Origin of the sequence: Vibrio cincinnatiensis DSM 19608 (assembly GCF_900167345.1) — a bacterium.
In the GTDB taxonomy this organism is placed as follows: Bacteria; Pseudomonadota; Gammaproteobacteria; order Enterobacterales; family Vibrionaceae; genus Vibrio; species Vibrio cincinnatiensis.
In genome coordinates this window covers 1-115,343 of the sequence record NZ_FUXB01000013.1, presented here as the reverse complement: position 1 = coordinate 115,343, position 115,343 = coordinate 1, and the positions used below count along the sequence as shown (strand labels likewise).

Genomic DNA, 115,343 nt, shown 5'->3' with positions numbered 1-115,343 from the left:
TAATAGAGCGACTCAATAACCACAGAGGTGATGCGATGTTAGTTAGAAAGGTTTCTAAAGATTTGGCTTCTGCTGAAGCACGGCGTAATTGGTTGGCGTACTGGCAACACTTTAGCCGAGAAAGTCAGGTTTTTTGCGCGGAAATTCACTGCTTAATACCTTCGTCTCAAGCGGTGTTGGTGAAGCATGACAAGAATGAAGACGATGTTTTTGTGATTCCACTTTGTCAGTGTCACAGCAACAATTTAGAAGGGATGCTGGAAATAGGGGATACGACCGAAGTGATCCCCTTCCATTACACCTTATAAATTCAGCTTAGCTATGGGTAGGTTGGCGCTTTTGGTAAATCCGCTCAGGGCGGCCAACTCGACCATGTTGAATACACGCTTCCAGAAAACCGCTGGCCACACAATATTCAAGATAACGTCTGGCCGTGGTTTTGCTGATCCCTATCGCTTGCCCTAACAGCTCCGCAGTGTAGGCGGTTTGTGGTTGATGGTGATAAATTTCTTGGATTTTGATTAAAGTGAGCTCATCAATCCCTTTGGGTAAGCCATCCAGAGGTTCGGTTTTAGCCTGAAAATTAAACAGATCATCGACATGGCGCTGATTAACGCTGTCATTGGCACGCAGAGAGCTCATGTATTTTAGATAACGTTCTAGCGAATTTTGTACTCGATCATAGGCAATTGGTTTTAACAAGTAATCAAACACCCCGCAGCGCACGGCTTCACGTACCGTTTCCATATCGGAAGCGGCGGTGATAAAAATGACATCCGGTGCTTGTGGTTGATGAGTTAACTCCTTTAAAAACTCAATGCCGAGACCATCAGGTAGGTAGTTATCCAAAAAAATCAGTTTAGGTTTGAGAATGCGTACCATGTTACGCGCTTCATTAATACTTTGTGCCACGCCCACAGGGCGAAAGCGGGTGGTCTGTTTGAGATAAAAGCTGTGCACATCAGCAATGCTCGTTTCATCCTCTACGATCAATACATCGATTAATTCCATCATAATCAGCTCTTATTATGCCCTTTCCGCCAGTGGTGGGTTATTTTCCATCGCAAGCGTTTTGGGTCGATTGGGAATAAAAATAGAAAAAATAGTCCCTTGAGGCTCCGCACTGTCGATAAGTATTGATCCATGAGCCTGAGTGACAAATTGATGAACAAGGTAAAGTCCAATACCATGTCCTGCTTGGTTTTTGCTGCTCACTCCCTTGAGAAACAAGGTCTGGGCGATATCGGCAGGAATGCCATTGCCGTTGTCCGCCACTTCGATCACCAACTCCTCACCATTATCAGTGAGCAGTAGGGAAATGGTTTTATTGCTGTGTGGGTTTTTTAATGTGGCTTCAAAGGCGTTGTCCAGCAGATTGCCGAGCACTGCCGCCAATTCATCCGAGGTCAGACACTGAGGCTCTCGATGAAGGTGTGACATAGGATCGAACTCTAAGGTGAGGCCTAACTCTTTCGCACGGCAGTACTTACCGAGCAGTAGCCCAGCGATCACTTTGGGGTGAAAGGTTTGTGCGATGAAATCGATTAGCTGCTGCTGCTCTTCTGTTTCTCGGCGAATGGTTTTGACGGCTTCATCGTACGCGCCGATTTGAATTAACCCCCCGATGGTCGAGAGACGGTTAGCAAACTCGTGACTCATCACGCGTAGATTATCGTTGTGCTGACGGATCTGGGTGAGTTGGGAAGTTAGCGTATGAAAGTCATTGCGACGACGAAAACTCACCACCCAACCAATTTGCTGTTGCCCAGAATTGATTGGCACACGGTTCGCCACCAAGGTTTCACCATTACAGCTGATCAGTTCATCTTGCTGGCTGGCACGGTTTTGCTGCGCTAACTGACCAAATGGGGTTGCCCCCATAAAAAAGCAAATCGGAGTGATGAACTCTTGTACATTACGCCCGATCAAATGGCTTGGTTGGTGGGCAATACCGAGTATATTGAGTGCTTTCGCATTGACGGAGAGGATTTCTCCTTTCAAGCTAATAGCAACGATCCCCTCATAAACACTTTGCAAGATAGATTGTTGTAGGTTGAGATTCATAGCGATCTCTTCCGGCTCCATATTGAACATCTGCTGCTTAATATGACGGGTAAACAGCCAAGCACTTAAGCCAGAAATGAGCATCAGTAGAACGATGGTGGTAAGCATCGGGTAGGTGTAAATATGTAGCCAATCGCTAATGTGGTCGAGCAAATAGCCGACGGATACGACACCGATGATCTCCCCGGAAGGCGTGACAATGGCGGCTTTGCCTCGAATCGCCCAACCTAGGCTGCCTTTTTGGGTGGAGGTGTAATATTCGCCCTCTTGTAAAGCACGACGGCTGTCACCACCTTGCATGGGCAAACCATTTTTTTTCTCATCCGGGTGAGCAATACGAATGCCATTCGCATCGCCAATCACAATAAAGTTGGCGTCAGAAATGCGTTGTAGGCGATCGATTTTCGTTTGTATTTCAGAAAAGCGATGTTGTTGGATTAGTGCAATTAAATTGGGATCGGTTGCAATCTCACGAGCTTGGATTAGCGCCTTGGTATTTATCTGATCTTGCAGAATTTCGCTTAATGTTTGATGAAAGAAAGCGGCCACCAGCAAAAGCTGGATCACGACCATCGCAACCAACAGTGCGCCGACCCTTTGTTGGAATGAAAGAGTCTGGCAGACCTTGGTGTGTAAAAAATGGGCGAGTGATATTTTCATGCTGGCGAGTCTATCCTTGCTATCAATGAGGCTTATTGATTGGAGTCTAAGAAACCCCAATCAATCCTGTTTAGCCCATCACGTATTTGATCATTACCCCTGCTGCTACCGCCGATCCAATTACTCCGGCCACGTTAGGCCCCATCGCGTGCATCAACAAAAAGTTTTGTGCGTTAGCTTCTAGCCCGACTTTATTGGAAACTCGCGCCGCCATCGGCACGGCAGAAACACCTGCCGAACCAATCAGTGGATTGAGTTTGGTCGTTGAGAAGCGATTGATCAGCTTGGCCATCAATACTCCAGCAGCAGTACCAACACAAAAAGCAACGATACCCAGTACTAAAATACCGATGGTCTGTGACTGGAGAAATTTATCCGCCATGAGTTTGGAACCGACTGACAAACCAAGGAAAATGGTCACGATGTTGATGAGGGCGTTTTGCGCCGTGTCGGATAAACGCTCCACCACACCACATTCACGCATCAAGTTACCAAAGCAGAACATACCTAATAGTGGTGTGGCAGAAGGTAACAAAAGCGCAATGAGTATCAGTAGCAGCAGTGGAAAGCCTATTTTCTCTAATTTATGCACTGGACGCAGTTGTTGCATCTGAATTTTGCGCTCTTCTGCGGTAGTTAATGCACGCATGATGGGGGGTTGAACCATAGGGACTAAGGCCATATAAGAATATGCTGCGACGGCAATCGCTCCTAAGAGTTCTGGTGCCAACAAACTGGATACGTAAATGGCGGTTGGGCCATCGGCACCACCAATGATGCCAATCGCTGCCGCTTGCGCTACGCTAAAATCCATTATGCCCAAACTGCTTAACGCCAATGCGCCCAGTACCGTGGTGAAAATACCAAACTGAGCCGCCGCTCCAAGCAGCAGGGTTTTGGGGTTAGCGAGCAGAGGGCCAAAATCCGTCATTGCCCCAACGCCCATAAAAATAAGTAGAGGACCGATTCCGGAAGCGATAGCGAGACTATAAAAAAGATAGAGCATACCATCGCTGTATTGGTACTGATCCGCAAGCAAGTGTAGCGCGGTTATCTGCTGTGGTGTTGCTCCACTTAATGCCTGTTTAATGTCGCTTGGGATGGATGAACTGAGCTGAAGTACATCAGAAAAAGCCACCATCACTTCCGGTTTGGCAGCATATAAGGCATTTTCTACCGCGGACATGGCAAGGCCTGCATCAGGCAGGTTAGATAAAATGCCACCAAAACCGATAGGGACCAGTAGTAAAGGCTCAAAGCGTTTAAAAATAGCCAGATAGAGCAGCACCAACCCAACAAGGATCATAATGGCTTGCCCCCACTGGAGATGGAATAGGCCAAAATCACGCACCATAGCTAAAACATTTTCCATGATTTTTATCCCTGATTACGCCAGCATCAACAATGCGTCGCCCACTTGCACCGCATCGCCTTCATTGACTTCAATGGCACTGATCACTCCTGCGCGTGGCGCACGGATTTCAGTTTCCATTTTCATCGCCTCAAGGATCAGTAGCACATCACCTTCAGCCACTTCATCACCCGCCGTCGCATGAATTTTCCAGATATTGCCAGAAAGGGGCGCTGCAAGGTTTTCACCTTCGGTTATTCTTGCTACTGGAGGAGTATTGGCTGGTGCGGGCGCAACGTGTGTTAGGTCACCACCTTCATCCACTTTCACCACATAGCTTTGGTTGTTGACCGTAATGGTATACACCCCATTACTTTCTACAAATTTACTTTTTTCTGGCTGTGTGTGCGTTTTTCCCGTTGATGTTTTCTTAGATATGCCATTGATCTTCGCTACTTGTGGTATCGGCTCAAATGCATTTGGGTTATGGCGATTGGCGAGAAACTTCCAGCCTACCTGATCAAACAACGCAATCGTCAGCACATCGTCAATTGCATTGTCGGCGAGTGTGATATGTTGCTCCTTGGCTTGCTGCAATACGCTGTCTTGCAAAGTTGGCATTTCGGCTGCGATTAAATCGGCAGGACGACAGGTGATGGGCTCTGCCCCCGCCAATACCCGAACTTGCAGTGCTGCGTTGACTGGGGCAGGTGTTTTGCCATATTCGCCTTTGAGCACTCCGCTGGTTTCTTTGGTGATGGTTTTGTAACGCTCTCCCATCACCACGTTGATCACCGCTTGGGTACCAACGATTTGTGATGTCGGGGTGACTAGGGGCAAAAAGCCGAGTTCCTCACGTACACGTGGGATCTCTTCGAGCACTAAATCGAGTTTATCTAGCGCGTTTTGTTGTTTGAGTTGGCTTTCCATATTGGTCAGCATGCCACCGGGGACTTGTGCGACCAAAATACGCGCATCACTGCCTTTCATCATGCCTTCAAAGGCATGGTATTTTTTACGTACATCGCGGAAATAGGCTGCGATATGTTCGAGTTTGGTAATATCCAACCCGGTGTCGTAGCCAGTCCCTTGTAGGGTGGCAACCAAAGATTCGGTCGCCGGATGACCATAAGTGCCACTCATACTGGAGATCGCGGTATCAACCCGATCAACGCCCGCTTCAATCGCTTTAAGTAAGGTCATATCGGCAAGACCCGCGGTGGAGTGGCAGTGCAGATGCAATGCTACATCGACCTGTTTTTTCAGGGTTGAAACTAACTCTTCGGCGGCATACGGGGTCAAAATGCCGGCCATATCTTTCAGGGCAATCGAATCGACACCAAGCTCCGCCAGTTGCTGCGCTATGTCAACCCAAGTTTGTAAGTTGTGTACTGGGCTGGTGGTGTAACAGAGCGTACCTTGGGCATGTGCGCCCATTTTTTTCACCGCTTGCAGCGCTTGTTGCATATTGCGGACATCGTTCATCGCATCGAATACACGAAATACATCCATGCCGTTTTTCACTGCGCGCTCGACAAAAGTTTCCACCACGTCATCAGCATAGTGGCGATAGCCGAGTAGGTTTTGCCCGCGCAGCAACATTTGCAGTGGGGTATTAGGTATGGCTTGTTTGAGCAAACGTAGGCGTTGCCATGGGTCTTCACCTAAAAATCGGATACAGCTATCAAAGGTTGCGCCTCCCCAGCATTCTAAAGACCAATAACCGATCTGATCTAATTGCTGCGCAATCGGTAACATGTCGTCAATCCGTAAACGGGTGGCAAAAAGAGATTGGTGAGCATCGCGTAATACGACATCGGTTACACCTACGCGTTTAATCGCCTGAGTCATTTGTGATTTCTCCTTCACTAAGACAGTTTTTGTTGTGTTTTATGGTGATGGACAGCGGCGGTGAGCACCGCGAGCAACTCACCTTGATTTTGGTTAGGTTTCGCCTTATTGGTGGTGGCTTTCTTATGGGCCGTTTGGGTCGGTGTTTCCGACGGTGCAAAACGCACGATCAAGTACGATAGGGTACGAGTCGCCAAGACTAAAAAAATCAGGAAGATGAACACAAAGCCCATCCCAAGCGTCAGTAAGTTAATTCCTTCGAAGAAAAGTGAGGTTGATGGCATAGTCACTTCCAGTGATAAAAACAGGGTTGAAAATCGGGGAAAAAAGAGGCGCGCTAGGCGCGCCAAATCATCCTAAGGAGCAAGGATTAAACAAACATACCGAATACGATGCTGGCGATAACCAGTACAATGCCTCCCCCCAGACGGGACGAGATTTGTGCATAAGAGAGCAGGCTCATACGGTTAGAGGCTGCTAGCACTTCAAGGTCACCGGACCCGCCACGATTAGCCATGCACAGACCAGCAGTAATAGAAGATTCAATAGGGTAGAAGCCCATTGCCCAACCGCCTAACGCTGCACCAAAAATTGTACCGAGTACAATAACCGTGGCGATGATAACGTTAGCAAAGGTTAAGGCATTGATGATTTCCGCCAGATCGGTGTAAGCAATACCGACGCCAACCATCAGTAGCCACAGCATCTGTTTTGAGAAGAAATTAGACAGACGTTTCGCGCCCTCTTTGATTTCATCACTACACAAACCCGCAGCGTTGAGGATGGCGATAATTACCACCATGTAGGCAAAGGTGTGAATTTGGATGGAGCCAAAGCCGGGCAGAATTTCTTTTGATAGCGCATAAGAGAAGGTGTATACACAGGCTGCTAGCATTAAACCAATGGCAATTTCACGGTGAGTCACCGTCAGGTTTTTAGCTTCTTCACTGGCGTCTAGTGTTGAACGGCGTACCAATTCCCCATTTCCTGTTAAGGAGGGGATTTTCTCGCCTATGATGTTGAGCGCCGCTGCCGCGACAATCGCCACAATATTAGCAATGGTGAGGATAGCGATAGCAACCGAGTAGTATTGCTCTTTGGAGCCACCTGTGACGGTCTCATAGATCTCGGAAAGCGGAATCGCACCCGCACCATTACCACCGCCCACGATGGGGAGCACATACAGCATCATGATGCGATCGGGTGTGATACCAAATACCAGACCGATGGCGATACCAAATACAGCAGCACCTGCAACAGCGGCCAGAATGGTCGGAATGTAACCTGCCAGAGAGCGGATCAGCAGTTTACGGTTGACCGCCAGAATAGAGCCAGTGATCAGCACAGCGATGAACAGATCTAAGAACTTGCTTTTATCCATCACTTCGGTCACGGTTTTGATTTCCCGGTCACTGAGCCAGCCCATGTGCACGAACCAAGCCGCAACCAAGAAAATCATCACCGGTGCGCCGCCGATGTACTTATTAAAAATAGGTAGGCGTTTGCCGACTTCACCAAATATGGCACCAACGACAAACATAAAAGCAAAGCCACCGACCAGACCGCTAGGTAAAGTGTTAGTAAAATGAGCTGCTAATACGGTGACCAGTAAAAATAAAAATAAAGGGAGTGGTGTGCCAAATATTTTTATTTGGCTTAGATTCAATCCACCTAGTATTGCGGACTTTTTATCTAAATATAGGGTCTTTTCGTTCATATTTCCATGTCCAATGAGGTTATTAAGACATTTACTACATTAAATAAATAACTCCGTAATAATTGTGAATATCGTCATCCAAACCAGTGGCTTTTAAAATCTCAATGGTTTTTATGATTTAAATTTTAAATAGTATATAAAATCAAAGAGATAATAATTAAATTCATTAAAACCATAAAGAGCGTTAACGGCGGGAAATAAAGTGATTGCCCTCATTAAACCTTTCGGCTGAATTTAGATAATAAAGCCAGACAAAATAGGTGAGGAAGCCGAACATGGTGGATATTTATACCTTCTCTCGAGTTTCAACCAAGAATAAAGCCAAGCTATTGCCGATCAAAGAGTTCCTTTGCCAACACCAGCTCTCGGTAGATGAAGATGTGGAACATTTTGTGGTGGCCTACGGCGCAAACCAAATCATCGCTTGTGGTGGTATTGCTGGGCATGTATTGAAATCGATTGCGGTTTCTCCCACGCTGCAAGGCACAGGTTTTGCGCTCAAATTGATGACCGAATTAACCAATTTCGCGTATGAGATGGAGCGGTTTTCACTATTTCTATTCACGAAGCCTGCCAATATCGATTTATTCCGGCAGTGTGGGTTTTTCTTGGTTGATAAAGTCGAACCGCATATTGCTTTACTGGAAAACAGCCCCAATCGTCTTTCGTTTTATTGCAAGCAGTTGCAACTATTAAAAATGTCGGGTTGTAAAATTGGCAGCATTGTGATGAATGCCAATCCGTTTACTTTAGGTCATCAATATTTAATTGAACAAGCGTGTGAACAATGTGATTGGGTACACTTATTTGTTGTAAAAGCAGAGAATAAGTATTTTTCTTATGCTGACCGTCTGGCCATGATTAAGGCAGGCAGTAAACATTTATTGAATTTAACCATTCATTCTGGTTCGGATTATATTATTTCACGTGCAACTTTTCCTAGTTATTTTATTAAAGATCAACAAGTCGTAAATCAATCTCATACCGCGCTGGATTTAAGCATTTTCCGTCATTCGATAGCTCCTGCACTGGGCATCACTCACCGCTTTGTCGGCAGTGAGCCGATTTGTACCGTCACACGCCACTACAATCAAGCGATGCGCCGTTGGCTAGAAGAAGAGCCGGATTTAAGCGCACCGATCACTGTGGTGGAAATTGAACGTAGCCAACAAGCCGCTCTGCCGATTTCAGCTTCACGTGTGCGTTACTTGCTCAACCAATTTGATGTTGCCGCGATTGCAGATTTAGTGCCTAAAACGACCTATTCCTACCTTTGTCAGCACTATGTGGAACATGCCCTACAGACCGCCCCACAACGGTTAGCGGTATGAGCGCGATGCTGACATTGTTTTATCCAATAACTCATTAATAAGGTTGTACCCATGAGAATTGCCCATCCCGCCTTCGCGGGAACACTGGAATCTAGTGATCTTCAGGTTCGGATTGAACCCAACAACGATGGCGGTATTGAACTGGTGTTAGACAGTACCGTCGAGCAGCAATTTGGTCATGCGATTCGTCAGGTCGTGCTGCACACCCTCGAAACGATGCAAGTGCACGATGCGCTGGTCACTATCGAAGACAAAGGTGCGTTGGATTGTGTGATCCGCGCACGCATACAGGCGGCGGTCATGCGCGCTTGTGATGTTCAGAACATTGAGTGGAGCCAACTATTATGACCAAACTTCGTCGCAGTATGTTATTTGTGCCGGGCGCGAATGCCGCCATGCTCAGCAATACCTTTATCTATCAACCCGACTCTATCATGTTCGATTTGGAGGATTCGGTCGCGCTGCGTGAAAAAGATACGGCGCGGATGTTGGTCTTTCATGCGCTGCAACACCCTATGTATCAAGAGATGGAAACCGTGGTGCGGGTCAATCCGCTCGATTCTGAATTCGGCATCAAAGACCTTAATGCCGTGGTGCGCGGTGGAGCCAAAGTGGTGCGTCTGCCGAAAACCGATAACGCGAACGATGTGATTGAGATGGAAAAAGTCATCGAGCAGATCGAACGCGAATGCGGACGTGATGTGGGCAGCACGCGGATGTTGGCCGCGATTGAAACCGCACAAGGCATTAACAACGCGGTTGAGATAGCCTTTAGCTCTCGTCGTCTGATTGGCATTGCGCTTGGTGCGGAAGACTATGTGCGCGATCTGCGCACGCAGCGTTCAGCGGAAGGGATTGAGCTGCTGTTTGCACGCTGCTCCATTCTGCAAGCGGCGCGTGCTGCCGGGATCATGGCGTTTGATACCGTCTATTCCGATGCCAACAACGAAGAGGGATTTTTGCGTGAGGCGGAGCACATCAAGCAGCTTGGCTTTGATGGCAAGTCACTGATTAACCCGCGCCAGATTGACCTGCTGCACAACGTGTTTGCCCCAACCCAAAAAGAGGTCGATCACGCCATCGCAGTCATCGAAGCCGCCGAAGAAGCCGCGGCGAAAGGGCTGGGCGTGGTTTCCCTTAACGGCAAAATGGTCGATGGACCCATTATCGAACGCGCACGTTGGACACTACAACGTGCTGAATCCGGCATCAAACACTAAAGGTCATCTCATGAGTATTAATACATTAAATAACCCTCTGTCTGTGCTGGAAGTGGAACGCTACGCGTTGACGCCTTACACCCAAGCGCACGCGATCACGCCGCATCTGCACGATGAGCAAGCCAAAAAAAGTCGCAAAGTGAAAAGCTCGATCCGCGAAGCGATTGTTGATCTTGGCTTAAAAGATGGTATGACTATCTCGTTCCACCATGCGTTTCGTGGCGGGGATAAAACCGTCAATCTAGTGATGGACGTGATTGCCGAATTGGGCATTAAAAACCTCACGCTCGCCTCAAGCTCGCTCACGTCTTGCCATTCACCGTTGATTGAACACATCAAAAATGGTGTGGTAAGCAAAATTTACACCTCGGGGATCCGCGGTGCTTTGGCCGACAGTATTTCTCACGGCCTGCTTGATGAGCCAGTGCATATTCACTCCCACGGTGGTCGTGTGCATCTCATTCAAAGTGGTGAGCTGTACATCGACATGGCGTTTATTGGCGTACCTTGCTGTGATGAATTTGGTAACGCCAACGGCTTTAAAGGCAAATCCAATTGCGGCTCACTTGGTTATGCCAAAGTCGATGCCGAACACGCCGAGAAAGTGGTGATGCTGACTGAAGCCATCGTCAGTTTTCCGAATTTCCCTTCGTCCATTACTCAAGACAGGGTTGATGCGGTTGTGCAAGTGGCAGAAGTGGGCGATCCAAGCAAAATCGGTGGTGATTCCACACGCATGACCACCAACCCACGTGAGTTATTGATTGCCAAGCACGCCGTAGACGTTATTGAGCATTCAGGTTATTTCAATGATGGTTTTTCGATGCAAACCGGCTCGGGCGGCGCATCGCTCGCAGTTGCGCGCTTTTTGAAAGAGAAAATGCTGCGCCAAGACATTCGCGCTTCCTTCTCCCTCGGGGGGATTACCGCAACTATGGTGGAAATGCATGAGCAGGGGCTGATTGATTATTTACTCGATGTGCAATGTTTTGATTCGGTGGCAGCGGGCTCGTTAGCGCGCAATCCGCATCATCTGGAAATTTCCGCTAACGAGTACGCCAACCCAAGTTCGAAAGGGGCGGCAGTGGATAGGCTAGATGTGGTAATCCTCAGTGCGCTGGAAATTGATACCCAGTTTAACGTCAACGTCATCACAGGCTCTGATGGGGTGATTCGCGGCGCATCCGGCGGTCACTGTGACACGGCGGCGGCGGCAAACTTATCCATCATTGTGGCGCCTTTGGTGCGTGGCCGGATCCCGACTGTGGTTGAGAAAGTCACCAACGTCATCACCCCAGGATCCACCATCGATGTGTTGGTGACGGATCAAGGTATCGCGGTGAATCCCAATCGCCCTGAATTGAAAGCGCGTTTCATCGCGGCGCAACTGCCGGTTGTTGAGATTGAAGCTTTGCAGCAGCGCGCCGAGTTGCTGACTGGCAAACCCCAGCCGTTGCAATTTACAGACAAAACCGTTGCTTTCGTTCACTACCGTGACGGTTCGATCATTGATGTTATCAAGCAGGTAAAAAGCCTATGAGTCACCATCCGGATCTTTCAGTCAGTCTCGACCAGCTACTTCTGCGTAAAGAAGTGCGGGTTCGGCAACAAGGCGAGTGGCTAAAACGCCATTCACTGCCTCTGGTTTCTTTCACGGTTAACATGCCGGGTGCGGTGAAACTGAGCCTAGCCAGCCAAACCGTGATGGATGCGGGTATGCGAGCTATTCAAGCGCTGTGTCAGCAAGCGGGCTGGCAGCAAGTGGCTTGTCAGTTGTTGGTGGAAAAAACCGGACCAGAAGCCTTTGTGGTGATTCAAGCTCCATCAGCTAGCATATTGAAAAAAGCCATGATGAAGATTGAACGTGAGCACCCGCTAGGGCGACTGATGGATCTGGATGTGCTTGATGTCGATGGACACATTATCTCACGCCAAGGTGCTCAGTTGGCAAGACGACGCTGCCTGCTGTGTGAGCGTGATGCGGTGATCTGTGCTCGCTCACGGCAACACAGTGTGGAAGCTTTGCGAGATAAAATCGAGGAGATGGTTCATGACTATTCCTGCTGCGCTTGATCTTCTGTTCGAACTACCTAGCCAAGCTCCTTGCGCAGGTAGCGCGAAAACTTTCAGCTTGCCCCGCTTAGTGGGGCATCTGGCCTATCACGCCATGATGTTAGAGGTGCATCTCACCCCAAAGCCGGGCTTGGTGGATACCGTCAATAATGGTGCGCACCGCGATATGGATCTCAACACTTTTATCTTAAGTGCTGAGGCGATTGCGCCTTATCTACAGTCTTTTGTCAGTGTCGGTTGGGAATGTGCGGGAAATCCCGCCGCTCAGTTGCTGACGGCCTTGCGCCCGATTGGTATAGAAGCTGAGCAAGCCATGTTTGCGGCCACACAAGGGGTGAATACCCACAAAGGGATGATTTTTATCTTGGGGCTCATTTGCGGCTCGGTGGGATGGCTCAAAGCTAATCAACTCAAAATTGATGCGCAGCATATTGGCGAAACCATTCGCCAAGCGTGCCAGTTTTTGGTTATCGATGAGTTAAAAGTGAAGCGAGAACCTGAAACCGCAGGTGAGCGGATTTATCGACAATACGGTTTAACCGGTGCTCGTGGGGAAGCCGCATCTGGCCTTGCTATGGTGATGCGGCACGCGCTGCCAGCCTACCAAGCCTGTTTAACCCAAGGTGCCAGTACCGAACAAGCTCTATGGCATGCCTTATTGGTATTGATGGCCAATAATAACGACAGCAACCTCGCTGCTCGCGGTGGCTTAGAAGGGTTGCGTTTTGTGCAAGATCAAGCCCAGCAACTACTCGCCAAAGGTGGCTTTTTATATCAAGAAATTGAACAAGCACTCTCAGTACTCGATAATGCATTGATTGAAAAAGACCTCAGTCCCGGTGGTAGTGCTGATTTATTAGCGGCGACTTGGTTAGTCAATGAGTTAGTACAATTGTTTAAAATGTAATGGATGAATTGGATCTGCTCGTGGAGTGTTTATTTTTTATTATCTAAGAAAACACCATCTTTGGATGTGCGAAAGCGTAGAGCTCCCATTCGAAATGAATCATGCACCCCTAAAAGATAGTCGCTTTCAAATAATTTACGAGCGCGCCGTTTTTCGTTTCGAGCGAACACAGCCTCTCTCCGTTGCATTAAGAGACGATCCCATCGGTCTGGACAAGAGTCTAAAAATACTTTGAAATTTCTATCGTCTTCCGCATGTTGCTCTCCAATATATAGTTGTAGAGATGGGGCAATTTGACGTACATAGTCGGAGGTTAACCACTCTTCATCGTAGCTAAAACTGAAATGCTCTTTTCCTCTGATTTCAGAAGAGCGTAATACACCGACGTGCATAGGGTCTGTTGATTCAATCCAATCAGCGTAAACGTAGATTTCCATATGTAAGACTCTTATCGCTTTTTCTTTAGTAATTCAATGTCTTGGAGCTTTCTTCCTAACTCATCATCAAAGGCGACTTTGGCGATGTCATCCAATAAACCGAGAACTGAAAGTACATTAACATAGTGCCCGAGAGATACGGATGGATCTCCTTTGGCTATTTTTCGTAGTGTGGGCTTAGATATGCCAGTTCTGTTGTGCATCATATCTTGAGTTATTCCACGTCGCTTTATTGCTAACGTTATATTTTCCCCTAACGTATTTAAGACGGCCTGAGTCTTGGGGAAGATAACCGCAGTACGTTTAGCTTTAACATTTTGACTTGTCATAGTGACACTAAATTTTCATTAAGTATGATTTTGTGAAACTATAGTTTCTTTTTCGATAGGATGCTTACCCCAAAACTTTAAACACTTGCTGCAAAACGACAGTGGGAATGGGTTGTTCAGCTTTCCATATGAGTTTTTTCAAGTCTAAGCGCAATCTATGGAGATACTCCATTAGCTGAAAAGTTTTTCCATCGTGAAGATGCGGGGATTCGAATCGATGGTAAAAATAACAAAGCCCTTATAAATAAGGGCTTTGTGGAAGTGTGTGGAGTGGAGGGGAATCTATTCTATATTTTGGATCTGCTCTCTCATCTGCTCAATCAACACTTTAAGTTCTACGCCAGAGGCGGTGATGTCGGTGCTGATAGATTTTGAGGCAAGGGTATTCGATTCGCGGTTAAACTCTTGCATCATAAAGTCTAACTTGCGGCCACATGCGCCCCCTTTTTTAAGCACATTACGAGTTTCTTTGATATGAGAGTCGAGGCGATCCAGCTCTTCTGCGACATCGGATTTTTGCGCGAGAAGAATGAGCTCTTGTTCTACGCGGGTGGCATCAAGTTCCACTTTCGCGTCTTCAAATTTGCTAAACAGACGCTCACGTTGCCATTGAAGAATTTCTGGCATACGAGCTCGAACTTTAACCACTTCCTCCCCAATCGCGCTCAAACGCTGTTCGATTAGGGCTTTCATATTATCGCCTTCACGGCCACGAGCTTCAATAAAGTCGCTGAGCGCTTCATCAAAACCTTCCAGTAACGCTTTATTGATGCTATCCATATCTTGCTCAGGGGTTTCCATTACGCCCGGCCATTGCATCACTTGGAATGGGTTAATACGGCTGAGCTCACCCGTCATATGCATGACTTGATTGGCGGCTTTAATCACTTGATCTGCGAGCGCTTCATTAATGATAAGTTGGTTATGAGCCGCAGCACTGGATTCATAGCGTAAGTGACACTCGACTTTACCGCGAGCCAAACGCTGGCGAAAGCGCTCACGAAGAACGGGTTCTAGGCTACGAAACTGCTCGGGTAAGCGAAAATAGGTTTCTAAATAACGCTGGTTAACGGAGCGAATTTCCCATACGGCGGTGCCCCATTCGCCTTTTAGTTCTTTGCGTGCATAGGCTGTCATGCTGTAAATCATTACCATATCCTTAAGTTAGTCGGCTTTTTAGCGCAATAGAATCATGCTATCACAGAATTAGAATTTTAGGATCCTAACGCCTAGGGGCTGACCTAGGATCTTTATCTCGATTCCGTTATAATCCGGTCCCAATTCTATTCACCCTAAAAAGGCATTCATCCATGCGTCCAAATGACCGTGCTGCAGATCAAGTTCGCCCAATTAAAATCACTCGTAATTATACGGCGTATGCTGAAGGTTCAGTACTCGTTGAATTCGGTAATACCAAAGTATTGTGTAATGCGACGGTGGAAGAAAATGTGCCTCGTTGGTTAAAAGGCCAAGGTAAAGGTTGGGTTACTGCGGAATATGGCATGTTACCTCGCGCCACGCATTCTCGTACTCGCCGTGAAGCGGCAAATGGGAAGCAAGGTGGTCGTACCATGGAGATTCAGCGTTTGATTGCGCGTAGCCTGCGTGCTGTCGTGGATTTAGCGGCTATGGGTGAAATTATGATCACGGTCGACTGTGATGTTATTCAAGCCGATGGGGGAACTCGTACTGCTTCCATTTCTGGTGCGAGTGTCGCTATGGCTGATGCGTTTGCTCACCTTGTGGCTCAAGGGAAATTGAAAAAGAATCCGATGAAAGGCCATGTTGCGGCCGTTTCGGTTGGAATTTTAGGTGACGAAGTACTTTGTGATTTAGAGTATGTAGAAGACTCTGCTGCCGATACCGACATGAATGTAGTGATGACCGAAGAAGGCAAGATGATTGAAATTCAGGGTACCGCAGAAGGTGAACCGTTCAGTCATGAACAACTGTTGGCATTGTTAGCTTCGGCAAAAATTGGCATTAGCGAAATTGTCGCCGCGCAAAAAGCGGCGTTAGAAAATTAAAGATTCCATAGCTTCCCCTTTAGGAAGCTATTTTTTTGTAGGTAACTAGGTTTTGCTCCTAATTACGGATATCGACGGATAAACATTGAGAGAGAGTCATGAAAGCGTACCAGCGTGAATTTATTGAGTTTGCATTAGAAAAGGAAGTTTTGAAATTTGGTGAGTTTACTTTGAAATCAGGCCGTAAAAGCCCTTATTTCTTTAACGCTGGCTTATTTAATACTGGCCGAGATCTGGCTCGGTTAGGACGTTTTTACGCGGCGGCTTTGGTGGATTCTGGTATTCACTATGATGTGTTATTTGGCCCCGCTTATAAAGGCATTCCTATTGCGACGACAACGGCGGTTGCGTTGGCGGATCACCATGATGTCGATACCCCTTATTGTTTCAATCGCAAAGAAGCGAAAGATCATGGTGAAGGGGGGAACTTAGTGGGTAGCCCATTACAAGGGCGTATTATGTTGGTGGATGATGTGATCACGGCGGGGACGGCTATTCGTGAGTCGATGGAAATTATCCAAGCGAATGGAGCGGATTTAGCCGGAGTGTTGGTGGCGATTGATCGTCAAGAGAAAGGCAAAGGTGAGTTATCTGCGATTCAGGAAGTCGAGCGGGATTTTGGCTGCTCGATCGTGTCTATCATCAGCTTGACGGATTTAGTGACTTATCTGCAAGAGCAGGGAACCAACTCTGATCATCTTGACGCGGTGAAAGCGTATCGCGCTCAATATGGAGTGAATGCTTAAACACTTGAGAGGCTCGATAGGGAATATCGAGCCTCTCTTATTTGTGTGCAGTTTATTGATAACGTGAGTTTTTTAAATCAGGATCGGGCAAGGTTTTAAAGCGCTTATGCAGCCACATCCATTGCTCGGGTGCTCGTAAGATAATTTGCTCCACATACTGATTCATATAAGCAGCGGCTGCTGTTTCATCTTTTTGTGGGTAGTTTTCCTCAACGGAAAGATCGGCCATGATCTCATATTTACCTTGCAGGTTACGAAACCCAGATCCCATAACAATGGCACATTGGCTGGTGTAAGCCAAAATACTGGTCCCTGTGGTTGTACAGGCATTGTCTACGGCAAAAAAGGGTACAAAGACCGACTTGTTACGCCCATAGTCATGATCGGGAAGGTAGAACAAACGCTCCCCTTTACGCAAAGAACGCAACATGGTTTTCAAATCTTTTCGATCAATCAATTGATTACCATCACGAGTTCGCCCGCGATACTGAATAAAATCGTAGGCCGGATTATTATGCGGGCGATAAGCACCATAGCCTGGCAAGCCTAGAACCGCAAAAGCACGTGCGGTAATTTCTAGATTCAGCGCATGCACGCAGCACAGCAGTACCCCTTTACCTTGTGCTGAATGTTGGCGTATGACTGAAGTATCTTTATCTTCTAAGATCCGCTTAAAGCGCCAAGTTGGCCAAAACCATGTAATGCCCGTTTCGATTAATGCAGCACCCGTATTTTTAAAATTCTCGACAACAAACTGTTCGATCTCAACTTGGCTCATGTCAGGAAAAGCGAGCTCAAGGTTACGTTGCGCTACGCGTACTCGCTTTTTACCAAAACGCATCGCAAATTGGCCTAAACTTCGGCCTATCTTCAATAATACGGGATAAGGAAGAAGGTTGACCACAAGGGCTAAAAATCCAAAACCAACCCACACTCCCCAATATTTAGGGTGGAGGAGGGAAAATGAAAACGCGGGTTTTCCGTATTTCTGTTTACTCATGATGGTTACTTAATTTGTGCACTTAGTAGCGCCCAATATTCGTCAAAGTTGGCGGTGGGCAGATATTTAAAATCGGAACGAACAAAACGGTTTAAACTGCCTTCCACTTGGCCAAGTAACTGAGCGGCAAGTATGCTCTCATCAACAGGAAATGCTTTTCCTTCACGCAGTTTTCGTTCACGTAAAATTTGTCGTAATGAGGTTTCGATCCGCTCATACAACTGGTTGATTCGTTCACGCAGCCGTTCATTTTCAAACATTAACGCATGACCTGATAGAATTCGAGTCAAGCCGGGGTTACGTTCAGAAAAAGCCAGAATTAACTGCATGACGAGGCGAAGGCGGTTCAGTGTATCTTTTTCCTCATCCAGAATTCGGTTAATGCGTGACATTAAAGACTCTTCAATAAACTCAATTAACCCCTCAAACATCCGTGCTTTGCTTGGAAAGTGGCGATAGAGCGCCGCTTCCGATACGCCGACTTGTTTTGCCAGCTTGGCGGTAGTAATGCGTGAAGCCCCTTCATGAGACTCAAGCATTTGCGCAAGGGCTTGGAGAATTTCTTCACGTCGATTGGTTTTCTTACTACCGGCCATAACCCGTTTTCCTTTTATTACCACTGATATGGGTGAGTCTCAATGAGTGACGTTTAACACGGGGAAAGCTCTTTCGCTCGTGACGTCACTGAATACTTTAGATAGGCGTTTGACTAAAGTTGTTCATTAATGAGCAACATTAATGCCCGAGCTAACTCTCGTTTACTGGTGAGAGGGAGAGCTTGAGCTCCATCGTGCCAATAGACGGTTAACGAATTGTTATTACTATTAAAACCTTGACCTTCGATAGAAACATCATTGGCACAAATCATATCAAGATTTTTGTTGACCAGCTTGCTTCGAGCGTACTTTTCGACCTCTTGAGTTTCAGCGGCGAAACCGACCGTAAAAGGGCGTTGTTCAGTTAATGCGGCCACAGACGCCACAATATCGGGATTTTTCACCATAGTGATACTCAACGTACTGTTTTGATCGGTCTTTTTGATCTTATGCTCAGCGATGCGTTCTGGGCGATAATCCGCAACGGCGGCGCAGCCAATAAAGATATCACAGCTGGCGGCATGTTCCATGACGTGTTGATGCATCTCTAAGGCACTTTCTACATCAATGCGGGAAACTTGTCTTGGGGTTGATAGTGAAACTGGGCCACTGATCAGGGTTACTTCAGCGCCTAAATCGGCGGCGGCTTCAGCAATCGCAAACCCCATTTTTCCTGAGCTATGGTTGGTGATATAACGGACTGGGTCTAATGCTTCTCGGGTTGGTCCTGCTGTTAACAGTACTCGTTTTCCTGCCAGTGGTTTAGGGGCAAAAAATGCCTCACAGCGGGACACGAGATCCATCGGCTCTAACATACGACCTGGCCCAATATCACCACAGGCTTGTTCTCCGGCGGCGGGACCCCAAATTTCAGCCCCTCGTCTTGCTAACGTTGCAATATTTTCTTGCGTTGCGGCGTGATTGTACATTTGTTGATTCATCGCAGGAGAAACAATCAAAGGCGCGGGTGTTGCTAATACTAAAGTGGTGAGTAAATCATTGCCCATACCTGCGGCTAAGCGAGCAATGAGATCGGCAGTCGCCGGTGCCAGCAGTACCATGTCTGCCCATTTGGCGAGTTCGATATGTCCCATCGAGGATTCAGCAGCGGGGTCGAGCAAACTGTCTGCTACGGGGTGGCCTGAGACGGCTTGCATGGTCAGTGGGGTAATAAACTCTTTAGCCGCGAGGGTCATCACCACTCGGACCTCGGCACCTCGTTCAATAAAACGACGTGTTAACTCTGCACATTTATAGGCAGCAATACCGCCACTAATGCCAAGCAGAATTTTTTTTCCTGCTAATGTTTGCATGCTGGATTCCTCAAAAATAGTGCGAGTTATGTTAGCACAACTTCCGAGAGATGTTGGAGTAGTGTCAGCACTTCCTACGCAGTTTTACGAATATTCTTCGTTAATAACAGCAAAGTCGACCAACCTTCACAGATATTTTTTTCTATTTATGGATCATAGGCCTAGGAGTCTTTGCTTCAATTAAATAAAAGCCCTGTGCACATACTAAAACGACTATAAGCCAAAGGATTGTGATGATGACCTCTTTGAAAAGTAGAACCAAACTTTTACTGTTGACGGTAGTACCCTTAATACTCATTACAGCATTGATGACGATTGTAAATAGCTGGAGTGCTCACAATGCGTTGGAGCAGGAATTAAACCAGTACCGTGAACAACTGATTGATAGCAAGAAAGCGGAACTGAAAGCCTACCTCATGATGGGGGTCACCACGGTTAAGGCGCTCTATGAGAGTGATAAACAAGGTGAAAATAAAGAAGCCGCGAAAACCTTATTAAAGGCAATGCGCTTTGATAGTGACGGCTATTTCTTCGCTTACAATTCCCAAGGTATCAATATTCTTCATGCCATTAACCCAGCATTAGAAGGTAAAAATTTGTATGGCATGAAAGATGAAAATGGGGTTGAGGTGATTGCTGGTTTGATCCGGTCATCAAAATCAGGCGATGGATTTTTGAATTTTTCTTGGCATAAACCAACGATTAATGCTCAAGCGCCAAAATTAGGCTATGCCGAATATTTACCCAAATGGGATTGGGTACTCGGAACGGGAATTTATATTGATGATATTGATATCCAAGTCGCTGAATTTAGAGCTCAGCGAGAAGCGCAGTCGGCAGAACAGTTGTGGTCAATTCTTGGATTGTCTGTTGTCGGTTTGATGATCACCATTATTGTTGTCAGCCTGTTAGTTAGTCGTGGAGTTGCTCCATTGCAGCATGTTGTTGCTTCACTGCAAGATGTCGCGGCTGGAGAAGGCGATTTAACCGTTCGATTGAAAGTAGAAAGCCAAGATGAGGTCGGTGAAGTAGCAAAAGCCTTTAATGCTTTTATGGATAAATTGCATCCACTCATCCAAGATATCCGAACCTCTGCTGAAGAGGTGCAATATGCCGCCGGAGAGTTGGATAGCCAGACGACACAGTCAAGTCAGCAGATGAACGATCACAGCTTGGAAACAGACAAAGTGGTCACCGCCGTGACCGAAATGAGTGCAACTGCGCGTGAAGTCGCCAATAATACCAACGAAACCTCTCAGGCGATTGAGTCAGCAAATAGCCAAATTATTGAAGCTCAAGAGGAAGTGAACCGTGCAATTGAAGGTATTGGTGAGTTGGTTCATGAAGTCAATTTAACGTCAGAGGCGATACAAGAGCTAAGCCAGCAAACCGAACAGATTACGAACGTTCTGAATGTGATTGGTGGTATTGCCGATCAAACGAACTTACTGGCGCTGAATGCGGCGATAGAAGCCGCTCGAGCGGGTGAGCAAGGCCGAGGTTTTGCGGTTGTTGCCGATGAAGTTCGTTCATTAGCCAGCCGTACGCAAAATAGTACCCAAGAGATTAGCGATATGCTCAGCGCATTACACCAAGGAGTCAGTAAAGCGGTAAGTAGTATGAGCATTAGCCAGCAGCGTGGTGAAAAAACGGCACAGGAGTCGGCCTTGATTAAAGAGCGCTTAGCCGGCATCTCACAATCGGTTGGCACTATTCAAGATATGGGTATTCAAACCGCTTCTGCGGCGGAGCAGCAAAGTGCGGTTGCTGAAGACATTAACCAAAACCTTGTTGCTATTCAGCAGATTGTGAATCAACTGAGTGAAAACTTACAGATCTCTGAGTCGATCAGTACTCGGCTTGCACAATCGGGGCAGCAAATGGGGAACTTAGTCAGTCACTTTAAGCTTTAATTCACATCTTTATTACATGGCAATTTGACGTCCATCTAATCGTCACTCAAGCCCGTTATAGCTTGAGTGACAACTCGCTTACACTCTCACTTTCCACTTAACGCCCGTGTTAAGTCATTTGATAGTCGGCCACCAATGGATGGGCATCGTGCATGAGCCTTAAATTACTTCCAAGTGAATCGATGCCACGAGAAAAACTACTGACTCGTGGCCCTCAGTCATTATCTGATGCTGAACTGCTAGCCATTTTCTTGCGAACTGGAACACAAGGAATGAATGTATTAGAACTGTCGGATTTTTTGTTGCGAGAATCGGGTTCATTACGCGCCCTTTTTTCAGCCAGTAAAGATCAGTTTTGTGCTCATAAAGGACTTGGTGAAGCAAAATATGTTCAGCTACAAGCGGTGTTAGAAATGACCCAGCGCTATTTGGCTGAAACCTTAAAGCGAGGCGGAGCATTAACCAGCCCTCACCAAACCAAGTTGTACCTTTCCAGCGTATTACGGGATCGTCAGCGAGAAGCTTTCTATATTCTCTTTCTGGATAACCAGCATCGAGTGATACAAGATGAAGTGTTGTTTGAAGGTACGATTGATGCAGCAAGTGTTTATCCAAGGGAAGTGGTAAAGCGGGCTTTGCATCATAATGCGGCCGCATTGATTCTGGCGCATAATCATCCGTCCGGTATTGCCGAACCCAGTCAGTCAGACCGAAGGATTACTCAGCGGCTGATAGATGCACTGGCGCTGGTTGATATTCGGGTTCTTGACCATTTTGTGGTTGGGGATGGCGAGGTGATTTCCTTTGCCGAACGAGGCTGGATATGACTTAATGATGAACCTAGGTGACTAAGAACCGAGTGCTTACTTCTTACTCAGAGAGAAGAAAAAACAAGGGGCAAATGTATATTTGAAAGAATGTACAAAAAATGCTTAGCTTTCTACGGTTTTCTGTTATGATTCGCCCACATTTTTTAACCTCAGTCAGCTCAATAGAGAAAAAGATCACCGGATTCGGCAAAAAGGATCTGTTCGGGTCTTGAGCAATGCGTGTCAAGTTAGTATAATGCGCGACCTTTGATAGCCTTGTATGGATTTTCCATAACGGTTTTTAACCTCAACTTCTTATTTAGAAAGAGAGAGGTTCGGCCACCAAGGTTGATATCGAGCTGAAACGATTTGGAGAAGACATTCATGTCACGAGTATGCCAAGTAACTGGTAAGCGTCCTGCAGTTGGTAACAACCGCTCACACGCACGAAATGCTACTAAGCGTCGTTTTCTGCCGAACCTACAAACTCATCGTTTCTGGGTAGAGAGCGAAAAACGTTTTGTTAAACTACGTCTAACTGCTAAAGGCATGCGTATTATCGATAAGAAAGGTATTGATACCGTTCTTGCTGATATCCGTGCACGTGGCGAAAACGTTTAAGAGGAATTGAGCAATGGCTAAAGGCATTCGCGAAAAAATCCGCCTAGTATCTTCTGCAGGTACTGGTCACTTCTACACTACTGACAAGAACAAACGTAACATGCCAGGCAAATTTGAGATCAAGAAGTTTGATCCAGTTGTTCGCCAGCACGTTGTGTACAAAGAAGGCAAAATCAAGTAATTGATTGCCCCTTCTCTTGCAAGTAGTAGAAAACCCAGCCAATTTGGTTGGGTTTTTCTTTATCTAGGATTTAACTTTTGCCAACCTTCCAGTAAAAGCACATCGCTTATCGTTTTTACCATTTCTCATTCCTATCATTCCGTGTCGGTGGGAACCTAAAGCGGAGTGAAGCCGCTAGGCACTGAGCACACTCTTTGCTACTCTAGGTATTCGCTTAGGTCTCTCAGGAATAGTTACTGTGCGTATTAGCCCTCATCGACGCCGTCGTTGGAACAACATTCTTATTCTTCTTGTGTTAATTTTTATTGGCGTACTTAACCTGCCACCTTTACTGAAGTCGTATCTGATGGAGCCGGAAGTAAGCCCTTATCCCACCTTATTTAACTCACAGGCTCAATTACAAGCGATACATTTCCCTCATTTTTCTCTCGAGCGGAATCAAGGGCGCTGGCGAGCCACACCACCCAACGATATTGATCCTGAAGAATGGGTTAAACGTTGGCAAGATTTGGCCGGGACTGAAGTTAATGATGAAACATTCCGTACATTACAGCCGTTGTTGAGCCTGCCGCAGACCATTGAAGCTTGGTATCAAGATTTAGAAGAGCCACAGAGAATCACCTACTACCATTCGCCGCAGTTTTGGCTATTTAAAAACTGGCAAGATAAGTGGATAGCGATTTCGACCCCTGACGGTTATCTATTTCCCCAGTAATACATTTTATTTTGCTATTTTGAGGCGCACGACTAGGAGCGGTTATGCCTGAACTACCCGAAATTGAAGTTAGCAGGATGGGGATTTCCCCTCATTTGGTTGGGCAAAAGGTAAAGTGCTTAACCCTTCGTTGCCAGAAACTACGTTGGCCGATCCCCCCTGAGCTATACCAAATAGAAGGGCAACCGATTGAGCAAATTTCACGTAGAGCGAAATATTTGCTTATTGAAACGCCGATTGGGGCGGCGGTAGTCCATCTAGGCATGTCGGGATCACTACGAGTTCTAGAAGGGTATTTCCCTGCGGGTAAACATGATCATGTGGATCTACAGTTAACGAATGGGAAAATTCTTCGTTATCATGACCCACGCCGATTTGGTGCCTGGTTATGGTGTCCGGCCGGAGAAAGTTTACCCATTCTAGATAAATTAGGCCCAGAGCCACTTTCTGATACATTCAACGCACAATATATTGTTGAAAAAGTGAAGAATAAACGGATAGCGATTAAAGCCTTTATTATGGATAACGCTATTGTTGTGGGAGTAGGTAACATTTATGCCAATGAGTCACTCTTTTACGCGGGTATTCATCCTCTTCGACCTACAAAAAGCCTATCGATGGAGGAGTGGCGGCGCTTAGTGAGTGCGATAAAAGCGGTGTTGGAAATATCGATAACTCAAGGCGGAACAACACTGAAAGACTTTTCTCAACCAGATGGTAAACCGGGTTATTTTGCTCAAGAGTTGCAAGTGTATGGAAAAGGGGGAGAGCCTTGCCCGCGTTGTTCCGAACCGCTCAGTGAGCAGAAAATAGGCCAGAGGAACAGTGTATTTTGTAATCACTGTCAAAGCTAAGTCTCATTTTCCTTATTGTTTTTATACAGAAAAATCAGTGTGAGGTAGTATTACTAACTCTCTTATTTTGTATTGTCGTCGTTTAAGCATGCATGTTCAGAACCATTTTCGTCATTTATTTCAAGTTTTAGCTCTTTACTTCATTTTTTCGTTATTACTGCTGCTTTTCTCTCGTTATGCACTTTATCTCTATATTGAGCCTAATCTACCGACTCAGGACATTTCTGATGATATTCGCCGTGCTTTTTGGGTAGGCATGCGTTTTGATGCCAAAGTTACGGCGATTGCATACTCTCCTTTGCTGTTAGTGGGGCTTTTTTGTGCCCCTTTTGCTAAAGCTTATCCGCGATGGTGTGGGGTGTCTGTTTACTACCATACCCTTGTTGCATTTCTCTATGTTATTGGTGGAATAGGAAACTACTACTATTACCTGACCTATGGTAGCCATGTTGATCTGTTTATCTTCGGCTTAGTTGATGATGATTCTATCGCCGTACTTAAAAATCTATGGAGCGATTATCCCATTATTTGGGGAAGTCTTGGCACGGGTATGGTTGCTAGTGGTAGCTATTACTTTGCGAAATTTTTAACTCACCAAGCATTATGGCAACCGAAGCGGCCATGGCATTGGAGTGTAACGAGCATGGTTGTGATTGGGGTGACGTTGAGTGTTTTTATTATCGCTCGAGGCTCACTAGGAAGCCTACCGCTTAAACGTTATCACGCCAGTGTCTCAGCTTATAAACCATTGAATATGTTGACACCGAATGTCTTCATGGCATTAGATTGGGCTCGAAGTGATTACCAAGAACAAGCACATATAGAACCCATTTCTCAGCAGGTGTTACAAGAGAAGATGTACAAAATATTAGGTAAGCCGACCCCGGATTATCGAACCCAAGAGAATGAGTATTTGGCTGAAAATCCCCCCCATGTTGTAGTCGCTATGATGGAAAGTATGGGATTAAGCTTGTTACTTGAAGATAATCCAGAAACGAATGATTTATTGGGAAGCTTTAGGCATCACTATCGAAAAGATTTTCTGTTTGAACGCTTTGTTGCGGGGACTTCTGCGACGATCGATAGCATTGCGATGATGCTGGTTCATAGCCCGTTACCCACTATTAGCCATTCCAATTTACAGAAAGTGGCTCTGCCCAGCTCCGCGGTCTTGCCTTATAAAGAGGCAGGTTATGAGGTGGTCTTTATCTATGGCGGAAATGGAATGTGGCGTAATTTGGCCAACTACCTCCCTATCCAAGGGTTTGATCGGGTCTATGATGAAAATGATATTATTGAGGCTTTTCCCAGTGCGGGTAAAGAGGCTGGTACATGGGGTGTCCCTGATGGATTTACCTTTAAGTTTGCTCGTCAAATATTAGATAAAGCCCAGAAGCCTACGTTCGTGTATATAATGACAGTGACTAACCACTCTCCCTATCACTCTCCAGATTATTACCAGCCAACGCCGACGAGCTTAAATGATAGGCTTAATGAATTATTAGGCTATAAAGGAGAAGGGGATGCAAAAGAGTTACTAGAAACCTTTCAATATGCAAGTAACGCGTTAGGGAACTTTATTCAAGGTATCAAACAATCTGCGTTAAAAGAGAAGGCGGTTATTGCCGTGACGGGTGATCATCGTGTGCGTTACACCAATACGGCTCGACCTGGAGAAGCCGGGTTAACGCATGCGGTTCCCTTTTATCTCTATGTGCCTGCATCGATTTTAGCGCATACCAATTACCAGTATGATCCCAACCGAATTGGTTCTCATCGGGATGTTTTCCCCACACTGTATTACTTTAGTTTGTCAGATAAGCCTTATATCTCTTTAGGGGGAGAAAATCTTCTTAGCACAGAACCAGTGAGTAATATTGGGTATAACACGGGAATGGTGATTAACCAGAATGGGGCGGTAAATAACGCGCCCCCCTTTACTTTTTACCCTTGGCAGGCAGGAGAAACCTTTTTGACGGAAAAACAGCCCAGCGATGATCACCGCTTTAACCGACAATGGGGGCAGGAGTATCACCAGCTGCAAGAGTATTTCTTACGCTCGCAAGTGTTTCCAATGACACCATAAATTAGGAACGAGACAGGCAGTTTGTCTATCAACCCGCCTGATTATCACTATATTTGCTTTTTGCTATGAAGAGCATGGGCAACCACAGAAGGCACGAATTGATCCACATTACCGCCATGGATAGCAACTTCACGGACAATGGTTGATGAGATAAAAGCGTGTTCTTCTGATGGTGTGAGAAACACGCTTTCTAGCCCCGGCATTAAACGGCGGTACATATTGGTTAATCCAAATTCGTATTCGAAATCGACCGTCGTTCGTAAACCTCGAATCAATACATTAGCTTGCTCTGCACGGGCAAAATCAACCATTAAACCAGCAAAACCTTTACTGGTGACATTGTCTAAATGTTGAGTGACCGCTTGAGTGAATGCGACGCGTTCCTCTAAGGTAAACATCGTCTTCTTGCTTGGGCTGGCGGCAACCGCGATGATCACCTCATCAAACATGTTGGCTGCTCGCTCAACAATATCCAGATGGCCATTGGTGATGGGGTCAAAGGTCCCGGGATAAATCACCCGAGAAATACGTTTTTGGCTCACAATATCCCTCTATTTATTAAAGTCGATGTTATCCTAATAAGGACTGAAAAAATGCCAAATGTTGCTGAGCACTGGTTTGACAAGAAAAGTCACTGATCATACGTTGTTGTGCGAGTTTTCCCATTTTCTGGCGTTGCTCCGGTGATTGGTACAACCAACGAATTTTCTCTGCAATGGCATGAGGATCCTGTACTGGGACAATGAATCCGCTGTCACCATCAACCAATAACTCTTTTCCGCCACCGGTGGTCGTCACAATAGAGGGAACCCCCATCGCCATAGCTTCAATAATGGTTTTCGGTAGCCCTTCACCGCTAATCGAAGGTTGAACTTGTACTGCGCTTGCCGCCAAGAGTTCAGGAACATCCTTGCGATAGCCAAGAAAATGAATACGCTCTGGCATCCCACTTTGCTTGGCTAAATTCAGATTTTGCTCGGTGTCCATATCGCGTCCAACCAACAGTAAGTGTACATTACTTAAATCAGCCAGTTGTTTAGCGCTATCAAGCAGGATATGGACACCTTTACTTGGTCGAGCATTCGCAATACAAATAACGCAAAAGGCATCAGAGGGAAGACCTAATTCACTGATATTAGCGGGCAGAGCTTGATACCAAGCGATATCATGCCCTTTGTAAATGGTGACGACACGTTCTTGGTGTTTCCACACTCGTTTTTTTACATCATCAGTAACGGCTTGTGCCACACAGCTAATGCCATCGACTCTCGGGTGTAAATGAGTTAAATACGCACTAGGATCATGGCGATATAATCCACCGACTGTTCCTCGATAAGTGACTAACTTGGTCTTTTTAAAACCGATACAAGCGAAGGCTGCATTGGGAATTGTTTTCGAATTCATTGCATAGACAATATCATAGTGATAAGCGCTCAACTCTGCACGTAGAGTTTTGATGGCTTTCCAGCAGATTTTCTTACTGGGGTAAGCGTCAATTACCTTGATGCCGTTGTCACGAAAGCGAGTCACATACTCTGCATTTCCTTGAGTCATTATCGTGATTTGATGGCCTAATTTAACCATTTCAATAAACATTTCAGCTTCTGGGCGAACGCTATTCCACGCATCTTTGTAAGAGCTAAAAATTAAAATTCTCATGTATTTCTTACCTTTATAGTGTCCGCTGTCTTTTTTAACACTCAGTTTCTATGAACAGCAAGAATCGCTTTTCATTATTTCTGAGTAGAGTGAGTGATAACGCTGTGAGGTTTGTTCAATCTGAAAATCGCGTAATTTTTTCTCTCGCCCGATGGTTAATGCGTCAATAAGTTCGGGATCATGGCGAACTTGCAAAATAGCCCGTGCTAATGCTTGGGCATCTCCAGGAGGAATCAATAAGCCAGAAACACCGTGTTCAATGATGTCTGGGATGCCACCCGCTCGGCTACCTACGACAGGTAACCCACTACCCATTGCCTCTAAAATGACAGAGCCCAGCCCTTCACTGTAAGAGGGGTGGATAAGTATATCAGCGGCGGCAAACCAATCACCCATATTACTCTGTTTGCCCATGAAATGAATATTCGTTAACCCTTGGGCTTGCTGCTCTAATACTGGGCGCTCTTTTCCATCCCCTAATAAAGCAAAATGGATGTCTGGGGCGGAATCCATCAATAGGCGAGCTGCCGCAACCGTAACATCAAAGCCTTTATGGTGAAGCATATTGGCGGCATGAATCACCAAAAAATGATGAGAAAATTGTTCACGAATCTGAGAGACTTGCTGCTGATTAACAGGATAACAGACGGGGGAGCTTGGGATGGTGACGACTTTTTTCTGCGGATGACGCAATAAAATTTGCCGACAAATTTCCTGACTTAACCCAACCAAGGCACTGGCGGATCGGTAAGCTTGAGTCGCAAACCAGCGCTCACTGAGAGGGTTATCAATCCGACGCGTAATCACATAAGGGATTTTATGCAATTTATGTTGTAACCACGCCCAATAAATTGCTCGCCCTTCATGAACATGAATAAGGTCACAGCCTTGTGTAATGGCTTTACTGTGCTGAGTGAGGTAATGCTTACAGGCAATGACTCGGCACGGTAGTGTTTGTACACGGGAGAAAAAAGGGCTTTTAGGGTTAGCCACAACGGTGAGTTGGTAGCCTAATTTGATCTGCTGTTGTATCAGCAGCAGGGTTTGGTTTTCACCGCCGTGATAACCTGAAGCAAGATTGACATGGCAAATATTCATGAACGGTCTCTTTGTCCTTTTCGGACATAATCACGCAACCAAAGGTCAGCATAACGAGTAAACGTAGTATTAGCACTGAGTATGGCAAGTAATAAGCCATGGCGACCATCTAAAAAACCACGTTTCACAATATACATTTTGAAAAAGCGAAAAAAACCATGTAATACGGCGCTAGTTAAGGAGGCGGACTTTTTGCCTTCCCGTTGATCAACCCAAGCTTTCATATAGTGCTGAGTTTTCGCTGTGTATTGCGGTAGATACTCAAACGTATAGTGCTGCAAATAGCCGGATAAGGATTGCAGTGTTAGATGTGATGGTATTTCGACACTCTCGTGAACCAGCGCAGTATTATATTGAGTATCCTGAGTACGATAGAGGCGCGTGACCCAGTCAGGTGACCAGCCGGAGTAACGAATCTGTTTACCAAATGCTGTAGTTAAGCGATCAATCTGATAAACGGTATTGGGTTTATCATTTTGAACAGCTTGTAAAATACTTGCTTTCAATTCAGGAGTCACTCGCTCATCGGCGTCAAGCCACAAAAGATAATCCGATTCAACATAGGATTGTGCTAAGCGGCGTTGAGGCCCAAATCCTTGCCAGTCAGTATTAACAAAAAACTTATTAGTGAAACGGCGTGCAATCGCTTCTGTTTCATCACTACTTCCAGAATCAAGAATAATGATCTCATCGACCCAACCCGCAACCGTTTCGAGGCAAGCTTGTAAATGTTTCGCTTCATTTTTGACGATTAAGGCAACGGCCAACGTCGGCATTGATTTAGTCATGGGTTGCTGTACCTTTCATCATGCGTGTAAATGCGTTAATAACCGAAGAAACAGAAATACCCTGCATCAACGTCTCTCCTTTTGCTCGAGTGCTCCAAGCCAGTTGCTCTAAAGGCTTTCCTTGCTGCTTTGTCACACACGCTTCATAGACACTGACCACATCATTAATATTGAAATAGGGACCGGTACGTTTGGGGTTGCTGTGCGCATATAAACCTAACACGGGGGTGCCTTGCGTTGTGGCAATATGTGCTGGGCCTGAATCCGGAGCAAGTACTAACTTCGCTTCACCGAGCAGGGCGGCTAATTGCTTTAAGCTGGTCTGCCCGACTAAATTCACCACCGGTTGAGTCATTAAGTCAGTAATCTGGTTAGCCAACTGCTGCTCACGATGGGCGGGAGAGCCGCATAATACTACCTGATAACCTTGTGACACGACATAGTCAGCAAACTCGGCGTAGTGTGCGGTTGGCCAATTTCGCTCATCTTTACTTGCAGCAGGGCAGATAATCACACTGGGTTTATCTTGCAACTGCTGACGAGCAAAAGCACGGTCTTGCGGAGTAATAGGTAACGACCAAGTGGGCTGGCTACGAGGCACTCCCAAATACACAATAAAAGAGAAAAAACTATCCAATACATGGGAAGATTCCGTATCGGTAATTTTTCGGTTAGTGAATAACCACTGACCTTCTTTAGCCCGTTTACGGTGAAACCCTACTTTATATTGAGCCCGGATTCCTAAGGTTAGTAGGCTTGCTCTCAGTGCTAACTGCATATGCACTAAAGCATCAAAGCGGCGACCTTTTAGCTGTTTCCATACGGATTTCATCCCTGTCCAGCCGGCTTTTTTGTCAAACACAATTAGCTCAACGTTGTCTAGCCCTTGCAATAATTGGGCTTCCACTTTACCAATAATCCAAGTCACCTGGGTCTCAGGCCAATATTTTTGCAAAGCTTGTACCGCGGCCACCGCATGACACACATCGCCGATCGCTGAGAGACGCAAAAAACAGACAGATTTTGGTGGTGATAAAAAAAGAGGCATGGAAAAAGCTCACTAATTAATGAGGCTAAATTATGCAGAGTCTACAGATAAATGTAAAATAAGCCTTCTAATGCTGTGACCATAAAATAAGAGAAGCCAACTATGCAATCACCATTTAGCGGCAAACCCGGAACAACGGGATTTCGTCGAGTAATCAATGCGACAGGCTATTCATGGCAAGGATTAAAAGCGGCTTTTCAGCATGAAGCGGCAATTCGCCAAGAGTTAGCGCTATTAGTGATTGCCTCTGGAGTTTTATGCTTATTGGGTCTGCCTATTCTTGAACGATTACTGATGTTTTCCAGTGTGGTGCTGGTGTTGATTGTTGAACTGATCAACTCAGCCATAGAGGCAGTGGTGGATAGAGTGGGAGCAGAGCGGCATGAACTGAGTGGACGAGCAAAAGATATTGGCTCAGCCGCTGTGATGGTAAGCTTACTACTCGCAGGTTTAATTTGGGGAAGTTTACTCTATGCTTATTACGGATAACGTGCCGCAGGAATCTTATTATGCTTAAGCAGCTTTCACTCAATGACCAAACCATCTGGTATGACGAAGAGTGGGTCAATGCCCCCCTTCATTCCCTATTTGATGTTAGCTATTGGCGAGCTGAACAGAAAATCATTGGTAGTGCGACAGGTCGGGGTACCACGTGGTTTATCGCTATGCAGCAGCTTGAAGCGGCACTGCGTCATTATCGTCGAGGCGGATTATTCGGTAAGTTAGTGAGTGACCACTATTGGTTTCAGAGTTGGCAAAAAACCCGCAGTTATGCTGAATTTCATCTCTTGCATTATCTCCGTGAGCAAGGGGTTAATGTACCACGCCCGATTGCGGCCCGAGCCGTTAAACAAGGACTTTTCTATCAAGCGGACTTATTGAGCGAAAAAATTGCCAATGCACGAGATTTAGTGGCGATCTTGCAAGAAAATACCCTAGCAGAAAGTCAATATATTGCGATAGGAAAAGAGATTGCTAAGCTGCATCGGGCTCAGGTGAACCATACCGATCTGAATATCCATAATATTTTGATCGATACATCTAATACTGTATGGATTATTGATTTTGATAAATGCTATCAGCAAAAAGGGGATGGGTGGAAAGAGGCAAATTTACAGCGTTTGCTGCGCTCTTTTCGTAAAGAGCAGCAGCGGTTTGGGATTTTTTGGCAAGAGCCACAGTGGCAGCATATAGTGGCTGGTTATAAAGATTAATGATCACTATTTTTCCATTGTGAAACTATCTCTAAAAAAGATTGATAAATATGATCTTGATGAAATTTCCGATATCCTTCAGAGAGATGCGGGTGACTCGTCATACTTAACACTTGGTCAATATGCTGAGCTATAACGTTTTCGTCATAAGAATCAATAAGATATTGAGATAAATTACCAGTGAGAATTTCACTAGGACCTGATGGACAGTTAGTGCTTATTGCTGGAACATTAAGGATTAATGCTTCAATAATTACTGTAGGTAATCCTTCATGATCAGAGGTTAATAGTAATCCTTTAGCTGATTTTATTATAGGATATGGATTAGTTTCAAATTTTTTAAATATGACTCTATTCTTAATACCTAACTCTTGCGCTAATTGTTCTAAGGTTTTACTTAAAGAACCCTCGCCTAAAATTATTAATGTTATTGATTTATCTTTAATTAAAGAGAAGGCTCGAAGTAACCGATCAACACGTTTTTGTTTTTCTAGTCTACCTATAAAAAGTAAATAGTCTTTTTTGGGGAGGTTGAATTTATAAGATTTTGATTTTATTGATATTTCTTGAATGTCAAAAGGGTTGTATAGAACATTTATCGATAATATATTTTTACCACCGCATTTCTTTATGAATTTATTAATGCTATCAGAAACACATAATACATGTTTGTTTTTTAGTCTGTTTTGTAGCTTTTTTCTATATTTAAATTTTTTAAAAAAACCTCGTTGATTATATGAGTGTTCATCTGAGTTGTGAATGAAAGGGATAAGTCGAGAATCATTAAATTTAGAAATTATTTTTATACATTCACTATGTGGAGCTATTAAATAGTCAAACGTATTATGCTGTAAATACCATTCTTTAAAATAAGGTAGTAATTCTTTAGTTTTTGTTTTATTTTTAGGAGCATCTAAACAGAAAATGTTTAAATCGCTAAGGTTATCTAGCTCTTTGTCATTATGTAAAGTTATAATTTCTATGTTATGACCTTGAGATTGTAGTAGTTTCGCTAATCGGATAGTAACTACTTGTACACCTTCAATTTTTAAATCTCTAATTAAAAACTTTATTTTCATAATGTATTGACTTGCTTTATTTTTAATATATTCATGGTTCTTTCGATGGCGCCTCTATTATCATTAAAGACTTTCAAAGAATTTCCCCCTTTTCTTTTTAATAGCACATTGCTTGAGAAAAGATTTACTAAGTGTTTATAAATATCATTTGCATCGTTACAAAGCTGAATAGCCTCATTTTTTCTTAATAAGTACACTATATCATAGAAATTATAGTAACTCTGACCAGTTAATATAGGCATTCCCAGAGCTGCGGGTTCAACTAAATTATGTCCACCCACTTTGTCTCCCAACAGGCTTCCACCCATAAAACAGACATCAGCGGCATACATTAACGTCAGCATCTCGCCCATGGTATCTCCAAGGTAGATCTGAGTTGGTTCTGTGACAGGTTCAGTTCGGCGGCTAACGGTAAAACCTTGCGTCCGGCACAGTAAATCTACCGAATTAAAACGCTCTGGATGGCGAGGGACCAAAATTAATAATGCATCAGGATAGTGATTCAGCAATTGACGATGTGCTTCAAGGCACATTTCATCTTCACCTTGATGGGTGCTGGCGGCGATCCAAATTGGACGATCTTGGCCTAATTGTTCACGTAATGCTTGTCCTTGCTGACGGATCTCATCGGTCACGGTGATGTCAAATTTAATCGATCCCGTTATCGATATTTTATGTCGGTCGATACCTAGCCGGAGAAAGCGGTCTGCATCACTCTGATATTGGCAAAGTAACTGACTAATATGACAAGAAAGCAGATGAAAGACTGATTGAAAACGCTGATAACGGCGGCAAGAGCGTTCCGATAAACGGGCATTAATCACGGTGATGGGAATGTTGCGTTTTGCAACGCAATGTAGCGTATTTGGCCACAGTTCCGTTTCCATAATCAGCAACTGGCTAGGCTGAATCGCATTAAGAAAACCATTAATGCAGAAAGGAAAATCCAGTGGCATATAACGATGCTCAACCAAATTCGATAATTTTTTGATCTGCTGTCCACCCGTACTGGTTGTAGTGGTGACCACAATTGGTAAATTAGGTTGACGTTCTTTTATTGCTTGAATAATGGGAGTAGCTGCAATAGCTTCACCAACAGAAACGGCGTGAATCCATAGTGGTCTACTTGTTGAATCATCTAATTTAGGGGTTACTCCAAAATGCTCTTTCCAACGTGCACCAAAGGCGGGTTTTCCGGCCCGTTTTTTGTACAAACCATATAGCATAAAAGGGGCGGCGATCAGCAATAATAAAGTATATAAGCCACGAATCAGCATTGATCTAAACCTGTGTCAAAAGCCTCAATAGCTTTGATGATCTGTTGCGGGGCAAGCTCAGTTAAACATTTTAAGTGTCCGTAAGGGCATTCACGTTTAAAGCAGGGGCGACAGTCAATATCGGTATGAACAATCGCACTTTTTTCTGCCAGCGGTGGGGTATAGTGAGGAGAAGTTGAACCATAAACACCGACAACCTGACAACCTGCGGCTGCCGCGACATGCATTAATCCAGAATCGTTACTGACTACTGTTTGACAGCAAGAAAGCAAATCCACCGCCTCAATCAGGCTAGTTTGACCTGCTAAATCACGGATGTTCTCTCTTAGATCTTCTGGAATTTGCGCCACAATCGTTTGGGTTGTCACTTGATCTTTCGCTGAGCCAAAGAGGCAGACTTGCTTACCTTGTTGCAGAAAATGTATAGCGACTTGCGCATAGTGAGCGGCCGGCCACTGCTTCGCCGGGCCAAACTCAGCACCTGGACATAGGCCGATAGTGTCAGTCAATATTAAAGCAAATTTCCTTGCCGTGGCTTGTTGCTGCTCTGTCGAGATAGCTAATTGGGGTTTAGGTAACTGATCGATTCCGCCCAACGCTGATGAACCGGTCATCTTAAGCTTAGGGTGTGCCAACGCGACATAGCGTTCAATCATATATTGAAATGCTTTTTTATTTGGGCGCAAATCATTCAGTAAGCCATAGCGCATCTCACCTTTCCAACCAGTACGTACTGGAATATCGGCAAACCAAGGAATTAAGGCTGACTTTGCTGAATTAGGTAACACGTAAGCGTGATCGTATTGACCACGCAAAGAAAGCCCCAGTTTTCGACGTGCAAAAAAGTTAAACTCACCATGCCCAAACGGCAGTGTTAATGCACGGTGCACCTCTGGCATTCGTTCTAAAATGGGTTTACACCAAGCGGGAGCCATCACATCGATCAAAGCGTCTGGATGTTGCTGTTTAAGGGTGATGTATAAGCACTGCGACATCACCATGTCGCCCACCCAAGATGGGCCTATTATAAGGATTTTCATTTTAGTATTATTTTTAGCCAAAATATCAAATTATGAATGATACGTAAGCTATCTTCGATTAAATGATGTATTTCTCTTTTTATTTTAATAAAAAATGGACGTTTTTTTTGTTGAGCGACTTTTTCATCAATAGAGCTTTCAAGTGTTTCATTATTTGTAACACAAGATGGAACTAGACCAAAACATTCAACTTTGTTTTCCCAAAAACGATCCATCATGATATCAACAGGCAGATACCACTCCTTTGAATGATGTAATAATTTTTTAGCTCCGCTGGGTGTGATGAAATATCCTGTTGCACTCATGTGACCTTTATTGAATTTATGTATTTGAAGATTTCCTAAACTGATATAAGGCTTAGAGTTAAATGATTTTCTCTTATTGTTGAAAATTCGGATACATTCTATTTTCTCTGATAAAGTATCACAGTGTTTGACAAAATCTAGAAATTTCTCACCATCTATGATAGCATCATCTTCTATAATAATCATGTTTTCATTACTATTAATGCATAATTCCCAAAGAAGATAATGGCTTGCATAGCATCCTAGCTGACCAAGATTCATTACCTTTCCTCGCCTAGAGATACTTTTTATTTCATTATATTTATTAAACAATGGATGTGGTAATTCACCTTTCCCATCAATGGCTTTAAAAATATAAAAATCTAACTCTAAGTTTTTTAACTGTTCAGATATTAAATTTCTTCTTTCAATTGAACGCTCTAAATTAATAACGTAAATGTTAGCCATTGTGTTTTGTCTCTCTTTTACATAGTGGAAATAATAATAATAAATAAATAGTTAAACTTTGTGGATGATTAAAAGGAACATCTGTTAAACTGGATATAAAGTAAGTGGAGATGGTTCCAATAATTAAACATTGTCTTAATCTATTTTGTTGAGTGATTCCTCTCAGTGGGGATAATAAAATTGCAATTAGCATTAAGAGGCCTAATATTCCCATTTTAACTAATCGGTCTAAGTATTGGTTATGATAGTGTGATGGTGAAAACTTATGTAAACTAGGAGAGATTTTTCCTTCTTTGTATAGTATTTTTAATGTTTTCTCATGTGTATCTCCAATACCAATAATATAGTTATCCTTAATAACATCGGGAACTGATAGCCACATCTGAAGTCGTAACCCAATAGAGCTTTTTAAATCACCATGACTAATTAGTAATATTTCTTGCTTAGTTTGATCTATTCTTTGTTCGATACTTTCTTTCATTAGGAAGAAAGTGAAAATAACAGAGGATATAATTATAGCAATATATTTTCTTTCTATTTTTGTATGTCTTATATTAATGGTCAGTAGTGCTATTATAGAAATAAATACCGCTAGCCACACACCTCTACTTTGAGTCAATAGTATGCTTGTTGCGGAGAAAACTAAAAAAACACATGATATTATTCGTTCTATATTCTTATTGCTACAAAGAAAGATAGAGAAACACGCTATAAATAACGATGCACATATAGTTGCGTATGGTATGGGATTCATTGTTCCTGCCCACCGATATTCACCAAGGTAAACATTGTGATAGATACTATTTATAAATACAGTTGAGCAACCTAAATAAATTAATCCTTTTAATATAGAGATATCTATCCTATAAAATGGAAATGTAAAAAATAGTATGGTTAGACAGATAAGGGCTCGTAATTCTCTAGAGCTAAATCCATGATAATAGTAAGAGAAAATTGAATAGATGGTATAAATAATTAATCCACAATAAAGCGGAGATGAGATATTTTCTCTTATTACTTTAATGATGTTATTTTCTGATGACAAAGTAATTATACAGGATAGAATAATTATAGGGACAACTATTTTACTACTATTTTCCAAAAGCATTAAAAAACTGAATGAGAAAAAATAGGGTGATAGAATTAAAAAATTTATAATATGGTGATTAGATAATACTTTGATATTCATTAGGGAAATCTTTATTTATTACTATATGGATTTACATCACTATCCGGGCGAGTTTTTAGCAGACGTAAAATCCACATATACTGTTCTGGTCGTTGTGTGACATAGGCTTCAATACATTGGTTCATCATCCTTGCATCTTGCTGCTCATCACCAGTAGGAAAAGGGAGCTGTGGATAAAAATCCAGCTCATAGCATCCTGTTTGGGTGTTAAACATGGCGAACAGTGGAACGATTTTCGCTTTACTTAGTGTTGATAACCGTCCTAAGCCTGCGATTGTTGCTTTTTGAGTCGCAAAGAAATCGACAAAAACACTGTGTTCTCTACCTAAATCCTCATCAGGCAGGTAATAACCTAAGTATCCATCTTTACGTACGGATTTGATAAAAGGTTTGATGCCAACACTTCGGTCGTACACTCGACCGCCATATTGTACGCGCTGTTTATGCATCAACCAGTCAGACACTAAGTTCTTTTGGCTTTTGGCCATCGCGGAAACGGGTAAGCCTCTTGATGCCAATAAAATCGCGGGGATATCAATCGCCCATGTATGTGGAACTAAGAGAATAACATTTTCACCGTTATTCAATACTTGTTCGACATGCTCTAACCCTCGTACGGATGTGTGTTTTTCCAGCCATTGCTTACTTCTTAATGATGTTGAGGCAAACCCCATTAAGAACATAATGGAAGTTACATACATATTAAAAAGGATATGCTCACGTTCGGAGATGGCCTTATCGGGGAAGCACATTGCTAAATTCACTCGGGCTCGAGTATTTGCTTTACTTTTAACTCTCACGGCGAGTGTGGCTAGCCACCGAGCAATCACTCGTTTGAGCCTGTTAGGAAAGAAGCTAGCTAGGCAGGCAAAAAAAATAGCAAGCCAAGTGCCCCAGTAACGAGGGTGAAGAAAGCGCCATTGAAATTTTGGGTTATAGGCGTATTCATCAAAGTCATTGCGTGGTGGTGACGACATAAATTACTCAGTGAAAATGAGGATATTGTTTGAATTTGCAGCGGAGTATAGCAGTTCTCAACTCTACGGGACAGCAACAATCTGACAAACGATTGTATGATATTTCTTATCTATGTAAGCCGATTTTTCTCACTGTTCCTTCTTTATATACTTAAACGCTGGGGGATAGAAAAGTAATCAGCCACCGGATTTACGGTGGCTAGAATAATGTTTTTAGTCACTACCAAACAAGTCTCTTGTGTAGACTTTATCGGCAACATTGCTCAGGTCTTCTGTCATGCGATTGGAAACAATCACATCGGCTTCTTGTTTGAAGGCTTCTAAGTCTTGAACAACACGTGAATGGAAGAAGTGGCTCTCTTTTAGAACAGGCTCATAAACGATCACTTCGATGCCTTTCGCTTTCAAGCGTTTCATAATGCCTTGAATGCTCGATGCTCGGAAATTATCTGACCCTGCCTTCATGATCAAACGGTAGATCCCAACCACTTTAGGTTGACGTTTGAGGATAGAATCGGCAATAAAATCTTTACGGGTGCGGTTAGCATCCACAATGGCAGAAATAATATTATTCGGCACAGATTGATAGTTGGCTAACAGCTGTTTGGTATCTTTTGGTAGGCAATAGCCACCATATCCAAAAGAAGGGTTGTTATAGTGATGACCAATGCGCGGATCTAACCCCACCCCTTCAATAATTTGTCGGGTATCTAAGCCGTTAACTTCTGCGTAGGAATCCAACTCATTGAAATAAGCCACTCGTAGGGCGAGATAGGTGTTTGAGAAAAGCTTTACCGCTTCCGCTTCGGTTGAATGAGTAAACAGAACGGGAATCTCTTCTTTTATTGCCCCTTCCGCGAGTAAATCCGCGAACACTTTAGCGCGCTCACTCTGTTCACCCACAATAATCCGTGACGGATACAAGTTATCATACAGCGCTTTACCTTCACGCAGAAATTCAGGGGAAAATAGGATATTGTCGCACTGAAACTCTTGTTTGATTCGGGCTGTATAGCCAACAGGAACGGTCGATTTTATGACCATTACTGCATTTGGATTGATCGCCATAACGTCACGAATGACCGCTTCCACGGATGAGGTATTAAAGTAGTTGGTTTGTGGATCGTAGTCAGTTGGGGTCGCAATAATGACGAAATCTGCCTCTAGATAGGCCTGTTCTTTATCGATAGTTGCGACAAAATTGAGCGCTTTATTTTGTAGAAAGTCTTCAATTTCTTTATCCACAATGGGGGATTGACGCTGGTTAAGCATTGTCACTTTTTCTTCAATAATGTCTAACGCCACGACTTGATGGTGCTGTGCCAGCAACATTGCATTTGATAGACCGACATAACCCGTTCCTGCTACTGCTATTTTCACGCTCTTTTCCTATCCAACAAATTAATGATTAATGATGGTCATATACTCAGCGACTCCTTCTGCAACGCTTTTAAATTGTACGTCACAACCAGCGGCACGCAGTTTGGTTAAATCTGCTTGAGTATATTCTTGATATGCCCCTTTTAAATGTTCCGGGAAGGGGATGGTTTCAACTTGACCTTGGCCGTGATGTTGAATGACCGCTTTAGCAACTTCATTGAATGATTCAGCATTACCCGTACCACAGTTAAAGATGCCTGAGACGCCATGGTCCATAAACCACATATTGACGGCAGCGACATCACCGACATAGACGAAATCCCGTTTAAAGTGCTCGCTCCCCGCGAATAATTTGGGGTTTTCGCCAGCCTTCATTTGATTATTGAGGTGGAAAGCGACCGAAGCCATGGAGCCTTTATGTTGTTCACGGGGGCCGTATACATTGAAATAACGAAAGCCAGTGATTTGAGAGAGTGTTTCATTATGCTCGGCAGCATCTTGCCACAAGCGGCGAACGTAATTGTCGAACTGCTGTTTTGAATAGCCGTAGACATTAAGGGCCCCTTCATATTGAGGCTCTTCAATAAAAGTATCCGTATCACCATATGTCGCAGCAGAAGAGGCATACAGGAAGGGGATTTCACGATCCAAACAGAAGTGAAGCAGCTCTTTCGAATATTCATAGTTATTGAGCATGATGTATTTGCCGTCCCATTCTGTCGTGGCCGAGCAAGCCCCTTCATGGAAAACCGCGTCTATCGCACCAAAATCATCACCAGCCATAATCTGGGTTAAGAAATCATCACGGTCCATATAATCAGCGATTTTTAGGTCAACTAAGTTTTTGAATTTATGACCATTTTTTAAATGATCAACGACCAGTATATCCATAATTCCTCGGTCATTGAGTGCTTTGATTATGTTGCTGCCAATCATGCCAGCACCGCCTGTTACGATGATCATAACTTGTCCTACCTAAAAGCTAAAAACTGCGCAAATAGTAGCAGAAAAAATGTGGATAGGCGAGAAATCTGGCCTTTGTGATTTCTTCTGGTCCTTCATGTGTAAGGGCCTGTTTATCCAGCGTCATTCCTGCGAAGGCGGAATCTATGTTTTGTGAATGCTGATTAGTCGTTATTTTCTTCTAGCCACACCCAAGTATAGGGTTGGCGTTTTAGTAAATCGTCATGCTCTAATTGTGCAGAGATATTTTTCAGGAGAGGAATATTATCTACGAGAGGATCTATCAACTCGGAGCTGATAGTTCGTTTATAAAGATTCTGATATTGATACAAAAATGTGTCGATGATCGAACTTGACTCAGTTTTTATCCATGAAATAGAAGATTTTTCAATAGCTTTAATCTGTTGATCTAAGGTGATGTCATCAAACTTCATGACGGGTAATTCCATGTGATATGGAGTATAAAAAGTTTGCTTTATAAATTGAGGTAACCCTGTTGTAACCGTTAGTTCAGCATCAATGGATACTCTTAAAATAGTATCATCAATCTGAGGAGTTGAAGAAATTTGAATACATTGCAACCCACTATGTACATAACAGTCGTCCAAGTTTGGGTATTGGGGGGAGGGGAGTGAATTTAGTACTCCTTCTGCACTTAGGTGGCTGGCGATCTCATTTGTACCTTGAGCAACATGTCGAAATGCCCAATAGTGAGGCTCAGAAATGGTCGACTCCTTCCCCTGTAAATTTAAATAATAATTGCTAGGTTCGATAAGCTCTGAATAACTATACGTACTGTTTACATCGGTGGTTAATGGCTGCCACAAGTAAGCATTAGGGGCATTAAATTTTCGACCATCAACAAATAATTGTGCCAAAGAGATGTCAACATCAATAGGTGGATTCCATGAGTTATCTAAATTTTCTATGTTATGGAGTTTTATTTTTTGACTGGAATTACCTATGGTATTTGTTGCACTGAGATTATTTGTTTGAGCAAATTCGAAAGCAAAGAGATTCTTAACCTCAGATATTTTACGTTTGTAGGCAGTTAGCATTACGGGCTTCTTGGTTGGAGAAATAGCGGTTACTTTTTCTCCACTACAAGAACTGTGATTGTCACTACAACTAGAAAACCCTAGAAAATCTTGGTTTAATTTATTAATGGAATAGAAGAAATTATTATCGGTCCAATCAGGTGATTCAATAAAGGCAGAATATTCTTTTTCTTGTGGATTTAAATGATTTGTAGATGTTACTAAACAGTTAATATTATTGTTTTTATTCTTAGCGTAAATAGAAAATGTTTCTAAAATTAACGACTTAGAAAAAGTGCTAATGAAGTGATCTCGACCTTCTGAATAGGAAAAGCTGATATATCCATCAGCAGGAACATCGCTTTGTTTAAAACGGAAAGTAGAGCCTAATCCATTCGTTTCCGTTTGATTCGTATAACGACGAACGAAGTTACCATTTTTATCATGAATAACAATTTTGTAATTATTTTCAGGCACAGACCGATATGCGATAACCTTTCTTGTTTTATCGTCATTATAGCCAAATATTTGGCAGCTATTTTGATCATTTTCAGCAACATTATCTAAATCAAAAAAGCTCACATTATAATATTTCACCGTCGGTGATGGTGTGCTACTCGAACCTCCACTTTCACCACCGCCACAACCGAATAGAGTGAGTGCAATTGCGCTAGAAATCAGATATTTGTGCATAGTCTACAGTCTCAAGTTAGCAAGCGAGATAGGTTACCCATCATCATGGTTGATCAAATATTATCTTCACGTAACCCTAGCAAATAACATGCCTAGTCACGGATGTTATGTCATATTCCGATGTTATATTTTACTTATCCAGCCTAAACTGTCACTTCCACATCGGAATTTGTGTGTAAGTAGGCGTCTAAGTGTTGTGAATTCATATCAATAGGTTCCCCCCCGCCTGCGCGGGGAGAACGAACGACTTAGTATGGAATGATGAACAAATCGATTATGCCTTATTTTATCGGTGCTCTTTCAAACCATGGGCTACGGGCATCAGTCATTTCAAATAATCTATGTTGACGAGACAGCATCTGCCCTCCATCACGCTGGATCGGCATCCAAGAAATAGCGGCTCGGTTAGTATTATGTTTTGCCGTCATCATCTCTAGTGGAATTGAGATATAGAAGCCTTTAGTAAAACTCCCTTCACCGAATTCATCAGCCGATAGATCGGTTTTGGTTGCGAAGGCTCCCACAATCACTCCACTGTTAAATTGTTTTGAAAAATCCACGGTAACACCGACATCTTCCGATAGGTAACGTCCGGCACTCACTTTTAATAAGCTATTATCAAACAGTGACCAAAATTGAGGTTGCCAGTACAGTGTCGCATGGCCAGTGGCTGTGCCAGTTTGTACCCGATAATAGCGGTTAATGGTGTTATCATAGTGGACTTCATCACGATAGATACCAAACACTGAGCCAGCTTCCCGTTGGGCGACATAGTTGAGATCTATACCGACTGCCCAATGTTTATCGAGTGGGCGATAGAGCCATTCACTACCTACCCCAGCAAACATACTCTCAAGGTAACCGCCGTAAAATTGGTTATAAATACCTTGCCCAACATAATCAAGGTAAGTGAGTTGGGCATGATTGAGCCTAATCGTGTCTTCTAAGTATTCACGGCTTAGCGTTCGAACACGTTTAAGATCGGTCCCATCGGGGGGAACGGTATAGTTAAATTTATCGTAGTTATCGTAAATATTGCCATAAAGGCTACCCGAAAGAAGCCAGTGATCATTAAGTCTCCAACTTGCATCGGCTCTTGCTCCAATTGCAAATAGATAGAAACTTTCTGATCCGCCAAACGACTGTTGCAGTACAGGAGAAAGCCCAAATTGCCATGGTTTATCCTGTTGGGTATGCTGGTGTCCGATGGCTGGAGAGGGATCACGTATTTCTACAGCATCACTGATTTTTCCATTGATATAAGCTTGATTGAGCACTTGATGTGCTTTATCGCTATCAATGATCACCTCGGTTAACGGCTGTTGGTTACGAGTCTCAATTATTCGGATTTGTTCGGTATCAATGCCACTATTTAGAACGACTCTAGCTAGGCGATCATAACCTTCTTGTCGATCTCGATAACGCTTTTGTTCACCCATAACGGTTACGGCTGTGTCACTTTGATAAACTCGTACTGATTGATACCCTGAAACTCTGGCAATATCTTGTGTCAGCGCTTGCCACTCTTCGTTACTCATTTCCGTACGTGGTGTGGATGGCGCATAAGCGGGTTTAGGTTCATCTAACCAGAGTGGCTTAATGTCGGAGAAATTACTATGTAGGCGCAGACCTAGATTGACGCTATTTCCTCGCTCATAGCTTAAGCGAACACTGGCCCAATCCGTTAAGGCGTAATTCATACCAAAGTTCCAAGGCGTTGACTGTGGTATGGTTATTTTTCCTGCTGTCACAGGGTAATCACTACGATAGTCGTTACCCTCATACTCTATCTTTAGCGTTAACGGCTTATAGGGTGTTTGGTATTCAATGCCACCAAATAGGGCCATACACCCAGTGAACATTCGATTTACATCAAAACTTCCACCATTACCTTTGTAGTCTGTGCCACGGCCGCAATCGCTGGAGAGGGCTTTGTCGCCGTGTACATTGCCTCGATTGCCTAAATAGCCCCAGCCGATTCCTAATGTAAAATCTAGTGGTCCCCAGCGTTTGCTGGCTGCGAGATATTCCCCATCAAATAATCCTGTCCCACCAATATCTTGAAAACCCAGTGATACTTGTGGAAGCCAATAGCTCTCTTCCCATAAGCGAATCTTGGCATCAAACGATTTGTCGGTATGCTTCGTATTACCACTAAATGAAGGGTCATTACTGTAGAGCATGTCATGGGTTTGTGCATAACGGACAGTGGTTTCTAGCCACGGAAATAACTGCACGGAAATAGTATAAAAATCATAAATATCATTATGGTTGTAGGCCGCGCTAAATTCCCCTTCTGGCTGCATACGAGCCGTTGGCATTTGCATTAACCCTGTCCCACCAAAATTAGATTGAGTATAGGTTTGAGCGCTTAATGGTAATGAACAGAGTAGCAGCCCTGCATAACTAAAACGTTTTATAGGTGTGCTCAACATCATGGTTATTCTCTCGGCAGTTGATGGCGAAGCAGTTCAACCACCTGCTGATTAATGTGTTTTAGTTCAGTGCGGTTAATCGATGAAAACAGCGTGGTTGTAAAAGGCACATAGATGATAGCCCCAGGTAACACGGTACGCGGATGTGCATTCCAATAGCCAACAGAATGCGTTTGAATCTCACCATTGGGTTGAATGATGGTGAGTTCACCCAGTGTGGTATTTATCCACTTGGCCTGTTGAGCATAATCACGAGCACTGTAGTGTGCTTTCCATTTTTGTGGTTCGGAATGATGAACCGCCCCCAAAACGGTAACCGTTTGAGAATCACTTAAGTAGGGTAGATAAAGTGCAAATTCTCCGTTTAATAAGGGGTTATGACCGCTTACCGTTCTGATCACGTCTGGGTCTAAAGGAATCAATGCTCGTTTGGCAAACCGACGTTTGCGTAGCTCGTTACGTAACTGCTGCCAGCTCGTTACTTGTGGCTCTTGAACTTTATCTTGTAACTGAGCCAGTCTTTTGAGCAGATCTTTTTGCAACGGAAAAGGTTCGTGCAAGGAAAATAATCGACTGTTCTGCCAATCAATCCTTAAAGTACTGATCGCAGGTTGCTGAGAATGTAGAGCTTGCAACACCATTGCATCGAGGCGAACTGGGCCATCTGCCTCTAACTTTATTAAAAGAGGGGGATGGGAAATGGCTACTTTGGCAGAAAAATCAGTATGAGAAATCGGCTCTTTCGCATGTAAAGTTAGACTAACGCCTAGACACCCCAGAAAACTAAGTAAGGAAATAAAACGCATAGCTTATTCTCCTGCAAAGGGCTTAGCGATGGAAAGGGAAAGGCGTGAACCATTCGGTCCCAAATATTGCTCGCTGGCGATGACTCTACCTGTCTTTGGGCTTAACCAATAACGGTTGTGATAGCGTTGTTTGCTGACGGTAAGGGTGACACTTTCTTCAACGAGTACCAAATTTTGTGAGCCCGTCGGTAAGGCTTTTTCTTGTTGACCATAAACCTTAAATTGAGACAGGGCAGGTTCAATATAGTCTTGCTTACCTTGCTGCCAATGCAGTTGATATTGCCAAGTTGTCGGAGTTTGAGCATGAAGTAAGTTTAAGCTGAGTGGATCGGGCGTATTTGCTGATAGAGCCTGAATATTACCTACCACTAAATTCACCGTTTTGGTGATACGACCGGCTTCAGTAATCAGTAACTCTTCTTGGTTAGATACCCATTTTAGGGCGAATGGGTGAGCTTTCCCTTGTTCAGCCCAAGCTAAAACAAGTAAAGCGTTAGGAGCATCATCTAAACTCACAAAGAGAGAAGCATAGGGGAGGTTTTGTGCATATTCCACTGTGGCTCGTTCATCACTCACGCCAAAGAGAGCGACAGAAAGTGTTTCTGATAGCTGTTGAGTTTGAGGCGCACAGCCAGCCAGCGTAAGCAGAATGATCAGTAATCCGTGATGAGCTAACCGCATCTCACAATCCTTAATGATGGTAAAAATCACACCCTCTTATCCAAATCTACTGGATAAGTCAGAAGGTATGGAATCTAACCACGCAATGTGTGTATTTTTCAAAAATAAAGCCGCCTAAGGCGACTTTATTCATATACAAGATAACAAACTATTATTTTTTTGAAGCAGTAATTGTTGTCGTGGTTGCTGTATCGTTATCGCTTGCTGCAACAGCGGCAACTGCTACTGCTGCTGCCATTACTGCTGCCGCAGTACTTGCTGCAACGCCACCAGCCGCTGCGCCAGCGCCTGCTGCGCCTGCAGAACCAGCACCTGCTGTGGCTGTAGTACTTGTTGTGCTACCCGCTACACCTACCGATTCAGCGGCAATTGCGCCTTGCGCCATAGCAAACGTTGCCAGCAAAACCATTGCTGTCTTTTTCATAGTAAATCCTTATTCTAACTAGTTTTAAAACATCGATGTTGTGAAATGAAAGTACACTTCACAACCTATTCTAAGGGGAATTATTAACCAATGTAAACATGGGGTGCATAAAGTTGCGCAAATAAGCTTAATTCTTTTGCTGTTCTCTATTTATTTAACCATTAAGCGTGATCTGGATCGCAATTTGTGTGAAGTTTAGAATAACATCACGATTGTGTTAATTTTTTTTGATGGATGGTTGATTAATTGCAAGCACCTTTATTGCTTTTTGTGGTTGATACCCATACACCATCTGTGCATAATCTCTGCCACATAGAAAACAGAATATTAATTCGCTCCGATCATGCGTACATAACGTAGGGCGGTAGCGTGGCTAAACAGATTCCTCAAGGGATTGTTGCTGACAACGCAGGGAACACGCATGAGAAGTAATCAAACATGCCTCTTATTAGGCCTGATTGGCTCAGGTCTACTTCCATTATCGGCCATGGCCGATTCTTATACAGGCTTAAGCCTCGCTTATAGTGATAGTGAATATCGCTCTTCTACGTGGCAAGAAGCTTCCCCCCTTTTAGCTCAAGTTCAATTGGGTTATTTTTTCTCTGACTACTTTGCCCTAGAAGGGCGCTATGCCACCAGTGTGAAGCGGGAAGATGGGTTATCTATCAGTGGGTTATCCAGCGTATTATTCAAAGCCAATATGCCTACTTCGGATCGATTGGCTATTTATGCGGTTGCTGGTTATTCACATGTTCGAGCCGATTATCATCACCAAACCAATAATGATAGCGGGATCTCTTTTGGGGTTGGGATGCACTACGCTTTAAGCCGTCAATCTGCCATTACGGCGGAATTTGTGAACTACCTTAACGGTGATGAGGTTCACTTAAATACCTTACAACTGGGTATGCAGTTTAGATTTTAAACGATAGAATTTGAGGGTCCAAGGACCATAGCATAGACTTCTTAACCACAGGAAATACCATGTTTAAAGGACGCTTTACTTTTCTTGCGCCTCTGCTGCTAAGCCTCTTTACCACATTATCATTTGCACAAAGTCCAACTCCTGAGCAGGTGCGAATGTTCCAAAATCTTCCTGCTGATCAACAGCAAGCGTTAGCGCAGCAATATGGTATTAGTTTACCGAGTTCTACGAGTAATCGCAGCCAGCCGCTACCCACGGCAGAGATTAATTCTCCTCGTCCTGAGGTTATAGAGCGTTTACCATCAGAGCAAGATCTGAGAGATACAAATCGTTCAAAGGAAGTGGGCTTAAAACGTTTTGGTCTGGAATTATTTGCCTCTTCCCCTTCTACGTTTGCCCCAGTGAGCGATGTGCCCGTTCCTTCTGATTATCGAGTGGGCCCAGGAGATGAGTTAGTTATCCAATTATTTGGTAAAGAGAATCGGACTCATCGCTTGCGAGTAAATCGTGATGGGGTCGTCAACTTTCCTGCTCTTGGTCCTATTTCTGTTGCTGGATTATCGTTCAGTGAAGTGCGTACAAGCTTAACTCAGCGAGTTCAAGAACAGATGATTGGCGTTCGTAGTGATATTACTCTTGGTGAGCTACGAACCATGCAAATTTTTGTCATGGGTGAAGCCTACAAGCCAGGAGCCTATACGGTTAGTGCTTTAACGACTATCTCACAAGCCATTTATTACAGTGGTGGATTTAGTCAAAGTGGCGCACTGCGTAATATTCAGTTAAAGCGTGATGGTCAGGTTATCCGTCAATTAGATTTATATGATCTTCTGCTAAAAGGCGACACCAGTAATGATGAACGCTTAATGCCGGGAGATGTCGTATGGATTGCACCGGTTCAACACACCATTACGGTTGAAGGTGAAGTACAACGCCCTGCTATTTATGAAGTGAAACCGGGTGAAAATTATCAAGCAATTTTAACGATAGCGGGTGGCCTAACGGCCAATGCTTTGCCAGAGCAAGCTCGGCTCCGACGTTTAGCCTCTCATGGATTACAAAAGGTTATTACTTTAGATTTAACCAAGCCGCAAGAATTGGCGACAAGTGCCGTGAATGGCGATGCATTGACGGTGAGCAAGCGTAGTAATTTAATTCAGCGTTATATCCAATTAGAAGGGGATATTACTCAACCGGGATTTGTTGAATGGAAGCCCAATAAACGTATTAGTGACCTTTTCTTCTCACTCGAAACTGCGTTTAACCCAACCGCAGATATGTACTATGCCTTGGTTGTACGGGAAATTAATCAGCAGCGAGATATTCAAGTACTGCAATTTAGTTTAGCGGATGCAATATTGAATCCTGAAGGTAAAAATAACTTAGTGCTTCATAACCGAGATAAGGTCATTGTTTTTAGTCGTGAGGGTGGTGAGTTAGACGATGGTGCTAAAAGCGATATGGTCAAATCATTTGATCAAGCTAAAAAAGAAGCTCAGCAAGATATACAACACGAAAATCAGCTGCTCAGTGAATCCAAAAGTGCTGCTCCATATTCACGTAAATCATTATTGGCCCCTGTTTTATTGCAGCTACGCCAACAAGCAACCTACAATAACCCAGCGCCTATTGCGGAACTCATTGGTGAAGTTAAATATCCAGGCCGTTATCCCATTAGCCAAAACGGTCAACTGAGTGATCTTCTTATGGCCGCTGGTGGCTTAACAGCGAACGCTTATGCTGAACATGCGGAGTTAACTCGAGGCCCAACAAGAGAGGCCCCTCAACACTCGATACTAGAAAATATCAATCTACATGATGTGCTTAAGCGCCGTGCGGATACCCTGATTTATCCTCGAGACCGACTGAATGTTTTTGAACAGCCCGGTGTTAATCATGAGCACACGGTAGTATTAAAAGGGGAAGTTAAGTTCCCTGGTATTTATACGCTTCGCAGAGGGGAAACTTTATCTCAATTACTGGAGCGTGCTGGAGGGTTAACGGAGTTTGCTCACCCACAAGGCGCGGTATTTACGCGTGAGGCATTGCGCTTGCAAGAGCAGCAGCTACTTGCTCAATACGCGGCGGATATGCGCCGTGAAGTGGCAAAAAAGACCTTTAATGTGGATAGTCGTGTATCAAGTGTCATCAATGACCCAGATAAAACCTTAGCGTTTATTGAAGAAGCCACCAAATACCGAGCATTGGGGCGCATGGTCGTACAACTTGATCAAATCATTGATGGTAATGCGAGCGCTAACTTTATGCTGGAAGATGGCGACTTCCTATTTGTACCAACCTATAGAAATACCATTTCCATTATGGGGGAAGTGCAAATGGGGATTACCTACTTGCTTGATCCTAGCTTAACTGTCAAAGATTACATTAATAAAGCGGGTGGAATGAAGAAGCAAGCCGACGATGATCGCATCTTTGTTGTTCGTGCCGATGGTTCCGTTTTTAAACCCAGTACGGGTTTTTGGTTTGGTCGGCGTAATGAAGCATTGAAAGCGGGAGATACCATCGTAGTGCCTGTTGATACCGATTACCGCGACGCACTGAATGTATGGACGGCGGCAACGCAAATCCTCTATCAAACTGGTGTCGCGGTGAATGCGTTGAAATAGGGAAAAGCAGACTCTATAAACCTAATTAATTTTATCGATCCTACTCCTAGTGCCTAGTGGTTTCCTAGGACCTAGGATTCTAGGACCTAAAAAACTCAATGGAACAACAGAAACTCACATCACCTAATTACCTAGCCTATCCACCACAACCTGCAGCGATGGCTGATGATGAAATCGATCTCCGCGAACTTTTTATTGCTCTCTGGAAAGGCAAATGGATCATCATCGCCACTACTTTTGTATTTGCTGTTGGCTCGGTCTTATTTGCTCTTAGTCAGCCAAATATTTATAAGGCCGATACGCTATTAGCTCCTGCTGAAAGCAGTGGCGGTGGTGGTTTAGCAAAAATGGCTGGGCAACTAGGAGGCTTAGCTGCCTTAGCTGCCTTAGCTGGCGTGAACCTTGGTAGTGGTGAAAGCAGTCAAACCGAGCTTGCTGCTCAAGTGATTAAGTCTCGCCGTTTTATTGAACACTTTATTGAAAAGTACGATATTTTGGTCCCGCTAATGGCAGCTAAAGGGTGGGATTTAACCACCAATCAATTGATTATTGACGATACGGTATACGATGAGCAACCCCAAACGTGGTTGCGTGAACCGAAAGGGCTACGTGGTGCAAAACCAACCGCTCAAGAAGCGCATGAAACGTTTGTTAAAGAGATACTCACCGTCTCTACTGATAAAAACAGCGGTTTATATACCGTTAGTGTTTCACACTATTCCCCTTTTATTGCTCAGCAGTGGGCCACATGGTTAGTGGAAGAGATTAACCAAGTGATGCGTGAGCGCACGATTGCCGAAACCACTCAAAATCTCAATTATCTGCAAGAGCAGTTACAAAGAACCTCGGTGGCCGATATGCAAGCTACCTTTTACAAACTGATTGAAGAACAAACGAAAAGTTTGATGCTTGCTGAAGTGCAAGATGAGTTTGTATTTAAAGTCGTTGACCCTGCTGTGGTGCCAGAGCTAAAAGATAAGCCAAGACGCGCCTTAATTTGTGTGTTAGGTACCTTACTCGGCGGCATGCTTGGCGTGGCGATGGTTTTAGTGCGGTTTGCGTTTAGGAAAGAAGACACTGAGGACCTAGGACCTAGGTCCTAGGACCCAAAAACCTTTTTCAGGAAATAATAATGAAAATTCTTGTCACCGGTGGTGCTGGCTTTATTGGCTCTGCCGTTATTCGCCATATTATTCAAAATACCAACGATAATGTGGTTAACCTTGATAAGTTGACTTACGCGGGTAATTTAGAATCGTTAGCGTTGGTTGCAGATAGTGAACGCTATGCTTTTGAGCAAGTGGACATTTGTAACCGCACTGAATTGGATCGCGTTTTTGCTTTGCATCAACCGGATGCAGTCATGCACCTTGCTGCTGAGTCCCATGTTGACCGCTCTATCGATGGCCCTGCTGCGTTTATTGAAACCAATATTGTTGGTACTTATACGCTATTAGAAGCAACTCGTAGCTACTGGAATACCTTAGACGGTGAGCGTAAAGGTGCGTTTCGTTTTCATCATATTTCAACCGATGAAGTGTATGGCGACCTGCCACACCCAGATGAAGTTGAGAATAATGATGAATGTTTAATGGTGAATGGTGAATTAACTCAAAATAATTCAACATTAAACATTAACAATTTACCCTTGTTTACTGAAACCACCGCTTATGCACCATCTAGCCCTTATTCGGCATCCAAAGCATCGAGCGATCATTTAGTTCGCGCGTGGCTACGTACTTATGGTTTACCCACCATAGTCACTAACTGTTCAAACAACTACGGCCCGTATCATTTTCCAGAGAAGCTTATTCCGCTGGTGATATTAAATGCATTAGAAGGTAAGCTATTACCAGTTTATGGTCAGGGTAATCAAATTCGTGATTGGCTGTATGTCGAAGACCATGCCCGTGCACTGTACAAAGTAGTCACTGAAGGTAAAGTAGGCGAAACCTACAACATTGGCGGCCATAATGAAAAGAAAAACGTTGAAGTAGTAGAAGCAATTTGTACCATTTTAGACGCTTTAGTGCCGAAAACGACATCCTATGCTGAGCAAATCACTTACGTGCAAGATCGCCCTGGGCACGATAGACGCTATGCGATTGATGCCAGTAAGATTGAGCGTGAATTAGGTTGGAAGCCAGAAGAAACCTTTGAATCTGGGATTCGCAAAACGGTTGAGTGGTATTTGGACAACCAAGAATGGTGCCAAAATGTTCAGGATGGTAGCTACCAACGTGAACGATTAGGCATAAACTAGCCTTCAAACTTTTTCAAACCTCTGGTTCTATGCCCTAGCTTTTCCCTAGGACCTAGGACCTATTAACCTAGGATCCTATTCTCCATGAAAGGTATTATTCTAGCTGGCGGCTCGGGCACTCGTTTATACCCACTGACTCGAGGCGTATCTAAGCAACTACTTCCCATTTATGATAAGCCAATGATCTACTATCCATTGTCTACGCTTATGTTAGCTGGTATCTCAGAAATACTAATAATAACAACGCCGGAAGACAATGAAGGCTTTAAAAGGCTACTTGGCGATGGTAGTGATTTTGGAATTACCTTAGAGTACGCTATTCAGCCCAATCCTGATGGCCTCGCTCAGGCTTTTATAATTGGTGAAAAATTTATTGCTGGGGACAACGTGTGTCTTGTACTCGGAGATAATATTTTTTATGGGCAGTCATTTGGCAGACAGTTGCAAAGAGCAAAAGAGCTAACCGAAAAAGGAATATCGACAGTCTTTGGTTATCAGGTCAAGGATCCTGAGCGTTTTGGCGTAGTAGAGTTTGATGAAAGTATGAAGGCTATTTCCATTGAGGAAAAACCTAACGTGCCTAAATCTAACTACGCAGTAACGGGGCTCTATTTTTACGACAATCGCGTTGTTGAGATGGCGAAGCAAGTAGAGCCATCCGACCGAGGTGAACTTGAAATTACTTCAGTAAACAAAATGTACCTCGACGATGGTAGCCTAAACGTTGAACTGTTAGGCAGAGGCTTTGCTTGGTTAGATACTGGTACACATGAAAGTTTGCATGAAGCGTCTTCATTTATTCAGACAATCGAACATATACAAGGTCTGAAAGTAGCCTGCCTCGAGGAAGTGGCGTGGCGAAATGGTTGGCTTTCAAATGAACATCTGTTGAAACTTGGTGAGTCAATGAAAAAAAATAAATATGGTAAATATCTAATGGGGTTAGTAGAATCAGCATGAAGAATATCCTTCTATTAGGAGAAAATGGATTTGTCGGTAACGTGGTTCTTCAAATACTACAAGCTGAGTCAAATTTATTTCTTTTACCAGAAAAAACAAAAATTGATTCTGACAGCATTAAAGATGTGATTCAGAACATCCGAGCAATTATTTCAAACAATAAGGTAGATGTTGTCGTAAATTGTATTGCAAAAGCAAATTTGGATGAATGTGAGTCAGAAAAAGAAAGTTGTAGACTTATAAACACCACTTTTGTGAAACAACTTGTTGAATTACTGCTGGAATGTAAAGATGTCAAATTGGTGCATGTTTCATCTAACGCAGTATATGATGGAGAACATGCTCCATATTCCGAAGAAAGTCCATGCTACCCGATTAACTATTATGGGCAGTGTAAATTGGAAAGCGATGAGTACATTGCCGATAACTTAGAAAACTACGCAATTGCTCGACCTATAACAGTTTACGGTCCAAAGAAAGAAGGCCAGAGAGATAACCCAGTAAGTTTCATTATAAGAAAACTGATGGATGGCGATAGCTTAACGCTCGTTGACGATAATATAGTTAATATGATTCATGTCTCCGATCTCTCAGCAGCCATAAAAAAATTAGCACTCGAAAACTATCGAGGGTTGTACAATCTTTCTGGTGATGTATCCGAATGTCGATATGATTTAGGGTATAGAGTGGCAAGGCTTATTGGGGTCAGTGAAGATAAGATCACAAAAGTTGACGGTAAGAGTTTCAAAATGGCTGCATCACGACCAAAAGATACATCTTTTGATAATTCAAAGATGAAGGCCTTATTGGGTATCAAGCCAAAAAATATAGATGAGAAGATTCTAGAAATAGTGAGTTGTGGTGAATATTAATCATTCAGATAGGCTGCTGTATAGTATTTTATTCTCTATTGCTTTGTTTTTTCTATACTTTAGTGGCGATGGGGTTTTTATAGGAAGTGTACCTGTAATTGTCGTGCTTTACGCAACTGTTGGTTTCCTGCTTTTTTTAACTCGCCTTGACTGTTCAATATATAGAGGGAATATACTCCCCCTATCATTGTTAATATGCCCCATACTGGTAACCAGTATTTGGATAGATTACAAACCTGATTACTTTATGTGGGTTATAAATGGAATTATCGGCTATATATTCCTAGTCCAGTTTCAGGCATTTCATGAGTCGGAAAGGCTAAATCAAAAGCTAATGGCCACTTTATTTCTGGCTTTTTTTCTTATTTTTTTTGTTGGAATTCACTTTCTTTCCACTACAGCTGATGGTCGAGCAAAGTTTATTTTCGGACCAAATATTTTGTATAGAGTTCAAGCTATTACTTCTCTTGCTTTACTTTTATTGTTTGACTTCAGAAGTAAATTATTAAAGCTGTCTCTTGTTTTTATAGTGAGTGCTCTTTACTTAGCCTGTTTGATAGGTATAGGTTCTAGAGGTGGAGTGATTGTTTTTCTTATCATGGCGGTTGTTTTTGCTCATTACTATTATGGACGTTTGAGCATAAAAAACACATTCACAAAACTAGTGTTTGTGTTTTCTCTTATTGCCGTGTTTGTCTATTTTAGTCCAGAGTCTATTAAAGAATATCACCCCGCTATTGATCGTTTAACATCATTTGATATAGAAGACGGTGAATCATTAAAGCTTAGATTCTCTCCAATGCAAGATCTATTTAGTGATGCGATCTTGATGGAATATCCACTGGGTATGATGTATGAGGATTTCTTTACGGCTTATGGTCAAGAAGGATTTAAGTACCCTCATAATTTCGTCCTTGAATTGATATTTTTCTTCGGTTTCATAGGACTTGCATTATCCGTGTTTATTATTCATCGGTTTTCAGTGGCTTTTTTCACTGTACCCCAAAGAAAATTTGATTTTACTGCGTATATTGCATACTCAGGTATGATTATACTTTTAGCTTCAATGTTTTCTGGGGATTTGAATGATAATTTTCCACTTCTCTCGATAGCATTGTTCTTGGCGCATATGAAAGTCCCGATTTCAGATAATAAGCAGGAAAATCGCATGAATATGCCCATGTTTAAAGGCAGGGAAACCGCATGAAGATCGTTGATATATAAGGGCTGCGAAGATGCTAAAAATTAGCTTTGAACCTATCAGTTATCCCAACTATTGAATGTAACGACATGAAATTAAAGATCGTCTTGTAGATCATTTTCGTTGTTTTGTAATAGCTCCTAGACAATATAGGAGCCTAAATATGAGCGAGTTAACCAACCCATTTATGCACTTTCAAATCATTAAAGATTATCGACAGGAAAACAAAATAGCACACAAATTATCAGATATTATTTTGCTGACAATTTGTGGTGTTTTGTCAGGCCATGATGGCTGGGATGGGATTATCGATTTTGGCAATGCTCGCTTAGATTTCCTCAAAAGCTACGGTCACTTTGAAGCGGGAATTCCTTCTGCAGATACGCTGTCTCGTGTGATGGGCATGATTAATCCGGCAGCGTTACAAAGAAGCTTTATCGCTTGGATGAAGGAGTGCCATACACTGACAGATGGAGAAGTCATCGCTATCGACGGCAAAACATTACGTGGCTCTTATGACCGCTCGAAGGGTAAAGGAACGATCCACATGGTGAATGCTTTTGCTACAGCGAACGGAATGGGTACCGGCCAACAGAAGGTTGATAGTAAAAGTAATGAAATTACCGCGATCCCCAAGCTACTTGAGTTGCTAGAGGTAAAAGGCTGCTTGATTACTATTGATGCCATGGGATGCCAAAAGAAAATAGCGCAGAAAATCCTCGATAAAGAAGCGGATTATTTGTTAGCCGTTAAAGGGAATCAGGGAATGCTTGAGCAAGCTTTTGATGATTATTTTCGAATGGAGATGCTTCAAGACTTTGACGGCAGTTCTTATAGTACTCAAGAAAAAAGTCACGGAAGAACGGAAACGAGAGTGGCTTTAGTGAACCGTGATTTATCGGTTTTAGGTGATATTGAGCATGAATGGCCCGAACTAAAATCCATGGGTATTGTTGCTTCAATTCGGCAAGAATCGGCGGTCGCCACAGAGCAAGATGTGAGTATTCGATACTACATCAGCTCTAAAGACTTAGAAGCTCAAAGATTACTGGAAGCGACGCGTTCTCATTGGGGTGTAGAAGTGATGCATTGGTCGCTTGATACCGCCTTTTGTGAGGACAATTCTCGTATAAGAGCAGACGATCGAGTAGAGGCTTTAGCCAGGATCAGGCAGATGTGTTTGAACCTATTAAAGAGTGAAACCACCTTTAAAGGTGGGATTAAACGCAAACGAATGAACTGCGCAATGGATGAAAACTACTTAAGTAAGGTTCTCGAAAGCCTTAAAGGGCGGTGATGTTCATGCGGTTTCCGTGCTCGTTGTGAAGTTTTTGACCAGCTTTGAGCCCTTATGTAGCAAGGATGTTCATGATTTTTCCGTGGGATTTTTAATGATGAACAAAAAGTTCTTTGAAAATGTGGTGCTAAACTTTGCATCTGTAATCATATCTCTGGCTGTTATACAGCTGGTTTTTCAGCCCATATTATACGAAACAAACCAGAGCTTATATCAACAGTTCAATGCCGATTTTTACTATGTGATGTTGCTTGCTAGCGTGTTGAACACTATGGCTTATAACTGCTCAATCACATTTGGTAAGGCAATAAATAACGATGGGTTAAAGATCAATACATATTATTATATTATTGCATTTTCATTATTCATAGCATGCATTTTTATACAGTTCGCTATGGGAGTGGAGATGGTTTTATTTTCCATCATATTATACCTGATAGACGCTTGTATAGGATACTTGAGAGCTGAAAAAGACAGTTTTATATTGATTTTTGTTATAATTTTTAACTCTCTAATAGCAACGGTTTACTTTGTTGTATTCAATAGGCCTTACGAAGCGTATATAGTAGCTGGATCTCTAACACTTGTGCTCTTTGGATGCTACGAGTGCTATTTTAGAGAGAGATTGAACGTATACTATTTAAAATCTTTCAATTTCATAAAAGATAAAGGACTGGCTATTTTATATTCAGGGGTTCCAACTTTTAATAGATACTTTGATAAGATTATAGTTTTATTTCTTTTTTCAAAGGCCGATGTGAAGGCCATTCTTCCATTAATTATGATATCTGGGTTGGTTAGCTTTCCTTTGAATATACTTTCAAAGATAGCGATGAGAGAGAAAAAACGAAGCTTTAATTTTTTGTTTGATGTTAAATACTTGCTGGTAGCATTTCTATTATTGATGGCTGTACTCTCCGGTATAATGGTAATGGCTTATTTCACCTACGGCTTCAATCTAGACGATAAGTTTAATTGGTTTATGGCATTGGTCATAACGCTGGCTAAATTTTGTAATGTCTTCGAAACATTAGTCTATTCAATATATAAAGGAGCGACAGACGATAAGTCAATTACTAAACATTCTGTCTTTGTTTGTTTGACAAGTGCTATTGTAATGCTGTTGGCATCAAGTTTTGGTGTAATTCTTCCGACGTTTTTTATTGTTCTTATAGTGATATATGCAGCGGTATTTCCCGTAATTCAAATTATTAGCTTGTCGAGAAAGTAAATGAAAGTTGCAATCATAGGGTCTTCAAAAACAATATTCTATCATAGCTACGGTAAGCTTTTGGAAAAGGCAGGGCATTCGGTCTGTAAAATTAACTCAAATCCAAATGTTAATTGTGATACTTCGTTTAACTATTTTTTTAATGAAGAGAACGATGTCGTTAGTACTGGTTATGGCAAAGTTGAAATAGTTAAAAGAGCTGTTAGATGGTTTCTACGTAAAATCGGTATCGAGTCATCGAGTTTAGTTCAAAATATTGTAGAGAAGAGAAGTAATGATTCAATTCTAAGTAAAGAGCAGAGCGACAGGCTTTATATGCATCTAAGTGATTTTAATCCAGATGTGATTTTGTTTTTTTGGGGGACGACCCTAAAGAAAGAAGCGAAGGCTTTAAATAATTTCAACTCGAAAAAATTACTAATTGTTAACACTTATCCTGTGCGTACAAAATTCGATAGCGCCCAAAGTAACCCATTTAGAACTGTTGATAAAGACTACTTTTCTTTGTTTGATGGATTGGTTCTCACTTCTAAGTCGATGTTTGATTTCTTCTCTGAGTCAGGGTTTATACATCAAAACCAGAAAGTGACTATTAATGCTGATTTTATAGAAATGGAGATTGTTGAAGAATCGAAAACAGGTCTGACTTCTAAAAGCAATAAAGTCATTTTTTTGGGAAATACTGACTTTTGTCAACGGACACTTGATGACGTTTCGGAACACATTTTGGATTTGGCAAAATCGGGTATTGAAGTACACATTCAATCCGGTGGAAGTTTGATTTCTCATGAAAATATAAAAGAGTTCACCCCTTTTAACTTTCAAGAAATCCTTGAAGGTAAATTAAGCGCATTCATAAACCGCTTCGACGGTGTGATTTACGCGTACAATGACCCTAGTAAACTTCGCTATAACATGTCAATCACTACAAGGTTACTCTTGGCAGAGTCTGCACTCGTTCCGGTTTATATATACGGAGAAATGCCTGATTCGATTAGAGACAATAATTTGGATTTGCAGGCTTATTCATATTCAACAATCGATGATTTACGCAATTTGATTGATAGTAAAAAATCGAAGATGGAACTAGGCCGTCAGCAAGAAAGAAAAATTAGATTTTTGAATTTTATTGAGAGTGTTTATGAAAGTTACGACGACTGATATTAACGGGTTACTAGTTATTGAACCAAGGGTTTTCGGTGACTCTAGGGGTTTTTTTCTCGAAAGCTGGAAAGAAAGTAAGTTCGATGAACTAGTCGGTAAACCTGTTCATTTCGTACAAGATAATCATTCTAAATCCGATGCTGGGACGCTCAGAGGTTTACACATACAAACAGAGAATCCTCAAGGTAAACTTGTGCGTGTAGTTAGTGGTTCTGTGTTTGATGTGGCAGTAGATTTGAGAGAAGGCTCAAGTACGTATGGCAAATGGTATGGTGTTGTACTGTCAGCAGAAAATAAGAAGCAACTATGGATTCCGAGAGGTTTCGCCCACGGTTTCTTGGCGCTGGAAGACGGTACAGAGTTTTTGTACAAATGCGATGATTATTATAATCCAAGCAGTGAATTCAGTATTCAATGGAATGACAAAGAAGTCGGCATTAACTGGGAGCAATTCGGCGTTGTGAGCAATTTAAAAATTTCAGATAAGGATGCTAACGGCATTAGCTTGAATGAGTTTACTGATTTGGGCTTTAAGCTATAAGAAGGTGAATAGTGAAGGTATTATATTTACACCAGTATTTTGCTACACCTAATTCAAATGCTGGCACCCGTTCGTATGAAATGGCTAAGCGACTCATTGCTAAAGGTCATGATGTAACATTTGTTACTACTTCGGCATTTCTGACGGTAGAGCAACCACTTTCGACTGGGTGGAATTACATCGAATTGGAAGGGATAAAACTCCACGTTCTCCATCTTCCGTATTCTAATAGCGACTCTTATTTAATGAGGATTTTTAAGTTTGTACAATTTTGTATTAGAGCGATTCCAAAGGCTATGAAAGTAAAGGCCGATGTTGTTTTAGCAACTAGTACGCCTCTTACTATAGCTATTCCTGGAGTAATTTGTTCGAAATATCATAGAATTCCTTTGGTTTTTGAAGTTCGCGATCTATGGCCAGAGCTTCCTATTGCGATAGGTGCCCTGAAAAACCCAATTTTGATAAAAATGGCACAGTTCTTGGAAAAGTTCGCATACCGAAATTCCACTAGGTTAGTAGGCTTATCTCCTGGTATGTGTGCTGGTATCGAAAAGCACGGAATCCCTCCAGAGAAGATTACACTTGCCACGAATAGCTGCGATACAGATTTATTTGATGTGAGTGAGAATATTGGTCTTGCATATAAAGAAAGCAAACTACCTTTTGTCGGTAAGAAAAAACTAGTAGTTTACACTGGCACCTTCGGTCCAATAAATGATGTCGCATATATTGTTCATTTAGCCAAGGCTTCACTGGATCAGTCATTAAACACATGTTTTGTCGCTATTGGTGCTGGTATGCAGAAGAGTGATGTAGTTAAGTTAGCACTTGACCTTGGAGTGCTAAATAAAAATTTATTTATATTAGACCCTGTAGCAAAAACAGAAATTGTTGAACTTCTATCTGCGGCTGACCTATCTATTTCATTATTTGGCCCAATAAAAGAAATGTGGAATAACTCTGCTAACAAACTATTTGATGCACTGGCGTCTGGCACTCCAATAGCTATTAATTACGGTGGATGGCAAAAAGAGTTTATAGAAGAGCGCTCTTGTGGTTTAGTTCTAGATAACAATTACTTACAGTCAGCTATGAAAATTGATAGTTTTTTAAATGATGAGGTTAGATGCGCTTTAGCAAAAGTTGCATGTAATGATTTGGCTTATAACTATTATTCTCGAGATATTATGGCAGATCGCCTCGAAAGTGCACTCTTGGAGGCTGTAAATGTTAAAAAGGAAATTTGATATTGTTGTCTCATTGATGATTTTGTTATTTTTATCACCAATAATCGCTATTGTTGCTTGGAAAATCCGCAAAAACCTTGGCTCGCCAGTGTTGTTTCGTCAAACTCGCCCCGGCTTAAACGGAAAGCCGTTTGAAATGGTTAAGTTCCGTACCATGAAAGATGCGGTCGATTCAAAAGGGAATCCACTTCCTGATTCCGAGCGAATGACCCCGTTTGGAGACAAGTTGAGAAATTCAAGCCTTGATGAACTTCCGGAGTTGTGGAATGTATTGAAAGGTGAGATGAGTTTAGTGGGGCCACGTCCTTTATTAATGCAGTACTTGCCACTTTATAGTAAAGAGCAAGCACGTCGCCATGAAGTCCGTCCAGGGTTGACCGGGTGGGCACAAATTAATGGGCGCAATGCGATCAACTGGGAAGATAAATTTAAGTTCGATGTTTGGTATGTGGATAATCACTCTTTTTGGCTAGATATTAAGATTTTGGTTCTAACGGTAAAAAAAGTCTTTGTAAAAGAGGGGATTTCAGCCGAAGATCATGTAACAATGCCTGAGTTTAAAGGTAATAATAATGAAAAGTAATGTTCTTGTATCATCCGCAGGGCGTAGGGTTGAGCTTGTCGATGCTTTTAAGCTGTCACTAATAAAATATATACCTCAGGCTAAAGTTTTTTGCTCGGACATAAATCCGGAACTTTCTTCTGCATGTCAAGTAGCGGATGGTAGCTTTTCAGTTCCAAGGGTGACAGAAGATGGGTATATTGATTATTTATTAAATCTATGTGAGAAAGAAGAAATTGGTTTAGTTATTCCTACTATTGATACGGAGTTACTAGCATTAGCCAAAAATCGTCATCGATTTTTAATGCAAGGAACTCAGGTTATAATATCTGATGATTTATTGATTACTTATTGTCGTGATAAAAGAAAAACAGCTGAATTGTTTGGTAGCTTGAATATTGACCAACCTAAAATACTAGATCGAGCAAAACTGACATATCCCTGCTTTTGTAAACCCTATGATGGAAGCTGCAGTATAGGGGCGGTAGCTTTATTTTCGGATTCAGATCTAACGCGAATTATATTAGATAACCCTAAAAATATGTTTATGGAATTGATTCCTAAATCATACAGTGAATACACAATCGATGCTTACTATTCAAAAGACAGCACCTTAAAGTGTTTGGTGCCTAGAAAACGTTTAGAAGTTCGAGGTGGAGAAGTAAGCAAAGGTGTCACACGCAATAATTTTGTCTACGACTATCTTCTTAATAAAGTAAAAGAACTAAAAGGTGCCCGCGGTTGCATAACTTTTCAACTATTCGTAAATGAAGAAACACAATCAATTAAGGGGTTGGAAATTAATCCTCGCTTCGGTGGTGGCTATCCTTTAGCTCATAGTGCAGGAGCTCACTATACAGACTGGCTTGTCAGAGAATTCTTGAAAAATGAAGATATAGACTTTTTTGACAGTTGGGAGCCTAATCTTGTTATGTTGCGATATGATGCAAAGGTGCTAGTTCGTGAAAGTCGATAAGTCAGCAGTTTGGGTATTTGATCTTGATGATACTCTTTACCCGGAAAGGGAGTATCAAGTATCAGGGTATCGACATATTGCAGAACATTTGAAAATGTTGTTTAAAGTAGACATATCTCAAATAATTGAAACGGCTGATGAGCAAGGAAAAAATGTGTTAGATGCAATTTGTCATACACTATCTATGTCTGAATCGGCAAAAGAAAGCCTTTTGTGGATGTACCGACTCCATGTACCAGATATTCAGTTAAGGCCAAAAATCAAGGAAGTATTGGATATAATTCAATCCAATTATTCAATCGCTATTATTACTGATGGGAGAAGTATATCTCAGAGAAATAAGCTGCTTGCTTTAGGGTTAGAAAACATTGAAACCTTTGTTTCAGAAGAATGGAATGAAGTTAAGCCTGGAAAATTACGTTTTCAAGAAGTTGAAAAACGTTATAGTGATGCCAAACAGTTTATCTATGTTGGGGACAACGTAAAGAAAGATTTTGTCACCCCCAATCGAATGGGATGGATCACGATTGGTATTAAAGATGCTGGTTACAATATTCATTCTCAAAACCTCAGAACTGTTGAATCATCATATTTGCCTAAAATTTGGATTGACTCTGTTTCTAATATTCAGGATTTTTTATGTTAAATACCCCATTTTCTCCATGGCCAAGCTTCACTCAAGTAGAGGTCGATGCAGTCAGCCGTGTGCTGCTGTCAAACAAAGTAAACTACTGGACAGGTAACGAGTGCCGTGAGTTTGAAAAAGAGTTCGCAGCCTGGGCAGGCTGTGAATACGCGATTGCGCTAAGTAATGGCACGCTCGCGCTCGATGTGGCCTTAAAAGCCTTGGGTGTTGGCGAAGGGGATGAAGTGATCACCACTTCACGCACTTTCTTGGCCTCTGCTTCTGCGATTGTCACCGCTGGGGCAAACCCAGTGTTTGCGGATGTCGATCTCAACAGCCAAAACATCACCGCAGAAACCATTGATGCTGTCGTCACTAAAAAAACCAAAGCTGTGATTGTGGTGCATTTGGCGGGTATGCCAGCCGAAATGGACGCAATTATGGCACTCGCCGCCGAGCGCGGTTTTTATGTGATTGAAGATTGCGCCCAAGCGCATGGCGCGAAATACAAAGGCCGTAGTGTCGGCACTATCGGGCATATTGGCGCTTGGTCATTCTGCCAAGATAAAATCATGACCACCGGCGGTGAAGGTGGCATGGTGACGACAAATGACCATGCGCTTTGGTCAACCATGTGGTCTTACAAGGATCACGGTAAAAGCTATGATGCGGTATACAACCGTCAGCACCCGCCGGGCTTTCGTTGGTTGCATGAAAGTTTTGGTACCAACTGGCGTATGACTGAGTTACAAGGCGTGATTGGTCGTATTCAGCTTAAACGTATGGCAGAATGGACGGCTAAGCGTCAGCACAATGGGCGAATGATTGATGAGGCAGTTTCAGATTTATCGATTGTTCGTTCGGTTGAAGTGGCGGATTATATTGAACATGCAGAATATAAGCATTACCTATTTGTTAACCCTGAACAATTAAAAGATGATTGGAGTCGAGATCAAATTGTTGAAGAAATTAACGCTTGTGGTGTACCGGTATACCAAGGTAGTTGTTCGGAGATTTATCTTGAAAAAGCTTTTGATAACACACCTTGGCGTCCTAAAAAGCGTCTTAAAAATGCAGTAGTTTTAGGTGATTCAAGTCTGATGTTCTTAGTTCATCCGACGTTAACCGAGGATGAAATGCAGAAAACATGTCGTGTACTTCGAGAAGTCCTGCTACGAGCGCAGAAAGGTCAGTAGTACTTGTGTTTATATAGTTACTGTTCATAAAACATTGACTAAGGCAGCTTTGTGGCTGTCTTATGATTAAGCACAAATTGTATTGTTTTAGTATTGTGATGTACTTTCTACTATCTCTAATAGTCTCAATTCCTATGTTCATGCGGTTTCCGTGGGTATGTTCATGATTTTTTCGTGTTATATTTGGTATTTTGGGAAAATACTGACTTGAAAAAGCTGTTCTTCTTATATCGCAGGGCGGCTCAACATGTTTTTATATAAAAAGAAGAAGTGCATTCAGCGCTGTTATAGTGATAGTCAGTCAGGACTATATAAAAGTATTCGCAAAATAGAGATACATTATGGATAAGTTGGCTTATATTTGGTCATTATCGAGGGGGCACAAGCGTTTGATTAGCTTGGCAATCGATACGATTTTAATCATTTTTTCTTTTTTTGCTGCATTGTGGGTAAGGTTGGGGGAAATTGTGCTTCCTTCTTCTGGTGTCGAAGTCGGGGTTTTAGTTGGAACCTTGTTCATCACATTGATAGCTTTTGCCCGTTTAGGTCTTTACCGTGCGGTATTACGCTATTTAACTTTTCATGCCTTGATGGTTATTACCATGGGGGCGGCTATTTCTGCGGTTACCTTAACCTCTTTCGCTTATTATCTAAATGCTGCTATCCCAAGAACAGTCCCGTTAATTTATTTAACGTTTTTGGTGCTGTTTTGTGGAGGGGCGAGAATGTTAGTTCGTTCTCTGATTGTTCAGTCGCAATGTAAAAACATTCGGGAACAAGTACTTATTTACGGCGCGGGTAGTACGGGGAGGCAGTTAGCCATAGCCTTGCGTAACTCTCCTCAGTATCAAATAAAAGCTTTCTTGGATAATGATCCTTCGCTGGCTCATACCATTATTCAAGGGGTCACGGTTTACCCCTCTGCTTTAGTGCAGGATCTGGTTGCAAAGTATCAAATTGATAAAATTTTATTGGCTATGCCAAGAACGAGCCGATCAGAAAGAAAGCAAATCATTGATGAATTGCTTCACTTACCGGTTGAAGTGCTAACCGTGCCAGACTTTACCGACATTGTGGAAGGAAACGCGACGGTTGATGAATTAAAAGATGTCGCAATAGAAGATCTGCTCGGGCGTGATCCTGTTGCACCTGATTCTTGTTTAATGAAGTCGAATATTCATGGCAAAGTGGTCATGGTAACGGGAGCGGGGGGATCGATTGGTTCTGAATTATGCCGACAAATTGTGATGCAAAAGCCGAATTCTCTGATTTTGTTTGAGCTTTCTGAGTTTGCTTTGTACCAGATTGATAAAGAGCTGAGCCAGTGGGTTGAGGCAGAACAATTGCAGATAGAGATTATTCCTCTACTGGGCTCTGTTCAGCGAGTCAATCGATTGTGTGCCACGATGAAAGCGTTTGGCGTTCAAACGGTTTATCATGCTGCGGCTTATAAACACGTTCCTCTTGTTGAGTACAATGTGGTCGAAGGGGTTCGTAATAACGTATTTGGTACTTATTATTGTGCTAAAGCGGCAATTGAATCAGGTGTTGAGTCTTTTGTTTTAATATCCACTGATAAAGCGGTGCGCCCAACGAATGTGATGGGAACCACGAAGCGTATGGCTGAGTTAGCATTACAAGCTTTAGCCGAGAAAGAAAATCAGAAATCGAAAGGTACGCGTTTCTGTATGGTTCGATTTGGTAATGTTCTTGGTTCTTCAGGTTCGGTTATCCCCTTATTTAAACGTCAAATTGCGGAAGGCAAACCTATTACGGTCACTCACCCAGAAATTATTCGCTACTTTATGACCATTCCTGAAGCGGCTCAGTTAGTGATCCAAGCGGGAGCCATGGGGAAAGGGGGCGATGTGTTTGTATTAGACATGGGTGAGCCAGTTAAAATTGTCGATTTAGCTAAAAACTTAATTCGTTTATCTGGCTTAGAAGTGAAATCCGCAGAGAATCCTGGTGGAGATATTGAAATCAAGTTTACGGGGTTACGCCCGGGAGAAAAACTCTATGAGGAGTTGCTGATTGGCGATAATGTTCAAGGAACAGAGCATGAGCGAATTATGACAGCTAATGAACGTTTTTTACCGTTAAATGAGTTTTCTGGGATTTTGGACCATTTAGATAAAGCCTGTCATGAATTTGATCATGAAGCGATTCGGAAAATTTTACTAGAAACACCAACAGGGTTTAATCCCACCGATGGTATTGGTGATTTAGTTTGGAATGCGAAACAGAAGCGATATAACGCGGATTCAAAGATTGTTAAGTTGAAAACATCACAAACGGCATAAAATGATCTTGAAGAGTTAATAAGGCCCACATTGTTGGGCCTTTTTTTATTTTTAGGGGTTTATCAATGATATTTCATTCATATTTTTATGATAACAGTATGTCGTTCAAGAAAGGTAAAACATGAAATCGCTTGAACGAATCAGTGACGTCGAATCTATAATGATATGCCTATGTTATGTTTGATTATTCATAATACATAGCGTAAGGCAAAGGACATGCAACTGATTCATCATGGTGGAAAGCATACGGTTACGGGCTCTTGTCATGAGCTGCGATCTCATAACATGGCGGTGTTAATCGACTGTGGCTTGTTTCAAGGTAAAGATGCGGTGACGGCGGATCTTGATTTTCCGGTTGAGCATATTGATGTACTGATTTTAACCCACGCACATATTGACCATATTGGTCGCCTCCCTTGGTTATTGGCGGCGGGTTTTCAGGGCCCGATTTATTGTACGCCGGCTACGGCAGAATTAGTCCCTTTGATGTTAGAAGACGGTTTAAAACTGCAATTAGGGTTAAGCCGCCGACAAATTCAGCAAATATTAGACCTCATCCAACAGCGTATTCATGCGGTAGATTATGGCCAGTGGATAACGCTTAACTCCGCTAACCATACAGTTCCTAACACTCCTCCTTCTTCTCTTTCTCAATCCTCACTGTCTGTTCGATTTAATCCCGCGGGCCATATCCTTGGCTCTGCCTATGTTGAAGTTATGCTACCAACTCAAGAGGTGGTGGTGTTTTCGGGTGATTTAGGGCCCAGTAATACACCACTTTTACCGGATCCTAAACCACCGAAACGTGCCGATTACTTAGTGATTGAAACCACTTATGGTCATCGTGAGCATGAGGGTGTCGAGTATCGCGCTCAACAACTGCGGGCTATTATTGAACGCTCACTGGCTGATGGTGGCACAATTTTGATTCCTGCATTTAGTGTGGGGCGTACTCAAGAGTTGCTGTTTGATATTGAGCGTTTAGTTTACGAGAAGCAGATTGATGCTGATTTACCGATCATCCTTGATTCGCCAATGGCGCAGAAAGTGACCCAATCTTATCGACGGTTTAAAGCGCTTTGGGGGCAAGAAGCGAAAGAGCGATTAGAGAAACATCGACACCCATTGGCGTTTGAACAATGTATTCAAATTACGGATTATCGAAGCCATCAAGCTTTAGTCAATCGTTTAGCTTCAACCGGAGAGCCTGCTATTGTGGTCGCAGCATCGGGGATGTGTGAAGGTGGGCGAATCGTCGATTATTTAAAAGCGTTGTTGAGTGATTCTCGAACAGATGTGATTTTTGCTGGCTTTCAAGCCGAAGGAACGCTAGGCCGAGCCATTCAGCAAGGGGAACCTGTGGTGTGTATGGATGGGGAGGAAGTTGAAATTAATGCCAATATTCATGTGATGTCGGGGTATTCGGCACATGCCGATCAATCAGAGCTATTGCACTTTATTGACGGTATTGAGGAAAAGCCGCAGCAGATCCATCTTATCCACGGCGAACGGGAAGCCCAATGTGCTTTTGCTGCTCTGTTAAGAGAAAAAGGCTATTCGGTTGTGGAGTAGCGAGTCATTCTATTGATTCATTGAACGTGTACCATTCCCGCACTAGCGGGAATCTATGTATGGGTGGGCGTGTAAGGTGCTATAAAGGTGTAAACATCCTTTTCGTACCATGATAAAATTTTGTGCAATAAGCATTCAGGCCGAATAGTGGCCTGTTCGACTTTCTAAAGGAATATAACCACATGAAATATCTAGTCACAGGGGCTGCGGGTTTTATCGGTAGTGCTGTTGTGGAAAAACTGACCGCACAAGGTCATCAGGTTGTGGGCATTGATAACCTTAACGATTATTACGACGTCTCATTAAAACAGGCTCGTTTAGCGCGGATTACTCACCCTCTATTCCAATTTATTGAACTGGATATTGCTGATCGCACCAAAATGGCCGAGCTTTTTCACCAACAGCAGTTTGAACGCGTGATTCATCTGGCGGCGCAGGCAGGGGTTCGTTATTCATTAGAAAACCCGCACGCTTATGCCGATTCTAACCTTGTCGGGCATTTGAATGTTTTAGAAGGTTGCCGCCAAGAGAAAGTCGGGCATTTGGTTTATGCCTCTTCCAGTTCGGTGTATGGGTTGAATGCCAAAGTTCCATTTGCAACATCAGATTCGGTGGATCACCCTGTTTCTCTGTATGCTGCAACCAAAAAATCGAATGAGCTTATGGCGCACAGTTATGCTCATTTATATGACATGCCTACCACAGGCTTACGCTTTTTTACCGTATATGGTTCATGGGGGCGACCTGATATGGCTCCGTTTATCTTCACTAAGAAAATTTTAGAAGGTCAAACCATCGATATTAATAACAATGGTGATATGTGGCGCGATTTTACCCATATTGACGACATTGTTGAAGGGGTGGTGCGTATTGCTGATGTCATTCCTACTCGTAACCCTGAATGGACAGTAGAAAAAGGAACGCCAGCCAGCAGTTCTGCGCCTTATGCTATCTATAATATTGGTCATGGTAGCCCAATTAACTTGATGGAGTTTGTTAAAGCCATTGAAGAGGAATTGGGTATGGAAGCAAAGAAAAATTTCCGGGGTATGCAGCCTGGGGATGTTTATCAAACCTATGCTGACACGGAAGATTTGTTTACTGCAACCGGTTATCGCCCAAGTGTTGGTGTGAAAGAAGGGGTTGCAGAGTTTGTTGCTTGGTATCGTGAGTTTTATTGTTGTTAATGATCTTAGCCTTTCCATGACTCATGGAGAGGCTTTATCTCATCGGTTTACCTATTTTGTTCCTCCCTTTTGACCTCTCATTCGATTTTTCATTTTCTTTTTCTCATTTTAATTTGTGGCAAAGATCACATTTTTAATGCCTGTTTCACTTCATTTGTTTCCTAATATTAAATAAACACATTTCCAATATGAATATTGCATTTCAATGTGATTTATATTTCAAATGTGTTTGTTTTGTTAATGTGAGCGGGCAAACATAGGAATGTGATTATGAATAAGAGCTTATTAGCAACAGCGATACTGACTTCTATTGCTTTGAGTGGATGTGGTGGTGGCAGTAGTGGGTCAAGCAGTACTCCGGAGAGCCAATCGGATGTGTCTGGTGTGGTGAACAAGGGTTTGGTCAGAGGTGGTTTGGTTAATGTTTGTTTGGCGACTGGAGCCAATATTAACGATGAATCTTGCCCAGAAGATGAGATTTTAGCCAGCACGGTGACCGATGAAAGCGGGCAATATTCTTTGTCTGGGCTACCACAGAATCGAGCATTACTGTTTGTATTGACGTCAAATGATGATCCTGACATCACGACACAAATGAAATGCGATTTTAAGGCTTGTCTTGATGATGGAAAAGCTCTGGGTGAATGGATAGATGTTGCGGCAGATTTTAAGCTGATTTCAATCTTGTCTGCAGATACCAGTAGTATTACCGCACACATGACGAGTATCACCGATGCTATTGCAAAACATACTATTCGCGCCTCTCGTGGGAGTGATGAAGTAGATATTGACGTGATTAACAATAGTCGCAGTATGATTGCTCAACTATTTGGGGTTGAGGCTCAAAAAATAATGGCGCTGGGAGCGGTTGATCTTACCGATGCTGAAGCAATAAAAACCGCTTTGGATAACAATGATCTCGAATCAGTAAAAATGGCGGCTCTATCTGCTGCGTTTTCAGATATCAGCCCACATTTAGAGGAGATGTTTACTCAGGTAGACGGCTTGATCAGTGGGGAAACGGAAGGGGCTGAATCGGTTCGAAGGGTTTTACTCGGTGGTTCCTCCGATCTCTTATCTGCGGTTAAAACACAATTAGACGATGAATCTGTTGAGTTTACCTCTGTAACGCAAAGAATTGATGCAGTGAAAGAGGAAGATGCGACAGTCACTGTTGCAGAAGCCACGTCGGATATCCAAGCGGCTAAAGATTTAGTGACACAAGTTCGTACGGTATACGATGCAACACAGGAGGAAGGGAATTTACGTCAAGGCTTTATTCAACTAGGAAACAGCTTAGAACCACTCCCTGATTTGCTGCAAGAAGAGGTCAGTCAGGCTTTTGAAACCTTAACTTCCGCTTTGATGTCTATTGCTCATTTGATCGATGATGAACTGTTTGAAGAAGAAGGTGAGTGGGAAGTTGTTAAAGAGGGAAACACTTATACGATTGATACTGACACGGTAAAATTAACCGTACTCGGTTCTAGTGACGTGGTGTTTGATGAGCAGGGAACGGAGGAATCGGGGGCAATAAACGATACCGCCGAGATTGACTTAACCATTACTGAATTATGGGTGAAAGAAGGATCGGTTGAGTTGAGTGCCACAGAGGGGCAAGCGCAAGTGCTGACCTTTGTGGGGACAGAGAGTTGGGAGAACCCTCCGGTAGATAATGGGCATGACTACAGTGAGGAATGGCATTTAGCCGCAGAGAAATTACATTTTTCTTTGACCGATCTCACCATTGAGGCCAACGATAGCCATGATACTCCTTTTACGCTACAAGGTAGTGTTTCATTTACTGCCAATAAACCGATCATTCAGGGCAAGCATACCTCCTCTTCGCAACATTCCGAGCAGCAAAATCAGTCTGAGGATTTTGATGAAGAAACCTTTAGTGCTCGTGACTTAAGCTTCAATATCAATGCAAATTTAGAGTATCAAGAGCAAAAAGCGGGCATTTCTCTCAGGGTGGCCATCGATAACCCCAATGGTTTAGTTTACTTCCGGAGTATGCGCCAAGCTTGGCAATGGGGGGATAGTTTTAATTATGAGTACCAGCAAGAAGAAGATATTGCTCAGCCAGGCTCTAGCCTCGATGAGGTGAAGCCTGAAACTGCGGATACATTCTTGCGTGGTTCCGTACTCGTCACTTTGGATACCGAAGTTAATCCAGAAAATCCACAAGTGGCTAAAGTAAGCCTACAAGCCCATCGCCCTGCTTATGATCTTGTCAGTCTCAATGGGTCGATCACCTATAATGGTAAAGAGCTAACGTTAAAAACTCAGGTAAATACTGAGCAAGATAAGCCATTAGCGGTTGAATTATCGAATGGTGCTGCTATCGCTTTCTTACGCGAAGGGACAAACGGTCAAGTGGTGGGTAATATCAAGGTGGGTAACAAACAAGTAGCCAGTATTGATGAACCTCGCAATGGGGCTGTTGTTGTGCGCTATACCAATGGGGAGTTTGAATCTCTCTTCTAGGTTGTCGTTGAAAAGAGCCTCTCAGGGGGCTCTTTATTATTGAGAAGTCATCATGTCGAGTGCTTTTTTATTGCTGCCCAGTTTAAGTTTGTTTCCACTGCATGAGCCAAATGTCGAATGGCAGATCTTTAGCCATAATCAAGCGTTTGGTTATTCACAAGATAATGCAATCTATTCTTTAGTTAAAGGGGAGAAAATTTCTTATACGCCATCGAAATATGCCTTTACCTTTAACCAAGCGGAGTTTGGGGTTCGTTATCAGCATTTTTCTTTCTCTTTACTGAGCCGCTATGAATGGTATTTACGTTTTAGCCCTGACACCATGCAGCTTTATGGTGAGTCGGTGAATCGTCAAGATATGCAAGCGGGTAAAATTTACAATATTGATCTGCGTGCTGATCACTTAATTAGCCGAGGGATAAAGTTAGCTTGGACTTCCGATATGTCGCAGCCATTGATTTGGCACCTTTCAGCCAGTTATTTGAAAGCCAGCAAAATGATGAGTGGGCGCTTACATGGGCAAGCCGGTGAAGAGGGAAAAAATGAATATGAGGGGCTGCTTGAGCTGGATTACACCTATAGTGAGGATGCTTTACTCAAAAGAGAAGTTGATGCGCCTTCTAGTTATTTTGGTTATACCACGGATGTGGGCGTGAGCTGGCAATTTCATGATAATGCCTTTGCTTCTTTACTAATACAAGATGCCTATAGTGCGATTTATTGGCAGGATATGCCCTACACTACAGCGAAAGCAAATAGTGCAACGGCTGAAACCGATAAGGATGGTTTTGTTTCAATTAAACCGTTAGTCAATGGTTTTGAAGGTTTTCATGATTATACTCAGCGCCTTCCCGTGAAGTATCACACCCGGTTTGGGCTGATGGTCGGGCAGCAAGCTTACAGCATTAAAAGTGTCTATGTGGATAAACTTTGGCTTACCGATCTTGAGTGGGCAAGACAGTGGCATGAGCATTTATATTCTCGTTTTAGCTATAATTGGCAAACCAGTGCGATGGGCTTAGAAGGACAGTGGAGATGGCTTACTCTTGGTATTCTTAGTGATCGTTTTGACTATCAGAAGGCCTCTTTATTATCAGTAAATATCGGTATTTCGGTTGATTTCTAAAACTCGCTATTTTGAAAAGGCGACGAGTTTTAATGTTTTGTGAGCCTGATTGTTTCTCTAATGGCTTATTTCATACTCTTCTCTGAATAACTGGCCTGTTTCCTTAGTGGCTATTAATGAAATGTTAATCAAATTTCAACGGAAGTATCATTTAAAGGATTTATCGTTAGGTCTTCGTGATTAACATGGATATAACACAATGATTTTTGGGAAAAGAAGTTTACTGTATCTTGTCATAATTTTGGGCCTATCAGGGTGTAATGATAGTGATGATGACGTTGGGCTCACATTGACGATAGCCCATATTAACGATCACCATTCTAAATTAGATGCTAATGAAAATATGACGATGAATTTAAATGGAAGGAGTGTATATAATGACGTTGGTGGTTTTGCTAAAGTCGTCACCCAGTTTCGTGCGCTAGAGGCAAAACATAAAAATTTATTAAAACTGCATGCGGGTGATGCTATCACAGGAACGATGTTTTATAGCTTGTTTCGTGATGAATTGCCTGATGCTTTAATGATGAATCAGGTTTGTTTTAATGCTTTTGCCTTAGGTAACCATGAATTTGATGATGGTAATGAAGCTTTAGCTCATTTCTTGGATAAACTGGCAGAAGGCCAGTGTAATACGCAAGTGCTGGCCGCCAATATTGAGGTGCCGAATGATAATGCCATCTATGGAAAATACAAACCTTATCAAGTGTTTGAGTTTGAGGGGCATCAAGTTGGCGTAATCGGCATTGATATTTCCAGTAAGACGCAGGCCTCTTCTTCTCCTTCAATCGACACCGTTTTTCTAGATGAAACAGAGACGGCACAAAAATATATTGATCAACTAAAGGCTGATGGCATCAATAAAATTGTATTGTTAACTCATCAAACTTACGAAAGTGATCTCGCCATGGCAGCTAAACTCACGGGTGTGGATGTGATTGTTGGTGGCGATAGCCATACTCTACTCGGTGATGCTAGTCGTTTAAACTCAGTGGGTTTTTCTCCTGCGGGGGATTATCCTACCAAAGTGGTGAATGCGGATGGTGATATGACTTGTATTGTACAAGCATGGGATAACAGCAAGGCTGTGGGGGAATTAACCATAGAGTTTACTTCATCTGGCGAAGTGAAAAATTGCTTTGGTACACCACATATTCTGCTCGATAGTCAGTTTAAGACGACAGACACCACGTCCGTTGTGATCACGGGAAGTGATCATGATCTATTGGTGGTTGCAGTAGAAAACGTTCCAGAGTTAGTCATAGTTAAAGACGATGTAGAGACTCAAGTTTTACTTACTCAATATAGTGAGACTATTAATGAAAAGAAAAATGAAATCATTAATACAAGCTTGAGTAAATTATGTAACGAACGAGTCCCTGGAAGCAGTCACTCTTCAGGCGCATTATGTACTGAAGGGTCATCAGAGCGTGAATTTCTTCAAAATCATGGCAGTGTTATGGCACAAATTGTGTCTCAAGCATTTTTGGATCTCTCTTTGCGTTCCGATATAGCGATTCAAAATACTGGTGGAGTACGAACCAGTATTAATGAAGGTGAAGTGAGTGTTGGGCATGCATTTGATGTTCTGCCTTTCAGTAATTTCTTAGTGAACTTAGATATGACGGGACAAGAAATTGTGAATACATTGGAAGATGCAATTGACAATGTTATTGCCAATAATTCATCGGGAGCTTTTCCTTCCGCGGCTAACTTACGTTTTCATGTTGATATGAACCAAGATAAGGGAGATCGTGTCACTCAGGTTAAAGTCCGTCGCCGTGGTGAAAGCGAGTGGAGCACTATCGATTTGAGTGCTACTTACGTCGTCGTAACTAATGATTTTATTGCCGCTGGGGGAGATCGTTATGACAGTATGGTTCCTGTTTATCAGAATCCGATTCGCCGAGAAGATACGGGCTTGCTCTATACCGATTCTTTGATTAACTACATTAAAAAGCTAGGTTCTGCAAATATTCCTCTGGATATTCCAGAGGCCTCTGAAATGGCAGTGCAAAGTTTTATTGCTAAGCAATAATAGAGCGACTGAAATTCGAGGAAAGCGCAATCCTTACGCTTTCCTTCCTTCTACCTTAACTGCTGATGTACATACTCACGGATAAACGGAATCACTTCTTGTTCAAACCAAGGGTTGTTTTTTAGCCAAAGTTGGTTGCGTGGTGAGGGGTGAGGCAGCGGCAAATAGTGTGGGGCCCAGCGTTGCCACTGTTTGACCGTTTCCGTTAAGGTTTTGGGTTTATCAGACAAATAGGCGTTTTGTGCATACTGCCCAATCAGCAGTGTCATTCCCACATTGGGCAGTTGTGCTAACACTTTTTGATGCCATCGTGGTGCGCACTCTTTACGTGGTGGTAAGTCACCACTTCTTCCTTTCCCTGGGTAACAGAGCCCCATTGGCATAATGGCGATTTGGTGTGGGTTATAAAACTGGGTTTTATCCAAATCTAGCCATTGACGTAAGCGATCACCGCTTGGATCATTCCATGCAATAGAAGTCTGGTGGACTCGAATCCCTGGGGCTTGTCCGATGATCAGGAGTTTGGCGTCTGAGTGGGCTTGAATAATGGGATTCGCCCCTAAAGGCAATTCGGGTTCACAGGCGGTGCAACGACGAATGTCGGTCAATAACGAGGCTAACATCTCACTTCCTTATCATAAAGTTGGCCTTTGGCCATCGCTGTTGAACATTATTACTAAGCATCCTTTTCCCTCCACTCGTTATCCAGTACACTTTCGCTGTATTTTTCCGCAATCATCAGAGTGACTATGTTACAAAACCCATTACAGCTTCGCCTTGAGAAGTTTGAACCTTGGCAACAGATTACCTTTATGGCATGCCTATGTGAACGCATGTTTCCCAATTACGCCTTGTTCTGTGAACAGACGGAGTTTGCCCAAGCACGTGGTTATCGAGACATTCTAGATAGTGTCTGGGAATTACTGACGGTTAAAAATGCGAAGATCAACTTCGAACGTCAGTTAGAAAAGTTAGAAGACTTAATTCCAACCACGGATGAGTTTGAGCTTTATTTGGTGTATCCCGCGATTGATGCTTGTGAGGCGTTAGCGACTTTATTACATGGCTTATTAGATCGGGACGATCTTTACGAATCCATGCAAAAAATCAGTCAGATTTCCGTGCGAACGGTGGCACAGTTGGAAGAAGCTCAAAATGGCGATGTCATTACCAATGAGAATCAGAAAGAGAATGAAGCGGTATGTGCGGAGTGGGATGTGCAATGGGCAATTTTTCGACCATTACGTGAAGCAACAGAACGTGATATTGATTTGATTAAAGACTTACGCCAAGAACTGCGGGATGAGTGTGTGAGCAATATTGGTTTAACCCTCGATTAAGAAAAGGAGTAAAGCATGCTGGAATCCATGGCTCAATGGTTGAGTCAGTATAATATTGAAATATCTCAACTTATTCATATTGCTGAAGCGTTGGGTTTGATAGTACTGATTGCCATTGCTATCCATATTCTGTTACATCGGGGAGTGGTCGCTTGGTTAAAACGGCATGCTGAACAATCTCAAGCCTCTTGGCGTCATGTTCTTTTTGCGGGGAATTTATTTAGCCGTATCGCACTATTGATACAAGGTGCTGTGATTGGTATTCAGGCAAAATGGTGGCTTTCTCCTGACAGTGCTATTCGGGAGGGAATCTTAACGTTTGTGGCGCTATGGATAGTGGTTTATGCCCTGTTAGCCTTATATTCGTTATTGAATGTTTTAGAAGTGTTGCTTGCTCGTACTCCGGTTGGGAAAAATGTGCCAATAAAAGGCATCGCTCAAAGCCTGAAAATTATTCTCTTTATTATTGCAGCATTACTTGTCACCTCGGTACTCATTGGTAAATCGCCTTTGATCCTGCTCAGTGGGGTCGGTGCGATGACGGCGGTGATCATGTTGGTCTTTAAAGACCCCATTCTCGGATTAGTGGCTGGCGTTCAACTTTCCGCGAATAAAATGCTCAGTGTGGGGGATTGGTTGGAAATGCCGAAATACGGAGCAGATGGTGATGTTATTGATATCAGTTTAACGACCGTTAAAGTACAGAACTGGGATAAAACCATTACTACGATTCCAACCTATGCACTGATTTCTGACTCGTTTAAAAACTGGAAAGGGATGCGGGAATCAGGGGGGCGACGGATTAAACGCAGCGTGCTGATTGATGCATCGAGTGTTCATTTTTTATCCAGTCATGAAATTGAGCGTTTAACCCATGCGCAGTTACTTGAGCCTTATATAAAACAAAAGGTTGAAGAGATTACCTCCTATAATCGAGCCCACAACGTTGATGATAGTAGCCTTATCAATGGGCGTCGTCTGACGAACTTAGGCAGTTTTCGGGCTTATTTAGAGCGTTATCTACGAGCCCATCCTGATGTTCATCAACAGATGACGCTGATGGTGCGACAACTTGCACCGACGCATGAAGGGATTGCTTTAGAGTTGTATTGTTTTACCGCTACCACGGTTTGGGTGGAATATGAACGTATTCAGTCGGATATTTTCGACCATCTTTATGCGGTATTGCCAGAGTTTGGCTTGCGGGTTTCTCAAGCCCCAACTGGCAGTGATTTTCGTCACTGGCAGGGGCATTGATATTCAAAGAAAAGCGTTCTCGATATCGATTTTTTCAGCCTTAACAACGTCATCCCCGCGTCGGCGGGGATCTTGCTTTATTTAGTGGGGGCTAGGCTTATTGTGGTTCTTCTTCATCTCGGCTTTCAATGACCCCATGTTCTTTTTTCCACCGCTCCCAACGTTCAGAAGCAAGCTGTTGCATGTCGGTAGTATTATCGGCTTCATCAATGATCTCTTCGCCGAGAAGATGTTCAAAAATATCTTCTAAAGTGAGTAGCCCTTGTACCGTACCATATTCATCAACGACTAAGGCAAGTTGCAACCGTAGAGACATCATTTGTTCAAACGCAATGGGTAAAGTTTGTGTATTCAGCAGTACATATAAAGGGCGCATCACAGCACCCAGAGGCTGTTTCCCCTGTCCATTTTGCTGGCGTTTAAATAATTCCAAACGGTGAACAAAACCAAGTATGTTGTCACGTTCGCCTTGATAGATAAGAGGGCGGGAGAAGGGGGTGTCCGGATGAGTCACTAAAAACTCTTCTATCGACATTTCAGCATCAACACGAAAAAGTACAGTACGTGGGGTCATCACTTGCGTTACTGGAACATGGCGAATGTTGAGTAAATTATTGAGAATTTTAGATTCACCATCATCAAATTCATCACTTTCCTTGGCCATTAAAGCCATGGCTGAAAGCTCTTCACGTAATTTAGGCAGACGATTCCCTTTCGAAAAGCGTTTGGTTATCTGTTGAGAGAACCAGATAAAAGGTGATAAGCCGATGATCATCCAGTGCAAAATAGTGGCACTGAGGGGAGCAAGCTGACGCCAATAAGTCGCTCCAATCGTTTTAGGTATGATTTCTGAAAACACTAAAATGGCGAGGGTTAATAGTGCAGAAAATAATCCTAACCATTGGCTACCCAATACCAGAGTCGCTTGGGCACCAGCCACGGCGGCACCGACCGTATGAGCAATCGTGTTGAGGGTTAAAATTGAGGCCAGAGGTCGGTCAATGTCGGCTTTCATCTCATAAAGTTTTCGTTCAGCAGGATGAGATTGTTGACGTAATTGGGCGATATAGCTGGGGGTAACGCTTAATAGTACCGCCTCTAGTACGGAACAGAGAAAGGAAATACCAATGGCGATGGAGATATAGAGGGTAAGTAGTAACATAATATCCTTAGCATTAAGCGAGTGGCGATGGGAACAATGGCATCGATAGGGTAGCGGTCGCTAGGCTTAATGTTTTGCCTGAATGTTTTATCTGGATTTATTCTGTATAGCAAGAAGAGAATCAAGAAAGCCGCGTCTTGATGTTGGCAAGGGATATTGAGGGGGGCATGCAGGTAGTCACCGGATAATTAAAGGATTACCGATGGCAATGGCTACGAAAAATCCTGCTAACAATGGGTAAATTGTGAGTGAAGGCTCATATTATGGTTAAAAGTACGTCAGAGAATCAGAAGTTACGCGACAAACCTTTGCCAGACAGGGGCTTTATGTTTTAGAGTGGGCTGAATTTGATAACCTATAAGAAGGGAAACCTAATGAACAAGACCCAATTAATCGACTTTATCGCAGAGAAAGCAGACCTTTCGAAAGCACAGGCTAAGTCTGCTCTTGAAGCTACTCTTGGTGCCGTTGAAGGTGCACTCAAAGAGGGAGACCAGGTTCAACTAATTGGTTTTGGTACATTCAAAGTAAATCATCGTGCGGCTCGTACTGGTCGTAACCCTAAAACGGGCGATGAAATCCAAATCGCAGCTGCAAACGTTCCTGCATTTGTTGCTGGTAAAGCACTGAAAGATTCAGTGAAGTAATTTATACTACGCCGAGATATTCTGTCTCGGCGTCTTTTTTATGAATAAGTGGCTTCTTCTATTGTGTACAACTGGCTTATTAGCGGGTTGTTCTTCTTCTCTCCCTCATCCTAATCTTGAATTTCTAAATGATTACTCTGGCGGTCAAAGCGCAGGGGATATCACTCGTCTCTATTGGTATACCGAATATCAAAATCGTCCTGTAAAAGGTTCCGAGTATGTTCTGCAAGGAGAGCATGGTCATTATCAGACCAGTTATCGCTGGGAGGAGGGACAGGTACGGGAAGTGGTCCGTGAGGGGATGCAGTTAAAAGACAAAACATTCGTGCCTTATCGAGTACATCTACGTTTTAATCCACAAGGCGAAGCGGTCTATCAACAATTCCGAGTCGAAGGAAAAGTGCTGCCGCTCAACCGACAGCAACGGGAAGAGTATTTGAAGCAGGCTCAGAGCTTATCCGAACTCAGTAAAACGCAAGCCAATCTAGATGTCACACTGTATCAAGGATTTTGGGATGGACAGGCATTCACCAGTTGTACTCAAGAATCCTTTGCAAATGTTTCCTTTGCCTCTTCGGTTCCTGATGTTATCACACAGCGTTTAGTGACCGATCACTATCTTGTCTTGCTGGCTAAACCGGGTCGAGCTCGGCTAGAGGTTCAACAAGTATTGATGATCGCAGAGAGTGAGCATGCCTGTATTGAACGACCCGCGTTGATTGAAACGGAGTGAGCTTTGGCTCACAGAGATAGGGATATAAAATGAAAAAAGCTGGTTTCCCAGCTTTTTTCTTTGAGGTTAATCGTGATACTTATTTTTCTGCTTGTTCACGGGCAATAGCGCGATAGCCGATATCGTTACGATAAAACATATCTTGCCAATGAATTTGTTTGACTAACTGATAAGCTCGTTGCTGGGCTTGAGAAACGGTGTCACCGAGTGCTGTTGCACACAAAACTCTCCCACCATGGGTTACCACTTCACCTTGCTGATTTGTTGTTCCCGCATGGAACACTTTTTGATCTTCTGCTTCCGTGGTCGGTAAACCATGAATCACATCACCTTTGCGATAATCCGCTGGGTAGCCACCTGCCGCTAACACAATGCCGATAGAGGCGCGAGGATCCCAATGGGATTCCACTTGGTCCAGTTTGCCATCCAGTGCCGCTAAGCATAATTCAACCAGATCTGACTGCATACGCATCATAATGGGTTGTGTTTCTGGATCGCCAAATCGGCAGTTGTATTCAATCACTTTTGGTGTGCCTGAACGATCAATCATGAGGCCGGCATACAAAAAGCCGGTATAAGGATGACCTTCTTCTGCCATACCGCGTACCGTTGGATAAATGACTTCCTGCATGACTCGATCATGAATCTCTTGAGTGACGACAGGAGCGGGTGAGTAAGCACCCATTCCGCCGGTATTCGGGCCCGTGTCTTTGTCGCCGACGCGTTTATGATCTTGGCTGGTTGCCATGGGGAGTACGTGCTCACCATCAACCATGACAATGAAGCTGGCTTCTTCACCATCTAAAAATTCTTCGATCACGACTCGGCTACCTGCATCACCAAAGGCGTTACCCGCTAGCATGTCTTTGATGGCTTCTTCCGCTTCTGACAGCGTCATTGCCACAATAACGCCTTTCCCTGCGGCAAGACCATCGGCTTTCACCACAATCGGTGCCCCTTGCGCTCGGACATAAGCTAAAGCAGGTTCAATTTCGGTGAAATTAGCATAAGCGGCGGTTGGGATATTATGACGCGCTAAGAAATCTTTGGTGAAGGCTTTTGACCCTTCGAGTTGCGCGGCGGCTTGTGTTGGACCAAAAATAGGTAAATCGGCGGCACGAAACGCATCAACCACACCGAGTACTAGAGGAACTTCAGGCCCAACAATGGTCAGTTCAATGCTGTTCTGCTTGGCAAAGGCCACTAAGCCGTCAATGTCTTCTACTTGGATATTGACGTTCTTAAGTTTTGCTTCCAATGCCGTTCCCGCATTACCCGGAGCCACGAATACGGTGTTGACTTGAGGGTTTTGCGCCACTTTCCAGCCCAGCGCGTGTTCACGACCGCCAGAGCCTATGATTAATACTTGCATGGTTTAATCCTTATTGTCAGATCCTAGGGCATTGAGAGACACCTAGGACCTTAGTTGTTTGTATGAGGCTTGAAAACCTATCCAATCAAGATGAGTAGTTTGGTTTCTACCGTTACTTATTTGGATGAATATTGGGATGAATGGTCAACCCATGATATTAATGACGGAAATGGCGCATCCCCGTAAAGATCATTGCCATGCCGTGTTCATCCGCAGCCGCGATGACTTCATCATCACGCATGGACCCCCCAGGCTGAATGACGCATTTAATCCCCGCTTGGGCCGCGGCATCAATACCATCACGGAAAGGGAAGAAAGCATCCGAAGCCATCACACACCCTTCCACTTGTAAGCCTTCATCGGCCGCTTTAATTCCTGCAATTTTTGCTGAGTAAACGCGGCTCATTTGCCCTGCGCCCACGCCAATCGTCATATCACCTTTGGCATAAACAATCGCGTTGGATTTCACATATTTGGCCACTTTCCAGCAGAACAATGCATCTTTGAGTTCTTCTTCCGTTGGTTGACGCTTGGAAACCACTTTAAGGTCATCGGCTGATACCATACCGTGATCGCGTTCTTGCACCAGTAATCCGCCATTGACGCGTTTCATATCAAAACCAGTGGTTTTGCTTGACCATTCACCACATTCCAATAGACGAACATTTTTCTTCGCTGCAACCACTTCGATAGCTTGCGCTGAGACTTTCGGTGCAATGATGACTTCCACAAACTGACGTTCAACAATGGCACTTGCCGTGGCTGCGTCAAGTTCTTGGTTGAAAGCGATGATGCCGCCAAAGGCCGAGGTTGGGTCGGTTTGGTAAGCGCGGTTATAGGCTTCAAGAATATCGCTACCCAGTGCCACACCACATGGGTTGGCATGTTTGACAATCACACAAGCGGGCTCAGCAAACTCTTTGACACACTCAAGTGCAGCATCGGTATCGGCAATGTTGTTGTAAGAAAGAGCTTTACCTTGGATTTGGCGAGCGGTTGCCACAGACGCTTCTTGAGGGGTTTCTTCTACGTAGAAAGCCGCAGATTGGTGGCTATTTTCACCGTAACGCATATCTTGCTTTTTGATAAATTGTTGGTTGAAAGTGCGGGGGAAGGTGGATTCTTCATCCCCTTCTGTATTGTCACCATAAGACGGAACCATAGTGCCGAAGTAGTTGGCAATCATACCGTCATAGGCGGCGGTATGTTCAAATGCGGCAATGGCTAAATCAAAACGAGTTTCCAGTGTGAGTGAGCGCTCATTCGCATCCATTTCAGCAATCACTCGTGAATAGTCTTTAGCATTCACCACAATGGTCACATCTTTGTGGTTTTTCGCGGCTGAACGCACCATGGTTGGTCCGCCAATGTCGATATTTTCTACGGCATCCGCCAAAGTACAATCGGTTTTTGCTACGGTTTGAGCAAAAGGATAAAGGTTAACCACCACCATATCGATAGGCTGGATGCCGTGTTCCGCCATGATCGCATCATCTTGACCACGACGACCTAACACGCCACCGTGAACTTTAGGGTGAAGGGTTTTCACTCGTCCATCCATCATCTCTGGGAAACCGGTGTAGTCAGAGACTTCAGTAACGGCTAAGCCTTGTTCTGCTAGCAGACGAGCGGTACCGCCAGTGGAGAGAATATCGACACCTCGTTCCGCGAGTGCTTGAGCAAACTCAACAATACCAGTTTTATCGGATACGCTGATCAGAGCGCGACGAATAGGGCGAGCGTTGTTCATGCTTCCATTTTCCTTCAATTTGTACGACGTTAAATCGTGGACTATCACCAAAGAGCTTTACCACAACGGAATATGGAATAAGGTTATGTGTTAAAATTGTCACATTTCCCGTTGGGGTAAAGGTCTTTTCTCGGTGATTAAGATGACGCGTATTCTAGCCAAATTATCGCTAAAGATCTCGCGCAATCGTTTGGCATGGGAAAAATAATCGTTAAAAAAGGCTTTTTCAAGTAAAAAAAGCACGGTGGCGTCTTTTTCGTTAATGCATTTTTGATGAGCCTAAAGAGAGAAAAGGAGAGTGAGATGTTTCAGATCGGTGAACTGGCTAAACGCTGTGGCGTGTCGAGTGATACGCTGCGCTTTTACGAAAAAAATGCGCTGATTAAACCTGCTGGGCGCAGTGAATCTGGATATCGTTTATATGATGAGGCCAATCAACAGCAAGTCAGTTTTATTTTAAAAGCCAAAGCATTGGGGCTGAGCCTTGATGAGATAAAAGAGTTACTCGATATTAAGCTAGAAGCGACAGAGCACAGCTGTGCTGAAGTAAAGTCGATTACCAGCGCTAAACTTAAGTTGATTGATGAAAAAATCGCTGAACTGACTCGGATTCGTGCTGCGCTCAAAAAAATTAACGATGCATGTTGTGGTGATAGCGATGATGATGCGAGCCACTGCTCTATTCTAGCCGCATTAGAATAAGCTAACCTTAGTTTTCATTTTTAGTGCCTTGGTGGGTGCGCCTTTCTGTCAGAAAAGCCCGTATAATCCTACGTTTTTGTTATTGGATGATAATGGATGGATCGGTCTCGGTGATGTGAATCACTGACTTTTACTGTTACTTCATGGTGCACACATGGTTGGAAGATGCTTTCAAATCAACGATTGGACGCTGAGTGTTGATGAAAATAAATTGTATCGCCAGAATAGGGAAGTTTCGGTTGAGCCAAGATTGATTAATCTGTTGTATTTTTTAGCAAAAAATGCGGGTGAAGTCTTTTGTCGAGAAGAGTTAATTGAACATGTCTGGGGTGGTGCAGTCGTTACCGATCAAGTCGTCACTCAGTCTATTTTTGAGTTGAGAAAACTGCTGCGTGATGGACGCGAAGAAAATATCCCTTATTTAACCACCGTTCCTAAACGGGGTTATAAGCTGGTCGCCACGGTAACTGAACTCTTTTCTGCCCCTGTTCGTGAATGGCAAGACGGTGATATTAGCCCACCCTCGGCAGATACTTCAGATGCCGAATTGGAGGCGTCGTCAACATCTTACTCTGAGGTTACCTTTCCCGCCGCCCCTTTAACTCGGGCTTTTCAGTCTCGCTCTTCCTCTTCACCACGAGCTCATTTTCCCATTAAACGCTGGCGAACGTTAATGTTTGATGTGGTGTGGATCGGTATGCTGATTATTGGCTTTGGGCTGTTCACGTATCATCAATCGGATATTTCGATTACTCAAGCGGTGGATGCACGTCTTATTGAATTTAAATTTGATCATGACCTTACACAGCATAAAAACGGTGTTGAGTTGGCCGATGGTATTATTCAAAAGTTAGCGGCTGATATTGACCAAGTCACGGATTACCGCATTCGTTTGAGTAAAACCCGTTTTGCTTCTGGTATCTTGCCGGGGAAAACCGTGACGGTACTCGTTAAAGAGCACGAAGGGAAAACGTACCTTGATCTGGAATATCGCAATAACGCCTCTGGCACTATCTTATTTAGCCGCCAATACTTATTAGTGCCTCCCCATTTAAATCGGGTAGTCAAGCAAGTGTCTCAGGATTTAATGCAGGCGTTACATGTTTCGGATGCGCAAAGTCATGCTGAGCGATTGATGGCCGGATTGCCAGTGAATCAACAAGCCCTTTCTACGTTAATTCTTGCTCATCATTATTTGAATGTCTCACAGCCTGAATCGTTTAAAGAGGGAATTCAACTTTTAGAACAAGTGCTGCGTTATGAGCCTGAGAATAGTTATGTTCAGGCGGAATTATTAGTGGCCTATTATGTACAAGTTGCATTAGATCCCGATCAAGCGTTAGCACAAGATAGAGTGAATCAACTGACTTATCAGTTGGTGAGTGAAATTAAGTCGGCCAGCCTTGCGACTCAAGCACGAGTATTTGAAGCGTTGGCGCTGCATGAAATATTAACCAACCATCCAGAGCAGGCTGAAGTGTATCTACAACGAGTGTTTGCTCAGCGTGAATCTGTATTAGCGTATGTGTTGCAAGGTAAGCTTTTGGAGTTGCAAGGGGATACCGAAGCGGCCAGCGAAGCCTACAGCGAAGCTTTTTATATTGATACTTCGATTGAAACTTACTTATTGTGTGAAAACTTGGCGTTTTATAGCAACTTAAAATCGATTGATTATTCACTCTATCGCTCAGTCCATCCATCTGTGACGACGGTGTTATAAGTTTTCACCACTGACTTCAATGACTTTGATGGGGCGCTTTAGGTTATCTTTGATGATCGAAAAGCGTCATGTCATCCTCTCTCTTTCCTTATCTATGACTCTTTCCCATTGCCCGCTTTTATTAAGAGTGTGTCTCCTTCGTTATGAGCGATAGCAATCCCTGTTCAATACCTTGAACAAACCTTGATAATTTTATTGATGAGAAATGTTGAAGCGATTTGTGGTTGTCTCTCTTTATCTTTTATCAGGTCTTACATTAATGTTGTTGTTAACTATTTGTTTTTAAATATATTTATATTTTTACTATTTATTAGTTGGTGCTCAATATAAAGATTTAGTCATTTTTTTATTGATAATCGCATCTTGATTTTTTTTGCCTTTTTTCAGCGTAACCTCTGCCTTGTTCGGTGAAGGACTCTATCTGTGTTGGGTCTTTTACTTCTGAGGGTTTGAGCGAATCGCTCGTGGAAAAATCGGGAGACGTTATGTCATCGAGTACCAAAAAAATTGGCGTTATCGCCTGTACTGGAGTCGTGGCGGGTAACATGATGGGCAGTGGTATTGCCTTGTTACCTTCCAGCCTTGCGACTGTGGGATCTATCTCTTTATTTAGCTGGATTATCTGCATTGCGGGTGCATTGAGTCTGGCTTTTGTTTTTGCACGCTTAGCCACCAAAAATCCACAAGAGGGTGGCCCGATTGCTTATGCTGGGGAAGTGTCTCCTGTCTTTGGCTTTCAGGCGGGCGTTCTTTATTACCATGCAAACTGGATCGGTAACCTAGCGATTGCGATTACGGGTGTTTCTTATCTTTCTGTTTTCTTCCCTGTGTTGAATAACCCGGTTCCTGCTGGCTTAGCGACCATTGCTTCAGTTTGGCTTTTCACACTGGTTAACTTGCTCGGTGGTAGCTGGGTCAGTCGCTTATGTACGATTGGTTTGGTTCTGATTTTGATTCCTGTCCTTGGTACAGCGTTATTTGGTTGGACCCATTTTGATATGGCGATTTACCAACATAACTGGAATGTGTCTGCGGGTAGCGATAGCCATGCGATCATTAGCGCAGTACTTATCTGCTTGTGGTCATTTGTTGGGGTTGAGTCTGCGGCCGTTTCTTCTGGTATGGTGCGTAATCCAAAACGAACTGTGCCATTGGCAACCATGCTGGGCACCGCACTGGCCGGTATTATTTATGTGGTTTCGACACAAATGATCAGTGGCCTTTTCCCTGCGGGTGACATTGCCGCTTCAGGCGCACCGTTTGCTATGGCAACGACCAACCTATTTGGTAGCTGGTCTGCACCGTTCGTTTCTGCTTTTACGGCACTCGCCTGTTTTACTTCATTAGGTTCTTGGATGATGTTGGTGGGCGAAGCGGGTAAACGTGCTGCTGCGGATGGTAACTTCCCGAAAGTGTATGGTGAAACCGATAAGAATGGTGTACCGAAAAAAGGCTTAATTCTCGCTTCCCTAAAAATGACGGCCTTAATGATTGTGTTGATGCTCTTTAGCTCACAAACCGCTCATGCGGCAGATATCTTTAACCAGCTCACCACTGATGCCGTACTGCTCACCATGCTGCCTTACTTCTACTCCAGTATTAACTTGATTCGCTTTGAAGGTATGACGACTCGCAATAGCTTTGTCATGCTCTTCTCTGGGGTGGCGTGTGCGTTTTGTATGATTGCTCTTGCCGGAGCAGAAGGAACCACACTAACGGCTACTTTCATCATTTCATTAGTGATTTTGATGTTCTACAGCAAAAAAGCGGGTTTTGCACAATACCGTGAATCTCATAAGCCCAACGCTTCTGCGTCGATGGCTTAATCCTCCGATGCTAGCGCTGGTTATCGAAAGCTGACGCTAGCCCATTAATTTCTTTGGCGTTCCTGATACTCACTATCACGTTAGATAGGGAGCGCCTTCTTTCGTCTTGGAGATGTCCAAATGAATATTTTTGCTATCTTGAACCACATGGGTGTGTTCTTTAAAGAAGAGCCTGTACGCCAACTGCATGCGGCTTTAGAAAAAGCCGGTTATGAAGTGGTTTACCCGGTCGATGATAAAGACCTGATTAAACTGATTGAAATGAACCCACGCATTTGCGGCGTTCTGTTTGACTGGGATAAATACTCACTTGAATTGTGTGAACGCATTAGTCAAGTCAATGAGAAATTGCCCGTACACGCCTTTGCCAATGAACAATCCACCTTAGATATTTCTTTAACTGATCTGCGTTTGAACGTGAGCTTTTTTGAATATGCCTTAGGCATGGCTGACGATATTGCCATTAAGATCAATCAAGCGACACAAGAGTATAAAGAGGCAATCATGCCTCCATTTACCAAAGCACTGTTTAAATATGTGGATGAAGGGAAATATACTTTCTGCACCCCCGGGCATATGGGCGGCACTGCCTTCCAAAAAAGCCCCGCGGGTAGCATCTTCTATGATTTCTATGGCCCAAATACTTTTAAAGCTGACGTGTCTATCTCTATGCCAGAGTTGGGTTCATTACTTGACCACTCAGGTCCACATAAAGAAGCGGAAGAGTATATTGCTCGCACTTTTAATGCGGACAGTTCTTACATTGTGACTAACGGAACATCGACCTCAAACAAGATTGTTGGTATGTTCTCGGCTCCTGCTGGCAGCACGGTTTTGGTGGATCGCAACTGTCATAAATCCCTCACTCATCTCATGATGATGACGGATGTGACACCGATTTATTTCCGCCCAACTCGTAATGCTTATGGGATTTTAGGCGGCATTCCACAAAGTGAATTTAGCCGTGAAGTGATTGCGGAAAAAGTAGCGAATACACCGGGAGCTACTGCGCCAACCTATGCGGTTGTGACTAACTCCACTTACGATGGCCTGCTTTACAATACTCAGTTCATCAAAGAGTCTTTGGATTGTAAACATATCCACTTTGATAGCGCTTGGGTGCCTTACACTAACTTCAACGCGATTTACCAAGGTAAATGTGGCATGAGTGGTGAAGCCATTCCGGGGAAAGTGTTCTATGAAACACAGTCTACTCATAAACTGCTGGCGGCTTTCTCACAATCTTCCATGATTCACATTAAAGGGGAGTTTGATAAAGAATCCTTTAATGAAGCCTTTATGATGCATACCTCAACCTCACCACAGTACGGGATTGTGGCTTCAACAGAAACTGCCGCAGCGATGATGCGAGGCAATACTGGCCGTAAACTGATGCAAGACTCGATTGATCGTGCTATCCGTTTCCGGAAAGAGATCAAACGTCTGAAAGGGGAAAGCGAAAGCTGGTTCTTTGACGTTTGGCAGCCTGAAAATATTGATACCACGGAATGTTGGAAGCTAGAACCTAGCGATAATTGGCACGGTTTCAAGGATTTAGATGACAATCATATGTACCTTGACCCAATCAAAATTACCCTACTGACTCCGGGAATGAGCCAAGAAGGAGAGCTTGAAACGTCAGGTATTCCCGCATCATTGGTGGCAAAATTCTTAGACGAACGTGGTATTGTGGTTGAGAAAACGGGCCCTTATAACTTGCTGTTCCTATTCTCGATTGGGATTGATAAGTCAAAAGCGATGCAATTGCTGCGTGGCTTAACCGAATTTAAACGCGGTTATGATTTGAACTTGACGATCCGTACTATGCTGCCAGCACTGTATAAAGAAGATCCAAGCTTCTATGAAGGCATGCGCATTCAAGAGTTGGCGCAAGGTATTCACGACTTGATCAAAAAATATCAATTGCCTGAACTGATGTACAAAGCGTTTGATGTTTTACCTGAAATGAGAGTCACGCCTCATGCGGCTTGGCAGGAAGAGCTTCGTGGACAAACCGAAGAAGTCCAACTCGGTGAGATGGTCAATCGAATCAGTGCCAATATGATTCTGCCTTATCCTCCTGGTGTTCCTTTGGTTCTGCCTGGTGAGGTGGTGACAGACGCTTCACGTCCAGTATTAGAGTTTTTAGAAATGCTGTGTGAAATTGGCGCTCATTATCCAGGCTTTGAAACCGATATTCACGGTTTATATCGCCAAAATGATGGCAGTTACACCGTAAAAGTGCTGAAAGCTTAACGACGAATACGGTGAGCGGAGGTTCGGAAAAAGGATTCATTGCAGATCTTTCTCCTCTCTGCTCACCGTTAGTAATTTGACCATAAGCACCCTCAGAACGCAGGTCGAACCCAGAGCCCAATCGGGCTCTTTTTTATCTCCCCTTCTTACTTGAAGCCGCCGTGTTGCTTACGTTCGTTCACCCCAATTACATAAGATAGGGGCTTCACGCACTTACCGCCTGCCTATTACTCCAAGCTGTTTGGGTAGAAATCAAGCATAGCCAAAACCTCACACCTTAAAGTGGCCAATACTCTGTTTCAGTTGCTGGCCGCTATCCGAGAGCTGTTGACTGGCGGAGGCTACTTGTTCTGCCTGTGTCGCTGCTTGGGTGCTATGCTCGGCAATTTGGGTTAGATTACGATTGATTTCATCCGTTGCCGCAGTTTGTTGGGCGCTGGCTTCGGCAATGTGTTGGTTGAGGTTAACAATCACTTTCACTTGCTGATCAATTTCATTCAGCATTTGCTGAGCCAGCGAAGCTTGCTCTTGGGTGGCTTGTGATTGCTGTTGAGTCTGAGTCATGGAGTGACTTAAGGCTTTGGCTCGATCTTGTAGACGACCTACAATCTGTTCGATTTCATCGGTACTGCTTTGGGTTCGAGTGGCAAGGGTGCGAACTTCATCAGCAACAACCGCAAAGCCTCGCCCTTGCTCCCCGGCTCTTGCGGCTTCTATCGCTGCATTGAGAGCCAGTAGGTTAGTTTGCTCTGCTATAGCGCGTATCACATCTAAGATCTTACCCACTTCTTCGGTTTCTTTGGTGAGTATTTGGGTATTGTGCTCTGTTTCCGTTAGACGCTGTGATAACTCACTCATATAGCCAGACGCTTTACCAATCACTTGGCTCCCTTCTTGCCCTTTCTGGCTGGCGGTTTGTGCAGCAGAGGCGGCATCATGGGCTGCATTGGCCACTTCTTGATTGCTGGCGTGCAGTTCATTCATTGCCGAGGCTACGGTGTCGACCGACTGTTGCTGTTGAAGCGCTTTTTGTGACGAGCTGTGGGCAACCTCCGTCAAGGCTTGTGCATGTCCGGTTACCTCGCGGGTGATGGGCGTAATTTCTTGGACTATTTTGCGAATCTTATCGGTAAATTGATTAAAGGCGCGTGCAATGCGAGAAAGTTCATCATTCCCTTGTGTATCGAGTTGTTGGGTGAGGTCGCCTTCCCCTTTCGCAATATCTTCCATGGCGGCTAAAGTGGCTAAGCAAGGTTTCGTAATACTGCGTCCAATCAGATAAGCGAGAGCGGCCATAACAATAATGGCTATCGCCAACTGAAATAGAACGGTTTGGGTACGCGCCGCAAAGAGAGCTTGCACATCATCAAGATACACCCCTGTACCAATAATCCACCCCCAAGGTTTAAACAGAGCCACATAAGAAACTTTATCTATAGGCTGTTCTGCACCAGGTTTAGCCCATTGATAATAGACAAAACCTGCCCCTTGTTGCTGGCTGGTCTGGACCATCTCGACAAACAGTTTTTTGCCATTAGGATCCATAAACTGGCTAAGATCTTTACCATTGAGATGAGGGCTGAACGGGTGCATCACCATCATAGGTTTCAGATCGTTGATCCAAAAGTAATCTTTATGACCATAACGTAATGTAGCAATCGTTTCTTTGGCATTTTCTTGAGCTTGTAAGGCCGTCAGCTCACCTGCCAGTTGTTTCTTATGATAGTAGTGTAAGATTTCAAGGCTGCTTTCGACCAAATATTGCGTTTGTAGCTGCTTCGCCGCCATAAGGTCTGCTTGATAATCCTTAATTAACAATCCGAAAGGTACTAAGAGTAGGCCAACAATAACGGCACTAAGTAAGTATAGACGAGCTCGGATCGTGATTTGACGCAAACGTGAAAAAGACATAAGCATCACTCCTTGTAATGCTGGTGGTTTAAACTATCTGTTTGATTTATTGTTTTTTTACTGTAGCAGCTAAAGTGAGTAGGGGTAAATGAGACTTAGGGAGAAGGTGTGAGCTGATCGAGTTTATCCAACCATAAAAATGGTATCGAAAGCGCGTTTGGGTGAAAAGTGAGGAGAAAATAAAAAGCCATTAACCGAAAAGATTAATGGCTTGATGTTAATTCATGGATAACAGCGTGATTAGTTCATGCCGTACTTTTTCAGTTTTTTACGAAGCGTACCGCGGTTGATTCCCATCATGGTCGCTGCGCGTGTTTGGTTTCCACGCGTGTACTGCATGATGGTGTCGAGCAGTGGCTGCTCAACTTCAGCTAGAACTAATTCGTAGAGTTCAGTGACTTCCTGACCATTTAACTGGGCAAGATAGTTTTTAAGAGATGCTTTAACGGAATCGCGCAGGGGTTTTTGCGTGATTTGATCTTGTGAAGTGACAGTAGTGACGGTTAAAGCTTCTGAAGTCAGATTTTGTTCGAACATATTCGGTCTAGCTCTTCTCTTAATTATGATGCAACGTTATCAAAATAACCTTCAAGGGCTTCTAGTTGCAGCGGTGCTGCTTCTATCGCGTTGAAGGTACGGCGAAACTCACTCGCTTGTTCATGCTCTTTTAGGTACCAGCCTACATGCTTACGCACGATTCTAGGCCCTAAATACTCGCCATAAAACTGATGGAGAGCGTCTACATGACCAAGCAATATATCCTTTACTTCCGTAATCGGAAGTTCAGGCATGGTGGTACCGCTTTCCAAATAGTGTTGGATTTCCTGAAAAATCCATGGCCGACCTTGGGCAGGGCGTCCAATCATTAAAGCGTCGGCACCGGTATATTCCAGTACCTGTTTGGCTTTTTGTGGAGAATCAATATCTCCATTAGCGATGACAGGAATACTGATGGCCTGCTTAACGGCTTTAATGCTGTCGTATTCCGCCTCTCCTTTGTACATACAAGTTCGAGTTCGCCCATGCAGAGCGAGGGCTTGTATGCCGCAGTCTTCGGCTAACTTAGCGATATAGACACAGTTTTTATGGTCTGTGTCCCAGCCAGTTCGGGTTTTGAGTGTTACAGGAACATTCACTGCATTGACAACGGCTTTAAGGATATCTTCTATCACATCCGGATAGCGTAACAATGCAGAGCCGGCTAGCTTTTTATTTACTTTTTTTGCTGGACAGCCCATGTTGATATCGATGATTTGTGCACCATTTTCAACACTAAACTGCGCAGCTTCGGCCATCAGCTGTGGATCGCTACCTGCAATTTGTACAGAACGAATGCCCGATTCGCCTTCATGTACCATGCGGTTTTTCGATTTGTCGGTTTTCCATAGAGCGGGATTGGATGACATCATTTCACTGACCGCCATTCCTGCACCATAACGGAGACACAACTCTCGAAACGGTCTATCGGTGACCCCAGCCATCGGGGCAACGATGAGATTGTTGTTAAGTTGATGATTTCCGATTTTCAAAACGTCTTCACAGCTTCGTACCAGCAAGGGCGCGCATTTTACGCATTTTTTGACTGTGTGAAAAGACTAATATTTGAGCATTCGCAAATTGTTTTTGCAAATAGTCTATTTTTCAATCAATTAACACGTAAACTTATTGCTAGTCTTGCTTACGCCCAGTAATGCGACACCACTCTTCTTGCTCGGCAATGGGGTCAATACTCAATTCATCGCGGTAGTAATTGGCGACATCTTCTGCTTGGGTATTGAGTACGCCAGACATTGCGAGCTGGCCACCGGGTTTAATCAAACTTTTAATGACGGGAGAAAGTTCACGCAGTGGGCCGGCTAAAATATTAGCGACCACGACATCCGCCACTAAATTATCTGGCTGGTTTTGTGGAAGATAAACCTCAATTTTGTCGGCGACGCCATTACGAGCAGCGTTATCTTTAGAGGCGAGCAGGGCTTGTGGATCAATATCGATACCGATCACTTTTGCTGCGCCCAGCTTAATGGCGGCAATGGCCAGAATACCGGAGCCACAACCGAAATCGATGACTGTTTTACCGGATAGATTGAGTGAATCTAGCCATTGTAGACACAACGCTGTCGTTGGGTGTGTTCCGGTTCCAAAAGCCAGACCCGGGTCGAGAAGAACATTGACGGCATTCGGATCAGGAATCTCGCGCCAGCTTGGACAGATCCATAGCCGTTCACCGAATTTCATGGGATGGAAGTTATCCATCCATTCCCGTTCCCAGTCTTTGTCTTCGATCTGCTCGATTTTATAAGCAAAGTCGTCAGCCAGTAGCTGGCTGGTTTGAATCTGCTGAATGACGAGTTGTGTGTCTATCTCAGCGTCATAAAGGGCCAGTACATCCGTATCCCCCCATAAGCGAGTTTCACCCGGAAGAGGTTCAAAAACAGGGGTATCTTTTGCATCCAGAAAGGTGACAGATAATGCACCAGTTTTTTCCATTAACATATCACTGATTGGCTCAGCGTTCTGGTTGGTGGCGTTAAGTTTAATTTGAATCCAAGGCATGGCGCTTGATCTCTTTATTCACTTTAATTGGCGCAGAGTCTAGCAGATTTGCGCACGGTTTAGCAGCAGAGGATATGCTCTTCGCTTCGACAAGGTAAATCATCGTGGTAAGGGGGAGAGATAAAAAAGCATAATGCCCACCGAGGTGGGCATTATGCTTAGGCAAAGGGATTATTGCATGCCAAGCTTTTTCTCAAGATAGTGGATGTTGGTGCCACCATTTTGGAAGTTTTCATCTTTCATGATGATGTCTTGCAAAGGAATATTGGTTTTAATTCCCTCAATAATCATTTCGTCTAACGCGTTACGCATACGAGCAATGGCGACATTACGGTTCTCACCATAAGTGATCAATTTGCCGATCATTGAATCGTAGAATGGCGGTACAGTATAACCTGAATAGATATGTGATTCCCAGCGGACACCCATGCCTCCTGGGGTGTGGAGGCGAGTAATTTTACCTGGGCTAGGAAGGAAACGCTCAGGATCTTCTGCGTTGATACGACATTCCATCGCATGGCCACGGATTTTGATGTCATCTTGAGTAAATGACAGCGGCTGACCCGCAGCAATACGCAGCTGTTCTTTAATCAAATCTACGCCCGTTACCATTTCGGTTACTGGGTGCTCTACCTGAATTCGTGTGTTCATTTCGATGAAATAAAACTCACCGTTTTCATACAAGAATTCAAAAGTACCCGCGCCACGGTAGCCAATTTCAATACAAGCTCGAGTACAACGCTCGCCGATGTATTTACGAACTTCTTCTGTAATTCCTGGGGCTGGGGCCTCTTCTACCACTTTCTGGTGGCGGCGCTGCATTGAACAGTCACGTTCACCGAGGTGGATCGCATTACCTTGACCATCCGCTAAGACTTGCACTTCAACGTGACGAGGGTTTTCTAGGTATTTCTCCATATAAACCATGTCATTATTGAATGCAGATTTCGCTTCTGCTCGAGTCATGTTAATGGCGGTAAGTAGCTCTGCTTCGCTGCGAACAACGCGCATACCACGACCGCCGCCGCCGCCAGAGGCTTTGATGATGACTGGGTAGCCAATACGTTTAGCATGGGCTTTATTTTTCGCATCATCGTTATCCAGTGGGCCATCTGAACCTGGTACACAAGGCACCCCCGCTTTTTTCATCGCGGTAATGGCGGAGACTTTATCGCCCATCAAACGGATGGTATCAGCTTTCGGGCCAACAAAAATGAAGCCACTACGCTCAACTTGCTCTGCAAAGTCGGCATTTTCAGAGAGGAAGCCATAACCTGGATGGATGGCAACCGCACCTGTCACTTCAGCGGCTGAAATGATACGAGGGATATTGAGGTAGCTTTCAATACCTTTGGCTGGGCCAATACATACGGTTTCATCTGCCAGCAATACGTGTTTTAGATCGCGGTCAGCGGTAGAGTGAACGGCAACGGTTTTGATGCCTAATTCTTTACATGCGCGAAGAATACGAAGCGCAATTTCGCCTCGGTTTGCGATGACTAATTTATCTAGCATAATAATACGCCTCGATTATTCGATGACCACAAGAGGTTGGTCGAATTCAACAGGCTGACCATCTTCTACAAGAATTTGTGTTACGACACCAGATTTATCTGCTTCGATTTGGTTCATCATTTTCATGGCTTCCACAATACATAGCGTATCGCCGGCAGAAACAGTTTGACCCACTTCAATGAAAGATTTTGCATCAGGGCTTGGTGAGCGGTAGAAGGTGCCTACCATTGGAGAAAGAACCATATGACCTGTTTGTACTTTTGCCGCTGGCGCCGCTGGTACTTCTGCGGCTACTGGTGCTGGTGCGGCGACGGGAGCCGGTGCTGCGGCATAATGAACCTGAGCGGCAGGTGCTGGATTATGGCGACTGATACGTACCGATTCTTCACCTTCTGAAATTTCTAGTTCAGATATGCCAGATTCTTCTACCAATTCGATCAGTTTCTTGATTTTACGAATATCCATTGTTTCTTTCTCTTTTATCTTGTGAGTAAGACAACCCTATTCGGGTTGTAGAGTGTTGGGTGATTACTTGGTTTGCAACGTATGGATCGCTGCTGCCAAAGCAAATTCATAACCTTGTGCGCCTAAACCACATATCACTCCTTGAGCCTTATCAGACAGATAGGAGTGATGGCGAAAAGCTTCTCGTGCATGTACATTGGATAGATGCACTTCAATAAAAGGGATTGCCACGCCAAGCAAAGCATCACGCAAAGCGACACTGGTATGAGTGAACGCTGCGGGATTTATGATGATGAAGTCCACGTGCTGATACGCTTGGTGGATAGCTTCGATCAATTCATATTCACGATTAGACTGAAGATGCTCTAATTCCACATTCGCTTGTGCGGCTTGTTCTTTTAACTTTTCGACGATTTGCGTTAAGTTTTGCGAACCGTAGTGTTCTGGCTCTCGTAAACCTAACAGGTTTAAGTTTGGACCATTAAGAACAAGAATGCGTAATTTTGCGGTCATTGTGTGGCTATCTTCCTCTATTGTGAGACGTAATCCAATAATCCCATATTATGACGTTTTCGACACAATTTTTTTGTCAAAAGTTCACTGTTTTTATCAAATTGACCATGATTATAGCTAATTCATCGCAAATGGCAGCAATTTACTGGTCTAATGACTAGGGTGGGTGTTTTTTTGAAGGGAAGTAATTCGGCAGAACTTAGATTTGAGAGAGGGGATCCTAGGTTCTAGGTCTTATAACCTAGAACCTAGCTTGCGCTTCTTTTACAACTGCGCTTTTTCAGCAATCAACTTATCCACGACGCTCGGATCAGCGAGGGTTGAGGTATCACCAAGGTTGCTGGTATCTCCTGCGGCGATTTTACGTAAAATACGGCGCATGATTTTACCTGAACGGGTTTTCGGGAGTGCGTCTGTCCAGTGCAGAACATCTGGCGTGGCAATGGGGCCTATCTCTTTTCGTACCCAATCTTTGACTTCTTTATGTAGTTCTGCGCTTGGGTAGACGCCATCATTGAGGGTGATATACGCATAAATGGCTTGCCCTTTAATGTCATGTGGAACACCGACAATGGCGGCTTCGGCAATTTTGTCAAAGGCCACTAATGCAGATTCAATTTCCGCGGTGCCCATTCGATGTCCAGAAACGTTGAGTACATCATCTACGCGCCCGGTTATCCAGTAATAGCCATCTTCGTCTCGACGTGCGCCATCACCCGTAAAGTACATGCCTTTAAACGTTGAAAAGTAAGTCTGCTCGAAACGGTCGTGGTCGCCATAAACACTTCGCATCTGGCCCGGCCAAGAGTCGAGAATCACTAAATTACCTTCGGCCGTTCCTTCAATAATATTCCCCATATTATCAACCAAGGCGGGTTGTACACCAAAGAACGGGCGGGTTGCTGAACCAGGCTTCAAGGCTGTTGCGCCGGGTAACGGGCTGATTAATATGCCGCCAGTTTCTGTTTGCCACCAGGTATCCACAATCGGGGATTGTTCATTACCAATTGTTTTGTAATACCACTCCCATGCTTCTGGATTTATCGGTTCACCGACAGACCCCATAATGCGTAAGCTGCTGCGATGAGTTCCTTTGATGGCTTCATCTCCTTTCGCCATCAAGGCGCGAATTGCGGTAGGTGCGGTATAGAGGATGTTGACTTGGTGTTTATCGACCACTTGGCTCATGCGGTTGGTATCAGGGTAATTCGGCACGCCTTCAAACAAAACGGTTTTGGCACCATTGGAGAGTGGACCGTAAATGAGGTAAGTATGCCCTGTGATCCAACCGACATCTGCGGTGCACCAGAAAACCTCTTGAGGTTGATAATCAAAAATATATTTGAAGGTCATGGTCGCATAGACTAAATAACCACCCGTGGTATGCAATACCCCTTTGGGTTTGCCTGTCGAACCTGAGGTATAAAGAATGAAGAGAGGATCTTCGGCGTTCATTTCTTCTGCCGGGCAGTGGTCGGAGACGTGGGCTATCGCATCATGCCACCAGACATCTCGGTGCTCATGCCATTCGACATGCCCACCCGTTCGTTGAAACACGATGACTTTGCTGATGCTTTTGATTCCAGGGTTAGTTAAGGCTTCATCGACGTTCTTTTTGAGCGGAACGGGGCGGCCTGCTCGAATGCCTTCATCGGCGGTGATCACTAATTTTGCATCGGAATCAATGATGCGTCCTGATAGTGCTTCTGGTGAAAACCCCCCAAATACCACGGTATGGACGGCGCCAATACGAGTACATGCCAGCATGGCAATCGCCGCTTCTGGTACCATCGGCATATAGAGGCAGACCACATCGCCTTTACGAATTCCTTGTGCTTTTAAGGCATTCGAAAAACGGCAGACTTGTTGGTGTAATTCTCGGTAGGTGAGGCTTTTATCCTCTGCGGGATCATCCCCTTCCCAAATAATGGCAATGTGATCGCCCTTTTCTGCTAAGTGGCGATCCAGACAATTGGCAGAAACGTTCAGTGTTCCATCTTCAAACCAGCGAATATCCACATGGCCAGTATCAAAGGAGGTGTGCTTGACTTGGCTAAAGGGCTTAATCCATTCAACCACTTTGCCATGTTCACTCCAAAAGCTTTCTGGGTTGTTGACGGATTGCTGGTACATGGTCAGGTAAGTCTCATTATCCGCATGGGTGTGGGCCTTGATGTTCTCTTTGACCGGATAAATATGGGCGTCACTCATTGTTCTTCTCCTTGTGAATACGGCAAATTTCCTTTTCAGCAAGTGTTTTAAACATAACCGCGGAAATTCGATCCCCATTGTTTACTGGAAGCGGTAACTTCGAGTTGTCTGGGTATATGCCTATAACTGTTAGTCAGGGGCACAATTTCTACAATTAGACTTTAGGATGAAGCGAAAGAAGTTTTGTTTTGTGTCGCATTAGTGGGGGTGTTGATAGGGGGAGCTTAAACAGGGGATATCCCCTTTGGTTAAACGAACAAACACCAATGCGGCAGCAATGGCATCTTGCAGGGCATCGTGTTTGTTATGTAAAGGAAGATCGAGATGGTGGCAGATGGCGGCTAAGCTAAGATCAAAATAGGCGTTGGGTAATTGTTGCTCTAATTTATCATGATAAAGTTGGCTGACTTCAATGAGTCGGTTAGGTAACGGAAAGCCTAAGTGTTTACGAGATGCCAGATCCAAAATGGTTTTATCATAGCGGATGTGATAACCCACTAATGGGCGATTGCCAATAAATTCAATTAGTTGGATTAACGCTTCGCGTTCTGTGATGCCATAAGCGAGATCTTGATGGCGTAAGCGATGGATGCGGACCGACTGAGAATCTAAAGACTGTGGCGCCTGTAGTCGAACTTCAAAAGATTGGCTGGTTAAAATGCGATTTCCAATAATTTTGGTGGCGGCAATGGTGACAAGTTCTGCATGTTTCGGATCTAAGCTGGTGGTTTCACAATCCAGAGAGATGAGCTCTTGCTGTTGGCAAGCCGTGAAAAGGGGCTGATAGGGTGAGCCTTTCAATTTTTGAAACCAATAATATCGAGTCAGCCAGTTCATCCTTAGTTAATCCCTAATTTGGTAATGGTAACCTAACCATTGCTTGAATTTCTTCACCACGTGTAAACTGTGCCGCAGTAGGTCTCGTTCTGCTCGTTCTAACTGTTTTAAGTCAAGCTGATTATGCGTATGTTGATTATGTAATTGCTGAGCAAGTCGGAGCTTGAAAAAGAGTTTGAGTGCTTCACTGAGATTATCTCCCGTCTCTTTTTCTAATACTCGCTGTTTAACCAAGGCTTCAATGCGTTGGAATGTATTGTTGGGGGAAATTCCGTACTCTAAACTCAGTGCTCGAATACCATGGACGATTGGAAAAATTCCCCCTTGCTTAATATCTAGCCCTGATTTGCTGCTTTTAACATGACCAAATAATGTCAATGGCACAGAAAAGTTGAGTGCGGGGCGAGTGAATTCCGCTAAAATCAGCTCTTGATGGGCCATAAGTTGGCTAAGGTGCTGTTTTATTGGCGATAATAGTTGTTTATTTCCAGCAATGGCATGTGCGTCGGCCATAATAGCGATCTTCATGATCTGCTCGGGCTGAGCGCTTTTTATCCAATGCGTTAAGCTCTGTTTCCACGCTGATTGCGATTTTACCCACTCGGGGTTATTCACCATTACTTTTCCAGGGCAAAGTGGGTAGCCAAGTTGCAATAAGGTATGGGTTAAGGTTTCCATAATCGATGCACAGTGGTGCCATTCCAAGCCATCTTTAATGATTAAGGCATTATCTTGATCGGTTTTGAGCACTTGTTCTCCTCTTCCTTCCGAGCCTAGTACCACAAAGCAGCAATGATCATGCAGTGTGAGGGGAACCACTAGTTCAAAAGCCTTTTCAATAATCTGTTCATTGACTGCTGCAATCAATTCCATCACAAAACGAGTGCGGACCCCTCGGCTGAGCAAGTTGTCTACTAACTGTCGTTGTTTGCTGGCGGCGAGTGCTAACTCGTCTATAGTTGAGGCTCTGGCAATGGCAAGTGTTAAGACATGAGAGTGGGTCGAAAAGGTACTTAAGATCTGTAGCATAGATAACAAACCTACTGCACGATGACCGTGACAGACCATCAGGCGTTTTACTTTATGGCGAGTCATCATCACCATGGCATTAAAGAGAAAGTCACCTTGTTCAATATGCAGTACGGGGAAGGTCGCTATTTTTCCGACCGCGGTGTCTAGCGGATGGTTATCCAACATGACCGCATGGAGGAGATTGGTTCTCGTGACAATGGCATAAGGAGGAATATTCTGTTGGGTTAAGCGTGGATCATCGTGGGCTAATTCCACAAAAGCGGCATCAATACTCTGCTCCCTCATTAATTGTGTGACAGCTTGTAAAGAGTCTTCTGGTTTGAGTAATGTTGGGGGAAGATAGAGCGAAGGCTCTATCTTAGTGAGGATGAATTCAGCGATATTCTTTTGTTGTTGCGCAGCTTCAATGAGGGCTTGTCGTTTAGCGAGGCTATTATCGAAGTAAGCCGCAAATTGACCATTTTCTTGATACAAGGCTAAAAAGACTTTTTTGGGTAGCAGATAGCTTAAGGTATCTTCTAAAGCGACATAATGATGTTTTGCTTGTTGCTCAAAAAGAGCACGAACATCAAACATATCGTCATTGGCGTAATGGGCGTAAATCTTTTTGCCATCAGCAGAGCGTTCTTCTACCGTGCCTTTAATTAAAATCCAGAGCTGTTCACATGCTTGACCTGTGTGGATCAAAATATCCCGCTCACGGTAATAGGCTACGTCTAAGGCGGTACGTAGTTTATATTGCTGAGGTTCCGTGAGCCGATCAAACGGAGGTGAGTTCATGTTGAATTTTTCAGGCATCGTTTTAACCTCAACGAGGAGACTGAACTAAGTGTGGCTAATTTTCCTCTGTTCACCAGACGACTTTGGTCTAATTAAGCGTTGGATCGGAAGTTGATAGGGGAAATATAAGTTTAGGTGAAAGATCCCTTTTTAGTTAAAGGCTTCTCATTGCATAATAGCGACTTTCGTAAGTGTCGCTGATCATTCAGTCGTTATTGATTTTCTAGGATGTTGTATGTTTAACCCCTCTCCATTTGGGTGGATATCCCAATACTTTGTCGGTTTCTTTTTTGCTTATGGGGTGTATCTACCATTTTGGGCACTATGGTTTTCTGATCAAGGGGTATCTGCAACCGATATCGGCGTATTGGTTGGTATTGGTTTTGCCACGCGTTGTGTCGCCAACTTAGTGATTACCCCTCGAGTTCATAAAGTGGAGCATCTGCTACCGGCCTTACGTTGGTTAAGCCTTGCTGCATTATTGTTTATTGCTTTCCACTTTTTTACTGGAGGTAGTTTTTGGTTAATGGCATTGGCAACCGTGTTGTTTAACCTTTGCTGCGGCCCAGTTGTGCCCTTGTCGGATGCGATGGCTAACTATTACGCAAAACACAATTTGCTGGATTATGGGCGTACTCGTTTATGGGGGTCGGTGGCCTTTATTGCGGGATCAACGGTGGTGGGGTATCTGGTTGCGCTCTATGGTACCAGTATGATTTTGTATACCGCCTTATTTGGAGTATTGGTAGCACTGCTTATTAGTTTGCGTAATCCTAATCCTTTGCCCGTGACCGACTGTGAAGAACATACCGTCAGGCCAAAGTTGACTCAGCTTTTACGTGAGTTACCTGTCATTAGATTTTTATTATTAGTGGCTTTGATTCAGGGAAGTCATGCCGCTTATTACAGCTTTAGTGCTATTCATTGGAAAGAAGCGGGGCATTCTGAGGCGATCATCGGTTATCTATGGAGCTTAGGGGTTGTTGCTGAGGTTCTCGTGTTTGCGCTTAGTAAACGGATGTTTTCGGGTTGGAGCTTACGTACTTTATTTGTGGTCGCTTCCCTCGGGGTGATGGTTCGATGGGGGCTGACGGCTTCGACGACGGTGATTGTGGCATTAGTGGCGATTCAATTACTGCATGGCGTCACATTTGCTATGGCACATATTGCAGCGATTCAATACATTCAGCATGCACCGCAAAATAAAATGGTGGCATTGCAGGCATTATACAATGCGATTCCTCTTGGTGCGGTGATTGCGGCCATGACGACTCTGAGTGGCTGGGGGTATGAACATTGGGGATCTGCTGTTTTCTGGGCGATGGCGTTGATGGGAGTTTTCGCTTTATTTATTAAAGTTGAATTACCGCAAGCAAATGCCAAGCCTATTTCTACTCATAAAGCGGAGCCTGAAGCACAGAATTGATCCTGCTTGATTGAGTTATATGTTGAACCTTTGTTAAATAAAGCCTCTCATTATCGAGAGGCTTTTTTATTGCGGTTGTTATCAACGAAGGATCAAGAATGCAAGGATGGTTAGTGATTCCAGTATCGCTGGTCTATTTGGGGGTACTGTTTTTAATTGCGTGGTACGGTGATAAGCAAACTCGATGGCTGGCTAGGTGGCGGCCTTGGATTTACAGTTTGTCAATTGCGGTCTATTGCACTTCTTGGACTTTTTACGGCACCGTCGGGCAAGCCAGTGAGAACCCTTGGTCTTTTCTACCGATTTATTTCGCACCCATGTTGGTTTTTTTGTTTGGCTGGCGAATTTTAGCGCGTTTAATCTTAATTGCTAAACGAGAGCATATTACTTCTATTGCCGATTTTATTGGTGCTCGTTATGGTAAATCGCAAGGGCTTGCTGTCACGATCACTCTGATTGCCGTGGTGGGTATTTTACCTTATATCGCGCTGCAACTGCGTGGGATCACCATGGGACTCAATATTGTTGCTCCTGATTTGTATTCCGAATTGGGTTATCAAGACAACCACGTTTCTTGGTTTGTGGTGTTGGCTTTGGCGCTATTTACCATGCTGTTTGGTACGCGTCACATTGACAATACAGAGCATCACCGTGGCATGATGATGGCCATCGCCTTTGAGTCGATTGTAAAACTGGTCGCATTTTTAGTGGTCGGGCTGTTTATTGTATTTCTGGCTTTTGGAAATCAAGACATAGATCTCCTAACTCGCGCTCAACAAACCTATCACCCCCCAAACTGGCCAACATTATTTGTTCATACCGTGCTCACGATGTTGGCGATTATCTGTTTACCTCGACAGTTTCATACCATGATTGTAGAAAATGAACGAGCGCAAGATCTGCATACTGCTCGCTGGTTATTTCCTGTGTATCTTCTATTAATGGGGCTTTTTATTTTGCCTATTACTTGGGTGGGCCAAACGTTACTGCCGAATACCCCAGCAGATACCTTAGTGTTAAGTATACCCATGCAGGTTGGGGCGGAGTCTATCGCGCTACTGGCCTTTTTAGGGGGGACATCGGCGGCTTCTGGCATGGTGATCGTTTCGACTATTGCCCTAGCTATAATGGTATCAAATGATTTAGTGATGCCGTTGTTACTGCGTCGTATGCGGCTAACTCACCGAAATCATCGCCATTTTTCGGGCTTGTTGGTCATTATTCGTCGTACCTTAATTTTTTTATTGTTGATGGGAGCGTGGGGGTTTTATCTCGCGTTAGATACGATTCCCTCCCTTTCTGCCATTGGTTTTCTCTCTTTTTCTGCCATCACTCAATTTGCTCCAGCTCTATTGGGAGGGATGTATTGGCGAGAAGGAAACCGTAAAGGGGTTTATGTTGGCCTTGCAGTAGGATTTACCTTGTGGTTGGTCACCTTGATGAGTGCAACTCAGATGTTAGCTGGGGATGCCGACAGTAATATTTTACTCTGGTTAATCACGCCGCCTCAGACACTTATCGATTTAGGTATGAGCCGGGTTGATTGGGGAATGTTACTCAGTGTCAGTTTAAATGCGCTTTGCTACGTGGTGGTTTCTCTTTTTACTCGTTCTAGTTTGAGTGAGCGTTTGCAGTCGGCTTCTTTTATCGGTACGCCTTTGCCTGAAAATGAAAACATGAGCTTGTATCAGAGCCGTGTCACGGTCGCAGAATTAGAAATGTTGGCCTCCCGTTTTGTGGGGCGTCCAAGGGTGAAAAGTGCTTTTGGACAATATTGGCATCAGCAGCAAGAGGCTTTGATGCCAAATCAACAAGCACCAGCGGGGTTGATTCGACATACCGAACGGGTTCTTGCTGGGGTTTTTGGCGCTTCATCAGCAAAGTTAGTCCTCACTTCTGCCCTGCAAGGGCGGAAAATGCAGCTTGAAGAGGTGGCGACCATTGTCGATGAAGCCTCGGAACTGTATGACTTTAGTCGAGGGTTGTTGCAAGGTGCAATTGAACATATCGGACAAGGTATAGCGGTCGTTGATAAGCAGCTTAGGCTAGTGGCATGGAATCAGCGTTATTTAGAGCTGTTTGATTTTCCTGCTGGGCTTATCCAAGTGGGGCGACCGATAGCCGATATTATTCGTCATAATGCGCAGCAGGGGCTTTGTGGCCCTGGTGATCCTGAAGAACATGTGCGTAAACGGGTCTATTATTTAGAGCAAGGATCACGGCACACGTCATCAAGAATGCGATCAGATGGCCGTGTGATTGAAGTTCAAGGAAACCCGATGCCGGGGGGCGGGTTTGTCATGAGTTTTAGTGATATTACGGTGTTTCGTAATGCAGAACGTAGTTTGCAGGAGGCGAACGAGCACTTGGAAGAGCGAGTTTTGGAACGAACGCGTGAGCTAGAAAAACTCAATAAACAACTGGTACTAGCAACGCAACGCTCCGAACGAGAGTCTCAATCGAAATCTCGTTTTTTAGCCGCAGTCAGTCATGATCTCATGCAGCCCTTGAATGCTGCGCGTCTCTTTGCCTCGTCTTTGTCTGAGGTGGCGAAGGAAGAAGAGTCTAAGCGGCTTGCTCATCATATTGAAAGTGCATTAAGTGCCGCTGAGGATTTGATTGGTGATTTATTGGATATTTCTCGTTTGGAGTCGGGCAAATTAGATATTCACCCGCAAAGTCTAGCGATTAAAGATGTATTAACGAATTTGGATGCAGAATTTAGTGCGTTAGCGAAGCAGCAAAATATCCAATTTCATATGGTGCCTTCATCACTGTATGTCCGTTCCGATCCAAAATTGTTGCGTCGAGTCGTACAGAATTTTTTAACCAATGCGTTTCGCTATACGCCAAAAGGCAGAGTGGTGCTCGGCGTGAGGCGCTGGCAAGGAAGAGTTCGTATTGATGTTTGGGACAACGGTATCGGGATTGAAGAAGATAAACAGCAAGAAATTTTTGAAGAATTCAATCGTGGCGGACAAGTTCGCTCCGATCAAGGGTTAGGGTTGGGATTGGCGATATCAAAAGGGATCGCCCAAGCATTGGGTCATGAAATTTCCATGCGCTCTTGGCCGGGGAAAGGAAGTGTTTTTTCCATCACCTTAGCGCGGGCGAGTGTAGCGGAGCAGATAACCCCTTCTTCGCTGGGGGGCAGCCCAGTCTCTGAGCTGAGTTATTTACGGGTTTTATGTGTGGATAATGAGGCCGATATTTTGATTGGGATGCGTGATCTGCTTGAGCGCTGGGGCTGTGAGGTAAAAACGTCTACTGATCTGTTATCCAGTTTAAAAGCACTCGATGATCAATGGATTCCAGATGTCATTCTATCAGATTACCGACTCGACAACGGTCGAACAGGATTAGAAGTATTACAGCAATGTCGTTTACGATTAGGAGAGGGGTTTCTCGGTGTGATTATCAGTGCTGATCGTAATCCGGATATTCTGGAGGGAATAGAGTCTAACGGATTCAGTTTTATGGCCAAACCGGTTAAACCACTCAAATTAAGGACTTTGCTTAATCAAGTAGGAGAATAAGCCCTTGGCATAGCAAGGGCTGGATGGGCATTACTTGGTTACAATGGCGAGTGGCCAGCCAATATCCGTTTGTCGGTTGGCCTCCAACTCAAGCTCTGCATGAGTGAGTGGATTATCGACTAACCATTGCTCGTCGAGTGTTAGAGTCAGCTTATCTTCATCCGCACATAAGGTAAATTCCGGCTCTAAAGCGGGGTTTCGTCGATGACTTAACAAAACGGCAAGGCGCAACAAGCGTAAGACACGTTTCCCACTGCTAGCAGACAGCGCATGTTGTTCTGGCAATGAAGACAGTGCATCCCGATAACGACGGGTTAATTCTGCTAAATAGAGTTTCTGAGCACGGGTATAGCCGGGCAAATCTAAATGCTTCAATAGATAGGCGCTGTGCTCTCCACCTTTTTTGAAATCGATTGCCAGACCAATTTCGTGTAACTGAGCGGCAGAACGCAGCAAGATCTCGGCTTGAGGTTCTGGAATCCATTGGTCAGAGCCACATTGTTGGTAAAGACGGCTCGCCAGTGAAGCAACTTGCTCTGCATAATGTTGATCAATTTGATAGCGGCGTTGCACACTGGTAATGGTTCTTGCCCGAATATCATCTTGGCGCAGCTCCTCTACCATTTCGTAGACAAGTCCTTCACGTAATGCCCCACCTGCTAGAGTCATAGCGTCAATTTCTAATGACTCAAAAATAGCGATCAATATGGATAAACCACTGGGAAAAACCAATGCACGCTCAAGGGTTAGCCCTTCGATCTCCAGTTCTTCAAGATGGTCGGATAACATGGCCTGTTTTTGCAAACGCTTGAGTTTCGCTAACGTAATGACTTCATCCATGCCTTGAGCCAGCATGATTTCTTGCAGAGCTTGTACAGTTCCGCTAGCTCCAACACACACATTCCAACCTAACTGGCGATAGGTTGGTAAGATTGGTGCCATCATCTTTTTGGCTGCTTGAATCGCCAGCTCAAAGTTAGTTGCGGTTAACTGTCGATCTTTGAAATGACGTTCTAACCAAGTAACGCAACCCATTTTTAAACTGGTTAGGGCTTTGGTTTCAAATCCTTCACCGATGATCAGTTCTGTACTGGCTCCACCAATATCAACCACCAAACGACGACCCACACCACCGGATGTGTGAGCAACGCCTTTGTATATGGTTGCCGCTTCTTCTTCACCAGAAATGACTTCGATTGGATAGCCTAAAATGGCATTCGCCTTGACTAAGAACTGTTCTGCATTGGTTGCGGTACGTAACGTTGCCGTACCGACAATACGAATATGTTGTGCAGGAATGTCTTGTAGCCGTTCAGCAAATAGGCTCAGGCAATCCCAGCCGCGTTGCATGGCTTCTTGGCTGAGTACATTGTGTTCGTCCAATCCCGCAGCTAAACGTACTTTACGTTTGATTTTTGCCATGGTTTGTACGCTGCCATCAATATGGCGCACAACCAACATATGAAAGCTGTTTGATCCGAGATCGATAGCCGCATACAGCGGTGAAGAAGTGCTTTGGCTCATCGGTGTATTACGAATCCTTTTTTGGGCGTGGTGTACGTGGGCGACGCTGGGGTTTTCTGTTTCCTGAGCGTGAGCCGGTAGTATTCGTTCGACGTTGTTGTGATGATGAACGCAACGTTAATGGCTTAGGCAAGTCTGTCAACAAAGCGCTAGCGTCGTACTCAGACATTGGAATGCTGTGCTCGATGTATTCTTCAATCGCTGGGAGGTTTACGGCATACTCTTCACAAGCAAAACTGATTGAAGAACCACTTTCTCCCGCACGACCTGTGCGTCCGATACGGTGCACATAATCTTCGCTATCGTCTGGCAGATCATAGTTAAACACATGTGTGACGAGTGGAATGTGTAATCCGCGAGCGGCAACGTCAGTGGCAACCAGAATATCCAGCATTCCCTGAGTAAATTGCTCTAAAATACGCTCACGTTTTTTCTGTGGAACATCTCCCGTCAATAGACCGACTCGGTGCCCGTCTGCGGCTAAAGCTCCCCATACTTGTTCACAGCGATATTTTGTGTTGGCAAAAATGATTGCTTTATCAGGCCATTCTTCTTCAATCAGCGTCTGTAACAGGGCCATTTTATGTTCATTAGAAGGGTAGAAAAGCTCTTCTTTGATACGATGTCCCGTCTTTTGCGTTGCTTCTACAACTACATGTTCAGGGTTATGCATATGTTCAAATGCTAATTCTTGGACTCGATAAGAGAGCGTGGCAGAAAAAAGCATGTTGAGACGATCTTTCGGTTCAGGCATACGGCGGAACAAGAAACGGATGTCTTTGATAAAGCCCAGATCAAACATGCGATCGGCTTCATCAAGTACAACCGCTTGAATGTGGTTGAGGTTAAACACTTTTTGCTTATAGAAATCGATAATACGCCCGGTAGTACCAATCAGGACATCGACCCCTTCTTGCAGTTTTGTGAGCTGCTTATCATAACTCTCACCACCGTAAGCCAGCCCAGCTTTAATGCCTGTGCTTGCGATCAATGATTCAGCATCATTGTAAATTTGAATCGCCAACTCACGTGTGGGAGCCATGATAATGGCTCGCGGCTGAGACGGTTTACGTCCTTCAACTTCAGGCGTCGTCAGCAAATGGTTAAAAGTCGCAGTAAGAAACGCAAGGGTTTTACCAGTACCCGTCTGGGCCTGGCCTGCAATGTCTTGGCCGGTGAGCAGGACCGGCAACGCCAAGGCTTGGATAGGGGTGCAAAACTCAAACCCTTTTTTTTCCAATCCTTCAATAACTTGCGGGTGTAACCCGAAGTCGGCGAACTTTTGCTCTGTGATATGTGTCTTTTTCATCGCTATAGAATATCAGCTTACACTTGCAATACGGAAGCAAATACATTCCAATAGAGCATCTATTTACTGGTTAGTATGCAACCAGTTCAGAAAAAACACATTGGAGTGGAAGATGAGTGATAAAATTTTGCAGCTTTCTGATGAAAGTTTTGAAAACGATGTGATCAAAGCTGCAGGCCCTATTCTGGTCGATTTTTGGGCAGAATGGTGTGGTCCTTGCAAAATGATCGCACCTATTCTTGATGAAATCGCAGACGAATACGAAGGCAAACTCACTATCGGTAAGCTAAATATCGACCACAATGCGGGTACACCACCAAAATTTGGTATCCGTGGCATCCCTACACTGCTTTTATTCAAAGATGGTAGTGTGGCGGCGACAAAAGTCGGTGCGTTATCCAAAACTCAACTCAAAGAGTTTCTGGACGCAAATATATAATGCAAATCTATAAAACCGCACACGACGTGCGGTTTTATTTTGCAAAAAACATTTTCTAGACTAGTCTTTTATTTAGTGCTAGTTTATCGCACGTTAATTAAACAAGTGTTCACTTCTTGGTCAATCCTGAGACCAAATCCATCTTAACTAAACAAGTATCCACCACAATGAATCTAACAGAATTGAAGAGCAGACCTGTGTCTGATCTTGTGAAACTTGGTGAGAGCCTAGGCCTTGAAAACCTCGCGCGTCTGCGTAAGCAAGACATCATCTTTGCTATTCTTAAAGCTCACGCTAAAGGCGGAGAAGACATTTTTGGCGACGGGGTCTTGGAAATTCTTCAAGACGGTTTTGGTTTCTTACGCAGCGCAGACAGCTCATATTTAGCTGGCCCTGACGACATCTATGTGTCACCGAGCCAAATTCGTCGATTTAACTTACGAACGGGTGACTCAATTGCTGGGAAAATCCGTCCACCTAAAGAGGGTGAACGTTACTTTGCTCTGCTTAAAGTGAACACAGTTAACGACGACAAGCCTGATAACGCCCGCAATAAAATTCTTTTCGAAAACTTAACGCCTTTGCATGCGAATGAACGCATGGTGATGGAACGTGGTAATGGTTCAACTGAAGACATTACCGCGCGTGTTCTTGATCTTGCTGCTCCAATCGGTAAAGGACAACGTGGTTTGATTGTCGCTCCACCTAAAGCGGGTAAAACCATGTTGCTGCAAAACATCGCACAAAGTATTGCGAGCAACCATCCTGAGTGCGTGTTGATGGTGCTTCTTATCGATGAACGCCCAGAAGAAGTGACTGAAATGCAACGTTTGGTGAAAGGTGAAGTGGTTGCTTCTACCTTTGATGAACCTGCGTCACGTCACGTCCAAGTGGCGGATATGGTCATTGAGAAAGCTAAGCGTTTGGTCGAGCACAAAAAAGATGTGGTCATCTTACTCGATTCAATTACTCGTTTAGCTCGCGCGTACAACACTGTCGTTCCTTCATCCGGTAAAGTATTGACAGGGGGGGTCGATGCTAACGCTTTACATCGTCCTAAACGTTTCTTTGGTGCCGCCCGTAATGTAGAGGAAGGGGGGAGTTTAACCATCATCGCAACGGCATTGGTTGATACTGGCTCTAAAATGGATGAAGTTATCTATGAAGAGTTCAAAGGTACCGGCAACATGGAACTGCACCTTAATCGCAAGATTGCTGAAAAACGTGTTTTCCCTGCGATTGACTTTAACCGCTCTGGTACTCGTCGTGAAGAGTTATTGACTAAACCCGATGAACTGCAAAAAATGTGGATTCTGCGTAAGATCGTTCACCCGATGGGAGAAACGGATGCCATGGAATTCCTCATTGATAAATTGGCAATGACTAAAACCAACGATGAGTTTTTTGATGCGATGCGTCGCCAATAAACCTCATTTTTGATGAAAAAAGCGTCATGATTTATCGTGACGCTTTTTTATTTGGCTAAAAATGGGTAAATAGCGAAGGTTCTTGCTTTTTGTTATACTATTCTCAGTATGGATGACGACAAGAAAACCTATGAATTTTAAGGATTTACGCGATTTTCTCAGCTACCTTGAGCAGAATGGTCAGTTAAAGCGAATTACTCACCCGGTTGACCCTCATTATGAAATGACCGAGATCAGTGATCGAACCTTACGTGCGGGAGGCCCTGCATTATTATTTGAATATCCAATTGGGTACGATATTCCTGTTTTAACCAACTTGTTTGGTACGCCTGAACGAGTAGCGATGGGAATGGGGAGGAGAAAGGTTCAGGATTTACGAGAGGTTGGTAAACTTTTAGCCTATCTTAAAGAGCCAGAACCTCCCCGTGGTTTTAAAGAAGCATTAGAAAAATTGCCTGTTTTTCGACAAGTACTCAATATGCCGGTCAAACGTTTACGCAAAGCGGCTTGTCAACAAGTCGTTTGGCAAGGGGATGAGGTTGATCTCGATAAGATTCCAGTGATGAGCTGTTGGCCTGATGATGTGGCTCCGCTTTTCACTTGGGGGTTAACCATTACTCGTGGCCCTAATAAGAAGCGCCAAAACTTAGGCATCTACCGTCAGCAAAAAATCAGCAAAAATAAAATTATCATGCGTTGGCTCGCTCATCGTGGGGGCGCATTAGATTTTCGTGACTGGATGGAAACTCATCCGGGAGAGCCTTTTCCTGTTTCGGTTGCTTTTGGGGCCGATCCTGCCACCATTCTTGGGGCTGTTACGCCTGTTCCTGATACGTTATCTGAATACGCATTTGCAGGTTTGTTGCGGGGCAGTAAAACGGAAGTAGTGAAATCCATTAGTAATGATCTAGAAGTTCCAGCGAGTGCAGAAATTGTGCTAGAAGGTTATATCGACCCTGCGGAATTTGCAGATGAAGGGCCTTATGGCGATCACACTGGGTATTATAACGAAGTTGAGCGTCATCATGTATTTACAGTAACTCATGTTACGATGCGTGAGCAACCTCTCTACCATAGTACCTACACAGGGCGACCACCTGATGAACCTGCTGTTCTTGGAGTGGCACTCAATGAAGTGTTTGTGCCTATATTACAAAAACAGTTTCCTGAAATTACGGATTTTTATCTTCCTCCAGAAGGATGTTCCTACCGTGTGGCGGTGGTGACGATGAAAAAGCAATATCCGGGTCATGCTAAGCGAGTCATGATGGGAGTGTGGTCTTTCTTGCGTCAATTTATGTACACAAAATTTGTGATCGTGTGTGATGATTCTGTTGATGCTCGAAATTGGACTTCGGTTACTCAAGCGATGTGTGAACAGATGGAACCGATTAGAGATACCTTGATCATAGAAAATACACCCATCGATTCTTTGGATTTTGCTTCCCCAGTTGCTGGGCTAGGCTCAAAGATGGGGATGGATGCCACGGTTAAATGGCCTGTTGAAACGCAAGTTGAGATAGATAAAACTACAACGATGTTTAACGAAGTGACAGAGGGGGATATCCGTAACTTTAAAAGTCAGTATCCTCAAGTGTTAGATATCTATTTACCGCCAAGCGCTAACCAACAATTAGCGATTGTATCGATGAATAAAACACGGGCGGGAGAATCAAAGCACATCTTAGAAGCCGCTTGGTTGTTTCTATCGCAGTTTTCTACCAATAAATTCATAATTCTTTGCGATGAAGATGTCAACGTGCGTGATTGGAATGACGTGATTTGGGCGATAAGTACGCGTATGGATCCCGCTCGAGATACGTTGCAAGTTTCTCAAGGGATGGCAGCCTCATCCACGCTTGGCTTTGATGCGACCAATAAATTCCGAGGAGAAGTCATGCGAGATTGGGGGACGCCAATCAAGAAAGACCCTAAATTAGTTGAGAAAATTGATCAACTATGGAGCAAACTCGGCATTATATAATTGGTAGCGCTTTGGTTTGGCGCTGTCTAAACAATGAAAACGAAGCTTGTATTCATCACTAAGCAAATGTTCTCAGAGAAAGAGCAAGCTTATGAGGTTTCCACCTTTGTTTTTTAAAAGCACGTGAGTGCTTGTGTTATGGAAAGAAGAAGGAAGTCCATGATTATTGAATGTAAAGTAAAGTCTATTCAGCCTTTAGCTAGTCATACCTATCAAATTCTGCTTCAGCCAGATCGCCCCATTTCTTTTAATGCGGGGCAGTATTTAATGGTGATGATGGGAGAAAATGATAAACGTCCATTTTCTATTGCAAGCAGCCCATGCAGACATGAGGGAGAGTTGGAGCTACATATTGGTGCTGCCGAGCATAATGCTTATGCGCAGGAAGTGGTTCATTCTATGCAACAGGCCTTAGAAGATGGAAGGCAAATTCTAATTGATGCCCCACATGGTAATGCTGACTATAAAGAAAATTCCTTAAATCCACTATTATTGATCGCTGGGGGGACAGGGTTTAGTTATGTCCGTTCTATATTGGATCACTGCATTGCCAAGAATAAAATGATACCTATTTATGTCTACTGGGGGGCTCGTGATGAGAGTCAGCTGTATGCACGAATAGAGCTAGAAGCTCTGGCTGATAAGTATAAAAATATCCACTTTATCCCTGTTGTTGAACAGGCAAGCTCCGGTTGGCAGGGAAAAGTGGGAAATGTTTTACAAGCTATTGATCAAGATTTTAAATCATTAGCTGACTTTGATATTTATATTGCCGGCCGTTTCGACATGGCGGGGGCAGCAAGAGAGCAATTTACTCAGTATAAAGAAGCCTCTCGTGAACGAATGTTTTCTGATGCTTATGCATTTATTTAAGATTCCACCTCAACCGGAACAGGATAAAAGTAATACTTTTATCCTGTTCCGGTTGTTATTTAATCAAAACTATACTTTTTTGAAATTTTATCAAAAATACCTTGCACCATTTCATTTCATCTCTATAATGCGCCCTCACTGACACGGCAGATGCCGCAAGGCTTCAGGTAGTGTTAGGAGAGGAAAAGCTTCTAAAAAAGAAAATTTGAAAAAGTGTTTGACACGCTCAGTTATCTCGCTAGAATGCACCTCCGCTTCGAAGCTCTCATGAGTCTGGGAAGCACCGCTCTTTAACAATTTAAACCAATCAATCTGTGTGGGCACTCGTTGATGATAATCAAAAAGATTTATCGATGAACTGAGTGACCAATCAGAATCAAGTTTACTTGATTTTGGCACAGTCAATTCATTATCGTTCTGTTGGAACGATAATAGCTTTAATTTACTAAGGTAAGTTGAAGTCAGTATTCATTGAGCCGGTCGCAAGACCAAAAAA

At 43.7% G+C, this 115,343-nt stretch carries 101 protein-coding genes; 54 read left to right on the top strand and 47 right to left on the bottom strand.

Annotation, left to right across the window (positions count from 1 at the left end):
* Positions 1-35 precede the first annotated feature (35 nt).
* Entirely contained in the window at positions 36-308 is a 273-nt protein-coding gene (locus B5D54_RS12910; RefSeq protein ID WP_078926969.1) for a hypothetical protein, read from the top strand.
* Positions 309-315: 7 nt separating this feature from the next.
* Here B5D54_RS12910 and B5D54_RS12905 read toward each other — a convergent pair whose 3' ends face one another.
* The 6 genes from B5D54_RS12905 to citS all read right to left on the bottom strand — a co-directional run bounded on the left by B5D54_RS12905 (position 316) and on the right by citS (position 7,643).
* A complete protein-coding gene (locus B5D54_RS12905; RefSeq protein WP_078926968.1) occupies positions 316-1,014 on the bottom strand; it encodes a response regulator in 699 nt (232 codons plus the stop codon).
* A 12-nt stretch (positions 1,015-1,026) separates the two neighbouring features.
* The gene (locus B5D54_RS12900; protein WP_115174039.1) at positions 1,027-2,724 is read right to left on the bottom strand and encodes an ATP-binding protein; all 1,698 of its coding nucleotides are present in this window, start codon (positions 2,722-2,724) and stop codon (positions 1,027-1,029) included.
* A 70-nt stretch (positions 2,725-2,794) separates the two neighbouring features.
* Positions 2,795-4,096, bottom strand: a complete 1,302-nt coding sequence (locus B5D54_RS12895; protein WP_078926967.1) for a sodium ion-translocating decarboxylase subunit beta — start codon at positions 4,094-4,096, stop codon at positions 2,795-2,797.
* A 15-nt stretch (positions 4,097-4,111) separates the two neighbouring features.
* Positions 4,112-5,926: a sodium-extruding oxaloacetate decarboxylase subunit alpha gene (gene oadA / locus B5D54_RS12890; RefSeq protein ID WP_078926966.1), complete on the bottom strand. Its 1,815-nt coding sequence runs from the start codon at positions 5,924-5,926 to the stop codon at positions 4,112-4,114.
* Between the two features lie 17 nt (positions 5,927-5,943).
* Complete coding sequence (locus tag B5D54_RS12885) at positions 5,944-6,276, bottom strand: OadG family protein (protein ID WP_078926965.1); 333 nt, start codon at positions 6,274-6,276, stop codon at positions 5,944-5,946.
* 20 nt (positions 6,277-6,296) lie between these two features.
* Positions 6,297-7,643 (bottom strand): citrate/sodium symporter CitS, encoded by a 1,347-nt coding sequence (citS, locus tag B5D54_RS12880; protein WP_078926964.1) that lies wholly within the window; start codon positions 7,641-7,643, stop codon positions 6,297-6,299.
* Between the two features lie 275 nt (positions 7,644-7,918).
* Here citS and citC point away from each other — a divergent pair, with 275 nt between their 5' ends.
* The 6 genes from citC to citG are packed head-to-tail and all read left to right on the top strand — an operon-like array spanning position 7,919 to position 13,174.
* Positions 7,919-8,974 carry a [citrate (pro-3S)-lyase] ligase gene (gene citC / locus B5D54_RS12875; RefSeq protein WP_078926963.1) on the top strand — a complete coding sequence of 352 codons (1,056 nt, stop codon included), beginning with the start codon at positions 7,919-7,921 and terminating at the stop codon, positions 8,972-8,974.
* A gap of 51 nt (positions 8,975-9,025) precedes the next feature.
* A complete protein-coding gene (citD, locus tag B5D54_RS12870) occupies positions 9,026-9,322 on the top strand; it encodes a citrate lyase acyl carrier protein (RefSeq protein WP_078926962.1) in 297 nt (98 codons plus the stop codon).
* Positions 9,319-10,194 (top strand): citrate (pro-3S)-lyase subunit beta, encoded by an 876-nt coding sequence (citE, locus tag B5D54_RS12865; RefSeq protein WP_078926961.1) that lies wholly within the window; start codon positions 9,319-9,321, stop codon positions 10,192-10,194. The genes citD and citE overlap by 4 nt, the downstream gene beginning before the upstream one ends.
* A gap of 10 nt (positions 10,195-10,204) precedes the next feature.
* Positions 10,205-11,734 carry a citrate lyase subunit alpha gene (gene citF, locus B5D54_RS12860; protein ID WP_078926960.1) on the top strand — a complete coding sequence of 510 codons (1,530 nt, stop codon included), beginning with the start codon at positions 10,205-10,207 and terminating at the stop codon, positions 11,732-11,734.
* Positions 11,731-12,267 carry a citrate lyase holo-[acyl-carrier protein] synthase gene (gene citX / locus B5D54_RS12855; RefSeq protein WP_078926959.1) on the top strand — a complete coding sequence of 179 codons (537 nt, stop codon included), beginning with the start codon at positions 11,731-11,733 and terminating at the stop codon, positions 12,265-12,267. The genes citF and citX overlap by 4 nt, the downstream gene beginning before the upstream one ends.
* Positions 12,245-13,174: a triphosphoribosyl-dephospho-CoA synthase CitG gene (gene citG, locus B5D54_RS12850; RefSeq protein ID WP_078926958.1), complete on the top strand. Its 930-nt coding sequence runs from the start codon at positions 12,245-12,247 to the stop codon at positions 13,172-13,174. The genes citX and citG overlap by 23 nt, the downstream gene beginning before the upstream one ends.
* Before the next feature lie 29 nt (positions 13,175-13,203).
* Here the strand turns inward: citG and B5D54_RS12845 are convergent, their stop codons facing one another.
* The 3 genes from B5D54_RS12845 to B5D54_RS12835 all read right to left on the bottom strand — a co-directional run bounded on the left by B5D54_RS12845 (position 13,204) and on the right by B5D54_RS12835 (position 15,089).
* Positions 13,204-13,611, bottom strand: a complete 408-nt coding sequence (locus B5D54_RS12845) for a HipA N-terminal domain-containing protein (RefSeq protein WP_242004473.1) — start codon at positions 13,609-13,611, stop codon at positions 13,204-13,206.
* An 11-nt stretch (positions 13,612-13,622) separates the two neighbouring features.
* Positions 13,623-13,940 carry a helix-turn-helix domain-containing protein gene (locus B5D54_RS12840; protein WP_078926957.1) on the bottom strand — a complete coding sequence of 106 codons (318 nt, stop codon included), beginning with the start codon at positions 13,938-13,940 and terminating at the stop codon, positions 13,623-13,625.
* A gap of 282 nt (positions 13,941-14,222) precedes the next feature.
* Complete coding sequence (locus tag B5D54_RS12835; RefSeq protein WP_078926956.1) at positions 14,223-15,089, bottom strand: YicC/YloC family endoribonuclease; 867 nt, start codon at positions 15,087-15,089, stop codon at positions 14,223-14,225.
* 161 nt (positions 15,090-15,250) lie between these two features.
* Here B5D54_RS12835 and rph point away from each other — a divergent pair, with 161 nt between their 5' ends.
* Positions 15,251-15,967, top strand: coding sequence for a ribonuclease PH (gene rph / locus B5D54_RS12830; RefSeq protein ID WP_078926955.1), 717 nt, complete (start codon positions 15,251-15,253; stop codon positions 15,965-15,967).
* 98 nt (positions 15,968-16,065) lie between these two features.
* On the top strand, positions 16,066-16,713 hold the full coding sequence (gene pyrE / locus B5D54_RS12825; protein ID WP_078926954.1) for an orotate phosphoribosyltransferase: 648 nt from the start codon (positions 16,066-16,068) through the stop codon (positions 16,711-16,713).
* A 52-nt stretch (positions 16,714-16,765) separates the two neighbouring features.
* Here pyrE and B5D54_RS12820 read toward each other — a convergent pair whose 3' ends face one another.
* From B5D54_RS12820 to coaBC, 3 genes are all read right to left on the bottom strand, one after another.
* Positions 16,766-17,713, bottom strand: a complete 948-nt coding sequence (locus B5D54_RS12820; RefSeq protein ID WP_078926953.1) for a Kdo(2)-lipid IV(A) acyltransferase — start codon at positions 17,711-17,713, stop codon at positions 16,766-16,768.
* A 5-nt stretch (positions 17,714-17,718) separates the two neighbouring features.
* Positions 17,719-18,309 (bottom strand): nucleoid occlusion factor SlmA, encoded by a 591-nt coding sequence (slmA, locus tag B5D54_RS12815; RefSeq protein ID WP_078926952.1) that lies wholly within the window; start codon positions 18,307-18,309, stop codon positions 17,719-17,721.
* 113 nt (positions 18,310-18,422) lie between these two features.
* On the bottom strand, positions 18,423-19,622 hold the full coding sequence (gene coaBC, locus B5D54_RS12810) for a bifunctional phosphopantothenoylcysteine decarboxylase/phosphopantothenate--cysteine ligase CoaBC (RefSeq protein WP_078926951.1): 1,200 nt from the start codon (positions 19,620-19,622) through the stop codon (positions 18,423-18,425).
* A 233-nt stretch (positions 19,623-19,855) separates the two neighbouring features.
* Here coaBC and B5D54_RS12805 point away from each other — a divergent pair, with 233 nt between their 5' ends.
* The 7 genes from B5D54_RS12805 to B5D54_RS12775 all read left to right on the top strand — a co-directional run bounded on the left by B5D54_RS12805 (position 19,856) and on the right by B5D54_RS12775 (position 26,801).
* The gene (locus tag B5D54_RS12805) at positions 19,856-21,535 is read left to right on the top strand and encodes a methyl-accepting chemotaxis protein (RefSeq protein WP_078926950.1); all 1,680 of its coding nucleotides are present in this window, start codon (positions 19,856-19,858) and stop codon (positions 21,533-21,535) included.
* A 152-nt stretch (positions 21,536-21,687) separates the two neighbouring features.
* Positions 21,688-22,362, top strand: coding sequence for a RadC family protein (gene radC / locus B5D54_RS12800; protein ID WP_000053814.1), 675 nt, complete (start codon positions 21,688-21,690; stop codon positions 22,360-22,362).
* 366 nt (positions 22,363-22,728) lie between these two features.
* Positions 22,729-22,965 (top strand): 50S ribosomal protein L28, encoded by a 237-nt coding sequence (gene rpmB / locus B5D54_RS12795; RefSeq protein ID WP_000091954.1) that lies wholly within the window; start codon positions 22,729-22,731, stop codon positions 22,963-22,965.
* 13 nt (positions 22,966-22,978) lie between these two features.
* Positions 22,979-23,146: a 50S ribosomal protein L33 gene (rpmG, locus tag B5D54_RS12790; RefSeq protein ID WP_001051800.1), complete on the top strand. Its 168-nt coding sequence runs from the start codon at positions 22,979-22,981 to the stop codon at positions 23,144-23,146.
* Positions 23,147-23,384: 238 nt separating this feature from the next.
* Positions 23,385-23,861, top strand: a complete 477-nt coding sequence (locus tag B5D54_RS12785) for a hypothetical protein (RefSeq protein WP_078926949.1) — start codon at positions 23,385-23,387, stop codon at positions 23,859-23,861.
* Positions 23,862-23,905: 44 nt separating this feature from the next.
* Positions 23,906-24,715 carry a bifunctional DNA-formamidopyrimidine glycosylase/DNA-(apurinic or apyrimidinic site) lyase gene (gene mutM, locus B5D54_RS12780; RefSeq protein WP_078926948.1) on the top strand — a complete coding sequence of 270 codons (810 nt, stop codon included), beginning with the start codon at positions 23,906-23,908 and terminating at the stop codon, positions 24,713-24,715.
* Positions 24,716-24,803: 88 nt separating this feature from the next.
* A complete protein-coding gene (locus tag B5D54_RS12775; protein ID WP_078926947.1) occupies positions 24,804-26,801 on the top strand; it encodes an LTA synthase family protein in 1,998 nt (665 codons plus the stop codon).
* Positions 26,802-26,848: 47 nt separating this feature from the next.
* Here the strand turns inward: B5D54_RS12775 and coaD are convergent, their stop codons facing one another.
* The 5 genes from coaD to B5D54_RS12750 are packed head-to-tail and all read right to left on the bottom strand — an operon-like array spanning position 26,849 to position 31,394.
* A complete protein-coding gene (gene coaD / locus B5D54_RS12770) occupies positions 26,849-27,343 on the bottom strand; it encodes a pantetheine-phosphate adenylyltransferase (protein ID WP_000078883.1) in 495 nt (164 codons plus the stop codon).
* A 28-nt stretch (positions 27,344-27,371) separates the two neighbouring features.
* A complete protein-coding gene (locus tag B5D54_RS12765) occupies positions 27,372-28,460 on the bottom strand; it encodes a glycosyltransferase family 4 protein (protein WP_032480252.1) in 1,089 nt (362 codons plus the stop codon).
* Positions 28,461-28,508: 48 nt separating this feature from the next.
* Positions 28,509-29,558 carry a glycosyltransferase family 4 protein gene (locus tag B5D54_RS12760; protein WP_078926946.1) on the bottom strand — a complete coding sequence of 350 codons (1,050 nt, stop codon included), beginning with the start codon at positions 29,556-29,558 and terminating at the stop codon, positions 28,509-28,511.
* Positions 29,555-30,346 carry a glycosyltransferase family 2 protein gene (locus tag B5D54_RS12755; RefSeq protein ID WP_054104312.1) on the bottom strand — a complete coding sequence of 264 codons (792 nt, stop codon included), beginning with the start codon at positions 30,344-30,346 and terminating at the stop codon, positions 29,555-29,557. Before B5D54_RS12755 ends, B5D54_RS12760 begins: the two co-directional genes overlap by 4 nt.
* On the bottom strand, positions 30,339-31,394 hold the full coding sequence (locus tag B5D54_RS12750) for a glycosyltransferase family 9 protein (RefSeq protein WP_054104313.1): 1,056 nt from the start codon (positions 31,392-31,394) through the stop codon (positions 30,339-30,341). Before B5D54_RS12750 ends, B5D54_RS12755 begins: the two co-directional genes overlap by 8 nt.
* Before the next feature lie 102 nt (positions 31,395-31,496).
* Here B5D54_RS12750 and B5D54_RS12745 point away from each other — a divergent pair, with 102 nt between their 5' ends.
* Both B5D54_RS12745 and B5D54_RS12740 read left to right on the top strand, forming a co-directional pair.
* Positions 31,497-31,883 carry a diacylglycerol kinase gene (locus tag B5D54_RS12745; RefSeq protein WP_078926945.1) on the top strand — a complete coding sequence of 129 codons (387 nt, stop codon included), beginning with the start codon at positions 31,497-31,499 and terminating at the stop codon, positions 31,881-31,883.
* 20 nt (positions 31,884-31,903) lie between these two features.
* Positions 31,904-32,608, top strand: coding sequence for a 3-deoxy-D-manno-octulosonic acid kinase (locus tag B5D54_RS12740; protein WP_078926944.1), 705 nt, complete (start codon positions 31,904-31,906; stop codon positions 32,606-32,608).
* Here the strand turns inward: B5D54_RS12740 and B5D54_RS12735 are convergent.
* The 13 genes from B5D54_RS12735 to B5D54_RS17230 all read right to left on the bottom strand — a co-directional run bounded on the left by B5D54_RS12735 (position 32,605) and on the right by B5D54_RS17230 (position 47,341).
* Positions 32,605-33,687 (bottom strand): glycosyltransferase, encoded by a 1,083-nt coding sequence (locus B5D54_RS12735; protein ID WP_050492451.1) that lies wholly within the window; start codon positions 33,685-33,687, stop codon positions 32,605-32,607. The genes B5D54_RS12740 and B5D54_RS12735 overlap by 4 nt on opposite strands.
* Entirely contained in the window at positions 33,684-34,964 is a 1,281-nt protein-coding gene (waaA, locus tag B5D54_RS12730; protein WP_032481497.1) for a lipid IV(A) 3-deoxy-D-manno-octulosonic acid transferase, read from the bottom strand. The genes B5D54_RS12735 and waaA overlap by 4 nt, the downstream gene beginning before the upstream one ends.
* Positions 34,958-36,004, bottom strand: a complete 1,047-nt coding sequence (waaF, locus tag B5D54_RS12725; RefSeq protein WP_078926943.1) for a lipopolysaccharide heptosyltransferase II — start codon at positions 36,002-36,004, stop codon at positions 34,958-34,960. The genes waaA and waaF overlap by 7 nt, the downstream gene beginning before the upstream one ends.
* Entirely contained in the window at positions 36,001-36,756 is a 756-nt protein-coding gene (locus B5D54_RS12720; RefSeq protein WP_078926942.1) for a glycosyltransferase family 25 protein, read from the bottom strand. Before B5D54_RS12720 ends, waaF begins: the two co-directional genes overlap by 4 nt.
* Positions 36,749-37,945: an O-antigen ligase family protein gene (locus B5D54_RS12715; RefSeq protein ID WP_078926941.1), complete on the bottom strand. Its 1,197-nt coding sequence runs from the start codon at positions 37,943-37,945 to the stop codon at positions 36,749-36,751. The genes B5D54_RS12720 and B5D54_RS12715 overlap by 8 nt, the downstream gene beginning before the upstream one ends.
* Positions 37,946-37,956: 11 nt before the next feature.
* A complete protein-coding gene (gene lpxM, locus B5D54_RS12710; protein ID WP_078926940.1) occupies positions 37,957-38,922 on the bottom strand; it encodes a lauroyl-Kdo(2)-lipid IV(A) myristoyltransferase in 966 nt (321 codons plus the stop codon).
* Positions 38,923-39,135: 213 nt separating this feature from the next.
* Positions 39,136-40,302 carry a nucleotide sugar dehydrogenase gene (locus tag B5D54_RS12705; RefSeq protein ID WP_002030601.1) on the bottom strand — a complete coding sequence of 389 codons (1,167 nt, stop codon included), beginning with the start codon at positions 40,300-40,302 and terminating at the stop codon, positions 39,136-39,138.
* Between the two features lie 21 nt (positions 40,303-40,323).
* Positions 40,324-41,265, bottom strand: coding sequence for an ADP-glyceromanno-heptose 6-epimerase (gene rfaD, locus B5D54_RS12700; RefSeq protein WP_078926939.1), 942 nt, complete (start codon positions 41,263-41,265; stop codon positions 40,324-40,326).
* 164 nt (positions 41,266-41,429) lie between these two features.
* On the bottom strand, positions 41,430-42,995 hold the full coding sequence (locus B5D54_RS12695; RefSeq protein WP_078926938.1) for a hypothetical protein: 1,566 nt from the start codon (positions 42,993-42,995) through the stop codon (positions 41,430-41,432).
* Between the two features lie 281 nt (positions 42,996-43,276).
* Positions 43,277-45,433 carry a YjbH domain-containing protein gene (locus B5D54_RS12690; protein WP_115174036.1) on the bottom strand — a complete coding sequence of 719 codons (2,157 nt, stop codon included), beginning with the start codon at positions 45,431-45,433 and terminating at the stop codon, positions 43,277-43,279.
* A 2-nt stretch (positions 45,434-45,435) separates the two neighbouring features.
* Positions 45,436-46,236, bottom strand: coding sequence for a capsule biosynthesis GfcC family protein (locus tag B5D54_RS12685; RefSeq protein ID WP_078926937.1), 801 nt, complete (start codon positions 46,234-46,236; stop codon positions 45,436-45,438).
* A gap of 3 nt (positions 46,237-46,239) precedes the next feature.
* Positions 46,240-46,917: a YjbF family lipoprotein gene (locus B5D54_RS12680; protein ID WP_054104322.1), complete on the bottom strand. Its 678-nt coding sequence runs from the start codon at positions 46,915-46,917 to the stop codon at positions 46,240-46,242.
* A gap of 151 nt (positions 46,918-47,068) precedes the next feature.
* Positions 47,069-47,341, bottom strand: coding sequence for a hypothetical protein (locus B5D54_RS17230; RefSeq protein ID WP_078926936.1), 273 nt, complete (start codon positions 47,339-47,341; stop codon positions 47,069-47,071).
* 421 nt (positions 47,342-47,762) lie between these two features.
* Here B5D54_RS17230 and B5D54_RS12670 point away from each other — a divergent pair, with 421 nt between their 5' ends.
* The 22 genes from B5D54_RS12670 to B5D54_RS12565 all read left to right on the top strand — a co-directional run bounded on the left by B5D54_RS12670 (position 47,763) and on the right by B5D54_RS12565 (position 75,744).
* On the top strand, positions 47,763-48,266 hold the full coding sequence (locus tag B5D54_RS12670) for an outer membrane beta-barrel protein (protein ID WP_078926935.1): 504 nt from the start codon (positions 47,763-47,765) through the stop codon (positions 48,264-48,266).
* A 59-nt stretch (positions 48,267-48,325) separates the two neighbouring features.
* Positions 48,326-50,893, top strand: a complete 2,568-nt coding sequence (locus B5D54_RS12665) for an SLBB domain-containing protein (protein WP_078926934.1) — start codon at positions 48,326-48,328, stop codon at positions 50,891-50,893.
* Between the two features lie 98 nt (positions 50,894-50,991).
* Positions 50,992-51,996 (top strand): Wzz/FepE/Etk N-terminal domain-containing protein, encoded by a 1,005-nt coding sequence (locus B5D54_RS12660; protein WP_078926933.1) that lies wholly within the window; start codon positions 50,992-50,994, stop codon positions 51,994-51,996.
* 29 nt (positions 51,997-52,025) lie between these two features.
* On the top strand, positions 52,026-53,156 hold the full coding sequence (locus tag B5D54_RS12655; protein ID WP_078926932.1) for a dTDP-glucose 4,6-dehydratase: 1,131 nt from the start codon (positions 52,026-52,028) through the stop codon (positions 53,154-53,156).
* An 84-nt stretch (positions 53,157-53,240) separates the two neighbouring features.
* On the top strand, positions 53,241-54,116 hold the full coding sequence (rfbA, locus tag B5D54_RS12650; protein ID WP_078926931.1) for a glucose-1-phosphate thymidylyltransferase RfbA: 876 nt from the start codon (positions 53,241-53,243) through the stop codon (positions 54,114-54,116).
* Positions 54,113-54,988, top strand: a complete 876-nt coding sequence (locus B5D54_RS12645) for an SDR family oxidoreductase (RefSeq protein ID WP_078926930.1) — start codon at positions 54,113-54,115, stop codon at positions 54,986-54,988. The genes rfbA and B5D54_RS12645 overlap by 4 nt, the downstream gene beginning before the upstream one ends.
* On the top strand, positions 54,978-56,195 hold the full coding sequence (locus B5D54_RS12640) for an O-antigen ligase family protein (RefSeq protein ID WP_078926929.1): 1,218 nt from the start codon (positions 54,978-54,980) through the stop codon (positions 56,193-56,195). The genes B5D54_RS12645 and B5D54_RS12640 overlap by 11 nt, the downstream gene beginning before the upstream one ends.
* A 157-nt stretch (positions 56,196-56,352) precedes the next feature.
* Positions 56,353-57,486, top strand: coding sequence for an ISAs1 family transposase (locus B5D54_RS12635; RefSeq protein ID WP_078926928.1), 1,134 nt, complete (start codon positions 56,353-56,355; stop codon positions 57,484-57,486).
* A 94-nt stretch (positions 57,487-57,580) separates the two neighbouring features.
* On the top strand, positions 57,581-58,717 hold the full coding sequence (locus B5D54_RS12630) for a hypothetical protein (RefSeq protein ID WP_078926927.1): 1,137 nt from the start codon (positions 57,581-57,583) through the stop codon (positions 58,715-58,717).
* A complete protein-coding gene (locus B5D54_RS12625) occupies positions 58,718-59,878 on the top strand; it encodes a hypothetical protein (RefSeq protein ID WP_078926926.1) in 1,161 nt (386 codons plus the stop codon).
* On the top strand, positions 59,859-60,422 hold the full coding sequence (gene rfbC, locus B5D54_RS12620; protein WP_078926925.1) for a dTDP-4-dehydrorhamnose 3,5-epimerase: 564 nt from the start codon (positions 59,859-59,861) through the stop codon (positions 60,420-60,422). The genes B5D54_RS12625 and rfbC overlap by 20 nt, the downstream gene beginning before the upstream one ends.
* A gap of 11 nt (positions 60,423-60,433) precedes the next feature.
* Positions 60,434-61,669, top strand: a complete 1,236-nt coding sequence (locus tag B5D54_RS12615) for a glycosyltransferase family 4 protein (protein WP_078926924.1) — start codon at positions 60,434-60,436, stop codon at positions 61,667-61,669.
* On the top strand, positions 61,650-62,252 hold the full coding sequence (locus B5D54_RS12610) for a sugar transferase (RefSeq protein WP_078926923.1): 603 nt from the start codon (positions 61,650-61,652) through the stop codon (positions 62,250-62,252). The genes B5D54_RS12615 and B5D54_RS12610 overlap by 20 nt, the downstream gene beginning before the upstream one ends.
* Positions 62,242-63,207 carry an ATP-grasp domain-containing protein gene (locus tag B5D54_RS12605; protein ID WP_115174034.1) on the top strand — a complete coding sequence of 322 codons (966 nt, stop codon included), beginning with the start codon at positions 62,242-62,244 and terminating at the stop codon, positions 63,205-63,207. Before B5D54_RS12610 ends, B5D54_RS12605 begins: the two co-directional genes overlap by 11 nt.
* Positions 63,194-63,853, top strand: a complete 660-nt coding sequence (locus tag B5D54_RS12600; protein ID WP_078926921.1) for an HAD family hydrolase — start codon at positions 63,194-63,196, stop codon at positions 63,851-63,853. Before B5D54_RS12605 ends, B5D54_RS12600 begins: the two co-directional genes overlap by 14 nt.
* Positions 63,847-65,028 (top strand): DegT/DnrJ/EryC1/StrS family aminotransferase, encoded by a 1,182-nt coding sequence (locus tag B5D54_RS12595; protein WP_078926920.1) that lies wholly within the window; start codon positions 63,847-63,849, stop codon positions 65,026-65,028. The genes B5D54_RS12600 and B5D54_RS12595 overlap by 7 nt, the downstream gene beginning before the upstream one ends.
* A 341-nt stretch (positions 65,029-65,369) precedes the next feature.
* Positions 65,370-67,331 carry a nucleoside-diphosphate sugar epimerase/dehydratase gene (locus tag B5D54_RS12590; RefSeq protein ID WP_078926919.1) on the top strand — a complete coding sequence of 654 codons (1,962 nt, stop codon included), beginning with the start codon at positions 65,370-65,372 and terminating at the stop codon, positions 67,329-67,331.
* Positions 67,332-67,547: 216 nt separating this feature from the next.
* Entirely contained in the window at positions 67,548-68,903 is a 1,356-nt protein-coding gene (locus B5D54_RS12585; protein ID WP_078926918.1) for an MBL fold metallo-hydrolase RNA specificity domain-containing protein, read from the top strand.
* Between the two features lie 182 nt (positions 68,904-69,085).
* On the top strand, positions 69,086-70,090 hold the full coding sequence (locus B5D54_RS12580) for an NAD-dependent epimerase (protein WP_078926917.1): 1,005 nt from the start codon (positions 69,086-69,088) through the stop codon (positions 70,088-70,090).
* A gap of 270 nt (positions 70,091-70,360) precedes the next feature.
* Positions 70,361-72,580 carry a hypothetical protein gene (locus B5D54_RS12575; protein WP_078926916.1) on the top strand — a complete coding sequence of 740 codons (2,220 nt, stop codon included), beginning with the start codon at positions 70,361-70,363 and terminating at the stop codon, positions 72,578-72,580.
* Positions 72,581-72,632: 52 nt separating this feature from the next.
* Entirely contained in the window at positions 72,633-73,706 is a 1,074-nt protein-coding gene (locus B5D54_RS12570) for a hypothetical protein (RefSeq protein WP_078926915.1), read from the top strand.
* 199 nt (positions 73,707-73,905) lie between these two features.
* Complete coding sequence (locus tag B5D54_RS12565; protein ID WP_078926914.1) at positions 73,906-75,744, top strand: 5'-nucleotidase C-terminal domain-containing protein; 1,839 nt, start codon at positions 73,906-73,908, stop codon at positions 75,742-75,744.
* 50 nt (positions 75,745-75,794) lie between these two features.
* On the opposite strand, the gene B5D54_RS12560 is transcribed toward B5D54_RS12565, so the two are convergent.
* Positions 75,795-76,367: a uracil-DNA glycosylase family protein gene (locus B5D54_RS12560; protein ID WP_078926913.1), complete on the bottom strand. Its 573-nt coding sequence runs from the start codon at positions 76,365-76,367 to the stop codon at positions 75,795-75,797.
* A gap of 126 nt (positions 76,368-76,493) precedes the next feature.
* On the opposite strand from B5D54_RS12560, the gene B5D54_RS12555 reads away from it, so the two are divergent.
* Together B5D54_RS12555 and B5D54_RS12550 are read left to right on the top strand one after the other, a co-directional pair.
* The gene (locus tag B5D54_RS12555; protein WP_078926912.1) at positions 76,494-77,084 is read left to right on the top strand and encodes a YjaG family protein; all 591 of its coding nucleotides are present in this window, start codon (positions 76,494-76,496) and stop codon (positions 77,082-77,084) included.
* A gap of 15 nt (positions 77,085-77,099) precedes the next feature.
* Complete coding sequence (locus B5D54_RS12550; protein WP_078926911.1) at positions 77,100-78,341, top strand: mechanosensitive ion channel family protein; 1,242 nt, start codon at positions 77,100-77,102, stop codon at positions 78,339-78,341.
* Positions 78,342-78,438: 97 nt separating this feature from the next.
* Here B5D54_RS12550 and B5D54_RS12545 read toward each other — a convergent pair whose 3' ends face one another.
* Positions 78,439-79,503, bottom strand: a complete 1,065-nt coding sequence (locus tag B5D54_RS12545) for a CNNM domain-containing protein (RefSeq protein WP_078926910.1) — start codon at positions 79,501-79,503, stop codon at positions 78,439-78,441.
* Positions 79,504-79,877: 374 nt separating this feature from the next.
* Between B5D54_RS12545 and hupA the strand changes: the two genes are divergently transcribed.
* Both hupA and B5D54_RS12535 read left to right on the top strand, forming a co-directional pair.
* Positions 79,878-80,150, top strand: a complete 273-nt coding sequence (gene hupA / locus B5D54_RS12540; protein ID WP_078926909.1) for a nucleoid-associated protein HU-alpha — start codon at positions 79,878-79,880, stop codon at positions 80,148-80,150.
* Positions 80,151-80,190: 40 nt separating this feature from the next.
* Entirely contained in the window at positions 80,191-80,883 is a 693-nt protein-coding gene (locus B5D54_RS12535; protein WP_078926908.1) for a DUF1481 domain-containing protein, read from the top strand.
* A gap of 79 nt (positions 80,884-80,962) precedes the next feature.
* On the opposite strand, the gene purD is transcribed toward B5D54_RS12535, so the two are convergent.
* From purD to B5D54_RS17340, 3 genes are all read right to left on the bottom strand, one after another.
* Positions 80,963-82,255, bottom strand: a complete 1,293-nt coding sequence (gene purD, locus B5D54_RS12530; RefSeq protein ID WP_078926907.1) for a phosphoribosylamine--glycine ligase — start codon at positions 82,253-82,255, stop codon at positions 80,963-80,965.
* 157 nt (positions 82,256-82,412) lie between these two features.
* Positions 82,413-84,005: a bifunctional phosphoribosylaminoimidazolecarboxamide formyltransferase/IMP cyclohydrolase gene (purH, locus tag B5D54_RS12525; RefSeq protein WP_078926906.1), complete on the bottom strand. Its 1,593-nt coding sequence runs from the start codon at positions 84,003-84,005 to the stop codon at positions 82,413-82,415.
* A 99-nt stretch (positions 84,006-84,104) separates the two neighbouring features.
* Positions 84,105-84,269 carry a phosphoribosylamine--glycine ligase gene (locus B5D54_RS17340; protein ID WP_115174033.1) on the bottom strand — a complete coding sequence of 55 codons (165 nt, stop codon included), beginning with the start codon at positions 84,267-84,269 and terminating at the stop codon, positions 84,105-84,107.
* Positions 84,270-84,308: 39 nt separating this feature from the next.
* Between B5D54_RS17340 and zntR the strand changes: the two genes are divergently transcribed.
* The 4 genes from zntR (at position 84,309) to B5D54_RS12505 (ending at position 90,509) form a co-directional block, all read left to right on the top strand.
* Positions 84,309-84,707: a Zn(2+)-responsive transcriptional regulator gene (gene zntR, locus B5D54_RS12520; protein WP_078926904.1), complete on the top strand. Its 399-nt coding sequence runs from the start codon at positions 84,309-84,311 to the stop codon at positions 84,705-84,707.
* 154 nt (positions 84,708-84,861) lie between these two features.
* Entirely contained in the window at positions 84,862-86,427 is a 1,566-nt protein-coding gene (gene cadC / locus B5D54_RS12515) for a lysine decarboxylation/transport transcriptional activator CadC (RefSeq protein ID WP_078926903.1), read from the top strand.
* Between the two features lie 485 nt (positions 86,428-86,912).
* Positions 86,913-88,253: a cadaverine/lysine antiporter gene (gene cadB / locus B5D54_RS12510; protein WP_078926902.1), complete on the top strand. Its 1,341-nt coding sequence runs from the start codon at positions 86,913-86,915 to the stop codon at positions 88,251-88,253.
* Positions 88,254-88,373: 120 nt separating this feature from the next.
* Positions 88,374-90,509, top strand: coding sequence for a lysine decarboxylase CadA (locus tag B5D54_RS12505; protein WP_078926900.1), 2,136 nt, complete (start codon positions 88,374-88,376; stop codon positions 90,507-90,509).
* A gap of 270 nt (positions 90,510-90,779) precedes the next feature.
* Here the strand turns inward: B5D54_RS12505 and B5D54_RS12500 are convergent, their stop codons facing one another.
* The 10 genes from B5D54_RS12500 to B5D54_RS12455 form a co-directional block, all read right to left on the bottom strand.
* Positions 90,780-92,420 (bottom strand): methyl-accepting chemotaxis protein, encoded by a 1,641-nt coding sequence (locus B5D54_RS12500; RefSeq protein ID WP_078926899.1) that lies wholly within the window; start codon positions 92,418-92,420, stop codon positions 90,780-90,782.
* A gap of 240 nt (positions 92,421-92,660) precedes the next feature.
* Positions 92,661-92,957, bottom strand: a complete 297-nt coding sequence (fis, locus tag B5D54_RS12495) for a DNA-binding transcriptional regulator Fis (RefSeq protein ID WP_000462885.1) — start codon at positions 92,955-92,957, stop codon at positions 92,661-92,663.
* A gap of 23 nt (positions 92,958-92,980) precedes the next feature.
* Positions 92,981-93,949, bottom strand: a complete 969-nt coding sequence (gene dusB / locus B5D54_RS12490) for a tRNA dihydrouridine synthase DusB (protein WP_078926977.1) — start codon at positions 93,947-93,949, stop codon at positions 92,981-92,983.
* Between the two features lie 139 nt (positions 93,950-94,088).
* Complete coding sequence (gene prmA, locus B5D54_RS12485) at positions 94,089-94,976, bottom strand: 50S ribosomal protein L11 methyltransferase (protein ID WP_078926897.1); 888 nt, start codon at positions 94,974-94,976, stop codon at positions 94,089-94,091.
* Positions 94,977-95,147: 171 nt separating this feature from the next.
* On the bottom strand, positions 95,148-96,491 hold the full coding sequence (accC, locus tag B5D54_RS12480) for an acetyl-CoA carboxylase biotin carboxylase subunit (RefSeq protein ID WP_078926896.1): 1,344 nt from the start codon (positions 96,489-96,491) through the stop codon (positions 95,148-95,150).
* A gap of 15 nt (positions 96,492-96,506) precedes the next feature.
* Complete coding sequence (gene accB / locus B5D54_RS12475; protein WP_078926894.1) at positions 96,507-96,956, bottom strand: acetyl-CoA carboxylase biotin carboxyl carrier protein; 450 nt, start codon at positions 96,954-96,956, stop codon at positions 96,507-96,509.
* 63 nt (positions 96,957-97,019) lie between these two features.
* Entirely contained in the window at positions 97,020-97,469 is a 450-nt protein-coding gene (gene aroQ / locus B5D54_RS12470; RefSeq protein WP_078926892.1) for a type II 3-dehydroquinate dehydratase, read from the bottom strand.
* A 264-nt stretch (positions 97,470-97,733) separates the two neighbouring features.
* On the bottom strand, positions 97,734-99,680 hold the full coding sequence (gene acs, locus B5D54_RS12465) for an acetate--CoA ligase (RefSeq protein ID WP_078926891.1): 1,947 nt from the start codon (positions 99,678-99,680) through the stop codon (positions 97,734-97,736).
* A 198-nt stretch (positions 99,681-99,878) separates the two neighbouring features.
* Positions 99,879-100,517 carry a 3'-5' exonuclease gene (locus B5D54_RS12460; protein WP_078926889.1) on the bottom strand — a complete coding sequence of 213 codons (639 nt, stop codon included), beginning with the start codon at positions 100,515-100,517 and terminating at the stop codon, positions 99,879-99,881.
* A 6-nt stretch (positions 100,518-100,523) separates the two neighbouring features.
* On the bottom strand, positions 100,524-102,347 hold the full coding sequence (locus B5D54_RS12455) for a DUF294 nucleotidyltransferase-like domain-containing protein (RefSeq protein ID WP_078926887.1): 1,824 nt from the start codon (positions 102,345-102,347) through the stop codon (positions 100,524-100,526).
* A 217-nt stretch (positions 102,348-102,564) separates the two neighbouring features.
* Between B5D54_RS12455 and B5D54_RS12450 the strand changes: the two genes are divergently transcribed.
* Both B5D54_RS12450 and B5D54_RS12445 read left to right on the top strand, forming a co-directional pair.
* Positions 102,565-103,755, top strand: a complete 1,191-nt coding sequence (locus tag B5D54_RS12450; protein ID WP_078926885.1) for a 3-phenylpropionate MFS transporter — start codon at positions 102,565-102,567, stop codon at positions 103,753-103,755.
* A 98-nt stretch (positions 103,756-103,853) separates the two neighbouring features.
* The gene (locus tag B5D54_RS12445; protein WP_078926883.1) at positions 103,854-107,291 is read left to right on the top strand and encodes a hybrid sensor histidine kinase/response regulator; all 3,438 of its coding nucleotides are present in this window, start codon (positions 103,854-103,856) and stop codon (positions 107,289-107,291) included.
* Positions 107,292-107,321: 30 nt separating this feature from the next.
* Here B5D54_RS12445 and gppA read toward each other — a convergent pair whose 3' ends face one another.
* Both gppA and rhlB read right to left on the bottom strand, forming a co-directional pair.
* Positions 107,322-108,815, bottom strand: a complete 1,494-nt coding sequence (gene gppA / locus B5D54_RS12440; protein ID WP_078926882.1) for a guanosine-5'-triphosphate,3'-diphosphate diphosphatase — start codon at positions 108,813-108,815, stop codon at positions 107,322-107,324.
* Positions 108,816-108,822: 7 nt separating this feature from the next.
* A complete protein-coding gene (gene rhlB, locus B5D54_RS12435) occupies positions 108,823-110,124 on the bottom strand; it encodes an ATP-dependent RNA helicase RhlB (protein WP_078926881.1) in 1,302 nt (433 codons plus the stop codon).
* A gap of 112 nt (positions 110,125-110,236) precedes the next feature.
* On the opposite strand from rhlB, the gene trxA reads away from it, so the two are divergent.
* The 4 genes from trxA to fre all read left to right on the top strand — a co-directional run bounded on the left by trxA (position 110,237) and on the right by fre (position 114,847).
* Positions 110,237-110,563 (top strand): thioredoxin TrxA, encoded by a 327-nt coding sequence (trxA, locus tag B5D54_RS12430; protein ID WP_078926879.1) that lies wholly within the window; start codon positions 110,237-110,239, stop codon positions 110,561-110,563.
* Positions 110,564-110,730: 167 nt separating this feature from the next.
* Positions 110,731-111,990, top strand: a complete 1,260-nt coding sequence (gene rho / locus B5D54_RS12425) for a transcription termination factor Rho (RefSeq protein WP_078926878.1) — start codon at positions 110,731-110,733, stop codon at positions 111,988-111,990.
* 130 nt (positions 111,991-112,120) lie between these two features.
* Positions 112,121-113,974 carry a 4-hydroxy-3-polyprenylbenzoate decarboxylase gene (ubiD, locus tag B5D54_RS12420; protein WP_078926876.1) on the top strand — a complete coding sequence of 618 codons (1,854 nt, stop codon included), beginning with the start codon at positions 112,121-112,123 and terminating at the stop codon, positions 113,972-113,974.
* Positions 113,975-114,133: 159 nt separating this feature from the next.
* Positions 114,134-114,847 (top strand): NAD(P)H-flavin reductase, encoded by a 714-nt coding sequence (gene fre / locus B5D54_RS12415; protein WP_078926874.1) that lies wholly within the window; start codon positions 114,134-114,136, stop codon positions 114,845-114,847.
* The last annotated feature ends 496 nt before the right edge of the window (positions 114,848-115,343 follow it).

What these genes read in the sequence shown, in the direction of transcription:
- B5D54_RS12910 (WP_078926969.1), top strand. Translation starts at nt 36, where the DNA reads ATGTTAGTTAGAAAGGTTTCTAAAGATTTGGCTTCTGCTGAAGCACGG.
- B5D54_RS12905 (WP_078926968.1), bottom strand. Translation starts at nt 1,014, where the DNA reads ATGATGGAATTAATCGATGTATTGATCGTAGAGGATGAAACGAGCATT.
- B5D54_RS12900 (WP_115174039.1), bottom strand. Translation starts at nt 2,724, where the DNA reads ATGAAAATATCACTCGCCCATTTTTTACACACCAAGGTCTGCCAGACT.
- B5D54_RS12895 (WP_078926967.1), bottom strand. Translation starts at nt 4,096, where the DNA reads ATGGAAAATGTTTTAGCTATGGTGCGTGATTTTGGCCTATTCCATCTC.
- oadA (WP_078926966.1), bottom strand. Translation starts at nt 5,926, where the DNA reads ATGACTCAGGCGATTAAACGCGTAGGTGTAACCGATGTCGTATTACGC.
- citS (WP_078926964.1), bottom strand. Translation starts at nt 7,643, where the DNA reads ATGAACGAAAAGACCCTATATTTAGATAAAAAGTCCGCAATACTAGGT.
- citC (WP_078926963.1), top strand. Translation starts at nt 7,919, where the DNA reads ATGGTGGATATTTATACCTTCTCTCGAGTTTCAACCAAGAATAAAGCC.
- citD (WP_078926962.1), top strand. Translation starts at nt 9,026, where the DNA reads ATGAGAATTGCCCATCCCGCCTTCGCGGGAACACTGGAATCTAGTGAT.
- citE (WP_078926961.1), top strand. Translation starts at nt 9,319, where the DNA reads ATGACCAAACTTCGTCGCAGTATGTTATTTGTGCCGGGCGCGAATGCC.
- citF (WP_078926960.1), top strand. Translation starts at nt 10,205, where the DNA reads ATGAGTATTAATACATTAAATAACCCTCTGTCTGTGCTGGAAGTGGAA.
- citX (WP_078926959.1), top strand. Translation starts at nt 11,731, where the DNA reads ATGAGTCACCATCCGGATCTTTCAGTCAGTCTCGACCAGCTACTTCTG.
- citG (WP_078926958.1), top strand. Translation starts at nt 12,245, where the DNA reads ATGACTATTCCTGCTGCGCTTGATCTTCTGTTCGAACTACCTAGCCAA.
- B5D54_RS12845 (WP_242004473.1), bottom strand. Translation starts at nt 13,611, where the DNA reads ATGGAAATCTACGTTTACGCTGATTGGATTGAATCAACAGACCCTATG.
- B5D54_RS12840 (WP_078926957.1), bottom strand. Translation starts at nt 13,940, where the DNA reads ATGACAAGTCAAAATGTTAAAGCTAAACGTACTGCGGTTATCTTCCCC.
- B5D54_RS12835 (WP_078926956.1), bottom strand. Translation starts at nt 15,089, where the DNA reads ATGATTTACAGCATGACAGCCTATGCACGCAAAGAACTAAAAGGCGAA.
- rph (WP_078926955.1), top strand. Translation starts at nt 15,251, where the DNA reads ATGCGTCCAAATGACCGTGCTGCAGATCAAGTTCGCCCAATTAAAATC.
- pyrE (WP_078926954.1), top strand. Translation starts at nt 16,066, where the DNA reads ATGAAAGCGTACCAGCGTGAATTTATTGAGTTTGCATTAGAAAAGGAA.
- B5D54_RS12820 (WP_078926953.1), bottom strand. Translation starts at nt 17,713, where the DNA reads ATGAGTAAACAGAAATACGGAAAACCCGCGTTTTCATTTTCCCTCCTC.
- slmA (WP_078926952.1), bottom strand. Translation starts at nt 18,309, where the DNA reads ATGGCCGGTAGTAAGAAAACCAATCGACGTGAAGAAATTCTCCAAGCC.
- coaBC (WP_078926951.1), bottom strand. Translation starts at nt 19,622, where the DNA reads ATGCAAACATTAGCAGGAAAAAAAATTCTGCTTGGCATTAGTGGCGGT.
- B5D54_RS12805 (WP_078926950.1), top strand. Translation starts at nt 19,856, where the DNA reads ATGATGACCTCTTTGAAAAGTAGAACCAAACTTTTACTGTTGACGGTA.
- radC (WP_000053814.1), top strand. Translation starts at nt 21,688, where the DNA reads ATGAGCCTTAAATTACTTCCAAGTGAATCGATGCCACGAGAAAAACTA.
- rpmB (WP_000091954.1), top strand. Translation starts at nt 22,729, where the DNA reads ATGTCACGAGTATGCCAAGTAACTGGTAAGCGTCCTGCAGTTGGTAAC.
- rpmG (WP_001051800.1), top strand. Translation starts at nt 22,979, where the DNA reads ATGGCTAAAGGCATTCGCGAAAAAATCCGCCTAGTATCTTCTGCAGGT.
- mutM (WP_078926948.1), top strand. Translation starts at nt 23,906, where the DNA reads ATGCCTGAACTACCCGAAATTGAAGTTAGCAGGATGGGGATTTCCCCT.
- B5D54_RS12775 (WP_078926947.1), top strand. Translation starts at nt 24,804, where the DNA reads ATGCATGTTCAGAACCATTTTCGTCATTTATTTCAAGTTTTAGCTCTT.
- B5D54_RS12765 (WP_032480252.1), bottom strand. Translation starts at nt 28,460, where the DNA reads ATGAGAATTTTAATTTTTAGCTCTTACAAAGATGCGTGGAATAGCGTT.
- B5D54_RS12760 (WP_078926946.1), bottom strand. Translation starts at nt 29,558, where the DNA reads ATGAATATTTGCCATGTCAATCTTGCTTCAGGTTATCACGGCGGTGAA.
- B5D54_RS12755 (WP_054104312.1), bottom strand. Translation starts at nt 30,346, where the DNA reads ATGACTAAATCAATGCCGACGTTGGCCGTTGCCTTAATCGTCAAAAAT.
- B5D54_RS12750 (WP_054104313.1), bottom strand. Translation starts at nt 31,394, where the DNA reads ATGCCTCTTTTTTTATCACCACCAAAATCTGTCTGTTTTTTGCGTCTC.
- B5D54_RS12745 (WP_078926945.1), top strand. Translation starts at nt 31,497, where the DNA reads ATGCAATCACCATTTAGCGGCAAACCCGGAACAACGGGATTTCGTCGA.
- B5D54_RS12740 (WP_078926944.1), top strand. Translation starts at nt 31,904, where the DNA reads ATGCTTAAGCAGCTTTCACTCAATGACCAAACCATCTGGTATGACGAA.
- B5D54_RS12735 (WP_050492451.1), bottom strand. Translation starts at nt 33,687, where the DNA reads ATGAAAATAAAGTTTTTAATTAGAGATTTAAAAATTGAAGGTGTACAA.
- waaA (WP_032481497.1), bottom strand. Translation starts at nt 34,964, where the DNA reads ATGCTGATTCGTGGCTTATATACTTTATTATTGCTGATCGCCGCCCCT.
- waaF (WP_078926943.1), bottom strand. Translation starts at nt 36,004, where the DNA reads ATGAAAATCCTTATAATAGGCCCATCTTGGGTGGGCGACATGGTGATG.
- B5D54_RS12720 (WP_078926942.1), bottom strand. Translation starts at nt 36,756, where the DNA reads ATGGCTAACATTTACGTTATTAATTTAGAGCGTTCAATTGAAAGAAGA.
- B5D54_RS12715 (WP_078926941.1), bottom strand. Translation starts at nt 37,945, where the DNA reads ATGAATATCAAAGTATTATCTAATCACCATATTATAAATTTTTTAATT.
- lpxM (WP_078926940.1), bottom strand. Translation starts at nt 38,922, where the DNA reads ATGTCGTCACCACCACGCAATGACTTTGATGAATACGCCTATAACCCA.
- rfaD (WP_078926939.1), bottom strand. Translation starts at nt 41,265, where the DNA reads ATGATCATCGTAACAGGCGGTGCTGGCATGATTGGCAGCAACATAATC.
- B5D54_RS12695 (WP_078926938.1), bottom strand. Translation starts at nt 42,995, where the DNA reads ATGCACAAATATCTGATTTCTAGCGCAATTGCACTCACTCTATTCGGT.
- B5D54_RS12690 (WP_115174036.1), bottom strand. Translation starts at nt 45,433, where the DNA reads ATGATGTTGAGCACACCTATAAAACGTTTTAGTTATGCAGGGCTGCTA.
- B5D54_RS12685 (WP_078926937.1), bottom strand. Translation starts at nt 46,236, where the DNA reads ATGCGTTTTATTTCCTTACTTAGTTTTCTGGGGTGTCTAGGCGTTAGT.
- B5D54_RS12680 (WP_054104322.1), bottom strand. Translation starts at nt 46,917, where the DNA reads ATGCGGTTAGCTCATCACGGATTACTGATCATTCTGCTTACGCTGGCT.
- B5D54_RS17230 (WP_078926936.1), bottom strand. Translation starts at nt 47,341, where the DNA reads ATGAAAAAGACAGCAATGGTTTTGCTGGCAACGTTTGCTATGGCGCAA.
- B5D54_RS12670 (WP_078926935.1), top strand. Translation starts at nt 47,763, where the DNA reads ATGAGAAGTAATCAAACATGCCTCTTATTAGGCCTGATTGGCTCAGGT.
- B5D54_RS12665 (WP_078926934.1), top strand. Translation starts at nt 48,326, where the DNA reads ATGTTTAAAGGACGCTTTACTTTTCTTGCGCCTCTGCTGCTAAGCCTC.
- B5D54_RS12660 (WP_078926933.1), top strand. Translation starts at nt 50,992, where the DNA reads ATGGAACAACAGAAACTCACATCACCTAATTACCTAGCCTATCCACCA.
- B5D54_RS12655 (WP_078926932.1), top strand. Translation starts at nt 52,026, where the DNA reads ATGAAAATTCTTGTCACCGGTGGTGCTGGCTTTATTGGCTCTGCCGTT.
- rfbA (WP_078926931.1), top strand. Translation starts at nt 53,241, where the DNA reads ATGAAAGGTATTATTCTAGCTGGCGGCTCGGGCACTCGTTTATACCCA.
- B5D54_RS12645 (WP_078926930.1), top strand. Translation starts at nt 54,113, where the DNA reads ATGAAGAATATCCTTCTATTAGGAGAAAATGGATTTGTCGGTAACGTG.
- B5D54_RS12635 (WP_078926928.1), top strand. Translation starts at nt 56,353, where the DNA reads ATGAGCGAGTTAACCAACCCATTTATGCACTTTCAAATCATTAAAGAT.
- B5D54_RS12630 (WP_078926927.1), top strand. Translation starts at nt 57,581, where the DNA reads ATGATGAACAAAAAGTTCTTTGAAAATGTGGTGCTAAACTTTGCATCT.
- B5D54_RS12625 (WP_078926926.1), top strand. Translation starts at nt 58,718, where the DNA reads ATGAAAGTTGCAATCATAGGGTCTTCAAAAACAATATTCTATCATAGC.
- rfbC (WP_078926925.1), top strand. Translation starts at nt 59,859, where the DNA reads ATGAAAGTTACGACGACTGATATTAACGGGTTACTAGTTATTGAACCA.
- B5D54_RS12610 (WP_078926923.1), top strand. Translation starts at nt 61,650, where the DNA reads ATGTTAAAAAGGAAATTTGATATTGTTGTCTCATTGATGATTTTGTTA.
- B5D54_RS12605 (WP_115174034.1), top strand. Translation starts at nt 62,242, where the DNA reads ATGAAAAGTAATGTTCTTGTATCATCCGCAGGGCGTAGGGTTGAGCTT.
- B5D54_RS12595 (WP_078926920.1), top strand. Translation starts at nt 63,847, where the DNA reads ATGTTAAATACCCCATTTTCTCCATGGCCAAGCTTCACTCAAGTAGAG.
- B5D54_RS12590 (WP_078926919.1), top strand. Translation starts at nt 65,370, where the DNA reads ATGGATAAGTTGGCTTATATTTGGTCATTATCGAGGGGGCACAAGCGT.
- B5D54_RS12585 (WP_078926918.1), top strand. Translation starts at nt 67,548, where the DNA reads ATGCAACTGATTCATCATGGTGGAAAGCATACGGTTACGGGCTCTTGT.
- B5D54_RS12580 (WP_078926917.1), top strand. Translation starts at nt 69,086, where the DNA reads ATGAAATATCTAGTCACAGGGGCTGCGGGTTTTATCGGTAGTGCTGTT.
- B5D54_RS12575 (WP_078926916.1), top strand. Translation starts at nt 70,361, where the DNA reads ATGAATAAGAGCTTATTAGCAACAGCGATACTGACTTCTATTGCTTTG.
- B5D54_RS12570 (WP_078926915.1), top strand. Translation starts at nt 72,633, where the DNA reads ATGTCGAGTGCTTTTTTATTGCTGCCCAGTTTAAGTTTGTTTCCACTG.
- B5D54_RS12565 (WP_078926914.1), top strand. Translation starts at nt 73,906, where the DNA reads ATGATTTTTGGGAAAAGAAGTTTACTGTATCTTGTCATAATTTTGGGC.
- B5D54_RS12560 (WP_078926913.1), bottom strand. Translation starts at nt 76,367, where the DNA reads ATGTTAGCCTCGTTATTGACCGACATTCGTCGTTGCACCGCCTGTGAA.
- B5D54_RS12555 (WP_078926912.1), top strand. Translation starts at nt 76,494, where the DNA reads ATGTTACAAAACCCATTACAGCTTCGCCTTGAGAAGTTTGAACCTTGG.
- B5D54_RS12550 (WP_078926911.1), top strand. Translation starts at nt 77,100, where the DNA reads ATGCTGGAATCCATGGCTCAATGGTTGAGTCAGTATAATATTGAAATA.
- B5D54_RS12545 (WP_078926910.1), bottom strand. Translation starts at nt 79,503, where the DNA reads ATGTTACTACTTACCCTCTATATCTCCATCGCCATTGGTATTTCCTTT.
- hupA (WP_078926909.1), top strand. Translation starts at nt 79,878, where the DNA reads ATGAACAAGACCCAATTAATCGACTTTATCGCAGAGAAAGCAGACCTT.
- B5D54_RS12535 (WP_078926908.1), top strand. Translation starts at nt 80,191, where the DNA reads ATGAATAAGTGGCTTCTTCTATTGTGTACAACTGGCTTATTAGCGGGT.
- purD (WP_078926907.1), bottom strand. Translation starts at nt 82,255, where the DNA reads ATGCAAGTATTAATCATAGGCTCTGGCGGTCGTGAACACGCGCTGGGC.
- purH (WP_078926906.1), bottom strand. Translation starts at nt 84,005, where the DNA reads ATGAACAACGCTCGCCCTATTCGTCGCGCTCTGATCAGCGTATCCGAT.
- zntR (WP_078926904.1), top strand. Translation starts at nt 84,309, where the DNA reads ATGTTTCAGATCGGTGAACTGGCTAAACGCTGTGGCGTGTCGAGTGAT.
- cadC (WP_078926903.1), top strand. Translation starts at nt 84,862, where the DNA reads ATGGTTGGAAGATGCTTTCAAATCAACGATTGGACGCTGAGTGTTGAT.
- cadB (WP_078926902.1), top strand. Translation starts at nt 86,913, where the DNA reads ATGTCATCGAGTACCAAAAAAATTGGCGTTATCGCCTGTACTGGAGTC.
- B5D54_RS12505 (WP_078926900.1), top strand. Translation starts at nt 88,374, where the DNA reads ATGAATATTTTTGCTATCTTGAACCACATGGGTGTGTTCTTTAAAGAA.
- B5D54_RS12500 (WP_078926899.1), bottom strand. Translation starts at nt 92,420, where the DNA reads ATGTCTTTTTCACGTTTGCGTCAAATCACGATCCGAGCTCGTCTATAC.
- fis (WP_000462885.1), bottom strand. Translation starts at nt 92,957, where the DNA reads ATGTTCGAACAAAATCTGACTTCAGAAGCTTTAACCGTCACTACTGTC.
- prmA (WP_078926897.1), bottom strand. Translation starts at nt 94,976, where the DNA reads ATGCCTTGGATTCAAATTAAACTTAACGCCACCAACCAGAACGCTGAG.
- accC (WP_078926896.1), bottom strand. Translation starts at nt 96,491, where the DNA reads ATGCTAGATAAATTAGTCATCGCAAACCGAGGCGAAATTGCGCTTCGT.
- accB (WP_078926894.1), bottom strand. Translation starts at nt 96,956, where the DNA reads ATGGATATTCGTAAAATCAAGAAACTGATCGAATTGGTAGAAGAATCT.
- aroQ (WP_078926892.1), bottom strand. Translation starts at nt 97,469, where the DNA reads ATGACCGCAAAATTACGCATTCTTGTTCTTAATGGTCCAAACTTAAAC.
- acs (WP_078926891.1), bottom strand. Translation starts at nt 99,680, where the DNA reads ATGAGTGACGCCCATATTTATCCGGTCAAAGAGAACATCAAGGCCCAC.
- B5D54_RS12460 (WP_078926889.1), bottom strand. Translation starts at nt 100,517, where the DNA reads ATGAACTGGCTGACTCGATATTATTGGTTTCAAAAATTGAAAGGCTCA.
- B5D54_RS12455 (WP_078926887.1), bottom strand. Translation starts at nt 102,347, where the DNA reads ATGCCTGAAAAATTCAACATGAACTCACCTCCGTTTGATCGGCTCACG.
- B5D54_RS12450 (WP_078926885.1), top strand. Translation starts at nt 102,565, where the DNA reads ATGTTTAACCCCTCTCCATTTGGGTGGATATCCCAATACTTTGTCGGT.
- B5D54_RS12445 (WP_078926883.1), top strand. Translation starts at nt 103,854, where the DNA reads ATGCAAGGATGGTTAGTGATTCCAGTATCGCTGGTCTATTTGGGGGTA.
- gppA (WP_078926882.1), bottom strand. Translation starts at nt 108,815, where the DNA reads ATGAGCCAAAGCACTTCTTCACCGCTGTATGCGGCTATCGATCTCGGA.
- rhlB (WP_078926881.1), bottom strand. Translation starts at nt 110,124, where the DNA reads ATGAAAAAGACACATATCACAGAGCAAAAGTTCGCCGACTTCGGGTTA.
- trxA (WP_078926879.1), top strand. Translation starts at nt 110,237, where the DNA reads ATGAGTGATAAAATTTTGCAGCTTTCTGATGAAAGTTTTGAAAACGAT.
- rho (WP_078926878.1), top strand. Translation starts at nt 110,731, where the DNA reads ATGAATCTAACAGAATTGAAGAGCAGACCTGTGTCTGATCTTGTGAAA.
- ubiD (WP_078926876.1), top strand. Translation starts at nt 112,121, where the DNA reads ATGAATTTTAAGGATTTACGCGATTTTCTCAGCTACCTTGAGCAGAAT.
- fre (WP_078926874.1), top strand. Translation starts at nt 114,134, where the DNA reads ATGATTATTGAATGTAAAGTAAAGTCTATTCAGCCTTTAGCTAGTCAT.